The sequence below is a fragment of the Brevibacillus sp. HB1.1 genome (genome assembly GCF_013332445.1).
In the GTDB taxonomy this organism is placed as follows: Bacteria; Bacillota; Bacilli; order Brevibacillales; family Brevibacillaceae; genus Brevibacillus; species Brevibacillus porteri.
Genome location: NZ_JABMIV010000002.1, coordinates 461374 through 576716 on the forward strand (window position 1 = coordinate 461374; position 115343 = coordinate 576716).

At 47.8% G+C, this 115343-nt stretch carries 110 protein-coding genes and 3 tRNA genes (2 of these 113 only partly in view); 25 read left to right on the forward strand and 88 right to left on the reverse strand.

Going from position 1 to position 115343, the window contains the following annotated elements; all coding sequences use genetic code 11:
- A protein-coding gene (gene pepF / locus HPY27_RS06965; RefSeq protein WP_173621687.1) for an oligoendopeptidase F crosses the window boundary here: on the reverse strand, positions 1 to 877 show its 5' end (the start). The gene continues 923 nt to the left of window position 1, outside the view; 877 of the gene's 1800 nt are visible here — the first part of the coding sequence; the start codon lies at positions 875 to 877; its stop codon lies beyond the left edge, outside the window.
- A gap of 247 nt (positions 878 to 1124) precedes the next feature.
- On the opposite strand from pepF, the gene HPY27_RS06970 reads away from it, so the two are divergent.
- On the forward strand, positions 1125 to 2351 hold the full coding sequence (locus HPY27_RS06970) for an aminopeptidase (RefSeq protein ID WP_017248286.1): 1227 nt from the start codon (positions 1125 to 1127) through the stop codon (positions 2349 to 2351).
- A 103-nt stretch (positions 2352 to 2454) separates the two neighbouring features.
- Here HPY27_RS06970 and cdaS read toward each other — a convergent pair whose 3' ends face one another.
- A complete protein-coding gene (gene cdaS / locus HPY27_RS06975; protein ID WP_017248285.1) occupies positions 2455 to 3069 on the reverse strand; it encodes a sporulation-specific diadenylate cyclase CdaS in 615 nt (204 codons plus the stop codon).
- Positions 3070 to 3224: 155 nt separating this feature from the next.
- Between cdaS and HPY27_RS06980 the strand changes: the two genes are divergently transcribed.
- Genes HPY27_RS06980 through HPY27_RS06990 form a run of 3 tightly spaced genes read left to right on the forward strand, consistent with a single transcriptional unit; the run spans position 3225 to position 6949 of the window.
- Complete coding sequence (locus HPY27_RS06980) at positions 3225 to 4700, forward strand: spore germination protein (protein ID WP_174224673.1); 1476 nt, start codon at positions 3225 to 3227, stop codon at positions 4698 to 4700.
- Between the two features lie 50 nt (positions 4701 to 4750).
- Entirely contained in the window at positions 4751 to 5794 is a 1044-nt protein-coding gene (locus HPY27_RS06985) for a Ger(x)C family spore germination protein (protein WP_371814312.1), read from the forward strand.
- A gap of 21 nt (positions 5795 to 5815) precedes the next feature.
- Complete coding sequence (locus HPY27_RS06990; protein WP_173621683.1) at positions 5816 to 6949, forward strand: GerAB/ArcD/ProY family transporter; 1134 nt, start codon at positions 5816 to 5818, stop codon at positions 6947 to 6949.
- 4 nt (positions 6950 to 6953) lie between these two features.
- On the opposite strand, the gene HPY27_RS06995 is transcribed toward HPY27_RS06990, so the two are convergent.
- The 13 genes from HPY27_RS06995 to HPY27_RS07055 all read right to left on the reverse strand — a co-directional run bounded on the left by HPY27_RS06995 (position 6954) and on the right by HPY27_RS07055 (position 21658).
- Positions 6954 to 7718 (reverse strand): LamB/YcsF family protein, encoded by a 765-nt coding sequence (locus HPY27_RS06995; protein WP_174224675.1) that lies wholly within the window; start codon positions 7716 to 7718, stop codon positions 6954 to 6956.
- Positions 7719 to 7722: 4 nt separating this feature from the next.
- Positions 7723 to 8730: a 5-oxoprolinase subunit C family protein gene (locus HPY27_RS07000; RefSeq protein WP_174224676.1), complete on the reverse strand. Its 1008-nt coding sequence runs from the start codon at positions 8728 to 8730 to the stop codon at positions 7723 to 7725.
- Positions 8731 to 9480, reverse strand: coding sequence for a 5-oxoprolinase subunit PxpB (gene pxpB / locus HPY27_RS07005; protein WP_173621680.1), 750 nt, complete (start codon positions 9478 to 9480; stop codon positions 8731 to 8733).
- Between the two features lie 31 nt (positions 9481 to 9511).
- Entirely contained in the window at positions 9512 to 10159 is a 648-nt protein-coding gene (pcp, locus tag HPY27_RS07010; RefSeq protein ID WP_174224677.1) for a pyroglutamyl-peptidase I, read from the reverse strand.
- Positions 10131 to 13331 (reverse strand): M14 family metallopeptidase, encoded by a 3201-nt coding sequence (locus HPY27_RS07015; protein ID WP_174224678.1) that lies wholly within the window; start codon positions 13329 to 13331, stop codon positions 10131 to 10133. Before HPY27_RS07015 ends, pcp begins: the two co-directional genes overlap by 29 nt.
- Before the next feature lie 12 nt (positions 13332 to 13343).
- Entirely contained in the window at positions 13344 to 14255 is a 912-nt protein-coding gene (locus tag HPY27_RS07020) for an ABC transporter permease (RefSeq protein ID WP_017248277.1), read from the reverse strand.
- Entirely contained in the window at positions 14252 to 15187 is a 936-nt protein-coding gene (gene nikB / locus HPY27_RS07025) for a nickel ABC transporter permease (protein WP_069845208.1), read from the reverse strand. The genes HPY27_RS07020 and nikB overlap by 4 nt, the downstream gene beginning before the upstream one ends.
- Before the next feature lie 70 nt (positions 15188 to 15257).
- The gene (locus HPY27_RS07030; RefSeq protein WP_174224679.1) at positions 15258 to 16838 is read right to left on the reverse strand and encodes an ABC transporter substrate-binding protein; all 1581 of its coding nucleotides are present in this window, start codon (positions 16836 to 16838) and stop codon (positions 15258 to 15260) included.
- A gap of 67 nt (positions 16839 to 16905) precedes the next feature.
- Positions 16906 to 17892: an ABC transporter ATP-binding protein gene (locus tag HPY27_RS07035; protein WP_173621677.1), complete on the reverse strand. Its 987-nt coding sequence runs from the start codon at positions 17890 to 17892 to the stop codon at positions 16906 to 16908.
- 20 nt (positions 17893 to 17912) lie between these two features.
- Complete coding sequence (locus tag HPY27_RS07040) at positions 17913 to 18866, reverse strand: ABC transporter ATP-binding protein (RefSeq protein ID WP_174224680.1); 954 nt, start codon at positions 18864 to 18866, stop codon at positions 17913 to 17915.
- Positions 18866 to 19657 carry an IclR family transcriptional regulator gene (locus HPY27_RS07045; protein WP_017248272.1) on the reverse strand — a complete coding sequence of 264 codons (792 nt, stop codon included), beginning with the start codon at positions 19655 to 19657 and terminating at the stop codon, positions 18866 to 18868. The genes HPY27_RS07040 and HPY27_RS07045 overlap by 1 nt, the downstream gene beginning before the upstream one ends.
- A 160-nt stretch (positions 19658 to 19817) precedes the next feature.
- Positions 19818 to 20702, reverse strand: a complete 885-nt coding sequence (locus tag HPY27_RS07050) for a YitT family protein (protein WP_017248271.1) — start codon at positions 20700 to 20702, stop codon at positions 19818 to 19820.
- Positions 20703 to 20803: 101 nt separating this feature from the next.
- Positions 20804 to 21658 carry a DMT family transporter gene (locus tag HPY27_RS07055; RefSeq protein ID WP_174224681.1) on the reverse strand — a complete coding sequence of 285 codons (855 nt, stop codon included), beginning with the start codon at positions 21656 to 21658 and terminating at the stop codon, positions 20804 to 20806.
- Positions 21659 to 21896: 238 nt separating this feature from the next.
- Here HPY27_RS07055 and HPY27_RS07060 point away from each other — a divergent pair, with 238 nt between their 5' ends.
- The 3 genes from HPY27_RS07060 to HPY27_RS07070 are packed head-to-tail and all read left to right on the forward strand — an operon-like array spanning position 21897 to position 26501.
- Entirely contained in the window at positions 21897 to 23501 is a 1605-nt protein-coding gene (locus HPY27_RS07060) for an SWIM zinc finger family protein (RefSeq protein ID WP_174224682.1), read from the forward strand.
- Entirely contained in the window at positions 23498 to 26356 is a 2859-nt protein-coding gene (locus tag HPY27_RS07065) for a DEAD/DEAH box helicase (RefSeq protein WP_106833868.1), read from the forward strand. The genes HPY27_RS07060 and HPY27_RS07065 overlap by 4 nt, the downstream gene beginning before the upstream one ends.
- A gap of 7 nt (positions 26357 to 26363) precedes the next feature.
- Positions 26364 to 26501 carry a hypothetical protein gene (locus HPY27_RS07070; RefSeq protein WP_173621674.1) on the forward strand — a complete coding sequence of 46 codons (138 nt, stop codon included), beginning with the start codon at positions 26364 to 26366 and terminating at the stop codon, positions 26499 to 26501.
- Between the two features lie 27 nt (positions 26502 to 26528).
- On the opposite strand, the gene HPY27_RS07075 is transcribed toward HPY27_RS07070, so the two are convergent.
- The 4 genes from HPY27_RS07075 to HPY27_RS07090 all read right to left on the reverse strand — a co-directional run bounded on the left by HPY27_RS07075 (position 26529) and on the right by HPY27_RS07090 (position 32806).
- Complete coding sequence (locus HPY27_RS07075; RefSeq protein ID WP_371814313.1) at positions 26529 to 28811, reverse strand: EAL domain-containing protein; 2283 nt, start codon at positions 28809 to 28811, stop codon at positions 26529 to 26531.
- Positions 28812 to 28933: 122 nt separating this feature from the next.
- Positions 28934 to 29716, reverse strand: coding sequence for a Fe-S oxidoreductase (locus tag HPY27_RS07080; protein WP_173621950.1), 783 nt, complete (start codon positions 29714 to 29716; stop codon positions 28934 to 28936).
- Positions 29717 to 29740: 24 nt separating this feature from the next.
- Entirely contained in the window at positions 29741 to 31486 is a 1746-nt protein-coding gene (locus tag HPY27_RS07085) for an ABC transporter ATP-binding protein (protein ID WP_174224683.1), read from the reverse strand.
- 195 nt (positions 31487 to 31681) lie between these two features.
- Positions 31682 to 32806, reverse strand: coding sequence for a P1 family peptidase (locus HPY27_RS07090; protein ID WP_017248263.1), 1125 nt, complete (start codon positions 32804 to 32806; stop codon positions 31682 to 31684).
- Positions 32807 to 33050: 244 nt separating this feature from the next.
- Here HPY27_RS07090 and HPY27_RS07095 point away from each other — a divergent pair, with 244 nt between their 5' ends.
- Entirely contained in the window at positions 33051 to 34280 is a 1230-nt protein-coding gene (locus HPY27_RS07095) for an MFS transporter (RefSeq protein ID WP_174224684.1), read from the forward strand.
- A gap of 545 nt (positions 34281 to 34825) precedes the next feature.
- Here the strand turns inward: HPY27_RS07095 and HPY27_RS07100 are convergent.
- The 14 genes from HPY27_RS07100 to HPY27_RS07165 all read right to left on the reverse strand — a co-directional run bounded on the left by HPY27_RS07100 (position 34826) and on the right by HPY27_RS07165 (position 46979).
- Positions 34826 to 35779: an NADP-dependent oxidoreductase gene (locus HPY27_RS07100; RefSeq protein ID WP_174224685.1), complete on the reverse strand. Its 954-nt coding sequence runs from the start codon at positions 35777 to 35779 to the stop codon at positions 34826 to 34828.
- A gap of 14 nt (positions 35780 to 35793) precedes the next feature.
- Positions 35794 to 36123 (reverse strand): winged helix-turn-helix transcriptional regulator, encoded by a 330-nt coding sequence (locus HPY27_RS07105; protein ID WP_174224686.1) that lies wholly within the window; start codon positions 36121 to 36123, stop codon positions 35794 to 35796.
- Between the two features lie 28 nt (positions 36124 to 36151).
- Entirely contained in the window at positions 36152 to 37126 is a 975-nt protein-coding gene (locus tag HPY27_RS07110; protein ID WP_174224687.1) for an LLM class oxidoreductase, read from the reverse strand.
- A gap of 81 nt (positions 37127 to 37207) precedes the next feature.
- Positions 37208 to 38419: an MFS transporter gene (locus HPY27_RS07115; RefSeq protein WP_173621668.1), complete on the reverse strand. Its 1212-nt coding sequence runs from the start codon at positions 38417 to 38419 to the stop codon at positions 37208 to 37210.
- A gap of 215 nt (positions 38420 to 38634) precedes the next feature.
- Positions 38635 to 39261, reverse strand: a complete 627-nt coding sequence (locus HPY27_RS07120; protein WP_174224688.1) for a LysE family translocator — start codon at positions 39259 to 39261, stop codon at positions 38635 to 38637.
- An 81-nt stretch (positions 39262 to 39342) separates the two neighbouring features.
- Positions 39343 to 40689, reverse strand: a complete 1347-nt coding sequence (locus HPY27_RS07125) for a HAMP domain-containing sensor histidine kinase (protein WP_017248255.1) — start codon at positions 40687 to 40689, stop codon at positions 39343 to 39345.
- 7 nt (positions 40690 to 40696) lie between these two features.
- Positions 40697 to 41386, reverse strand: coding sequence for a response regulator transcription factor (locus HPY27_RS07130; RefSeq protein WP_174224689.1), 690 nt, complete (start codon positions 41384 to 41386; stop codon positions 40697 to 40699).
- An 11-nt stretch (positions 41387 to 41397) separates the two neighbouring features.
- Positions 41398 to 41982 (reverse strand): TVP38/TMEM64 family protein, encoded by a 585-nt coding sequence (locus HPY27_RS07135; protein WP_106833863.1) that lies wholly within the window; start codon positions 41980 to 41982, stop codon positions 41398 to 41400.
- A 124-nt stretch (positions 41983 to 42106) separates the two neighbouring features.
- Positions 42107 to 42601 (reverse strand): GyrI-like domain-containing protein, encoded by a 495-nt coding sequence (locus tag HPY27_RS07140; protein ID WP_174224690.1) that lies wholly within the window; start codon positions 42599 to 42601, stop codon positions 42107 to 42109.
- A gap of 82 nt (positions 42602 to 42683) precedes the next feature.
- Positions 42684 to 43616 carry a helix-turn-helix transcriptional regulator gene (locus HPY27_RS07145; RefSeq protein ID WP_174224691.1) on the reverse strand — a complete coding sequence of 311 codons (933 nt, stop codon included), beginning with the start codon at positions 43614 to 43616 and terminating at the stop codon, positions 42684 to 42686.
- A gap of 348 nt (positions 43617 to 43964) precedes the next feature.
- Positions 43965 to 44174, reverse strand: a complete 210-nt coding sequence (locus tag HPY27_RS07150) for a hypothetical protein (RefSeq protein WP_007727355.1) — start codon at positions 44172 to 44174, stop codon at positions 43965 to 43967.
- Between the two features lie 76 nt (positions 44175 to 44250).
- On the reverse strand, positions 44251 to 45084 hold the full coding sequence (eutC, locus tag HPY27_RS07155) for an ethanolamine ammonia-lyase subunit EutC (protein WP_017248250.1): 834 nt from the start codon (positions 45082 to 45084) through the stop codon (positions 44251 to 44253).
- Positions 45085 to 45104: 20 nt separating this feature from the next.
- A complete protein-coding gene (locus tag HPY27_RS07160) occupies positions 45105 to 46466 on the reverse strand; it encodes an ethanolamine ammonia-lyase subunit EutB (protein WP_047069121.1) in 1362 nt (453 codons plus the stop codon).
- A 138-nt stretch (positions 46467 to 46604) separates the two neighbouring features.
- Positions 46605 to 46979: a response regulator gene (locus tag HPY27_RS07165; RefSeq protein WP_106833858.1), complete on the reverse strand. Its 375-nt coding sequence runs from the start codon at positions 46977 to 46979 to the stop codon at positions 46605 to 46607.
- Between the two features lie 322 nt (positions 46980 to 47301).
- Here HPY27_RS07165 and HPY27_RS07170 point away from each other — a divergent pair, with 322 nt between their 5' ends.
- Together HPY27_RS07170 and HPY27_RS07175 are read left to right on the forward strand one after the other, a co-directional pair.
- Positions 47302 to 48369: a bifunctional transcriptional activator/DNA repair enzyme AdaA gene (locus HPY27_RS07170; RefSeq protein ID WP_017248248.1), complete on the forward strand. Its 1068-nt coding sequence runs from the start codon at positions 47302 to 47304 to the stop codon at positions 48367 to 48369.
- Positions 48370 to 48408: 39 nt separating this feature from the next.
- Positions 48409 to 49881 carry an MFS transporter gene (locus HPY27_RS07175; protein ID WP_371814314.1) on the forward strand — a complete coding sequence of 491 codons (1473 nt, stop codon included), beginning with the start codon at positions 48409 to 48411 and terminating at the stop codon, positions 49879 to 49881.
- Positions 49882 to 49981: 100 nt separating this feature from the next.
- Here HPY27_RS07175 and HPY27_RS07180 read toward each other — a convergent pair whose 3' ends face one another.
- Positions 49982 to 50422: an Rrf2 family transcriptional regulator gene (locus HPY27_RS07180; RefSeq protein ID WP_012686286.1), complete on the reverse strand. Its 441-nt coding sequence runs from the start codon at positions 50420 to 50422 to the stop codon at positions 49982 to 49984.
- Between the two features lie 155 nt (positions 50423 to 50577).
- On the opposite strand from HPY27_RS07180, the gene HPY27_RS07185 reads away from it, so the two are divergent.
- Complete coding sequence (locus tag HPY27_RS07185; RefSeq protein WP_174224693.1) at positions 50578 to 51867, forward strand: acyl-CoA thioesterase/bile acid-CoA:amino acid N-acyltransferase family protein; 1290 nt, start codon at positions 50578 to 50580, stop codon at positions 51865 to 51867.
- A gap of 73 nt (positions 51868 to 51940) precedes the next feature.
- Entirely contained in the window at positions 51941 to 52279 is a 339-nt protein-coding gene (locus HPY27_RS07190) for a histidine triad nucleotide-binding protein (RefSeq protein ID WP_007727375.1), read from the forward strand.
- 10 nt (positions 52280 to 52289) lie between these two features.
- On the opposite strand, the gene HPY27_RS07195 is transcribed toward HPY27_RS07190, so the two are convergent.
- Positions 52290 to 53267, reverse strand: coding sequence for a YpdA family putative bacillithiol disulfide reductase (locus HPY27_RS07195; protein WP_173621662.1), 978 nt, complete (start codon positions 53265 to 53267; stop codon positions 52290 to 52292).
- Between the two features lie 146 nt (positions 53268 to 53413).
- On the opposite strand from HPY27_RS07195, the gene HPY27_RS07200 reads away from it, so the two are divergent.
- Entirely contained in the window at positions 53414 to 55018 is a 1605-nt protein-coding gene (locus tag HPY27_RS07200; protein WP_254612843.1) for a glycosyl hydrolase family 18 protein, read from the forward strand.
- A gap of 166 nt (positions 55019 to 55184) precedes the next feature.
- Here the strand turns inward: HPY27_RS07200 and HPY27_RS07205 are convergent, their stop codons facing one another.
- Positions 55185 to 56216 (reverse strand): Cfr family 23S rRNA (adenine(2503)-C(8))-methyltransferase, encoded by a 1032-nt coding sequence (locus HPY27_RS07205; RefSeq protein WP_174224695.1) that lies wholly within the window; start codon positions 56214 to 56216, stop codon positions 55185 to 55187.
- 708 nt (positions 56217 to 56924) lie between these two features.
- On the opposite strand from HPY27_RS07205, the gene HPY27_RS07210 reads away from it, so the two are divergent.
- On the forward strand, positions 56925 to 57293 hold the full coding sequence (locus tag HPY27_RS07210) for a hypothetical protein (protein ID WP_017248241.1): 369 nt from the start codon (positions 56925 to 56927) through the stop codon (positions 57291 to 57293).
- A gap of 94 nt (positions 57294 to 57387) precedes the next feature.
- Positions 57388 to 57942, forward strand: coding sequence for a spore coat protein (locus tag HPY27_RS07215; protein WP_017248240.1), 555 nt, complete (start codon positions 57388 to 57390; stop codon positions 57940 to 57942).
- Positions 57943 to 58049: 107 nt separating this feature from the next.
- On the opposite strand, the gene HPY27_RS07220 is transcribed toward HPY27_RS07215, so the two are convergent.
- The 4 genes from HPY27_RS07220 to HPY27_RS07235 all read right to left on the reverse strand — a co-directional run bounded on the left by HPY27_RS07220 (position 58050) and on the right by HPY27_RS07235 (position 61204).
- A complete protein-coding gene (locus HPY27_RS07220; RefSeq protein ID WP_017248239.1) occupies positions 58050 to 58208 on the reverse strand; it encodes a hypothetical protein in 159 nt (52 codons plus the stop codon).
- A gap of 171 nt (positions 58209 to 58379) precedes the next feature.
- Positions 58380 to 59342: an L-threonine 3-dehydrogenase gene (locus HPY27_RS07225; protein WP_173621659.1), complete on the reverse strand. Its 963-nt coding sequence runs from the start codon at positions 59340 to 59342 to the stop codon at positions 58380 to 58382.
- Positions 59339 to 60532, reverse strand: coding sequence for a glycine C-acetyltransferase (locus tag HPY27_RS07230; RefSeq protein WP_017248237.1), 1194 nt, complete (start codon positions 60530 to 60532; stop codon positions 59339 to 59341). The genes HPY27_RS07225 and HPY27_RS07230 overlap by 4 nt, the downstream gene beginning before the upstream one ends.
- Positions 60533 to 60826: 294 nt before the next feature.
- On the reverse strand, positions 60827 to 61204 hold the full coding sequence (locus tag HPY27_RS07235) for a (2Fe-2S) ferredoxin domain-containing protein (RefSeq protein ID WP_026043057.1): 378 nt from the start codon (positions 61202 to 61204) through the stop codon (positions 60827 to 60829).
- Between the two features lie 146 nt (positions 61205 to 61350).
- Between HPY27_RS07235 and xerS the strand changes: the two genes are divergently transcribed.
- A complete protein-coding gene (gene xerS, locus HPY27_RS07240; RefSeq protein ID WP_026043056.1) occupies positions 61351 to 62463 on the forward strand; it encodes a tyrosine recombinase XerS in 1113 nt (370 codons plus the stop codon).
- Positions 62464 to 62542: 79 nt separating this feature from the next.
- On the opposite strand, the gene HPY27_RS07245 is transcribed toward xerS, so the two are convergent.
- From HPY27_RS07245 to HPY27_RS07345, 21 genes are all read right to left on the reverse strand, one after another.
- Positions 62543 to 63436 carry a manganese catalase family protein gene (locus HPY27_RS07245; RefSeq protein WP_174224696.1) on the reverse strand — a complete coding sequence of 298 codons (894 nt, stop codon included), beginning with the start codon at positions 63434 to 63436 and terminating at the stop codon, positions 62543 to 62545.
- Positions 63437 to 63506: 70 nt separating this feature from the next.
- On the reverse strand, positions 63507 to 63755 hold the full coding sequence (locus tag HPY27_RS07250) for a YuzF family protein (RefSeq protein WP_017248235.1): 249 nt from the start codon (positions 63753 to 63755) through the stop codon (positions 63507 to 63509).
- Between the two features lie 157 nt (positions 63756 to 63912).
- Complete coding sequence (locus HPY27_RS07255) at positions 63913 to 64728, reverse strand: transglycosylase domain-containing protein (protein ID WP_174224697.1); 816 nt, start codon at positions 64726 to 64728, stop codon at positions 63913 to 63915.
- A 105-nt stretch (positions 64729 to 64833) separates the two neighbouring features.
- Positions 64834 to 66417 carry an acetate--CoA ligase gene (locus HPY27_RS07260; protein WP_174224886.1) on the reverse strand — a complete coding sequence of 528 codons (1584 nt, stop codon included), beginning with the start codon at positions 66415 to 66417 and terminating at the stop codon, positions 64834 to 64836.
- Positions 66418 to 66555: 138 nt separating this feature from the next.
- Positions 66556 to 67554 carry a branched-chain amino acid ABC transporter permease gene (locus HPY27_RS07265; RefSeq protein ID WP_017248231.1) on the reverse strand — a complete coding sequence of 333 codons (999 nt, stop codon included), beginning with the start codon at positions 67552 to 67554 and terminating at the stop codon, positions 66556 to 66558.
- Positions 67555 to 67561: 7 nt separating this feature from the next.
- Positions 67562 to 68422, reverse strand: coding sequence for a branched-chain amino acid ABC transporter permease (locus tag HPY27_RS07270; RefSeq protein WP_174224698.1), 861 nt, complete (start codon positions 68420 to 68422; stop codon positions 67562 to 67564).
- A 27-nt stretch (positions 68423 to 68449) separates the two neighbouring features.
- Positions 68450 to 69151 carry an ABC transporter ATP-binding protein gene (locus HPY27_RS07275; RefSeq protein WP_173621652.1) on the reverse strand — a complete coding sequence of 234 codons (702 nt, stop codon included), beginning with the start codon at positions 69149 to 69151 and terminating at the stop codon, positions 68450 to 68452.
- Positions 69135 to 69905 carry an ABC transporter ATP-binding protein gene (locus tag HPY27_RS07280; protein ID WP_174224699.1) on the reverse strand — a complete coding sequence of 257 codons (771 nt, stop codon included), beginning with the start codon at positions 69903 to 69905 and terminating at the stop codon, positions 69135 to 69137. Before HPY27_RS07280 ends, HPY27_RS07275 begins: the two co-directional genes overlap by 17 nt.
- Positions 69906 to 69917: 12 nt before the next feature.
- On the reverse strand, positions 69918 to 71087 hold the full coding sequence (locus HPY27_RS07285; RefSeq protein ID WP_371814318.1) for a substrate-binding domain-containing protein: 1170 nt from the start codon (positions 71085 to 71087) through the stop codon (positions 69918 to 69920).
- Positions 71088 to 71154: 67 nt separating this feature from the next.
- A complete protein-coding gene (locus HPY27_RS07290; RefSeq protein ID WP_174224700.1) occupies positions 71155 to 72201 on the reverse strand; it encodes a 3-oxoacyl-ACP synthase in 1047 nt (348 codons plus the stop codon).
- Positions 72198 to 72614, reverse strand: a complete 417-nt coding sequence (locus tag HPY27_RS07295) for a MaoC family dehydratase (RefSeq protein WP_174224701.1) — start codon at positions 72612 to 72614, stop codon at positions 72198 to 72200. The genes HPY27_RS07290 and HPY27_RS07295 overlap by 4 nt, the downstream gene beginning before the upstream one ends.
- 10 nt (positions 72615 to 72624) lie before the next feature.
- Positions 72625 to 74151 (reverse strand): o-succinylbenzoate--CoA ligase, encoded by a 1527-nt coding sequence (locus tag HPY27_RS07300; protein ID WP_173621649.1) that lies wholly within the window; start codon positions 74149 to 74151, stop codon positions 72625 to 72627.
- 33 nt (positions 74152 to 74184) lie between these two features.
- On the reverse strand, positions 74185 to 74790 hold the full coding sequence (locus HPY27_RS07305) for a TetR/AcrR family transcriptional regulator (RefSeq protein WP_017248223.1): 606 nt from the start codon (positions 74788 to 74790) through the stop codon (positions 74185 to 74187).
- 312 nt (positions 74791 to 75102) lie between these two features.
- Complete coding sequence (locus tag HPY27_RS07310) at positions 75103 to 75999, reverse strand: C40 family peptidase (protein ID WP_017248222.1); 897 nt, start codon at positions 75997 to 75999, stop codon at positions 75103 to 75105.
- Between the two features lie 295 nt (positions 76000 to 76294).
- Complete coding sequence (locus tag HPY27_RS07315; protein WP_174224702.1) at positions 76295 to 76927, reverse strand: fumarylacetoacetate hydrolase family protein; 633 nt, start codon at positions 76925 to 76927, stop codon at positions 76295 to 76297.
- A 58-nt stretch (positions 76928 to 76985) separates the two neighbouring features.
- Positions 76986 to 77531 carry a hypothetical protein gene (locus HPY27_RS07320; protein ID WP_174224703.1) on the reverse strand — a complete coding sequence of 182 codons (546 nt, stop codon included), beginning with the start codon at positions 77529 to 77531 and terminating at the stop codon, positions 76986 to 76988.
- Between the two features lie 134 nt (positions 77532 to 77665).
- A complete protein-coding gene (locus HPY27_RS07325) occupies positions 77666 to 78295 on the reverse strand; it encodes a VanW family protein (protein ID WP_174224704.1) in 630 nt (209 codons plus the stop codon).
- 159 nt (positions 78296 to 78454) lie between these two features.
- Positions 78455 to 79501: an NAD(P)/FAD-dependent oxidoreductase gene (locus HPY27_RS07330; RefSeq protein WP_174224705.1), complete on the reverse strand. Its 1047-nt coding sequence runs from the start codon at positions 79499 to 79501 to the stop codon at positions 78455 to 78457.
- Between the two features lie 179 nt (positions 79502 to 79680).
- A tRNA-Leu gene (locus HPY27_RS07335) sits at positions 79681 to 79767 on the reverse strand.
- 7 nt (positions 79768 to 79774) lie between these two features.
- Positions 79775 to 79850, reverse strand: a tRNA-Thr gene (locus HPY27_RS07340).
- Between the two features lie 43 nt (positions 79851 to 79893).
- A tRNA-Asp gene (locus HPY27_RS07345) sits at positions 79894 to 79970 on the reverse strand.
- Between the two features lie 183 nt (positions 79971 to 80153).
- On the opposite strand from HPY27_RS07345, the gene HPY27_RS07350 reads away from it, so the two are divergent.
- Positions 80154 to 81062: a C40 family peptidase gene (locus HPY27_RS07350; protein ID WP_017248217.1), complete on the forward strand. Its 909-nt coding sequence runs from the start codon at positions 80154 to 80156 to the stop codon at positions 81060 to 81062.
- Positions 81063 to 81137: 75 nt separating this feature from the next.
- On the opposite strand, the gene HPY27_RS07355 is transcribed toward HPY27_RS07350, so the two are convergent.
- From HPY27_RS07355 to HPY27_RS07440, 18 genes are all read right to left on the reverse strand, one after another.
- Positions 81138 to 81380 (reverse strand): hypothetical protein, encoded by a 243-nt coding sequence (locus HPY27_RS07355; protein WP_017248216.1) that lies wholly within the window; start codon positions 81378 to 81380, stop codon positions 81138 to 81140.
- 120 nt (positions 81381 to 81500) lie between these two features.
- Complete coding sequence (locus HPY27_RS07360; protein ID WP_173621644.1) at positions 81501 to 83288, reverse strand: M3 family oligoendopeptidase; 1788 nt, start codon at positions 83286 to 83288, stop codon at positions 81501 to 81503.
- A 143-nt stretch (positions 83289 to 83431) separates the two neighbouring features.
- Positions 83432 to 84649: a M20 family metallopeptidase gene (locus HPY27_RS07365; protein WP_017248214.1), complete on the reverse strand. Its 1218-nt coding sequence runs from the start codon at positions 84647 to 84649 to the stop codon at positions 83432 to 83434.
- A gap of 37 nt (positions 84650 to 84686) precedes the next feature.
- Positions 84687 to 85649, reverse strand: coding sequence for a P1 family peptidase (locus HPY27_RS07370; protein ID WP_174224706.1), 963 nt, complete (start codon positions 85647 to 85649; stop codon positions 84687 to 84689).
- Positions 85649 to 86206, reverse strand: coding sequence for an ECF transporter S component (locus tag HPY27_RS07375; protein WP_017248213.1), 558 nt, complete (start codon positions 86204 to 86206; stop codon positions 85649 to 85651). The genes HPY27_RS07370 and HPY27_RS07375 overlap by 1 nt, the downstream gene beginning before the upstream one ends.
- Positions 86207 to 86272: 66 nt before the next feature.
- Positions 86273 to 87109 carry an energy-coupling factor transporter transmembrane component T family protein gene (locus tag HPY27_RS07380; protein ID WP_174224707.1) on the reverse strand — a complete coding sequence of 279 codons (837 nt, stop codon included), beginning with the start codon at positions 87107 to 87109 and terminating at the stop codon, positions 86273 to 86275.
- A gap of 12 nt (positions 87110 to 87121) precedes the next feature.
- Positions 87122 to 87982, reverse strand: coding sequence for an energy-coupling factor transporter ATPase (locus HPY27_RS07385; protein WP_174224708.1), 861 nt, complete (start codon positions 87980 to 87982; stop codon positions 87122 to 87124).
- Entirely contained in the window at positions 87979 to 88848 is an 870-nt protein-coding gene (locus tag HPY27_RS07390; protein WP_017248210.1) for an energy-coupling factor transporter ATPase, read from the reverse strand. The genes HPY27_RS07385 and HPY27_RS07390 overlap by 4 nt, the downstream gene beginning before the upstream one ends.
- Positions 88849 to 89010: 162 nt before the next feature.
- Positions 89011 to 90309, reverse strand: a complete 1299-nt coding sequence (locus HPY27_RS07395) for a sigma-54 interaction domain-containing protein (protein ID WP_017248209.1) — start codon at positions 90307 to 90309, stop codon at positions 89011 to 89013.
- Complete coding sequence (locus tag HPY27_RS07400) at positions 90306 to 90548, reverse strand: hypothetical protein (RefSeq protein ID WP_017248208.1); 243 nt, start codon at positions 90546 to 90548, stop codon at positions 90306 to 90308. Before HPY27_RS07400 ends, HPY27_RS07395 begins: the two co-directional genes overlap by 4 nt.
- 24 nt (positions 90549 to 90572) lie before the next feature.
- Positions 90573 to 90908 carry a DUF4406 domain-containing protein gene (locus HPY27_RS07405; protein WP_106835931.1) on the reverse strand — a complete coding sequence of 112 codons (336 nt, stop codon included), beginning with the start codon at positions 90906 to 90908 and terminating at the stop codon, positions 90573 to 90575.
- Positions 90909 to 91028: 120 nt separating this feature from the next.
- The gene (locus HPY27_RS07410; protein WP_017248206.1) at positions 91029 to 91700 is read right to left on the reverse strand and encodes a GNAT family N-acetyltransferase; all 672 of its coding nucleotides are present in this window, start codon (positions 91698 to 91700) and stop codon (positions 91029 to 91031) included.
- A 41-nt stretch (positions 91701 to 91741) separates the two neighbouring features.
- On the reverse strand, positions 91742 to 92413 hold the full coding sequence (locus HPY27_RS07415) for a GNAT family N-acetyltransferase (protein ID WP_174224709.1): 672 nt from the start codon (positions 92411 to 92413) through the stop codon (positions 91742 to 91744).
- A gap of 37 nt (positions 92414 to 92450) precedes the next feature.
- Positions 92451 to 93308 (reverse strand): carbon-nitrogen hydrolase family protein, encoded by an 858-nt coding sequence (locus HPY27_RS07420; RefSeq protein WP_017248204.1) that lies wholly within the window; start codon positions 93306 to 93308, stop codon positions 92451 to 92453.
- 128 nt (positions 93309 to 93436) lie between these two features.
- Positions 93437 to 94696 carry a M20 family metallo-hydrolase gene (locus HPY27_RS07425; RefSeq protein WP_174224710.1) on the reverse strand — a complete coding sequence of 420 codons (1260 nt, stop codon included), beginning with the start codon at positions 94694 to 94696 and terminating at the stop codon, positions 93437 to 93439.
- On the reverse strand, positions 94693 to 96315 hold the full coding sequence (locus HPY27_RS07430; RefSeq protein WP_174224711.1) for an amidohydrolase: 1623 nt from the start codon (positions 96313 to 96315) through the stop codon (positions 94693 to 94695). The genes HPY27_RS07425 and HPY27_RS07430 overlap by 4 nt, the downstream gene beginning before the upstream one ends.
- A gap of 27 nt (positions 96316 to 96342) precedes the next feature.
- Positions 96343 to 97833 carry a sodium:solute symporter family protein gene (locus HPY27_RS07435; RefSeq protein ID WP_174224712.1) on the reverse strand — a complete coding sequence of 497 codons (1491 nt, stop codon included), beginning with the start codon at positions 97831 to 97833 and terminating at the stop codon, positions 96343 to 96345.
- Positions 97830 to 98027 carry a DUF3311 domain-containing protein gene (locus tag HPY27_RS07440; RefSeq protein WP_026043050.1) on the reverse strand — a complete coding sequence of 66 codons (198 nt, stop codon included), beginning with the start codon at positions 98025 to 98027 and terminating at the stop codon, positions 97830 to 97832. Before HPY27_RS07440 ends, HPY27_RS07435 begins: the two co-directional genes overlap by 4 nt.
- Before the next feature lie 153 nt (positions 98028 to 98180).
- On the opposite strand from HPY27_RS07440, the gene HPY27_RS07445 reads away from it, so the two are divergent.
- Positions 98181 to 99824, forward strand: coding sequence for a PucR family transcriptional regulator (locus tag HPY27_RS07445; protein ID WP_254612844.1), 1644 nt, complete (start codon positions 98181 to 98183; stop codon positions 99822 to 99824).
- 43 nt (positions 99825 to 99867) lie between these two features.
- Complete coding sequence (locus HPY27_RS07450; RefSeq protein WP_069845267.1) at positions 99868 to 100053, forward strand: hypothetical protein; 186 nt, start codon at positions 99868 to 99870, stop codon at positions 100051 to 100053.
- A 66-nt stretch (positions 100054 to 100119) separates the two neighbouring features.
- Here the strand turns inward: HPY27_RS07450 and HPY27_RS07455 are convergent, their stop codons facing one another.
- The 6 genes from HPY27_RS07455 to HPY27_RS07480 all read right to left on the reverse strand — a co-directional run bounded on the left by HPY27_RS07455 (position 100120) and on the right by HPY27_RS07480 (position 107462).
- A complete protein-coding gene (locus HPY27_RS07455; RefSeq protein ID WP_026043048.1) occupies positions 100120 to 101733 on the reverse strand; it encodes an ABC-F family ATP-binding cassette domain-containing protein in 1614 nt (537 codons plus the stop codon).
- A 349-nt stretch (positions 101734 to 102082) separates the two neighbouring features.
- Positions 102083 to 103204, reverse strand: coding sequence for a sulfate/molybdate ABC transporter ATP-binding protein (locus HPY27_RS07460; protein ID WP_017248196.1), 1122 nt, complete (start codon positions 103202 to 103204; stop codon positions 102083 to 102085).
- Positions 103201 to 104067, reverse strand: a complete 867-nt coding sequence (gene cysW, locus HPY27_RS07465) for a sulfate ABC transporter permease subunit CysW (protein ID WP_174224713.1) — start codon at positions 104065 to 104067, stop codon at positions 103201 to 103203. The genes HPY27_RS07460 and cysW overlap by 4 nt, the downstream gene beginning before the upstream one ends.
- Positions 104068 to 104079: 12 nt before the next feature.
- Positions 104080 to 104916, reverse strand: a complete 837-nt coding sequence (gene cysT, locus HPY27_RS07470) for a sulfate ABC transporter permease subunit CysT (RefSeq protein ID WP_173621636.1) — start codon at positions 104914 to 104916, stop codon at positions 104080 to 104082.
- A 30-nt stretch (positions 104917 to 104946) separates the two neighbouring features.
- Entirely contained in the window at positions 104947 to 105939 is a 993-nt protein-coding gene (locus HPY27_RS07475; RefSeq protein ID WP_371814319.1) for a sulfate ABC transporter substrate-binding protein, read from the reverse strand.
- A 296-nt stretch (positions 105940 to 106235) separates the two neighbouring features.
- Positions 106236 to 107462 carry an NAD(P)/FAD-dependent oxidoreductase gene (locus tag HPY27_RS07480; RefSeq protein WP_017248192.1) on the reverse strand — a complete coding sequence of 409 codons (1227 nt, stop codon included), beginning with the start codon at positions 107460 to 107462 and terminating at the stop codon, positions 106236 to 106238.
- Between the two features lie 149 nt (positions 107463 to 107611).
- Between HPY27_RS07480 and HPY27_RS07485 the strand changes: the two genes are divergently transcribed.
- A complete protein-coding gene (locus HPY27_RS07485; protein WP_017248191.1) occupies positions 107612 to 107914 on the forward strand; it encodes a DUF3846 domain-containing protein in 303 nt (100 codons plus the stop codon).
- 91 nt (positions 107915 to 108005) lie between these two features.
- Here the strand turns inward: HPY27_RS07485 and dut are convergent, their stop codons facing one another.
- Positions 108006 to 108542, reverse strand: a complete 537-nt coding sequence (gene dut / locus HPY27_RS07490; RefSeq protein ID WP_017248190.1) for a dUTP diphosphatase — start codon at positions 108540 to 108542, stop codon at positions 108006 to 108008.
- 196 nt (positions 108543 to 108738) lie between these two features.
- On the opposite strand from dut, the gene trhO reads away from it, so the two are divergent.
- From trhO to HPY27_RS07505, 3 genes are all read left to right on the forward strand, one after another.
- Positions 108739 to 109683, forward strand: coding sequence for an oxygen-dependent tRNA uridine(34) hydroxylase TrhO (gene trhO / locus HPY27_RS07495; RefSeq protein ID WP_017248189.1), 945 nt, complete (start codon positions 108739 to 108741; stop codon positions 109681 to 109683).
- Between the two features lie 162 nt (positions 109684 to 109845).
- Positions 109846 to 111297: an amidase family protein gene (locus HPY27_RS07500; RefSeq protein WP_174224715.1), complete on the forward strand. Its 1452-nt coding sequence runs from the start codon at positions 109846 to 109848 to the stop codon at positions 111295 to 111297.
- A gap of 12 nt (positions 111298 to 111309) precedes the next feature.
- Positions 111310 to 111831 carry a hypothetical protein gene (locus tag HPY27_RS07505; RefSeq protein WP_174224716.1) on the forward strand — a complete coding sequence of 174 codons (522 nt, stop codon included), beginning with the start codon at positions 111310 to 111312 and terminating at the stop codon, positions 111829 to 111831.
- Positions 111832 to 111860: 29 nt separating this feature from the next.
- Here HPY27_RS07505 and HPY27_RS07510 read toward each other — a convergent pair whose 3' ends face one another.
- Entirely contained in the window at positions 111861 to 112310 is a 450-nt protein-coding gene (locus HPY27_RS07510) for a hypothetical protein (RefSeq protein ID WP_017248186.1), read from the reverse strand.
- Positions 112311 to 112549: 239 nt separating this feature from the next.
- Here HPY27_RS07510 and HPY27_RS07515 point away from each other — a divergent pair, with 239 nt between their 5' ends.
- Positions 112550 to 113296 (forward strand): class I SAM-dependent methyltransferase, encoded by a 747-nt coding sequence (locus tag HPY27_RS07515; RefSeq protein WP_174224717.1) that lies wholly within the window; start codon positions 112550 to 112552, stop codon positions 113294 to 113296.
- 53 nt (positions 113297 to 113349) lie between these two features.
- Here the strand turns inward: HPY27_RS07515 and HPY27_RS07520 are convergent, their stop codons facing one another.
- Positions 113350 to 114714 carry a D-serine ammonia-lyase gene (locus tag HPY27_RS07520; protein WP_174224718.1) on the reverse strand — a complete coding sequence of 455 codons (1365 nt, stop codon included), beginning with the start codon at positions 114712 to 114714 and terminating at the stop codon, positions 113350 to 113352.
- A 161-nt stretch (positions 114715 to 114875) separates the two neighbouring features.
- Here HPY27_RS07520 and HPY27_RS07525 point away from each other — a divergent pair, with 161 nt between their 5' ends.
- Positions 114876 to 115343 carry the 5' portion of an NUDIX hydrolase gene (locus tag HPY27_RS07525; protein ID WP_174224719.1) on the forward strand. Its footprint extends 24 nt past the window's final position, so 468 of the gene's 492 nt are visible here — the first part of the coding sequence; its start codon is at positions 114876 to 114878; its stop codon lies beyond the right edge, outside the window.

Consider the following 115343-nt stretch of genomic DNA (forward strand, 5'->3'; position numbering starts at 1 on the left):
CTTTCAACTTCGCATAGCGACGCATGTGCGGAGCGAGCTCATTGCCGATAATATCCAGAATGTTGTGGTACATATCCAGCGTAACTTGCTGTGGTTTAAGCAGCATGTCCGTTACGGTTTCATAGCCACGCAGGCGAGACATGACTGTCTGTCTTTTCACCTCTGTCGCGTATACCGCAGCGAAGGAGTTTTGGTAAGAAGCGAGTGTCTTCGAAAAGGATTCGTACGAAGCACGGCGCAGCGTCGTATCGGAAGACATCTCATAATCGGTCTCAAACAACGCGAAGGATACTGGACGCTCATTTCCTTCGCTATCATGGACGGGTCCAAATGACATGTCCGACAGTTTTCCACGCGCGTAAATGTTGTATGGTGCTGAGAAAACCTCGCCCATCGCCGCAAACGCTTCTTCGGTCTCGGCCGACAATCGATACGGCTTTGTTTCCAGCAAATCATTCAGGCTTTTGCGGAATACTTTGAGTCCTGGTTCTTCCGCCAAGAAGCTCTCGATTTTTCCTTCAGGCAGTGCCAAAATCTCGGAAGGTATAAAAGAAAGCGCAGCATTCAGCTGGGACACGACATCCCCTACCCGTGCAGAGTTCGCTTGGTTTTGTGGATTCGTCCCGTCTTCAGACGACCGCAGTCTGGCATACGTCGCTGCGATATTTGCCCGAACATGGATCGCCTCGTTTGCCTCCAAGCATGCCAATAACGTCTCTCCGCTCGTATGCAACTGACCTTTGAATGCAGTGACGACAGGCAGATGCTGTACAATTTCTACTAATTCTTGCTCCCACGCTTCCTGGCTCTCAAACAGATCGTTCAGGTTCCACGTATACTCGACAGCGACTTGATCACGTGTCTGTCTTGTCTTCACTCTGACTGCCTCCTTTAGTTCTGCCAATAAAATATTTTTTATGTAATAAAATTGCCTTTTCATTTGAATTTTCCTACAATTAACCAAAATAAACAAGTGGATAACTTGCTCGAATTAGGCCGTAATCTGTCTTTTTCTGCGCTTTCCTAGGAAATTCTTTCAAATCATAAGCAGGTGATTTCGGAGGGGAAGGTAAAATAGATAGAGTGCAAGTAAGCCTTTTGTTCTTAAAAGGAGGAAATGAACCATGTCTTTTGAAACCTTGTTTGACCGTTATGCTGATCTCGCTGTAAAAGTCGGCGTAAACGTACAGCCTATGCAAACGTTAGTAGTAACAGCTCCGCTATCGACTGCTCCTTTTGTGAGAAAGGTAGCCAAAAAAGCGTACGAAGCGGGTGCCAAGCACGTGCATATTGATTGGACCGACGATGAACTCACACGGATGAAATATGATTTGGCTCCTGATGAAGCGTTTCGTGAATACCCGCAATGGAAGGTACAGGGATTAGAGGAAATGGCGGAAAATGGCGCGGCGTTTCTCTACATTTCTGCAGCGAATCCTGATTTGCTGAAGGGTGTAAATCTAGACCGTATCTCTACTGCCAACAAAACAGCTGGTCAAGCTCTCCATAAATTCCGCAGCTATACCATGTCCGATAAAGTGAGCTGGTGCGTGCTTGCAGTTCCATCACCTGCATGGGCCGCCATGGTCTTCCCGCATTTGGCACAAGAGGAACAGGAGCCTGCCCTGTGGGATGCCATCTTCCGCGCGACTCGCGCAGATATGGATGACCCTGTCCAAGCTTGGCATGACCATCATGCGACACTGAATAGCAAGGTAGATCAGCTTAATGCCAAACAATACCGCTATCTTCATTACGAAGCTCCCGGTACCAATTTGACAATTGAGCTGCCTGCCAACCACATTTGGATTGGCGGCGGTAGCGTAAATAAGGACGGTGCCTCCTTCATGGCCAATATGCCGACAGAAGAAGTATTCACCGCGCCATTAAAAGAAGGCGTCAACGGAACCGTTCGCAGCACCAAGCCTTTGAGCTATCATGGGAATTTGATCGAGAATTTTACGCTGACTTTTGAAAAAGGAAGAATTGTCTCGGCAACTGCTGAAAAGGGAGAAGAATCCCTGAAGCAATTAATTGAAACAGATGAAGGCTCGCATTATTTGGGGGAAGTGGCCTTGGTTCCTCATTTGTCCCCCATTTCGCAATCAGATATCATTTTCTATAACACGCTCTTTGATGAGAATGCGTCCAACCATTTGGCGATCGGGAACGCTTATAGTGTGAATATCGAAGGTGGCGCTGAGATGAGCAATGAGGAACTGGCTAGCCGCGGTATCAATATCAGCCTCACTCACGTTGATTTCATGATCGGCTCCGCCGAGATGAACATTGATGGTGAAACATCTGACGGCAAGCGTGAACCACTATTCCGCAACGGAAATTGGGCTTGAATCTAACCTGAGAATGACATAGCGAGAGGCTGGATTTGATCATCACCATGACAAATCCAGCCTCGTTCTTTTCTCGGATACAACAGCTTTTTTCGGAGCGCTTTCATGAAGGAGAAATAATCGGATACAAGTGTCCCTGCATGGCAAAGGACGCTTTACCCGTTTCCTCGGAAACAACAACGATCAGTGCATCGCTTTTTTCACTCAACCCTAAAGCAGCACGATGTCTGGTTCCCAACTTTTTTTCCCCTACGACAACTTGTGATAATGGCAGTACATTGGCCGCGGAAATGATCTGATTTTCCCGAATCAGAACGGCCCCATCATGCAAAGGGCTGCCAGGATAAAAGATCGACTCCAGCAAGGAATGGCTCATCGTTGCTCCGATCGGTATGCCAGCTTGCAGCAGTAAATCAAGTGGGTCCTCGCGCTCAACGACGATCAGTGCTCCTTGACGCCTTTTGGACAAGTGCTGCACAGCCATGGACAGATCCAGGTATTTTTCCGTATAGGGAGAGAGATAGCATTGCAAATAAAATGAGGCTGCTACGGTTTCAAGTCGACTAAACTTGGTGCGTATTTGATCAAACGTCCCGAGCACACATTCGTTTTCATTTTTTAACGCATGTATGCTCTCATCTAACGTAACGGATATTCCCCTCAGCTCTTGCAGCAATTCAGCCTTCAGCGATGATGTATCACAGTTAACTTCCAACATATGAACCCCTCAATTTCCATTTCTCTTCACGCCTCGTTCTTTGTTTGATTGTTCCCTTCCCTATAGGAAATCATTCTATTTTCTAGATGATAATTCCACTACAAACCGGACATAGTAAAACTCAAATGATGAACAGCTTATGGAGCGAAACCGACATGATCACGAAATGGAATGAGTTTCTTTCCATCGCACAAGAGTCGAATGATTTTAAGCATTACCCCCTGCTGAACGAGGAAAGTCCTTTTGTTATTTCGTACTATCAAACCTTAATAAAAACAGAGCTGCTGCAAAAAAATCTCTTGCGCCCCCTTCAAGAGCGTATGGATGCAAATGAATCGATCACGGACCTGCGCCACTTTTCCTGCTTTATCCATGTGGAGGCAATTATTTATACGGACGACATACAGACAGTCGTCTCCAAAATCATGACAGGCTATGCTGCCATCCAATCGAAAGACAATCTACAGTTCTTCGCCCTCATCAATCTATCCAATCCGACTGAAGGACTGCGAACGGACAATGACACGGAAAACGAGTTTAGTGTCGTTGGACCAAAGGTAGGCTTTGTTGAAAACATCGATATCAACCTGCATCTCATCCGTCAACAAATCAGCACACCCAAATTAATCATTCGAGAGTTAACCTTAGGTACGCTCTCTCATACGCGCATAGCTGTTGTCTACTTGTCTGGTATTACGAATCCTCAGCACATTGAAACCGTTGAGCAAAGACTACAGACGATCGACTTCGATATTATTTTTGATTCATCACAGCTCGATCAAATCATGAGTGACAATTCGAATACGCCTTTCCCATTATTTCTGTCTACAGAAAGGATTGACCGGGTCATCTATGCCTTAACTCTCGGGCAAATCGTGATTATTTCCGATGCATCTCCGTATGTCATTACCGGTCCAACCACTATCTTTGATTTCTTCATTTCTCCCGAGGATTATTATTTACCGTGGATCTTATCGTCCTTGTTTCGGTTGATTCGCATTTTTGGTGTGCTTTTTTCTATTTTGATGACACCTGCCTATACGGCGGTTCTCACTTTCCATTTGGAAATGATTCCACAAGACATGCTGGCTCCGATTATTTTATCGAGGAAATACGTCCCGTTTCCCCCTGTTTTAGAGGTGCTTTTCTTGGAGCTGACGATTGAGTTTTTGCGAGAAGCAGGTGCCCGGCTCCCGACAAAGGTCGGACAGACTCTTGGAATCGTAGGTGGAATCGTCATTGGTCAAGCATCTGTAGAAGCTGCCTTGACCAGTAATATATTGCTGATCATCGTTGCTCTGTCTGCGCTTGCCTCTTTCACTACCCCCATTTACAAAATGTCAAATACGATTCGATTTCTGCGCTTCCCGCTCATTATTTTATCTGGAATATGGGGCGGGCTTGGGATTGCCATCGGTCTTTTGTTCATGCTGACTCATCTTCTTCAGCTTAAATCGTTAGGAACACCTTACCTGGCTCCACTTTACCCTTTTCGCAGACGCAGCTTCGCGGACAGCTTCATTCGCTCTTCCTACAGCAGAACGGCCAGAAGATCTGCTGTTATGCGCGTCATCTCGCAATGGAGATACGATCCTGACAAGGCCACTCAGAAAAGAGACATTGATGAATAGAAGAAGGAGCCATCGAGGAAACCATGGTTGCAATGAGGAAATGGATACTGGTGTTATTTATATGGATCATGGCTGGCTGCTCTTCGACTCGGATCGTCAGCGAAGTACAGCTGATTCATTCACTGGGGCTCGATATCGAAGATCAAAAGATGAAAGGCGCGGCTATCACCCACGTGTACGGAAAGGAAAAGACGTCGATAGAACTGTTGGAAACAAAAAGTACGAATTTATATACGATCCTCCCTGATTTTAACGCCATCACCCCTTCACAAGTGGAGCTTGGGCAGTTGCGCTCCGTCATTGTCGGGAGGAAATATGCTGAAAACGGAATGGAATCCCTGGTGCATACGCTTTGCCGCGATCCCTCTATCGGTTTTCGCCTTCAACTCGCTGTGGCGGAACCAAAGGCATTGACGATTTTGAAGGGCATCCGTCATATGCAAATTCCCTTCTTCATCTCCGATAGCGTCGCTCAAAATATCAAAACGTTGAACGTGCCCAAGACCAACCTGCATATTTTCTTGTTTAATTTGTATGGCGAGGGTCGCGATCCTTACCTTCCTTATTTCGTGATGCATAATGACAGAGTGAAGCTCGATGGTCTCGCGCTTTTTCGAGATGACAAATTCGTGCATCGCATCAATTCGAAAGAAAGCTTTTTGCTAAAAATCATGGTGGAAAAAGCCAAGAGTGGTCAAATTCCATTTGAAGTGACGATAAACAATCGAAAAGAATCCGGACTGTTGAAAAATCTTCATTCCCATGCCGCATTCGATGTCAATACCGCAGAGCCTGTTCCCAGCATCATGGTAAAGCTCACGGTAAATGGGCAAATCAGAGATTATTCGAAGTGGTTGCAATTATCCAATCCACAAGTCCTACAACAAATGGAAAAAGAACTTTCCTCTTACCTGCAAAAGGAGGCGACGAGCTTTGTGAAGCATTTACAGAAGCTTGAAGTTGATCCGGTAGGATTTGGTGATTTGGTTCGCAGTCGAAGCACGTCATGGAACTACTCTCACTTCAAAAAGATTTATCCTCAGATAAAAATCGCAGTGACGGCCTCGATCAAGCTGGAGCAAACGGGTGAGTAATGAATAATCAGGAGGGATCAGGTGAGTACTTCCATTCGGGAAAGCGCTATGGTTTCACCTTTTTTTGTATTCTTTCTTGTGCATGCCAATATCGTGGGGGTCGGGATACTAGGGTTTCAACGGACAATCGTAGCCCATGCCGGATACGATGCCTGGATCTCCCAACTACTTGCTGGGGCAAGCATCCATCTTATTATTTGGATGCTCTATTCCATGTTGAATGCGGGCAGCCAAGATCTGTTCTCCCTTCACGAGTTCTGCTTTGGAAAATGGCTAGGCAAGTTGATGAGCTTTGTCGTATTGATCTACATCTGGATGGCTGCTTTTCTCATCTTGCGTTCTTACGTCAGTATTGTGAAGCAGTTTATTTTCCCGCTTATGCATACGTGGAGTACGACGCTGATTATCTTGCTCCTCATTTTGTACATTGTCGCTGGTGGTTTTCGTACGGTTACGGGCGTCTGCTTTTTCGGTGTGGTGATTCCGGCGATTTTGATGCTTCCTTTGTTTCTATTCCCTTTCGAGTACGCTCATCCGAATAATTTGTTCCCGATGTTTTCGCATAACCTCCCCTCCTTATTCGCGTCTGCCAAAGACGCTGTTATCAATTATATGGGCTTTGAATTACTGCTCTTTTACTACCCATTTATCAAACGAGCAGCTCACTCGCAAAAATGGGCCCACGCTGGCGTCCTTTTCAGCACGCTCTTGTATGTAGCAGTCGCTCTCGTAACATTCCTCATGTTTAGCCAAGGTGAACTAGATAAGATTATTTGGCCGACCTTGACCATGCTCAAAATCGTCGAAATTCCGATTTTGCAGCGATTGGAGTTCATTGTGATATCTCTTTGGCTCTTCGTGATTTTGCCAAACATCTGTCTTAATCTATGGGGGGTTACCCGCGGACTGAAACAAATATTTGGCATCAGTCAAATCCGCGCCCTTCTGCTTCTCCTAGCGTCTCTGGCAATGGGTTCCTTTCTGCTCGAAGGTACGACTCCTTTGCTCATGGCACTCGATTTTTATGGGAAAGTGAGCATCGTTTTCATTTATGGCTATATCCCGCTGTTGTTCTTGCTCTTCCTCCTCTGGGGGAAAAAGCGAAGTACCGCAGGATACCAGACTCCCGGAGCGGAAACAGAAAAAGCCCGATAGATGTCTATCGAGCAAATCGTGCTGCGATTGTCATGCCAGCTCCTACCAAAGCTTCTCGGATGCTTTGCGCGAATTCCAACGCATGGGCACCGTCGCCATGAATACAAATCGTATCGGCCTGAATCGGGATATCCACGCCTTGTTGGGTCAGGACGAGTCCCTTGCTTACCATACGTATGACTTGCTGGAGGGATTGCTGTTGGTCTGTAATCATCGCATTCGGCTGACTACGCGGTGTCAGCGTGCCATCCTGCTGATACGTGCGGTCGGCAAACACTTCATGCGCCGTAGCAAGACCGATTTTTTCCCCTGCACGCGTCAACTCGCTTCCCGCCAAGCCATACAACACCAGTTCCGGATTTACTTTGTAGATGGCCAACGCGATAGACTCAGCCAAAGCGGGTCTTGTGGCTGCCATATTGTATAAGGCCCCGTGTGGCTTCACATGATGCATGACGCCCCCTTCTGCCCGCACAAACGCTTGCAGGGCGCCGATTTGGTAGAGGACTAGCTCGTAAGCCTCCTCAGGGGAAATCTCCATGTTGCGGCGACCGAAGCCGACCAGATCAGCGAATCCGGGATGGGCACCGATTGCCACACCTGCCTCCAAAGCCATTTGCACCGTTTTTCTCATTGTTCCTGGGTCTCCAGCATGGAAACCACAAGCCACATTTGCCGAGGTGATATAGGGCAAAATCTCTTGATCGTTGCCCAACTGATAGGCGCCAAAGCTCTCTCCCATATCACAGTTTAGATCTACTGTTTCCATCTTTTTACCTCCATCCCACGGTTACTTCTATACCAAGCTTGATCGCCTTCATCAATGAATCCCTCTCGATAAGCGCCTTTTGAGCATCACGCAGAGAAATCTCTTGAAAGTGAATCTTTTCGCCTGGCCGCAACTGGGCGACGATCGGCAAATCTATCGTTGGCACATAGCCTATCTTTGGATAACCGCCAATGGTTTGTCTGTCTGCCATCAGGATAATAGGTTGACCGTTTGGCGGAACCTGTATCGTTCCAACGGTGACCGCAGCCGAGATCAGTTCCATCGATTGCGTAAGTTCGAGCGCCGGTCCTGTTAAACGATACCCCATCCTGTCTGATTGAGTAGACACTTGAAAGGTTTGTTCGAAAAAGCTTTGACGGCTCTCTTCCGAAAAATCTGCGAATTGCTCGCCTTGTATCACCCGTACAACCGCTTCTCCATTTTTTACAAGCGTACTAGAAGGAATAAACCAATTCGCTTGGTAGAAGGGAGCTGCTCCTGCCTTTCTTTCCAATTGGTTAGCGAGAAATTGGCTGAATGAACCTGGAGAGCATTGAACTAGCTTATCTCCTGCCGCAAGCATTCTACCCGCAAAGCCTCCGAACCTTCCACGGAGATTCGTACTACGACTACCCATCACAAGTGGCACATCCCATCCGCCTGCGACTGCGAGATAGGCGCGACAGCCTTCCTTGGCCAGGCCAAACTTCAAGATGCTTCCACTCCTGATCCAGACTGCTCGATTGGGCAACACGAATCTATCATTGATCGTGACTTTGAAGTCACCACCACAAATGGCGATTAGCATGTCCTTATGAAACAATAAGCTTGGGCCTCTCATCGTCAGCTCCAGAACAGCATCCGTTTGTTGATTGCCAACTAACATGTTCGCCATCTGTACAGCTTGCTCGTCCATCGCCCCACTGACGCTGACCCCAACCTGCTGAAAGCCAAATCTACCTGTATCTTGAACGGTCGTGCAAAGTCCTGGCGTAATCACCTCTATACTCACTTAGTACACCTTCTCCCCGTTATCGTATTCCCGCTCGGAGATAGGACGAAAGCGAACTTTATCACCAGCGCACAAGAGACTTGGAGAACTTTCACCTGCCTGAAATAATCTCAGTGGTGTTCTTCCGATAATTTGCCACCCACCTGGACTCTCTATCGAATAAATACCTGTTTGCAATCCTCCGATCCCTACACTCCCCATTGGAATAGATAGTCGTGGCGAGGAACGTCGCGGCGTGGCCAGTCGCTCATCCATTCCACCGAGATACGGAAAGCCGGGAGCAAATCCGATCATGTACACCAGATATTCTGTTGCCGAATGGATCGAAATTACTTCCTCTACACTAAGACCATTTTGTTTGGCGACTACCTCCAGATCTGGACCAAAGCTCCCTCCATAACAAACCGGGATTTCTACCAGTCTGTACTCTGTAGAGTGAGTGTTGGAGATTTGCTGCGACATTTGCTCAAGAATAGCAACGGCACGATCGTATGGCAAAATATCATCAAGTGGATCGAAAAGAGTAATCGGATCGTAATAGACGGTAACAGTCGTAAAGCCAGGTACAGATTCGATCATCCCGGGGAAAGGATGCTCCTGTAGGTATTCAGAGAATAGGATGACCTTCTCATGGGTCTGTTGATCGATAACCTCTCCTAGTTTGACCATGACACCCGAGTCCCCAAGAGGAGAGAATTCATATCTAGGCAACGTTTTTCCCTCCATTTTCGAATATCGGTACTGCCACATGAATGGAAGGGAGGAGGGTTTCTCCTCCTGCTCAGCTAATTTGTCCGCCTTCCATGACAATATCCCGCTCATTAGATAGGGTCGTCTCGATTGCCAATCGCAAGCCTTTTACAATTGTTTCTAACGCCATGCTTGGCTGCCCTGCTTGCCTTGCTGCTTGTTCAGGCAAATAAGGGATATGGATGAACCCTCCGCGTACGGAAGCTTTTTTCTCAGCAAGGTAATGCATCAATCCATAAAAAAGATGGTTGCATACATATGTACCCGCCGTCTGGGATATGGAAGTCGGAATTCCTTGTTGTTTTAACTCATGTACAATCGCTTTGATTGGCAATGTAGACCAGTAGCCAGTAGGACCGTTTTCCCTGATCGGTGTATCAATCGGCTGATTTCCTTCATTATCCGGGATTCGAGCATCATTGACGTTAATTGCTACACGCTCAACGGCAATATCTCCTCGTCCACCTGCTTGACCGATACATAATACGATGTCCGGATTCGTTTCTTCTATCGCTGCGTACAGATGTTCGATAGATTTTTCAAAAACCGTAGGAATTTTGCGCAGCTCTACTTTATACAAATCAGACTCGATTTTTCCCAGCTCTTTTACCGATTCCCAAGCAGGGTTAACCGTTTCTCCACCAAAAGGATCAAACCCTGTTACTAAAATGGTCTTCATGATTGTTTCCTCCGATCCGCATAGGTCTCATTCGTGAGAGTCGAATATGGTCTTGTCCATACTGTCGCGAAACACGCCGTGGGCTGGATGCCACACACTCCATGACAGCACGATTGAAAATCTTATGTGTTTCTATGCAATCTCGCAATGCTCCTCCCGCAACCGTCTCATCAGCCGCTTCCGTTATTAAATCAAGCGTCACCCATTCAGGAAAACGAGAGAGTAAGGAAGGAGAGGTTCTGTTCGGCTTTGTAGGCCACCGATAAAACAAGAAATCTTGATCAGTAGGCAATGGGAAAATGGCGGGCTCCCAGTTATGTCCATACCGAATGTAGCGCTCGATAAAGCGTTTATTTTTGTTCCACAGACGCGGATGATGTCTCAGCCCTTCCTCGGCTGCCTTTTGAATCGTATCAAGAGCGACAGCATGATAAGGATAGTCAGATCGCTCCATCTCGCGGCCAATCCCGTAAAAGAGTGAGATCGGCATCCAATAAGATACAGGGAATCTCGGTGGGCTATTGTACCCTGCGAATGGTTGTGTCCATTCATGCGAAGGGATTCCGTGATCATCGATGATCACATCCGGCAACCAGCGATAAAACAGTTGGGGAACTACCCGCGATTCGCCAAAAACGCTCGGCTGAAAACGGTGATTGGTGTATTCTAATCCAACGGAATTATAACGGGCAGCATGATGCTTCCAAAATGGATTATCTTTGACGAGCTCTTGATGAAGTGCGACCCCATCCGGATTGGCAAATGGAATCACGACCAGATTGAAACGAGTAAGCCAATCCATTTTTTTGGTTATGAGCTCTTCCACCAGCTCACGTGCAGCAGGCATACTGGAAACCTCGTTTGGATGATGTCCGGTTTCGAGCAAAATGGTTGGTTTATACAGAGAGAGCTTGTGAGTTGATACGTATTTGGAAATCTGGGGTGCTGTTACCTCCACTGCATAAATCGGCCGTCCTTCAAACGATTTCTCTACTTCCCATATATGTACAGACGGATGTGTAGCCAGCTCTGCCCATTCGCCCATATCTGGATAATGGTTTCGGTGTAGATAAGGAAGCTTCCGTTCTTCGATGCTGGTACTCTTTTCGTACGTTCTCAGGATGCGTGCTTTTACAGGAGCAGATTGCTCTGCCTCGAAGTATAAATGAGTTGTTTTGATAGAGAAAGCTTGTTCTTCTATATATTCTTTTACGCGAATGGTTGCCACTGGAGAGCTTGCTGGTTTGACCTTTACAAATGGTCGCACCGCCCCAGGAGAATTCCACGCCACTCCCGTTTTTCTTTCACCCAAATACGCATAGTAGTCCAGCGTATAAAAATAAATATCTTCATGCAACGCTTCTAACGACGATATGGTTTCTTCGTCTATGTCTAGCCGTTCTTCCTGTTCACTCATAGTGACGGTTACCTCTATCGAATGAAAGAGCGGAGTGTTTCCTTGATACGGTTCAATTTGTTTACATAACAATTCTTCCGTCAACTCAGGTAAAAATTGCTGCGTATAGAATTGCCAAAACCTCTCTCGATCCGTAGGAATCAAGAATTGTTCTTTAGTTGTTCCATGGGAAAAGAAGAGTCCTGACGTAGTTGGATAAGCTCGACTTTGCTCGTCGGCATACGGCACAGTGGATACAGGTACATCCAAATTCCATGTACCTAAGTGCTCCAGCCCGACTCCCCATACTTCGACTTGGTATGTAGTCGGTAGGTTCTCATCCATCACGATTGATACTTGCGACAAGGACAAGCCCAATTCTTTTTCCAACAACTGATCAACCGGGTATAATTCTTGAAGCCATCGATGAGAAAGCTCCATCCCACCTTCTCTTTCCTCTCGTTGGAAAGAGATCAAAATTCGTTCTACTCGTTCCCCTGTACGTACAAGGGACGGCAAAATCGTTTCTTTTATCCAGCACAAGCCTGGTTTAAAAGCAGAGTGAATCTGTACCGTACTATCGTTATCTGGAAGCAGCTCCGTGATTGCGCTCTTCCAGCATCGCTCCAACGCACGTCGAATCTCTTTTGGTTCTGATAAAAACGCCGTGACCGCCAGCGGAGAAGATAAGCACCCGTCCGTCTCCATTCGACTAGCAATCGCGATCAACTGCTCATGAAACAACTGTTCTATCTCATTTCGTTCGCCCTGGTCTTTCCATGTTTTCTCTATAAATAGGGGGAAATCCTTCTCTTTTGGCTCGTCTGATTCTTCCCATGCACCAAAAGTCCCCCCGAGTCGGTGCGAAGTAGCAGTCCCTAAATAATCAAGCGCCGCAACAATCGCTTGTCCTCCCCCTGAAAGCTGAATGACTCTTGTTGTCTTTTCTCTAGGGTCTGGGATTACTTCAACCACTCCACTTGCTAGAGGTGCTTCACCATTCATGCGTAAGCAAAAAGTGAGCTCCGCAATCCGATTTGCTTCTCCTGTGAGCGGGAAATGTATCCCGGTCGAGGCTAGACCAATCCGAGCTGCAAAGCGGGCGGCAGACATAACCGCCTCTGCAGTATGGATCCCTGTAAAAAATACATCTGTCCGACTCGTTAAATCCGTACGCCCCGCTTGATAGAACCCTGCCGTTGTCCAAAGCTCTGCCAGACTTTCAAGTGGAGTTGGTCTCTCTACGATAGGACTTCCCTCATGCGAGCTCATCAGCGCATACTGGGGTATCGCAATCTGACAAACAGGTGAAGCATCCGCACAAACATATAGTTGAACTTCATGTAAAGAACAACGAATCCTTTTAATGTCGCCGAGTGAAGTTGTTGCAGGTGCTGCATCTGTCCAATATGCCGCCATCCAGCGCAGTAATCGGCTAAGACTCTCCTCGCTTCCACCAACGAAAGCAATTCGATTATTCCCTCGATCGAGCGTGCATGACGCATTATCCACATCGCAGGATGGCTCGATACATACTGAGCAAAACCACTCACCGCTTTTCGTGCTGCTAGCAACCATCGGTGAATCTTCCATACGAATGGAAGGCAGATCTAGCTCACTTGTTTCAAGGCCTAATCGGGCACAAAAATCAATGAATCCTTCTACGACGATTCCCGTTTGAAAACAGAAGGAAACAGACAATGAATCAGCTACACCGTCATTGTTTCGGTCCGCAACTAACCCTTTCGTTGTAAAAATATCACCTAGCCCTCTCATAGGTTAGCCCCCTTACACGCGCAGATTTGGATCTAGCTCATCACGCAGCCAATCGCCCAGCAGGTTAATTCCAAACACCGTAATCATAATGGCGATGCCAGGGAAAGTAGCAACCCACCATGCCGTCTCCAGATAGTTGCGACCGTCTGCCAGCATGCCGCCCCATGTAGGAATCGAAGGGTCTACACCCAATCCAATAAACGTCAACGATGCTTCCAACAAAATGTTGGTGGCTACATTTAACGTTGCCAATACGATGATCGAAGAAGAAACGTTTGGCAGGACATGTTTTCTGATGATCCGCAAATTCGTAGCCCCGATTGCTTTGGCAGCCTGGACGTATTCCATTTCTTTTACACTCATAACCTGTCCTCGAACCAGTCGTGCAAAGCCTACCCAGTTACTGATCCCCAGAACAAGTATGAGCTTCCATAGACCTGCCCCAAAGACCGTCATGACGATAATCGCAAACAAAATGAAAGGGAATGCCAGCTGTACATCTGCCAAGCGCATTAACAGATCATCTACCCAGCGCCCGTAAAAGCCTGCGATGAGGCCCAGAATCACCCCGATAACCAAGGAAATCAGTACGGATACGACACCAACCAATAACGATATTCGCGCTCCGTAAATGATTCGGCTCAGTAAGTCACGCCCTACCTGATCCGTACCTAGCAAATACTCGGATTTCCCCGTATCGTCCATCCACGAGGGAGCAACCAACCGTGCACGCAAATCAGCTTTATCAGGAGTAGATGGCGCAATTACCGGTGCAAAAAGTGCGGATACGACGGCAAGCATAAGCAAGAACATCCCCGTCATTGCCCACCGATTTCGAACGAATCTTCTGCCCATCTTGCTCCATTTTCCACGTTTTTTGATTGGTGGATTGGTCTGATTGTTTGTAACTGTCGCTGTCGTCATTCGCTTTTTCCTCCTTCCTGCCTAATACGTGGATCAATAAAGCCATAACTGATATCAACCAACAGGTTCACGAAGATCATCAAAAAAGACAAGATAATCACAGAGCCTTGAATCACTGGAAAGTCACGTTGCGATATCGCATCAATCAGCATACGCCCGATACCTGGCCATGAAAAAACTTGCTCAATAATCACGGTACCGCCCAACAACGTTCCAAATTGCAATCCAATAAAGGTTACCGTTGGGATTAATGCGTTTCGTAAGCCATGCTTGATGATAACAAGCCATTCCTTGATCCCTTTGGAACGAGCCGTATTGATATATTGCTGATTCATTACCTCCAGCATGGAAGAGCGAACTAATCGAGCCAAAATTCCTGACAAGATGAGTCCGAGTGCAACGGAAGGCAGAACCAAATACTCCAGACCTTCATAACCAGAAGCAGGAAACCAGCCCAGCTTAACGGCAAATATGATGATTAACATAATCCCTAACCAAAAGTTAGGAAAGGAGATTCCTAGCAATGAAAAAATGCGTCCGAAAAAGTCAGCTACGCTGCCTCTGTAAACAGCGGAAATGATACCTACTGGAATCGCAATCAACAGGGCGACAAACATTCCCCCGAAGGCAAGAAGCAAAGTTGCTCCCATCTTCTCCTTCATCATGTCGATCACGCTCTCACCCGTCCGGAAAGAGGTGCCAAAGTTTCCGGTAAACATATCTTTTAAATAAAGCCCGAACTGTACATAAACGGGCTCGTCCAGACCGAGATTTTTCCGAAGCTCAGTAATCGCTTCTTTGGTAGGCTCACCTGCTTGAAACATGATCGATACTGGGTCACCAGTCATTCGCACCAGGACAAAAATGACAAGAGTAATAGCAAGAACGACAAAAACACTATGTAGTAGACGTCTAATTAAAAAGGCTGCCATCCCGCTCCTCCTTTATCAAGAGTGAAGGGAATAGAAGAGACATCTTCTACTCCCCTGTTCAAAACATTCCTTATTCAACCGATACTTCGCGCAAATCGATACGTTCATCTGCCGGAGGTTGGAAGCCTTTTACTCGTTTGTTCGCAGCCCACAGGTTGATTGTTTGATAGAGCGGTACATCTGGGACTAGCTCATACAGACGTTGATTCAGCTCTTTAAATGCTGCCAGACGCTTTTCTTGGTCAAACGTGGAGCGTTCTGCTTTCAAGAGCTCCTCTACATTTTCGTCATGGAAATCAGGGTTCCAGAACTCGCCTTTGTGATACATCAGATAGGCAGTATTATCAAAGTCGAGCGTCCAACCACCCCAGCCATTCCGGTACATATGTCCTGCTTTTCCCTTCGGAATGAGGTCAGAAGTAAATGTGGAGCTGTCCACCAGATTCAGCTTCACCTTGAGACCGACTTGGCCTAATTGCATTTCGATCGCTTGTGCTACCTCTTTAAACGTAGCATCTGTACCAGGGAGGAAGAGATCAAGCTCAGTTCCTTCCTTCACACCTGCTTCTGCGAGCAGTTGTTTTGCTTTTTCTGGATCATAATTGCGTAATGGCAGGTTAGGATCATAGCCGAAAGACATATCGCTTTGGAATGAATTGACGCGCTTACCATATCCGCCGAGCAGCGTTTCGATAATCAAGTCTGCATCAATCGCGTAAGCAATCGCTTCACGGACTTTTACATTGTCGACTGGCTTCATCGATGTATTGAAACGAATCGAATAAACGGTTGGCGACCCGACTTGCATCAGTTCAAGATCAGACATGCCCTTGATGGATTCTGTTTGGCTAATCTCGACTTTTTTCATAATGTCGATGGCACCTGTTTGCATTTCAGCGAGACGTGTAGTCGCTTCTGGAATAAAACGGAACGTTACTTTTTCCAGCTTCGGTTGACCTTGCTTCCAATAGGTTTCATTTTTCACCAGTACGACCTTGCTATCTTTTTCATAGCTATCCATTTTGAAAGGACCCGTACCTACTGGATGCGTGTTAAAGTACTCGTCCCCTTTTTCCTTGTAATACTTAGGCGGAACGATCACGGCGCCATAACCTGCCAGCTTTGTAATGAGTACAGGATCTTTTTCCTTGAGAATCATGTTGACTGTAAACTCGTCTACCACTTCTACACGGTCAATCGAAGCATAGTTCGCTTGCTGTGGTCCTTTTTTCCCTTCTTCACCAAGCAGGCGATCAAATGTAAATTTCACTGCTTCCGCGTTGAATGGCTCGCCGTTGTGGAAGGTAACTCCTTTACGAAGTTTAAATTGAAGTGTCTTGTCATCCTTGAACTCCCACGATTCAGCGAGTCCTGGCTGGATTTTCAAGTCAGTGGTACGCTCGACTAAGCCTTCAAATACAGATGTTGCTACAGTACTCCAATCAAGCAAAAACGTATCAATCGGATCCCAAGAGTGCGGATCTCCATTCACACCAAGTGTGAGTTCATTTTTTGCCGGAGCTTGCGCTTCTGTTTTAGGTTGCGGATTTGCCTGTGTGCTAGTGTCAGCCGGCTTACTCGAACATCCGCCCAAAGCAGCAGCTAGCACGAGTAATGCGGAGCAAGCGGTGATACCTACCTTCTTTTTCAAAACAAGTCCCCCTTTTCTTTTCGTTCTGGAATTCATGTTGAAAAAATATGATAGCCGTCATTTGTTCCTATTGGTTATACAAATGACAGGCAACATATCGACCATCGCCCATCGATTGAAATTCGGGCTTGTCCGTTTTGCAAATTTCCATACAATCCGGACAACGCGTATGAAACGTGCAGCCACTCGGCGGATTCGCAGGACTCGGTACATCTCCAGTCAAGATGATGCGCTCACGCTTCATTTTCGGCTTGGCAATCGGAACGGCGGACAGTAATGAGCGGGTATAAGGATGCAGCGGCTCTTCATATAGCGCATTTTTGGGTGCCAGCTCAACCATCCGTCCCAAATACATCACGCCGATCCTGTCGCAAAAATGCTTCACGACGCTCAAGTTGTGAGAGATGAATATGTAAGTGAGTCCGTATTGCTTTTGCAAATCTCTCATCAGGTTCAATACCTGGGATTGAATCGATACATCGAGCGCAGATACTGGCTCATCTGCCACAATCAGCTTGGGATTAAGCGCTAGCGCACGTGCAATGCCGATCCGCTGTCGCTGACCACCACTAAATTCATGAGGAAATCGTTCCGAATTTTCCGCTTTCAGACCGACAACCTGCATCAATTCCGCTACTTTTACCTTGCGTTCTTTTGACGTTTCATACAGTTCGAATATGATCATCGGCTCTTCAATGATCTCCCCGACTGTCATTCGCGGATTGAGAGATGCGAACGGGTCTTGGAAAATGATTTGCAAATCCTTTCGCTTCATCCTCATCTCATTTGGGGAAAGTGCCGCTAAATTCTCTCCTTGAAAAATCACTTCGCCACCCGTAGGCTCGAGCAATCGCAGAATGGCTCTGCCTGTGGTTGACTTCCCGCAACCGGATTCACCTACAATTCCGAGTGTCTCCCCCGTTGCAACGGTAAAAGAGAGATCATCAACCGCTTTGACGTGATTCGTTACCTTCTTTAATAATCCACTGCGAATCGGAAAGTATTTTTTTAACCCTCTCACTTCAAGTAAGGGCTTACATTCTGATTGTTCCAAAAGATTCACGTCCCCTCCGCTTACTCATACAGCCAGCATCTGCTTTTTGTACCATCATTCAGATCGAATAACGGTGGAGCTTGTTCGTAGCATTTGTCAAAAGCCTTCTGACATCGTTCAGCAAAACGGCATCCTGCGGGCATCTGACCTGGACTCGGAACGGTCCCGCCAATCGTAAACAAGTACTCCTGCTCTGTGTCCATATCCGGGATCGAGCCCAACAAACCAACCGTGTACGGATGCTTTGGAGTAGCAAATAGCTTTTCTACCTCGGCTTCCTCGACGACTTGCCCTGCATACATGACGACCACCCGATCACACATCTCTGCTACTACACCAAGATCGTGCGTGATCAGCATGATGGTCATCTCGCTCTTCTGCTGTAGCTCTCTCATCAGGTCAAGAATCTGCGCCTGAATGGTTACGTCTAGTGCGGTCGTAGGCTCATCTGCAACCAATAGAGATGGACTACAGGACATCGCCATCGCGATCATCACACGCTGCCTCATCCCGCCAGATAGCTGATGCGGATACTCATCAACGATTTCTTCCGCTCTCGGAATTCCGACCAGCTTCAGCATTTGGATCGCATGCTCTTTGGCTTGTTTTTTGTTCATACTTGTATGATTCAAGACGAGCTCCATGATCTGCGCCCCGATTGTATAAACCGGATTGAGCGAGGTCATCGGTTCTTGGAAAATCATCGCGATCTCTTTGCCTCGCACCTTCCTCATCTGATCCTTGGAAAAGGCAACCAGATTTTCACCGTTGTACAGGATCTCTCCTCCGTTGATTCGCGCGGTCCTCGGCAGAAGCCCCATAATGGATAGAGAGGTGACACTTTTCCCACAACCCGACTCCCCTACTACTCCAATCGTCTCACCTTTGTTGATTTGAAAACTAATTCCATCCAAAACGGTAATTTCTCCATTATCGGTTCGGAATCTCGTCTGAAGATTTTTGATTTCCAGCATCAAAGTCCCGCCTTTGCATCTGAATATCCCAGCTTGCTCATGATTTGATTCGCTACTGCTTTTGTCTCCTGTACCAAATACCCCAATCGATCTGGCTGAAAGCGTGATGTAGCTCCAGCCAAGCTCAAGCCAGCTATGACTTGTCCCGTAAAATCTCGAATAGGTACAGCAATGGCTGCGGAATCCGGCTCCAATTCACCGTAGCTGACTGTATAGCCGTTTTCACGTGCATCGTGGATCCATTGCCATAGCAGATCTTTGTCTATATTTGTGTCTGGTGAGATTTTCTTCATGTCCACCCGGTTCAACAATTCTTCGATCTCATGATCCGGCAGAAATGAGAGTAAAATGCGCGGGCATGCCCCTGCGTACAACGGTGATTTTCTACCTACCTGCGTATATACACGAACATACTGGCGGGTATCGACTTTTTCGATGTAAACCCCTTCGTCTTGATCACGAATAATCAAGTTGACTGCCTCATCCACCGTATCCCGCAGCTGCTGCATATACGGTAGCGCGATTTTCCTGATCTCCAGCCGTTGGGCAACAATGTTCCCAAACTCCAGCAGCTTCAATCCCAATTGGTATTTAGGCGGATTATGAGTGGTCGTTTTGGAGATAAAGCCGCGCATTTCGAGCGTCTGAAGAATTCGAAACACCGTACTCTTCGGCATATCTGACAACTCGACAAGCTCAGCCAGGCTTAATTCACTGTATTGGATAAAATATTCTAGAAACTCTAGCGTTTTTAATACACTTCGGTTTGCCGTTTTTTCTGTTTTGTCCATTTTCATCACCATCTTATTGTCCCAAAATACGGAACGTTATTTTGTATTTTGGCATGCCACAATATTAAATGAATTCAGTTATTTCCGTCAATACATTTTTACCCCTTAGCAATCAGGTCGTTTCTACCTACTGGCTCAGAGGTAATTTGTAGTTAAGGTTTTAGTGAATATTCTTTTTCTTAAACCGTCCACCAGAAACATCATGAATGTGACCGATTGCCAAAAATGCAGAGGAATCAATTTCCTCCACGATGGATTTCAGCTTCGCTTCTTCCAAACGGGTGATGACACAGAAGATGACTTTTTTGATATCTCCGGAGTAGCCACCTTCTCCATTCAAATAGGTGATTCCCCGCCCTAGTCTCGCCGTTAGCGCATCGCCAATTTCGGTTGGGTAATCACTGATGATCCATACTGATCTCGATTGTTCGAGCCCGACCATGGTGATATCGATCATTTTGTAAGCAATGTAGTAAGCAATTAACGAGTACATGGCCCGGTCCCACCCAAAAATGAAGCCGGCACTGCCTAAAATAAAAATGTTAAAAAACATGACCATTTCGCCGACCGAGAACGGACTTTTCCTCGTCATCAGGATCGCAACAATTTCCGTTCCATCCAAGGAGCCTCCCGTGCGAATGACAAGTCCCACACCGATTCCGATGATGATCCCCCCAAAAACGGCAGAGAGAAGCAAATCGTCCGTCAAGCTAGGAACATGATGGAGGTAGCTCGTACCCAACGACATCACGACAACACCGAACAGCGTAGAAATGGCAAATGTCTTGCCAATTTGCTTGTAGCCGATAAGTAAAAAGGGCAGGTTCAGCAGGAATAAAAATAATCCGAGTGGGCCTCCTGTCAGCTTTGAGGCCATAATGGATACACCGGTTACACCACCGTCAATGATGTTGTTTGGAACCAGAAATATTTCCAGTCCGACTGCCACCAACAAAGCTCCAATAATGATTCCGAGAGCTCTCAGTACGATCCTTCTTTTTTTCGTCCGCTTATGAGTGATCGGAGCAACTGCTTTTGCATCCATTTTGATCATCCTTAGCCGTTTTTTTCTTACCACTTCATCTTTCCCTGGTAGCAAAAAAAATAGCCAGCTAGAATTTCTCCCAGCCGACTCTTTCTCATCCGTTAGCCCCAAACAGCAATGGAAATAATGCCAATCGTGATCATCAAAGACATGGACAGACGCCATGCGCGTTGTCGCTCCTTTAGCAAGAAGACCCCGAGCAGCGAACCAAAAACCGTACTGACCTCACGAATGGGCGCAATAGCTGCCAGTGGTGCCAATGTCATAGCAAATAAAAACAACAAATACGAACCTGGTGACAAGACGGCACCGAGTACAATCGTTCGCCAGTTTTTTTGCCACTCACGGCGGATGAGTCCCTTTTTCCAAACGAAACCCCCTGCGACAATCAAACAGGCAAAGTTCGTTATTTCCAATAAAGCGAATGGAGATAATTGTTGTACGATTTGCTTGTCGGTTAACGTGTACCCTGTAATGCATAGTCCTACAGCAAATGCGTATCGTAGGGCGAGCGGATTCACTGGTTGAGCCTGACGATCTGTGCCAATCATTCCACTAATGGCGAAGACTCCGATTACGATGCAAATGACACCCAGCCATCCCGGTACAGATAAATACTCTTGAAAGAAAATCGCGCTAAAAAACGGAATGAGAAGCGTCCCCGTCCCCCTCATGATGGGGTATACCTGTGAGATATCCCCGTATGTATACGCCTTTGAAATCAATAAGGTATAGCATCCTTGAAAGAAAAAGGACATAAACAGAAAAAGAACCAAAGACCATGTCAGTTGTACGCGCATCAATTCCCAAATGAGAACAGGCAAGAGGATCACGGTTGTTGGCAATGTAATCAACCAAAGAAACGCCATTTTGCTCTCACTTTTTTTCGTGAACAGGTTCCAAACTGCGTGCGCAAGGCCAGATGATAGTACGAGCAAAATCGAAATCGATAGCATGTGTGCCCCTTCTCTCTCTTGTTGTACAAACACAACTAAAGACAATAAAACACATTGCGTTTAGTTGCTTTTCACTCGACGTGTACAGTATACACCCAGTCCCCGCAAAAATTAAGTATTGTTTCTGCTTATCGTCCAAACCATTTTATTGATCCTCTCGAACACACGCATCTTTTTCCATTCTCCGCATTTTGGGTTATAATGGAGGGATGACACTTCGTTCGGAGGATCTGACTACATGATGCAAAGAGAGTTGACTCGGGAACAAGCGATACAGCTAGGCGAGCAAATCCTAATTGCCGTCGAAGGACACATCATTGAACGGGGCTATACGTACTTTTCAGATGGCGTCGTCTTCAATACACGCGTAGAACAAGGCCAATATTTGACCAGTGATGTTCAAGGCTCCGAGGTGTATCATGCGCGCCTCGATATGGAAACGGTTCAAAACAGTACCTGTACCTGCCCTTATTCACGTATTTGCAAGCATATTGCTGCTACTTTTTTTCAGATGTACAGTGTGTTCGAGAATCCTCGTACATTTTTGACCCGCTCCCAACAACCAAGACGAGCTACTTTTTCTCCTCATCTGCTGATTCCTGCATACAAATATAGCCATACCGCTCCTGCTCAGCAGGATACAGCGTCTATTTCCTCTCCGCTTACTGCGAACAGCTCCGTCAAAGAATGGTGGGCATTTTTTGAGAGCTGGACACGTAACCTGTTTGCGGCCATGGAATCGTATCGAGCTTCCTCTGAGTTATTATCGAGCTATCAAAATGTGCTGAGTGTTGCTGCCTCGTGGCCGAAGGATCGGGCACAACTCTTTGTCATTCATGCCAATCTGTTTCATCTCATGAAGCTGACGCAATACGTCAAAACGTACCGTCAATCCTACTGGTTTCTGGATTTGGTTCAGACAGCCGAGCGGCTATTGGATCAATTAGAAGGGACATTGTACTTCGCAGATATCCCAGCTCTCTTGACTCACCATCAGGATGCCATCGTAGATACTCTTCAACTGACAAAACAATTGAAAGAAAACGAAGCCACTTCCCTCTACTGGATATTCGCTTATCAGATGTTATGGTGGATGCTATTGAAGAAGCCAGAGTGGATGCAAGAGGAGATCCATGTGCTGGATCAGCTTATCAACAATGAAGACAGTTCTGCCGCCGAAAAGGAAAAAGGGCTGCTGCTCCGTGCCCACTTTCATGTGATGGAAAAGGAGGACGAAGCTGCTCTACAAATCTGGAAAAAAATGAGCCGTTTGAACCTCTCCTTCTATTTGTCCTATATGAAATCATTCGCTCGCAATGGGGAATGGCAGCGATTTCTCGATTGGACTGCTTCGTTGACGTCCTTAATCGGGCAAGCCGAGACACAGCAATACCGACTCGTTATCGCCATTTGGCAGGAAGCGATGCAGCAAGTGGGACGATCAGCCGAGTGCGGCGCCAAGCTGAAGCAGTTCTTACCGAGCAGTTATCACGAATATGCCGCCTATTTATATGAAGAACGACAGTTTCAGCAATGGATTGATTTGCAAATGTCGTTTCAAGTGCCAATGGCAGATATCTCGGTCGTGCAGGTGAAAGAAATCGAGGAAGCCGATCCGACTCTTCTCTTCCCTTTTTACTTGCGTGAGGTGAACAGACTTATTGCCGAACGTAACCGAACGGCCTACAAAGAAGCGATCAAGCTCATGAAAAAGGTAAGGACGATTTACAACAGAGCAAACCAAGATGCGCGCTGGGAACGATACGTTGAACAATTATCTGCCAAACATAATCGGTTACGTGCTTTTCAAGAAGAGCTAAGGAGAGGAAATTTCAACTTATGAATACCGTCACTACATTTGTTCTAGACGGAGAGCTTTTGGCAGACGGACAATTCTTGATTACTGGCAAAGACACGCAAGGAGCAGTGGTCGATCCAGAAGAATTGGCAGGAACACTGTTTGCGTGGGATGAGTCATCCTATTACGGAACCTTCCTGGACAAAAACGAGCAGGGCGTATTGCTCAGCCCTGCCAAGGCCCTCTCCTTTTTCGTCTCTCCCCAGTGGCTTTTGCATCGGACCTATTCATCCAGCACACCATTTGAACAATTTACGCATGTAGCGGGAATGATCCGTGAGACGCTCGCACAAGGCTCCATTGCCCCTGATTTTTCTTCCTGGAAAAAAGGACAAATAGGCTGGAAAGTCATGCAAACTCCCGACGATTTCCCGGAGTACGGACACAGGTGGCTTTCGCTCGTCGTGGAGGAATCTGTGCAAGGCACTGGTGAGATTGGACGAAAGTGGGAGCAGCTATTAACGCAATACCCAGCTCTGTACGCCATGGGCGCCGAGCTTTCTCCACATCTTCTGGAACAGGAATGGTTGCAATCGATAGGCTGGCTGCCAGATACGACACCATTTCGCACATGCTTGCAAATCGTCGAAGCCGAGGAGCACCCCAATGACTGGCAACTCCAAGTGTATTTGCAGAATCGTGAAGAGCCAGATCAGTTATTTCTCATTGAGCCACATCAGTTGACGGCTGAGGGAGTAGCCACCGCTCGCATCCCTGCGGACTGGCGTGAACACTGGAATCGTTTTCGCACGGACCTAGCCAAATGCAAAGAGATTCTCCCGTGGCAAAAAGACACCCAGAAGAATCAAAGCCGTTTTCTCACCCAACTGACGAACGAGCAAGCATGGATCTTTTTGACGTCAAGCAGTTTGCAGCTGGTGCAAGCCGGTATTCACGTCTTTCTGCCAGCTTGGTGGGAACAAGTACGCCGGGTAAAACCGAAGCTAAAAGCCAAGATTACATCCTCTGTCGGGGCTAGCAGACAGTCCTTCCTGGGTGTCTCCCAGCTTATGGATTTTGAATGGAAGCTCGCCTTGGGACCTGTGGAGCTCAGCGAAGAGGAATTTGAGGAACTCATTAAACAAAAGCAGCGCCTGCTGAAAATTCGTGGGCATTGGGTACAATTGACTCCCGATCTATTCTTGCAGCTACAGGAAGCACTCAAGAAAAACCAAGCGAAAAACGGCATGACCCTGCGTGATGTCATGAGAATGCACCTCGCCCCTACTGTGGAGGTTGAGGAGCTACCCGATGATGAGTTCGATTTCGACACTTCCCTAACGGTTGAAGTTCAGCTAAACCAGCATTTGCAAGAGTTGTTGAATCAATTGCAAGAAACAAAGCGCGTCCCGATCATGGAGCAGCCATCTACTTTTCACGGGACGTTGCGAAATTACCAGCTGGAGGGCAGTTCGTGGTTGTTCTTTTTACGCCGTTTTGGATTGGGAGCTTGTCTGGCCGATGACATGGGATTGGGAAAAACGGTTCAATTTATTACGTATTTGCTTCATGTCAAACAACATGGCCCAGCCAGTACTCCTTCTCTCTTAATCTGCCCGACCTCGGTCATAGGCAACTGGCAAAAAGAGCTGAAGCGCTTCGCCCCCTCTCTTCAAGTAATGATTCACTATGGCAATGATCGCCAAAAGAAGGAGGCGTTTTTGCCAGCGATCAAAGGAGCGGATCTGGTGATTACCTCCTATGCTCTGTCCCATTTGGATGAGCAGGAGCTAGGAATGGTTACATGGGATACGATATGTCTCGACGAGGCGCAAAATATTAAAAACGCCTATACAAAGCAAGCGTCCGCTGTGCGCGATTTGAAAGCATGGCACCGGATTGCTCTCACAGGCACACCCATCGAAAATCGTTTGAGTGAGCTCTGGTCCATTTTTGATTTCTTGAATCCCGGCTACTTGGGAAGTCTCGGGGAATTTACCCAGCGCTTTGTTCACCCCATCGAACGCGACCAAGACCAGCAGCTCATCAATCAAGTGCAACGACTCATTCAGCCTTTCCTGCTCCGTCGTGTGAAAACCGATCCGAACATTCAGCTCGATTTGCCGGACAAGAATGAGAGCAAGGAATATGTACCGCTGACTACCGAGCAAGGCGCACTTTATGAGACAGCGATTCAAGATATGTTTGATCGAATGGAAAAAGCCTCTCCTATGGAGCGGCGCGGTCTGATTCTGACGACACTGACACGTCTCAAACAATTGTGTGACCATCCCGCTCTCATTTTGAAGGAAATCTCAACAACAGATGAAGCCAGTCGCTCACACAAATTGGAAAGGCTACTGGAATTGGTGGAGGATATTCGCCAAAAGAAAGAGCGTTGCCTGATTTTTACCCAATACATCGAAATGGGAAATTTGCTCCAACGGGTACTGACACGAGAAGGCTATGGACCTGTCTACTTCCTAAATGGGGCCACGAAGAAAGAAAAGCGCGATGAGATGATCACTCGATTTCAAGACGCGACACTCCCAGACCATGAACGCGGAGCCATCTTCATTCTTTCCTTGCGTGCGGGCGGAACCGGCTTGAACTTGACGGAAGCCAACCACGTCATTCACGTAGATCGCTGGTGGAATCCTGCGGTAGAAAATCAGGCCACTGACCGTGCTCATCGAATAGGACAGCAGCGCAATGTTCACGTCTACAAATTCATCTCGCTCGGGACGATTGAGGAACGCATTGATGAAATGATGGAGAGAAAGCTATCGTTGAGCCAGCAAATTGTCGGGACGGGCGAAAGCTGGATCACGGAGCTATCAACGGAGGAGCTGCGAGACTTGTTCACCCTGCGCCATGATTGGCTAGACACGAAAGGATAGGTGGAGAATGGAGCGAGTGCAACAAAACGACTGCAATTCCACTACGCGCCGCCCTACAGAAGAGCCCAAGCTACCCGAGGCATGGCTGCGTTTTTTGGAAGCTGTTCAAGAACAATTTTCCGATAACCAATCAAAGAAAGAATGAGTGCGAAAAACCCAAGGCCTGATCACGTTAAGGATCGAGCCTTGGGTTTGATTTTCTTAGTGGAAAGGAAACCTCCACTGTTGTCCCTTTATTCGGGGTACTCGAAAAATGGATATACCCGTCGTGTGCTTGCATGATTTTATAACAAATCATAAGTCCTAGCCCGGTCCCTTTTTCCTTAGTGCTATAAAAAGGCTCCCCTAATCGTTTTAGCCGTTCTTCCGCCATACCGCAGCCTTGATCAATGATTCTAATCATCACTTGCTCGCTTTCTTTATGCCTAGCCACGATGTGAATCGTCCCGCCATCTTCCATCGACTCAACGGAGTTTGACAGAAGATTCATGAAAAGCTGCTGAATTTGATTCTGATCGCACCAAATCGAGGCCCCTTCCACTTCCTTGACATCCAGCACCAGATGATGACGCTCTAGCTTTATTTGCACCAATCGTGTAACCTGCCGCAGCAAATTCGCTAGATTTTTAGGTTCGTACGGTTCTGTGCACTCTCTTGATAAAAAGACGTATTCTCGTAGCACACTCTCTAATTGGTGAAATTCAGCCTGCATAATATCAAAATATTCCCGCTTCCATTGATCTCGACGGAGCAATTGTACGAAGCCTTTGATGGAAGTGACCGGGTTTCGTATTTCGTGTGCAACCCCGGCAGCCATTTGCCCAATGACGGATAGCTTGTCTATCTTTTGTAAAAACTCTTCTGTTTGCACGTGCTTCGTGTGATTTCGAATGAGAAATATGACTTGGTTCGTCTCATGTTCTTCCTGAATCACCGGGGTGCCTTTTGCCTCCAGCGTGATCTTTTTGCCATTTCTGTCCGGGCAAGTAAATGTAATGAGGCGAGGCTGCTTCTCCACCGTGATCTGACGAATCGTTTGCATAGCAAGCCTGCCCGTTTCCAGTGGCAGTACAGCTAGCAGGTGTCGATTCACTACTTCATCAGGAGCGATCTCCAGAACGGATTGAACGGATGGTGAAATATACGTAATGATCCCTTGACTATTGATGATCACGATAATGTCAGACAAGTTTTCTGCAATCAATCGATATGGCGATTCGCTCACACGTTCTGCTTCTTGTGCTTTTTTCAACTCGGTAATGTCGACACACGAAGCAATTACTTCCTTCACACGACCATCGGAAAAGATCGGACGAAAAGCAGCCAGATAGCGAATCCCGTTGACACTGCCTTCGTAAAACACGTTTTGCTCGCCGCTCCACGCTCGCTCATACGATTCCATTTTGCGTGGAATCTCTTCAACCGGGATCATATTCAGCAAATCTTGTCCAATCACTTGTTCCGGTGTCATTCCCATGCGAAAAAGCATCTCTCCTTCGCACAGCGTATGAATGAACACATCTCCCTGTTTCCGAAAAGCAAATGTCATTCCTTGTTGCTTGCGAAGAACGTCTCCTCGCTCACGCTGATCCACTTCGTATGTATCAAAAGCTCGGTGTTGTCCACCATTGAGTAGTAGAAATGCACTATTCCTAAACCTTTCCTCACGCTTCAACACACGAGCCAAGTCTTCGGCAGGCATAGGCTCACTAAACCAAAATCCTTGAGCAGAATCACAACCAAGCTGCCAAAGAAAATCTAGTTGCTCTTGCGTCTCTACACCTTCTGCCGTTACTTGCACACCCAGACTTCGTGCCATCGCCATGACGGTTTTGATAACAGTCGCCTGCGTGACATCGCTCATGCATTCCTTTACACAGGATTGATCGATTTTTAGCTTGTTCATCGGAAAGCGGGATAGATGTTGAATGCTGCTATAGCCCTTCCCAAAATCATCCAAGCTGATTTTTACCCCGATCCTTTTTAATTCTGCTAAAATCTCGATGGTACGCTCCCCATCCCTGGTAGAGTCCTCGGTAAATTCCAGCTCCAAATAGTGAGGCTGCAAGTTTGTTTCGTCTAAGATCGTTTGAATGGTGCTACCTAACTGCTCCGATTCCAAGGCATAGGATGACAGATTCACGCATGTCACAAGAGGTGGTAGTCCAGCGTCCTGCCAAGCTTTGTTCTGCTTGCAAGCCGTTCTGATCACCCATTCCTCTACCAAAAGAATCAACCCGCTCTTTTCTGCTAACAAAAATACCCAATCCGGGGGCAGTAGCCCTCTTTGATGATGGTTCCATCTTACCAGAGCTTCTGCTCCGATTATTTTGCCTGTTCTTAGATCGTAGAGTGGTTGATAATACAGGCTAAGCTGTTGATTGACAACCGCTTGATGAAAATCTCGAACGTAGCGATCCAGTTCCTTTTGGTTCATTGTCTGTATACGAACCACGCCTTCCTGGAAATCATTCTGATTTTTCCAACTTTACCCCTGACTCTACTTTATAGGAAGAGGCTAGCACATGTCCATACGTCTACGGTGTATAGAAAAAACCCTCCACAAAGGAGGGTCAGCTACGCACGAATTCTCATCAGAGCACGCTCTTCTTCTTTTATCCGCGGACAGGTATAGCAATACTTTTGCTCCCCCGTCTTATAGTACAAACAGCATTGATTCTTGATGCGCACTTTCGCTTGGGGATCACGCATATCTTCAATCCAGCGCACACGCACGCGAAATGGATTTTTTTGCAATCCAAAGCTCTCGCCTTCCAGCTGATTACAGAGGACATCGTAATCAGCCTTCACTTGCTGCTTGATGCTATCTTGTTCTACCAACGCCACAAAAGCATCCGTATGGTAATTGAACTTGGTCGGGAACTGGCCCCAGAGCATCGCTTCGGGGTTTCCCGTTACCTTTGCAAGAGTCGTGAGCAACGGGTGCAGGAAGTCGTGGAAATACGCACGATAGCATTCCTTCAGCCAGATTGCGCGCTCTGCTTCGCTGGAAGGCGCTTCTACGATCTCATACGCCGGGATCACAAAGGCAAATTGCGGATAATCATCCTCGTAAAATAATTCAATCGTCATATTATCCAGCGTCATGGTAAGTGCACGATTCCAGACAGAGATCATATACTGAAGACCGAGAGAAGGGCTCGTGAGCCAACTGCTGATGTAAGTACCAGCAGCAGTCAGCTCATGTGCCTTGATTAGCGGAGCATAGATTTGTACGAGCTCATTCATATGTGTCGGGTCTACCAAATCTCTTGCCTTCATCGAAAATAAGGCATTGGGTCTCGGTTTAGAAGTAAGATCAAACCGTTGTGCTATAAAATCGTCATCCCACTCTTGCATCACGATCTCCCTCTCTATTCATTATCAAGAAAAGACGCTGTTTGACTGGTCGAGGTACGTGCCGAACTGTGCTTGATACAGTCTGCTATAGAGGCCTTCACGAGCCAAGAGCTGATCATGACTTCCTTGCTCGGTAATACCTTGTTCCGTTACAACGATGATTCGATCTGCATTTTTAATGGTAGCCAATCTGTGGGCGATCACCAATGTCGTACGGCCCTTGGACAATTCCTGCAAGGACTGCTGGATCGCCGCCTCCGTTTCGGTATCGAGTGCAGAAGTAGCTTCATCCAAAATCAGGATCGGCGGGTTTTTCAAGAACATGCGCGCAATCGCCAGCCTTTGTTTTTGACCACCGGACAATTTGACTCCGCGTTCACCAATGATCGTCTCCAGACCAGCAGGCTGAGAACGGATAAACTCTTCTAGTTTAGCCAGACGCGCTGCCTCCCAGATCTCTTCCTCTGAGGCGTTTAGTTTTCCATACATGATATTTTCGCGAATCGTCCCTGAAAAGAGGAACACATCTTGCTGAACGATCCCGATTTGGCTGCGCAATGATGCTAACGTGATTTGGCGAATATCCATTCCATCAATGGTGATGCTGCCCCCACCGATCTCATAAAATCTCGGCAAGAGACTGCACAATGTGGTTTTTCCTGCTCCAGAAGGGCCTACAAACGCAATTGTCTCGCCCGCCCGGATGTTCAAATCAATGTTTTGCAAAACAGATGACTCTTGGTCGTAGCTAAACGAAACATTCTTGTAGGAGATATCGCCCTTCAATGATTCTACCTGGATCGCATCTGGAGCATCCGCAATATCCGGTGCTGTATCCATGATTTCGATGTAGCGCTTAAAGCCTGCAATCCCTTTTGGATAACTCTCGATAATCGCATTAATTTTCTCCAACGGACGGAAAAACACATTCGTTAACAGCAAGAAAGCGACAAATTCACCGTAGGTCAATTCGCCTTGAATAACAAACCAGCTGCCGCAAATCAGGACAAACAAATTGACTAACCGCATCAGCACGTAACTGACAGAAATATTTTGGGCCATAATTTTGTAGGACAACAGCTTGGTGATCCGGAAACGCTGATTGTTCTCTGCGAATCTTTTGTTTTCAAATTGCTCGTTGGCAAAAGCTTGTACGACACGCATTCCGCCTACGTTGTCCTCCACACGTGCGTTGAAATCCGCCATGTCACCGTACAGACGATGGAACGCTCCCGTCATTTTTCGGTTGAAGTAAACAACGAAGAATATCAAGAGCGGAATCACACAAAACGTAAGTATCGCCATTTCTTCATTAATATTAAACATCAATAGAAATGCACCGATCAGCGTCATCACGGCGATAAACAAATCTTCCGGACCGTGGTGAGCGACCTCCCCGATCTCCATCAAGTCATTCGTTAGGCGAGATAGCAGATGCCCCGTCTTGGTATTATCGAAAAAGCGGAAAGAGAGCTTTTGAATATGGTCGTACAGCTTCTTCCGCATATCCGTCTCGATATTAATTCCAAGCATATGTCCCCAATACGTGACGACATAGTTCATCCCGGCGTTAAGACCATACAAAGCCAAAAGTCCAATGCACGCCCACACGATCATGTTCCAATCCTTGCTTGGAAGTAATTGATCGACAACCATGTTCACTGCAAGCGGAAATCCCAACTCCAACAAGGCAACGAATACTGCACACGTGAAGTCGAGGATGAATAATCCACGATAAGGCCGATAGTAAGAAAAAAATCTGCGAAGCATTGAAGCAGCAACTCCTCTCTCTCAAGAACAACATCAATCATGTATTTGATTTTGAAAATCATTTTCATTATATATGGATTTGCTTTTTATATCGATGCTTTATTGGAATTTTTTTCTTCGCGGAGCACATTCGCATAAAAAACGGTTCGAAACCCTTTATCCATCAAGGAATAAGAGGCTCGAACCGGAAATCACTCAGCGTAAATCTTGATAAGCAGGTACCCCACCCGCTCCTTTGGCAGAAAGGATCGCATTAACAACCGCTTCCGCCAGCACTTCTACACTTAGCGTCCCGACGAGATTGACCGAAGCATCCACGCCCCCTGTGGCGATGGCAAAAATCGTATCTCCATCACTCATCGTGTGAACCGGATGAATCGTTTTTGCGAGTCCATTATGCGCCATTTGCGCGACTTTATTCGCTTGTACTTTATTCAAATTCGCGTTGCTCGCGACCACTGCGATGGTAGTGTTCGTCCCTGCCGGAACCGGGGGTGTTGCAGCATCGATCATCCAGGACAAGCTATCGCGGATATTGCCATCCTCTCCCCTCGCTCCTGCCAAAATTTCTCCTGTGGAGGGTAACCGCACTTCTCCGACGGCGTTCACCGCTACGATTGCACCTACCACGAGACCATTTGGCAAACGGCGAGAAGCTGTTCCAAGCCCACCCTTCATCGCTCGCTTCATCCCAGCCATTTTTCCAACTGTCGCACCCGTCCCTGCCCCAACATTTCCTTGCTGGACTGGCTGTTTGCTGGCAAGACGAGCAGCCTCGTAGCCCATTTGTTGATCCGGACGGATTTTGGCACTGCCGATCGATAAATCAAAAATAACCGCAGCTGGAATGATAGGGACCACGCCCACCCCAACATTGTAGCCTTGCCCCTGTTCTTCCATATACCGCATGACACCGCTTGCCGCATCCAAGCCATAGGCACTGCCCCCTGTTAAAACGACAGCATTGACCTCCTGGACAGAATTGATCGGATTCAACAAATCCGTTTCTCGTGTCCCAGGTGCAGAGCCTCGTACATCTACCCCGCACGCTGAGCCTTTTTCCAGCACGATCACTGTACAGCCCGTCAAGGCTTCCTCATTTTGGACTTGTCCGACTTTGACGCCAGGAACATCGACAATCGTACCACCCGCAAGCTTTGGCTTCTTTCCTTCGCTCGCTTCCTGTCCCGTAGCAGAGCCTGCTGCCAAAAACGATCCCGGTACAGCTGCAGCGAGACCAAGCATCGCTGTTCTTTGCAGGAACTTTCGCCTGGATACAGCAGGGGCTACTTGTCCCTCATCCTTCCAATCTTTGGCCATGTTCACAACCACCTTTCCTTACGTAATTGGACAGCTCTTCTTAGTTGTTAGAAAATTCAGTCTGTTTATTTATGATAGCGCTATCGACCGGAATGCTCAATCCTGCAAAAACGTCAAGATTTCCTCTTATTTCATTTTTGCAATAGTCCGATCATATTTCCGAATTGGTAAGCGTGAAAATGCAGTGCTAGAATGATCAGTAACAATATTCCTGCTTTTTAACTGCAAAGGTTGTGACAGAAAGATGGAATTTTCATGGAAACGTAATTTGATTGTGTTATGGATTGGGGTATTTTTCTGTAGCACCGCCTACTCCATCTCCATCCCTTTCCTGCCCATCTTCCTCCATACTTCACTGGGGGTCAATGAGCATCTGGAAGCCTGGTCCGGCATTTCGTTTGGCATTACGTTTTTAGCAAGTGCCCTCATCTCGCCATTTTGGGGCTCTCTTGCGGACAAATATGGACGAAAGCCTATGTTGATTCGCTCTGGATTTAGCCTCGCTTTGTTGTACTTCTTGACGTACTTGATTACGGACCCCTATTTGTTTCTTGTGTTACGGATCTTCCAGGGCTTGCTTGCCGGCTACGTACCTGCCGCCATTGCGTTGGTAGCGACGAATACACCAGAAAAAAGCGTCGGGTACGCACTGGGGATTATGGCGACTTCGGGTGCAACTGGAGGAATCATCGGTCCTTTGGTTGGCGGTGTCGTAAGCCATGTGTGGGGAAACGCGGAAGCTTTCATTTTTTCAGGATTTGTCGTGCTCGTAGCAGCGCTGATCGCTACTTTCTTCGTAAAGGAAACGAACTTGAACCGCTCCGGCAGTCGCTCGAGTGTACGCGAAGATTTGCGCGCTGCGATGGCAAACCGCCCGTTGATGTCCATTCTAGGTATGAGCTTGATGGTCACGATTTCCGTTATGCTTCTTGAACCTTTATTAACGGTGTATGTCATGCAATTGGGCGCTTCGCAGCAAGACGCATCCCTCAGCTCCGGCATCATTTTTGCGGCAGTAGGAATCGCGACAGTCATTGCTGCTCCACAGTGGGGAAAGCTCGGGACAAAGGTCGGCTATTCCAAAATCATGTTTATCGGCTTAATGGGTGGAGCCATCGGAAATTTACTGCAATTTTTCTTCACCAATCTGTACGGATTTGGCATTTTGCGATTCGCGTACGGACTGTTTTTTGCCGCTGTTTATCCATCGATCAACGCCATGATTGTAAAAGTTACGGAACCAGAATTTCGTGGCAGAGCGTTTAGCCTGAACCAATCCTCGACGCAGCTTGCGACGATGATGGGGCCAATCATTGGCGGATTTCTCGGGGGACTCATCCCGATTCGCTTCGTCTTTATCATCAATGGCATTGCGCTGTTGATTACTGCCATCCTGATTCGATCCAAACGATCCCAATTGGCCGGACAGCCGTTGAAGCAGCAGACAACGGAGCGTCAGCTAGCGACGAAGTAACAAGTGTACCACGATCACAAGCAAAAACTCCCTCTCAAGCGTACAGGTGAGCAACTGGCGATGACAGAAGGGAGTTTTTTCACGTGATCCCGCCTTTTCTTCCACGATTGTATTCGTTACAATAGTAGGTATTCAGATGATGAACAGAAGATTCTGACAACCACAAAGTCAAATTACATACGCCATGGAACTACCCGCCTATTCCGATTTGACGAGACCACTCATTTTGTCTGAGGAAAGGGGCATACGTATTTGTCGGGGAAAACGGTGATTTTGCTTATTCTGATCATAATTGGGCTGATCTGTGTCAATCTTTTTGTCTCCAACGGTTTTATCCGCCTGCTTGCCATCGTAGGAATTTTAGGGATTACCTTTGTTCTGCAGGGGGCTGTGATTCGAAAGAGGTAAGCCGGCGATTACCAGCGAAGGTGATCTACACCGTCACGCTGGCTTTTTTATGAAAACAGCAACGGGCTCGGTTGAAAACGCAAGTCCTAGCCCGCCGCTGTTACATTCGCGCAACTTACTCACGCCCTGTCTCCCTCTCATGAATGGACGAGCACAATCTTCCCACGCACTCTACCCGTTTGACTATAGAGATGCGCATCTCGAACCCCTTCAATGGTCAATGGATATATCTTAGTCAAAAAAGGCTTTACGTGTTTGGCTTCCACTAGCTCACGGATACGATTCATGTTTACCCCATCTGGACGCGTAAACACAAAAGTAACATCCAGCTCTCGTTCTTTCTCAGCCGCTTCAGCGAACGAAGGTTTCTTGGCATCACGCTCGCTGATAATGGTTGCCACTCTTCCTTGCCGCTTCATAAATGTTAAAGCATCACCGTATGCTTCTCCACCCAGCGTGTCCAGCATGAATGTAAATTGTGTAGGGGTATGAAGTGATCCCTGATCATACACGATGACTTCATCTGCTCCCAGCTCACGGACATAATCGCTGTTTTTGGAGCTGGTTGTCGTCGCCACATAGGCACCTAGTGCTTTTGCTAGCTGGATCGCCATGGAACCAATCCCGCCGCTTCCCCCCAACACCAGGACTTTATCTCCCGCTTGCACCTTCCCTACCTCCACCAATGCCTGCCAAACCGTTAGTCCGACCAGCGGAAGCGAGGCCGCTTCAGCATACGATAAACCACGTGGCATCGGGGCTACGATATTCGCGGGAACGACAATTTCATCTGCGTATGTCCCTTCTCTTTCCAGTTCTGGACGAAAGAAGACATCATCCCCGATTTGAAAATCCTGTACAGTCGTACCGACAGCTGTTACCGTGCCCGCCGCATCCCACCCTAAAATAAGTGGCAGTTCAAAAGGAAAATCTGCTTGCAGCAGTCCTTCCCGCACCTTCCAATCCACGGGATTTACCCCGCTCGCTTTGATCGAAATGAGTAAATCGTCCGGCCCGATTGGTTTTATAGGCCATTCAATTTCTGTTAACTTCTGAATACCGCCGTATTGCTTGATGCCAATTCCTCTCATCGAACTTCCCCTTTTCATTCGACTATTTTTCGCAATTGGTTTTCGATGTGACTCTCTCCCCATTCACACATGACATCCAGAACCTTCGACAGAGTCTTGCCATACTCAGTCAAGTCATACTCGACGCGTGGGGGAACCTGCTGATACACATTGCGGGTGATGATGTTGTCCGCTTCCAATTCGCGCAGTTGCTGCGTTAACATTTTTTGCGTGATGACAGGCATTGATCGTTTCAGTTCGCTTGTCCGCTTCGTCCCTTTTGCCAACAAGCAGAGGATCACCACTTTCCATTTCCCTCCAATGACCTCCAATGTTGCCTCTACAGGGATATTGTATTTTTCCATTTCCTCCCCTCCTCATATGAAGCTGTAGTCAAACTCGCTCCGCTGAATCGATATGTGCCGGGAAATAAGGCAATACTTCTTGCCCTAACTCATCGATAACCTCGTCAATGGGACGCTTGCTAGGGAACAGGGCGAAGAACAAATGATTCACGCCGACCTCTTGATACATGGCCAGCAGTTCTAAAAGCATTTTTCTACCGACTCGGTACCCTAATCGAATCGGCGTGACCGACTCATCCGGATTTTCCGCAAGATCCAAGTGAAGAGGCTGAATAAACGGCTTGAATACACCTGGATGATATATCTGGACCAGCTCTCTCCATTCTTGGATGGCATTTGCTTGATTGAATGGATCACGCGGGTAATAAATCCAACCATCTCCGTTTTGCGCAAACCAGTCCATCGTTTGTTGACTATACCCCGTGATAAAGGTAGGAATGGGCGCGGTTGATTTTGGCACCAGATTCGCTCCATCAATCATGCCGTATGGGGAGTTGATTTTTGGGAAATCCTCTGCCATGACCTTCTGCAAGTAGTCGTAGCCATCGCGAAACAGCTCCGCACGCTGTTCATGCGGCACATTCAATCCATGAAAATCAGCCCGTCGGTCCCCAGAAGAAATACCCATCATCAAGCGCTGGGGAAACAAATTTTCAATGGTCGCTGTCTCTTTTGCCACGCGCAACGGATGCCGCAGTGGAAGCACGATGCTCGAGGTACCAAAAGCGATTTTTTTGGTTTGCGCAGCCAAATAGGTTAAATAAATCATCATGTCATAAATTTGCCCGGTTGCAGGGTCACCAAAAGCGGGGTCCTGCAAAATGACATCCCGCAGCCAGATTCCGGTAAAGCCATAGTCTTCTGCCGCTTGGACGAGTTCAACCTGGCGCTCCATTGTCGGTGCTTCCCATTCGTATGCTTCCAGCGGAATGTGAAATCCCAAGGTCATCTTCCCTTCTTGGAACATTCGCTGAAAACCATAATGACCGTCGAATTTGCTCATCGATGCTCTCTCCTCACGTGATGTATTTGGAAATCAACGGCGGAAACGCATGCTTTCATCGCATCCGCCGTCTTTGTACGATTAACGACGAGCTTTTTCCAGCTTGCTGCTGATCATTGTGAGTAATGCGGCACCTAACACCATCACTCCGCCGACCCATGGCGTATGAATCAAGCCAATGGTATCGACGATGATTCCTCCCACGAAGGCTCCAATCGCAATGCCGAGATTGAAAGCAGCAATGTTAATGGCAGAAGCAACATCAACAGCACTAGGCACGTATTTTTCAGCCAACTGCACGACATATACCTGTAAGCCCGGTACGTTCATAAAAGCCAGGAGGCCCATCAACATTATCGTGAGCGTTCCCACCCATTTAAGAGGAGCGGTAAATGTTAAGATGATCAGAATGATCGCCTGAATGATGAACATCCAGCGCAGCGCTTTTATCGGATTCTTGTCAGCTGCTTTTCCCCCGACCGTATTTCCAATCGCTACCGCAATCCCATACACGAGAAGTATCAGACTGACGGCACTCGCCTGATAACCTGTGATTTCTTCCAGAATCGGACCTAAGAACGTAAAGGTTACAAAGGTACCGCCGTAGCCAAGTGCCGTAATCGCAAAGACAAGCAACAGTGGCAAGTTTGTGATTATTTTCACTTGGTCTTTAATAGAAGCAGGCTTGGCTTTCTTCAAATTGCTTGGTACCAGAATCGCTGTCGAGATAAGGGCAATCACGCCAAGAATGGCAACTCCCCAAAAAGTCGCTCTCCATCCAAACATTTGTCCAATAAACGTTCCCAAAGGTACGCCTGTAACGGTTGCAACAGTCAGACCCGTAAACATCGTTGCAATCGCGCTGGCACGCTTGTTTTCTGGCACCAGATCGGCTGCAATCGTCGAACCGATGGAGAAAAATACCCCATGAGAAAACGCGGTAAAGAAACGGGCAATAATTAATATCGCAAAGCTACTCGACAAGGCTGCCGCACTGTTTCCGACAGCAAAGACAATCATCAAAAGCATGAGCAGCGCTTTGCGTGGAATTCGACTTGTGAGTGCTGTAATAATCGGTGCTCCAATAGCTACCCCTAATGCATATCCAGAAATAAGAAGTCCAGCTAAGGTGATGGTTACTTTCAAATCCTGTGCGACTGTAGACAACAAACCGACGATAACAAATTCAGTAGTCCCGATACCAAATGCGCTGATTGCGAGAGCAAGTAAAGCAAGAGTGGAGTTTTTCGCATCAGCTGTTTGCTGCTTTACGTTGGATGTAATCGTGCTCATCTGAGTTGTATCCTCCCTTAATTTTTCTTGCCATTCACAAAGCAGGGCCCTTACTTATCATGATTGGCGAATATGTTGGATCTGAATGCTATTATGTCTCATGCCTCACTTGATAGGAAGTACGTACTTTCAAGTATCATAGGCACTAAAAAGTACCTTACACCAGTAATCAAGCAATAAAAAAAGCCGGGAAGACTGACTCCCCGACTCATACCTTATCTCTCTTGCAGCGCTACTTTTAATCCTAATAAGATGTAAACAGAACCTACGATCTTGCCACTCCAGCGACCCAGCCAGGAAATTCGTTTCACCAGATGCCCCAACGGTCTGATACTGATCGCAATCAACGCGGTGTAAAAGAACCCCAAGATGGCGAAAATCAGTCCCAGGACAAGGAATTGAAGAATGGCTGCTCCACGCTCAGGATGTACAAATTGCGGTAGAAACGCCAGAAAGAACAACGCCGTCTTCGGATTCAGAACTTCTGCGAGGATGGCTTGCCCATACGATTGCAGCGGCGGCAACGGTGTTACTTTTGGCAGCTCTGGGTCAACCGGTCTTTCAAGCATGGCCCGAACTCCTAAATAGACCAAGTATGCCGCTCCCGCAAATTTTAAGAGATTGAATGCCCATGCAGATGTCATCAATATTGCGGATAAACCAACCGCAGCAAAAATCGTGTGAATGAAGTCGCCGGTGGCAATGCCCAGCCCTGCCATAATCCCTGCTTTACGTCCTCCCTGAACGGTACGCGTCGCAGTTAGCAGGACAGCGGGTCCCGGAATTAAAAAGAGGCCGATCACAACAGCCAAAAATGCTCCCATGGTAGTCCAATCAAACATGTGCTCTCCCTCTTTGTATCGAATATTCAAATTCTCTTCCTAATCATAAACGATGTGCAGCGAGAACGATACGGTTTAGGCTTACTTTTCGCCTTCATGAGCTTGTGGTGGAAACAAAATCGTGATGGTCGTTCCCTCACCCACTCTGCTATCCAACGAGATGATTCCCTTGTGTGCCTCTACGATCCCTTTCACAATCGTCAACCCCAATCCTGCTCCACCGCGTTCCCTTGCTCGCGAGCGATCTCCCCGATAAAAACGCTCAAAGACGTACGGGAGGTCCTTTTGATCGATGCCTGTGCCGCTGTCCTTCACTTGCAACCGGACCATCGTACTCGATTTGTCTACTGTGACTACGACTTCTCCACCTGCTGGCGTATGCTTGCAGGCATTCGTCAACAAATTGGCCACGATTTGCGCCAGTCTCTGCCTGTCCCCTTTGATCCAGACAGCGTGATCTCCTTTGAAGTGAAAATTCATTTGTGCACGGGCAAACGTAGCACTCATTGACTCAGTAACTTCTTTGACAACCTCACGTAGTTCTACCTCTTCACTGCGCATTTGCAAGGAACCCGACTCCACCTGAATCACCTGATCTAAATCGCGGACGAGACGGCTCAAACGCAGTACCTCTGACCTTGTGCTTTCAAGATTTTTGGGAGTGGCTTCCCATATGCCGTCGATCATCCCCTCTACTTGCGCCAGCAAGGTGTTCAGTGGTGTTCGTAATTCATGGGCAATATCAGAGGTCAGTCGCTTGCGCAGCTCCTCCTGATGTTCAAGACTTTGGACCAAGTTGTTAAAAGCAGCGACCAATGACGTAACTTCATCCTTGCCACGTGGCTCCGGGACGCGTATCGACAGATTGCCTCGCGCGACTAGTTGCGCTGCCGTACTCACTTGGACGACGGGACGCACCATGGTCCGAGCGAGCAGTATGCTGATGATAATGACCAAGATGAGCAGCACAGCCATCGTCCACAACGTCGTGTTTTTATGCGCCCATTGGAAATGACTTTCCAAGGTCATGTACGCACTCCGATCATCGTGGCTTATTACCAGTTGCCCGATCATGACTCCCTTACTGACAAGGGGAATCTTGTCTACACTGTAATTGCTCATATGGACTCGCGGCTTACCCCATTCGTTTTGTACTTGTTGCTGTTGATCGAGGAGAGTGATATGCAATCCCAAGACCTCAGAAACCGCTTCAAGCTTATGATAGGCTTCCGCTCCCCAGCCTTGACTGTCCTGATACGCTTGGAGTGCGACACGCGATATTTCTTGGTTATGCTGATTTCTCACTTCATTGGCATACATGGAAAAATGAACATCCATTTCCTTTACGGACAACAACGAGGAGAAAAGAACAGCGCATGCGCCGACTGTCATGATCACAAAGGCGAGCTTTACCCAAATATGCTTCATCGTGGCCTCACTTCTTCATGGGATCGTCAAAGCGATATCCCAATCCATACACCGTTTTGATATATTCAGGTTGCTTCGGGTCTATCTCTATCTTTTGGCGAAGATTTTTGATATGCGTATCAATGGTTCGGTCGTATCCTTCGAAATCAAAACCCATGACCTCACGCACGAGCTCCTCCCTGCCCCACGTTCTCCCTGGATAACGGACAAGCGTTGTGAGCAAGCGGTATTCATTTGGCGTAACCTCCAAAGCGACTCCATTTTTCGTGACTCTCTTCTCATTCATCGATATGGTCAAGTCTCCCACCTCGATGAAATCGGAGAGTGTTGAATAATCGCCCGCACGACGCATGACGGCTCGAACACGCGCTACGAGTTCTCTCGGGCTAAAGGGCTTGATTAAATAATCATCAGCGCCAATCGTAAGCCCGCGAATTCGATCCGCCTCTCCACTTTTCGCCGTGAGCATCAAAATAGGGACACGAGACTCTTTGCGAATTTGGACGCAGACCTCTTCCCCGCTCAGATCAGGTAGCATCAGGTCTAAAATGATACAGGTCAATGAAATTGTCGTGGCCATTTCCACTGCTTCCTTGCCTGTTTGGGCGGTCAGAACATGATAGCCTTCCTTTTGCAGATAGGAGGACAATATTTCTAAGATTTGCGGCTCATCATCGACTAGCAAAATGGTAGACATATGAATCCTCCCTACTCCTCTTGTATTTGATCCTTTCCTTTTTTCCAGAAAAGCAAAAAGACGAGAGCACCTGCCAGCAAGGCAAAGAGCAAGCGAAACTTGTTTTCACTAAAAGTAATCAGATCATGACCGACGAATGTTTCAAAAACCATCGACGGCACTTTTCCAATTAAGGTCGCTACTAAAAATTGCACGAAGGTGATATTCGTCAAAGCCGCACCTAAATTGATCACACCGGAAGGCATCATCGGATTCAACCGGAGCAAAACGATGGCAAGACATTTGCGAAAACTCGTCGTTCCATTGATGGCATGTACCCATTTGAACGATTTCAGTTTTTCGCGCCGATCTGCTTTTTTGATCGTGTAGCGGTAAAGAAAGAAGGCAATGCAAGCACCTACCACCTCTCCCGTTAAGGAAATCAAGAACCCTCCGTACAAGCCAAACACGACCGCATTCGCACCCGATAAAAAAATGGAAGGCAATACACCTGCCACACTAATCACGATGTTTAATACGATACTACCGATAATCCCCAGCATCCCTAAAGAGCGAATCCACTCTGCCAGGGCTTCTACATTCGTTATCCAATCCATCCGTCTGTATGACTCCCCTCTGCCACTCTCTCTAGAGTAATCGAAACTTGTGAAGAAATCATGGAAAAAAGCAAAACAGTCGTAGCCTGATTGACTACGACTGCTTGTATGATTTGCTGCACCATTATTCTTCTGAGATCGCGATGTACAAATCTACTTGCGCATTGTAGGGATCAGCGCAGCGCACTCCGTCATATCGTTCGAAATCTCCGGTAAATGTCCGCTTGTTCCCCGGTTGATGGGACCACTCCCACACCTTCGCCCACGCTTCCATCACAACCTCTACCATCGGGCCTACGCGCGTCGTAAATACGGCATAGGTAGAAGCCGGTAGAGTCTTGACCGTGAGCTCAGCAGGAAGCTCACCGTTCTTTTCTACAACGGTTCCTACTAACAAGGCGTACTCGCCTGTCTCGTCACTGTCGTAATCGGAATACACACCCAGAACAACACCCGGCTCTTTTTGATGGGGAGTTTTGAAGGGATGCTCTTCTTGATAATAGCGTTGCCATAGATCCCCAATTTTCCCGTTCGGTCCGCATTCCGCCTCATTGGTTGTTCGAATTTGCAAGCCTGCTACACGCATTTCATCCAGTTTGACAATCGTTGGGTTCATCATTAACCACGCTCCTGTAAGAGATTGCTTACATGACTTAGTATAATGACCTTACCTTGACAACTATCTGTCAACGTTTCAACACTCATTCATAAAGTTTTGTCATTCTTTTTACTGTATCCCTCATTCGTTCCCTAACATGCACAGGCTCATGTACAAACAAGGCATCGCCAAAGCTAAGCAGCATGCCGTTTAACCACTCATCGTCTGTCATCATCGTTCGTACTAGCATCGAGCCATCTTGCATGGTCTCTATCGCTTCTGGCGCAAACATATCCCGTACCCTTACATGTACGCTCGAAGAAAATTGGAGGACAAGTGAAATTCGCTCTGACGTATCCCATTCTTCGAGCCATTCCAGCTTATCTGCTTGTTGATACGGGCGTAGCGAAAACTCCTCTGTAAGCACAGACATGTCTGCAATCCGTGACAAGCGAAACAGACGATCCTCCTGGCGCTGTAAACAATAGCCATACACGTACCACACATACCCTTTGATAATCAGTTTTACAGGCTCAATGGTGCGCTCTGTCGCATCTCCTTGCATTTTCGTATAGGTGATCCGCACACGAAGTCTCTTCTCGATGGCTTCCCGCAGCCTGTTTACTTTTTCGGCGATTACTGGTGTACTGCCCCACGGATTGAAGTCGTAAACAACGGGATGTGCACTTCCTTGCAGAGAGGATGGTGCGGTGATGAGCAACGCTTTTATTTTTTCCAGAAGCTGTCCGATTTGCTTATCATCTGTGGAGGAATGAACTCCTTTTAGCGCAGCGATAACCGCAACCAACTCGTCCAAGGATAAGTATTGCCGATCGATCGTAAAATTCTCCATGATCTCGTAACCGCCGCTTGCCCCAGGGTACGCTACAATCGGAATTCCGGCTGCGTTAATGGTTTCCAAATCCCGATAGACCGTACGCAAGGATACTTCAAAGTGATCGGATAGTTCACGAGCGCTCACACGGCGCTTATTCAACAGCATGATAACAATAGCGAGTAGCCGTTCTACCTTCATGGTTTGCCCCCATTTGGTTTGGGTCAACATTGTGGAGGAGAAGAAAAAGCACAGTTCTCTTCGACTCTGACACGCCAGCAGGGGGATTGACTGTTCGTCTCCACTTCAAAAAGGGGACCGTCGAGCCAAAGCCACCCTACGGGCGGAAGATTCTCGAGGAAGAAGTGTTCGACAAGCATGGTCCCCTTTTTGAAGTTCCGACTGGGTAGGCGTTGTCAAGGTCTACGAGCCCTGTGCTTTTTCTTCTCACCAGCTTTGTTGGTTTATTATGTATCCATGATCATACAAAAAAGGAATCTGCAGCCTAAACTTGCTGCACATTCCCTTTTTGCCTTGCTTCATTCGAAACTATACGCCCATACGTCTGCGTTGATTGTTTGGTTTTTTGGTGAGCTGGCTTTTCATGCTCTGATTTTGCGCCTTTTGATTCAACGGATTATTGGCTTGTGCTTGCGCTTGTTTTTTCTCCGCCATTTTGCGCTTCATCGCCTCTTGCAGGCTGATCTTCCCAGGCTTTTGCTCAGTGGTTTCTTTTTCGTTTTGGTTTGGCTCCGTCATGCGTAGCAACTCCTCATAGAAATTGGTTATCTTCTATGTATTCTAGTGCAAGACAGGAGGAAGCGCCAGTGGGAATCTACCCGTTATTCGCCCGAAGCTGTGATAATTTTACACCGCTCGCCTGGTACTTCAAAATTTCCTCCAAAAGCTCTGCAAGGTACGCACCTGCCTCAATCGGTAGCGTGCCACCCTTATGAATATTAGAAATAACCGTACGATCTGATTCTACCGTATTGGCATCCGGTTTGTAAATCATGTAAGCACTGAGACTTTCTGCCGTTGCAAGTCCCGGTCTTTCCCCGATCAAGGAGATGACGACCTTGCAATTTACGATGGACGCGACCTGATCTTGAATCCAGACGCGACCTTTGTTAATGAATACTGGCTTTCCTACACTGATGTTTCTCATGGAAAGACCTTGGATTAACGCAGGCAGCAAGTCTGGAATCGTCGCCTCACACGCTGAGGTGCTGAGTCCGTCCGAGATGACGATTTGAACGTCTTTTCCTTTATCCCCATTCTGCTCCAGCCAACGAGCGGATTCATCCGATAACATCCGGCCCGAGTCGAGGTTCATTAAATACTCCTCCATGCTCGTCGCTCTTGAATGGAGAACAGGAAGCTGCAAGCTCTCGATCAGTTCCGGACTGATTGTTTTCATGACCGCATCGCGAGCCGCTGCCTGATCTATGCGAAATTGCAGATAGCTACCCGTCTTCATTCGGGTACCCGCTCTACCGATTCCGATACGAGCTGGCGTTCGCTTCATCGCTTGCTCCAATGCTTCTGGATTGTTGGGGTTCTTTACCCCGCATTGCTTTTGCTCAGGAAAATCAATTACGCCCTGCCCTATTTTGGACAGCTCATCGATTACGCGCTGAACCAAGTCGTCCATATTGATCTGTTTCATCTGGCTTACCTCCCCGCTCGCTAGTCAAAAATGGTTAAATCGCCTGCACGCTCTGTCAAACGACCATTTTCCATAATGCCCATTTTCTCCAACCATTTCTCGAATTCCCGGAGAGGTCGCAGTCCCAAGAGCTCGCGGTAGCTGGCGTCATCGTGGTAGCTCGTGTCTTGGTAACTGAGCATGACGTCGTCCCCACCTGGTACGCCCATATAAAAATTCGCCCCTGCCAAGGTTGTCAGCATCCCTGCAATCTCCTGGTCATTCTGATCCGCATACATGTGATTCGTATAAGTCGGAGCGATTCCCATCGGCAAACCATGCAGCTTGCCCATAAACAAGTCCTCCAGATCAGCACGAATCATCTGTCTGCCATCATAAAGTGTTTCTGGTCCGATAAAGCCAGAGACGTTATTGACCATAAACGGCTTCCAGTGACGGCAAAAACCGTACGTACGGGCTTCTAGCGTCTGCATATCGACGCCTTCATGGGAGTCCAGCGACACTTCGGAGCCTTGCCCTGTCTCAAAATACATGACGTTTGGTCCCGATGCTGTGCCTTTTCGAAGCATCAAATCCATGGCCTCATCCAAAATCTCCTTGTTCACGCCAAACGCATCATTCGCTCGTTGTGAACCTGCCAGACTTTGGAACATCAGAGAAATGGGCGCTCCGCCGCGAAGAGCCTGCATCTGTGTCGTGATGTGGGCCAGAACGCAGTTTTGCGTAGGGATTTCCCACTTTTGCATGAAATCATGTGTCATTTTCAAGAGCTTGGTAACGCTTTCAACGGAGTCATTATTGGGGTTAATTCCTATGACAGCGTCGCCTGATCCATATGACAAACCTTCCTTCATCGAAGCCAAAATGCCATCGGGATCATCGATTGGGTGGTTCGGCTGGCAACGGAACGCCAGTCTTCCCGGCTCGCCAATCAGTGTGTTGCAGTACGCTTGATGCTTCATTTTTTGTGAAGCCATGACGAGGTCAATGCTGGACATCAGCTTGGCTGTAGCGGAAATCATCTCACTTGTGAGTCCACGACTAATTCTTGTGAGCTCAGGCATTCCTGTGGAAAACGACAAGATGTACTCCCGTAGCTCCCCTACTGTCCAATTTTTAATCTCATCGTAAATAGAGAGATTGATATCATCATAAATGATCCGTGTCACTTCGTCTTTTTCGTAAGGAATGACTGGATTTTCATATATATCACGAAGTTGCATTTCACTTAATACGACTTTGGCCGCCATCCGCTCCAGTGCGGAATTGGCTGCTAGTTTACTCATGTGATCGCCAGACTTTTCTTCACTCGCTTTAGCCAATACATCACGAACCGATGTAAACTGGTAATGCTGTTTACGTACAACGCAAGCCAATTTCATCTCTAGCTTCACTCACTTTCTTTTCAACTTTCCGTAAACTCTATCTCATGGAACGTAAAAAAGCGCTTCGAAACATAAGACGAAATGCTCGCCTTGGTCCAAGCGCCGTTGCTCTTCCTACGATTCACTTTTTTGCGTTCATTGTTTGCCCGTAAGCACGAACTCCACTGCCGGTAGCAGTTCTTCCTCCATGACGGGTTTGACCAGATAGGCACATATCCCTTTTGCTTTGGCTTGCATGACCATGTCCTTTTGACTGTAAGCAGTCAAGAGAAGGATGGCCGCGTCCGAATGCTCTCGGATAATCCCAGTCGCTGTCAAACCGTCCATAATTGGCATTTTGACATCCATAATAATGAGATGCGGATTCCACTTTTGCGTCAATCGAACGGCCTCTTTGCCGTTTTTTCCTTCAGCTACGACGTTATATCCCTGCTCTTGCAACATCTCGACCAGGTCCATACGCGTTATGGGGTCGTCGTCTATGATGATGACTCGATAATGCTGACGCAATACTCCACCTCCCGATCACCATTGAACGGACGTGCCAACTGCTCATCATTTCGATATGCAACCGACGCCGTTGTCGGTTTATCGCATATTTCTGAATACGTTTATTATATCTATATTTTCAGGCTAATTCCAGCTTAAATCCTGTCCATGAGCGTCAGAGATGGTATTTCCACGAACTATCCGTTTTTCCTAAAACCGCGCCTTTCACGGTACTTTTCCCGCCGAGTCTTGTCTTCGCCTAAAAAAATCAATGTACGATTTTCGGCTGCAGTCATTTTGGGTGAGCGATAAAATGAAAACATAATAATCGAGGGGGAAAAGAATGATAACGGCCGAGATGAAGTCCGAGTATTATCAGGCGTTACTGGATAAAAACTCAGAATATGAAGGTGTCTTTTTTGTTGGAGTCAAGACAACTGGCGTATTCTGTCGCCCGACATGTCCAGCTAGAAAACCTAAGTTTATTAATTGTGAGTTTTTTGATCATGCGAAACAAGCACTTCTAGCCTCATTCCGGCCCTGCCAGCGCTGCCGTCCACTTTCACATCCCAATCATGTTTCAGAGCTTGTGCGTCTGCTAGTTAGCGCTGTAGAAGAAAACCCCGAGCAGCGCTGGACGGAAAAAGATTTTCAAAGATTATCCGTGGACGCTGCAACAGCGCGACGCCAATTCAAAAAACGTTTTGGCATGACGTTCGTCGAATATGCTAGGGCGCGACGTATGGGGATTGCACTGAAAGAAATCAGAGACGGAAAAGCAATCATTGATGCCCAACTATCCACCGGATACGAGTCCAGCAGTGGGTTTCGAGACGCATTTTCACGAATTATGGGGGCAGCACCTACTCTTCTTGGAGATCATCATGTCTTAAAGGCATCGTGGCTGGATACGCGACTGGGTCCCATGATAGCTATCGCGGATGAAACAGCGCTATATCTACTTGAATTCGTAGATCGCCGCGGCTTGGAACGAGAAGTTGAACGTCTAAGACAAAGAACGAAGTCAGCGATTATCCCTGGTTCTACAGCGCCAATTCGTTCGATTGAACGTGAGTTAATGGAGTATTTTGACGGAGAGTTAACAAAATTTGCAACGCCTTTGTTTATGTGCGGATCGCCTTTTCAAAAAATGGTCTGGGAGCATTTACAAACGATTCCCCCCGGTCAAACTTCATCCTATTCCGAGGTTGCAGCAGCTATTGGGAAACCAAGCGCCTTTCGTGCTGTCGCTCAAGCAAATGGTGCGAATCAGTTAGCGATCGTCATCCCCTGTCACCGTGTCATCAACTCCAATGGTGATTTGGGTGGGTACGGAGGAGGACTTTCACGTAAACGCTGGCTGCTTCATCATGAAAAAGAAACGCCCGCCCCATTTGACTCGGATTCGTGAAAAATCCGGCAAATGGATCATGGATGAATAAGCAAAGGAGTGTACAAATTGAGACCCATACAATCGAATAAATGGGCTGTTTTATCTGTGGTCACGCTTGTTTCGTTCATTACTAACTTAGACGCAACGATTGTGGTTATCGGTCTTCCTGCTATCATGGAAGATTTGCGTATTCCGATCAACATTGGTATGTGGACGATTACCGCGTTCTACATCATGAGCACATTATTTTTGCTTCCAGCTGGGCGTTGGTCGGATATGCTCGGAACCAAGCACATTTTTTTATGGGGGCTCACCTTGTTCACGATTTCCACTGCGCTTTGCGGACTTGCGAACTCAGGCGCAACACTGATCGGTGCTCGACTCCTTCAGGGAACTGGTGCGGTAATGGCAATGGCATCAGCAACACCAATCCTCATACGGACATTCCCACCCAATCAGCTCGGAATCGCTCTCGGGATTAACAACATATCATGGGTGACTGGATCACTCATCGGTCCGGTGATCGGAGGCGCGCTTATCGGTGATTTCGGATGGCGATCCATCTTTTTTGTAGCTGTCCCCACTGGAGTCATTGGTTTGATCTCTGGCCTCCTGGTTCTCAAAAACACGCCCCCAATCGAAAAGGGCAAGACTGACTGGCCGGGGATTTTGACCTTTGGACCCGGTTTAGTCGCTCTGCTTGTCGCACTGTCTGAGGGGCAGTCTTGGGGTTGGACATCGGTACCCACACTTAGCCTCTTTGCAACCGCTCTACTTTTATGGATAGCATTCGTACTCATCGAACTACGTGTTCGAAATCCACTTTTTCCTCTAAGCCTTTTCACCTATCGAAACTATTCGATTGGTCTTGGAATCACGATGAGTTATTGCATTGGTTACTTCGCCGTCACCATTCTCCTGATGCTATATCTGCAAGGGGCACATCGTTTAAGCCCTTTGGAAGCGGGATTGTTATTGATCCCATTATCGATTCCCCAACTCTTCACGGCCCCCTTTGGCGGTAAATTTGCCGACCGTTTTGGCCCCGTGCGTATGATTCTGTTAGGATCATTCCTAATAGGCTTAGCCCTTCTGCTACTTGGACAACTTGGTTCTCAGTTATCGAACATGGCTGTGATTATTCCGCTTCTTATCATATCCGCCGCCACTGGTCTGTCCTGGCCTTCGCTCGCAAAAGCAGTCCTATCTGCTGCTCCGCAAGAGCGCGCTGGCTCCGCTTCAGGTATGTTCTGGACCGTCTATGAAATGTGTCGGGCAATAAGTCAAGCTCTTTCATTGGTAGTTGTACAGCTAAGCGTCAAGTCTTCATCCGTCTTGCCGCTATTTTCCGAAACGGGAGCGGGAGAAATCGCTCAATCAAAGAGTGCCTTGATCTATGCAACGAACAACGGTTTCCGATTCTTTGCCATATTCTTCGCTATCGCAATCGTGTTAGGATTTTTTCTCATGAAGCCGCAATCGAAGAAAGATAGCTGGAAGGAGAAGAATATAGTCCGTCAGTCTGGATAAGTTGTGCAAGCTTCCCCACCCGTCAGGTGGCGGGAATCGACACGTTGCTGGCACTCCTTCCTCGCAAAAATGCCCTCGCATACGCAAGGGCATTTTTTTCTTACTGCGCTTTTTCTGTTATTTTTTGACGTAGGTTATCTACGAGCTCGGACATTTTCACTCCGCCCAAAATCTCCTCCATGGCATGCTGCGCACGGGTCAAAATCAACTCTAGCACAAACTGTATATTCGCTCCCACTGGACAATCAGGATTCGGTTGCTCATGGATGTGAAAAAGTTGCCCTTCTTCCACGACGTCAACTGCACGGTAAATCTCTAGAAGCGTGATTTGATCCAGTTCCTTGGCGAGAGAAGCGCCGCCAGCTCCGGCACGTACGTTCACGAGCCCAGCCTTCTTCAACAGCCCCAGCACACGTCGGATCACGACCGGATTCGTATTCACACTACCCGCGATCCATTCGGAAGTACAATGCGAATTAGAATCAATGGAAAGCAGTGATAAGATGTGGACCGCAATGGAGAAACGGCTGCTGATTTTCATACGTTGTCACCCTTTCGTTGTAATGATTATAGTTACACCCCATACAAGAAGTCAAGTTAACCATACCGTCACATTTCGTCTCATCGAACTTTTATTCATTCTACTATAATAACTTTGTCAAGTGTCCCCTTAATCTGGAAGGAGTGTTGACTAAAATGATGCTTCCACAAATTGAAGTTACGCCTGCTACAGCCTTACTAGATGTTCCCGTCCACATTACACTTAGCGGGTTTGTCCCGAATCAATTAATCACCCTTCATGCCACTCTGAAAAATGGGTTGCCAGGAGGAGATTTGACTGCATCATCACATGCCATCTTTCAAGCGGACGAAAATGGCTCAGTCGATTTAGTTTCTCAAGCCCCCTTGTTTGGTACTTATGAGGGAATTGATCCGATGGGGCTGTTCTGGTCTATGAATGTCCAGACCATGCGTTTCTATCATGCTTATTCTCTGGACGATTTTCAGTTCACCCCACGCTCCACCGAGATAGAATTAACGGCAGAAGTATGCGATAAACCCGTAGCGAAAGCAGTCGTGAAACGTATTTTTGTCTCCCGCGACGTATCGATACAGAAAGTGACAGACCATGGGCTAGTCGGTCTGTATTTTTCAAAACCCCACACAGAGCAAAAACCCGCCATTGTCGTACTAGGTGGTAGTGAAGGCGGAATTGGCTCATGCTCCCAATTTGCTGCTTTGTTCGCTTCTCACGGCTATCCTGCGCTAGCACTCGCTTACTTCCAATGCAATGATCTTCCGGACGATATTCGCCAGATCCCGATCGAATATGTTCAACACGCCATTCATTGGCTACAGCAGCAGCCCTCCGTACATCCTGATAAAATTACGTTATTCGGACGTTCCAAAGGAGCAGAATTGGCATTAGTCACAGCATCGATTGATCAAGACGTACATGCTGTTATTGCTTCGAGTCCCAGCTCTACTGTCAATATCGGGACGGATAAGGCATTCGCTGGATCAGACACATTCTCCCCACAATCCTCTTGGTCGTTTCAAGGAGAGCCACTTCCTTTCGTGCCATGGACAGAGGATCAGACAAAAGTCTCGCAGGAGCGACTCGACGCAGGTCTACGTATCGATCATATCCATGCCGAAGCCTGGGCTGCCTGTGATTGGTTAGAAGATGCCGAAATCCCGGTGGAAAAAATCAATGGCCCGATCCTCTTCCTCTCCTCGGATGACGATCACTGGTGGCCAGCAGCAGAGCAATGCGAGCATATGGTGCAACGGCTGAAGGATCATCAGTTTGCTCATTCAGTGGTGCATTTGCGTTATGCGGATACAGGACACGGAATCCGCTTTCCTTACATACCAACTACTCGCATACAGCTCAATGGTGGTACGCCCAAAAACAACGCCTACGCATCCGAGCACTCTTGGCGTGAGGTTCTTCAGTTTTTAGAGCGGACTTTTCCAGGGTAAAAAACAGGGAAAGCCTACTCGCATGACGAAGTAGGCTTTACGATCTATCATTTTAGAAAGGATGTATTGCCCTATGGACTGCCTATTTTGCAAGATTGTAAACGGAGACATTCCGTCTAAAAAAGTGTATGAGGACGAGCATGTACTGGCTTTTCACGACATTAATCCTGTTGCCCCTGTACATGTCCTGATGATTCCGAAAAAGCATATACAATCCGTTCTGGCTATCGAGCCTGAGGACAAGGAGCTGATCGGTCACCTTCATCTGTCGCTGCAAAAAGTAGCAGAAACAATGGGCGTGAACGAGGATGGCTTCCGTATCGTCACCAACATTGGCAAACACGGACAACAAACCGTCTTCCATCTGCACTACCACCTCATCGGAGGCAGACAATTGGAGTGGCAGTTCTAATCACTATCAGCTACTGCTCCCTTTGAGAGGCAATGTGGCGGGCGATACCTTCACCGTGAAACCTTCCATTTTCGATAAAAATGGCGTTTGCGTGTTGGCCCGCCGCAATGACTCCCGCTATATAGAGACCTGGGATGTTCGTCGCCATCGTCTCTGGATGATGCGCCGGAATTCCCGTTTCCTCGTCAATCATAACCCCTAACGAATGAAGGAAGGTACGATCCGGACGGTATCCAATCAATGAAAACACATGATCATTGGCAAGGGTAATGACTTCCTCCCCTGTTTTCACCTTGATAGAACGCTCCTCAATGCTCTCGACTGTTGCACCGAACAGCATGTGGATGCGTCCTTTTTTGATCAGACTCTCAAAAACAGGCCTTGTCCATGCCTTGACCTTGCCGGAGAGCTCCGTTCGGCGGCAAATCACCGTTACTTCTGCTCCTGCCCGCTCCAACTCCATCGCCGCATCTACGGCAGAGTTGTTACCCCCTACTACCGCTACTTTCAGCCCTGTATACGGATGTGCTTCCTTGTAGAAGGACGAAACCTTCGGCAGCTCCTCGCCTGGTACATCCAGCCGATTTGGATTGTCAAAGTAACCTGTGGCGATCACCAGGTTTTTCGCTTCGTACGTATGTGTGTTGGCGAATCTGTCCGTTGTCGTGATATGAAAGCCAGCTGGCGTCTTCTTCGCTTCCGTCACCGTCTCATATACGTTCACACGCAATTTTTCTCGCGCGGCTACCAGTCGATAGTAATTGAGCGCCTCCTGTCTGGTCGGCTTGTCGTTCGCCGTTGCAAAAGGGACGCCCCCAATCTCCAGTAAATCAGGTGTGCTATGAAAAATCATATAGGTCGGGTAGCGATAAATCGAATGGACAAGCGACCCTTTTTCAATAATGATGGGATCAAGTCCAGCTCGCTTGCAGGCAATTGCCGCTGCCAGTCCACAAGGCCCACCGCCTACAATCAGTACGTCTTCCATTTCTCTCCGCCTCGCTTCATTCTCTCTATTCTTATTCCTTCATCATATCATATCGCATATCCAACAAAAGAGTTCGGGCACCCCGGCAAGGCTTCTACCAAAATCTGACCAATGAAAGAATGGTTCTCGCTCCTTATACTGGATGTATGATGAAAAAACAAAACCTACATATCTGGTTAGTCTCCTTAGCTTTTTTGGTGTACGGTCTCTCTTTTGCCATAGGAGTCCCTGCATCCACAGCATCGACGAATAATTTAAAAGATATCGCAAACAGCTATGCGAAAGAGCAAATACGTTCGCTACATGCGGCAGGTGTCATCGCAGGGGATGAAAACGGGTATTTTCACCCAACTCGCCCGGTGACGCGTGCTGAGTTTGTCGCGATGCTCACACGAACGCTCGGTATTAAACCGGTGGTCAGCAACGTCGCAGCCTATTCGGATGTCCCGAAAAGCTCTTGGGCATACGGGTATGTACAAGCTGCTTCTGGGCTTAACATCGCGAATGGCATTAGTCCTACTGCTTTTGCTCCGAAGCGGACGATCTCTCGCGAAGAGGCCGCTGCGTTTCTTGTACGTGCACTGGAACAGAGCATTTCGTCTTCTTACCAGTTGCCCGTGAAGGATGCCAATGCGATTTCGAGCTGGGCACGCGCCTCCGTCAGCCACGCCATGCAGAAAAAATGGTTGGTAGGCTACAATGGCTACTTCCGCCCGACTCAAGCACTTTCGAGAGAAGAAACGGCTGTTATTTTATATCGAATTCAGGAGAATCTGAAGAAGCAAAACGTTACAGCAAAACCGCTTGTCTCTCTCGGATGGCAATATGAATCCACGACAGAGGAGTTCATTGCACAAGTCAAGAAAAGCGGAGTCAACACGCTGTCACCGCGTTGGTACTTCCTGCAAAAAGATGGAACGATCAGTGACATCACGGATGCTTCACTCGTCCAGTGGGCTCATGCGAATGGCAAGCAAGTTTGGCCGCTATTCGGGAATAAATTCGATCCCGAAGCTACCCACACCATGCTGTCCAATCCCACTAAACGAAAAGCAGCCGTGCAAAAGCTTTCTTCATTCATTGATAAGTACCAACTAGATGGGATTAACATCGATTTTGAAGGGTTCTCCCCTGCGGATCGCAACAACTTCACCTTGTTTATCCAGGAGCTCGCCACTGCTCTTCACGCAAAAGGTGCTGTCCTATCTGTAGATATTCCGCCAGATGGTGATTCAGACTGGAGCGATCCTTTTGATTTTGCTAAATTAGCAAAGCATGCAGATTATTTGGTAGTAATGGCCTATGAAGAGAATTGGGTAGGCGGGTCAAAAGCAGGCTCCGTGGCATCCTTGCCTTGGTTTACGAAAGTCATTACCGACCTGCTTGACGAGGTTCCGACCCAAAAGCTGATCGTCGGAATGCCTCTTTACACACGCGACTGGTACCAATCGAATGGGTCTTTGAAATCGACAGATATCAGCATCCCCGAGTCTTACCAGTTGCTCTCTCAATACAGAGCAAAAACTGTGTGGGACGATAAAGTTGGACAATACCGTTCGACGTATCAAAAGCAAGGCGTCACGCACACGATTTGGCTGGAAGAAAGCCGTTCGATTGGGCTGAAAGCTCAGGCTAGTCTGCAATGGCAAATTGGTGGATTGGCGTACTGGTACATTGGTTCTGAATCAACTGATATGTGGACAGCCATTGCCAATTCGATAACCCTTAAACATGCACGTGAAAAACTGTAAGAATCATGAAAAGAAGCGCCCTCTTCCGGCTACAGCCGTGGCAGAGGCGCTTCTTTTTGTTTAAGCTAGGCAATTCTCACTAAGTCCCGGAAGAGCCCGCGCCTCCAGGATGTTTGGGAGCCTCGACGGCTTCGTCCGGCTTAATAAATTTAGTTTCCGACATCGATTATTTAGAGCGGTATAACTGACCGCATGCTGCGTTAATGTCCGATCCGAATTGAGTTCGGACCGTGATGCTGATACCCTTTGACTGCAAGATCCGAACAAACGCTTTAATCCGATTAGGATCAGATTGCCGATAGCTGTCTGGCGTAACATCGGTCGAATTGAATGGAATCAGGTTAACGTGGTAGAGATGTTCCCCAGGTCCCCTTCCCCTTAACAACTCAGCAACTGCTTCCGCATGCGCCGTCGAGTCGTTGACTCCTCGAAGAAGAATATACGCAATATACACCTTTCTCCCGGTATGCTGGATATGACGATCCAATGCCTTCAGCACGTCATGGACTGGGAATCGGTCGTTGATCGGCATCAGCTCGCTTCTCTGATCGTCAAACGGCGAATGCAGCGAGAAGGTTAGATTGACCTGCGGAAACTCCCGTGTCAGCTTGTCGATCCCCGGCAACAGGCCGATGGTGGAAATCGTAATTCGTCGATGTCCTAAACCAAAGAGATGCGGGTCGGTCAAAATCGTCATTGCATCAAAAATATGCGGGTTGGCAAGCGCCTCCCCCATGCCCATGAATGAGACGCTGTCCAAGGCGTGGCCGTTCAAGCGAAAGTGTAACAATTGGTCGGTAATTTCGTCGGCAGTCAGATTTCGTTTCAGGCCGATGGTACCGGTAGCGCAAAACCTACATCCGAATCCGCAGCCGCACTGCGTGGAAATACAATACGATTTCCACCCCCGCTCATAAGTAAGTCGTACGGCCTCCACTCGTTCGTCGCCCGCAATGGTAAACAGCACCTTGCTGACCTGGTTCGACGTGAGTTCCTTTACCGGAACGATGCTGCAGACGTTCGGACCAAGTATCCGGGTCAACTCGTCGCGCAAAAATTTGGGCAGTATAGTCATCCGTTCGTATTCGCCGATGTTTTGCTTGAAAATCGCGTCCATAATCTGAGCATACCGATACTCGGGCTGCTTGAAGTCGGACAATATTCGCCGAATCGTTTCATATTTCGAGGATAGTCTCATGTCTTCTCCTTACCGCCGGAGAAAACGTAAAAAAGCAACCGTCAGTTGGCACTTTGACACGTCATTAACCAACTATACAGAAAAAGCGCATACGTTTGCAGGCGGATCGCTACGTGCACCTGTCGATAGATTGGTAAACCTCCGGCAACGGATTTGTTTTTTTGTGAACCGCTTCACCTAACAGGAACCGGTTCACACAATCATCTACAACCTCAATCTCCATCGCTTTCATCCTCCTAGAAATGATTTTCTTTCAGTTTCACAAATGCAAATGAACCCGCTCGCAGAGGCTGTCAGGTTCGTTACCTTGATCAATGACATGTCGGTAACCGCCTTTATCAAAATAAAAAAGAGCTACAAGAAAGTTACCTTTCTTGTAGCTCAAAAAAATACGGCAAATCCAGCCCCGTTCAGGGAATGAAAAGGGTATATTTTTTGAGTGAAAAGAATAAGGTAACTTTCTTGCCAATGAAGAACAAAACAAACTCTGCTTTATTCTTCAAAAAGTGGCAAAAAATATTACATTATCCTCTTCAACTCCAATCGTTAATTGTCAGAACGATCTTAACATACCCCGCTTATACATTGCAACATTCTAAAAGACAACCAAAAAATCAACTTCCCATTGATTTTCATAAACAATTCAAACACACAAATAATAAAAACGGCTTCAAAGCCATTAACTGAATAGATTTGGAGGAATGATTCGTGTCCGATTTTTTGATGAACCCCGAATTAAAAAAAATAACCGAGGAAGCAATCCAAGGTCTCACTTTTACGAAAAATTTCCGATCAGCAACTGCCGAGGAATGGTATCTTTTTTTGCCAGGCTATCGCGATCCGCAGACAGAAGGGGCTTGTGGCAAAGTTATCATCCATTACGATTTGATGGGAAATCGAGAGGTGTTCATCAATACCACCGTGATTTTCGATGATCCCAAGCTGTATGACCCTACTCTGCACTCGCTAGTCTATGCAGTAGTGGATGAGACAATTAATCGTTTGGTGGGCTATGCCAATACATTACTTTCCGTGCACGCAGGCTCCAATTCCTATTCAGCTGAATACGTCAGTTAGATTCTAGTATCTTTTTCCTGAATATCCATTACTTCTGAACAAACAATAACAGAGGTTGACAGTCCAAAACCAAACGATAGATCAGGAGGCCATTATGCAACGTTTTGCTGCTCATGAATTTTTGGAAACACAAGAAGCACTCCGCTCCAAACACGCCGCGATTGAAATGCACGGATTACTTGCCGAGATGGCGCAAGACCCTCAATTAACAAGTATCATTAACCGCCATCAGCAAATGATCATGACCGCATACCAGCAAGGGATTAGCCTATTGCAGGGAAAAGGATTCAACATAGCGCCAGCCCCTATTCAATTGCGTGTAGCCCAACCGACTGCCGTTGGTCTAAATAACCCACAAATGGCTGCGCCCAACCCGCACCCAACCCGCTTGTCTGATATGACAATCGCTACCTTGATGTTGAACTGGCACAAAGCGGGTTCCGCTATCGGAATGCTGTGGGCGGCAGAGTGTGTGGACCCAGGTATCCGACAATATCATGTAAATGGCGCGAATGCATGCCAGCAAATGGCGTATGAAACTTGGCAATACTTGAATGCAAGAGGCTACTACCAAGCTCCGCAGCTTGCCGATCATACGATGAATACGATGATTAACGCCTACCAGCCTCAACAACAAATGCTCCTTTAAGCCACAATAACCGTCCTTGTTTGGACGGTTTTCCATTTGTGCGAAGCATAGCAACCGGGAACGAGAAAAACCTTCCGGATTCTGGAAGGTTTTGTTTTTACATGGTGTCAGCGATCTCGAACGGTCTCGGTATTATTTGACCATCCCCAGCTTTCTATTGGTCGCTCCTCATTACCACTGCCTTTCGTCTCTTGAATATTTGGGATGACTTGTCCTTCTTCGTCGTGCTTCGAATGGTTGTCCTGCAAGTTTTTTGGTAAATCCATGGTTCTCCCCTCCGTTCCTCTTTCCTTCAAGCATGTTTTGTTACTGTGCCCATACAGCGGGAAAGACATTCAAAAGCCTTGCACAGTGCATATGATTGGATAAACAAAAAACTGCCACCTCTCTCGTATCACGTACAAGTAGAAATGGCAGTTTTCTTTTTCACTCTTTGTTTATCCGACTTGTTGGAGCAACTTTCCCCGCAGTTTTGCGAGCATGTCCTCAGTCATTTTGTCCAAGTCGTACTCCGCTTTGAAGCCCCACTCTTGCAAGGCAGCCGTAGCATCAATGGAGTTCGGCCAACTGTCGGCAATCGCCTGACGCACAGGGTCGACTTCATAAGAGAGTGTAAACTCAGGAATGTGTTTACGGATCGCTGCTGCTACATCCTCTGGCTCAATACTCATTGCAGTCACGTTGAACGCATTGCGGTGAATGAGCTTGGATGCATCTGCTTCCATCAGGGAAATAATCGCATTCAGCGCATCCGGCATATACATCATATCCATGTATGTGCCTTTGCCGATGTAGGACGTATACGCTCCGTATTGGATCGCCTTGTAGTAAATGTCTACTGCGTAGTCGGTCGTACCACCACCAGGCGGCGCTACATACGAGATCAGACCTGGGAAGCGTACGCCGCGCGTATCTACCCCGAATTTTTGATAATAGTAATCGCAGAGCAACTCACCGGATACTTTGTTTACGCCATACATGGTCGTAGGGCGTTGGATCGTGTCCTGTGGTGTGTTGTCCTTCGGTGTAGTCGGACCAAATGCACCAATCGAGCTTGGCGTAAAGAATTGGCAGTTCAACTCACGTGCTGCTTCCAGCGCGTTTACCAGCCCACCCATGTTCAGGTTCCATGCCAAGAGAGGCTTTGCTTCAGCTGTTGCAGACAACAGGGCAGCCAAATGCATGATCGTATCCACGCCATGTTTCTTCGCCAGCTCAAACATCCGGTTCCCGTCGGTGACATCAAGAACTTCGAATGGACCCGATTGCACAACAGGATCGTCTTCGTTTTTCCGGATATCTGTGGCGATGACTTGATCCGCTCCGTAAATATCGCGTAATTTCATGATGAGCTCGGAACCAATTTGTCCTAACGCCCCGGTTACCAGAATTTTTTTCATTTCAGGATCCCCATTTCTTTCCCGACTTTTTCGTAGATGCTAAGGGCACGATCCAACATTTCTTTGCTATGTGCCGCTGTTGGCATATTCCGTACACGACCGGTTCCTTTTGGTACAGTCGGGAACACAATCGCTTTCGCGTACACGCCCTCTTCATACAGTCGCTTGCTGAACTCCTGGGTTTGCTGTTCGTCTCCGATAATGCATGGAGTGATAGGCGTTTCGCTCTCCCCGATATTGAAGCCGAGTTCTTTCAAGCCTTTTTTGAGGTAATGTCCGTTATCCCACAGCTTGTCATGCAGTTCGGTGCTGTTCATCAAAATATCGATAGCCGCAATGGATGCAGCCACATCCGCTGGAGTCAGCGAAGTCGAGAACAGGAACGGTCTGCTGCGTACTTTGAGCCAGTCGATCAGCTCTTGGCGTCCCGCTACATAACCGCCGACTACCCCAATTGCTTTGGAAAGTGTACCGATTTGGAAGTCGATTTTATCAGACAGGCCAAAATGCTTAACCGTTCCTGCCCCTTTACCGAGAACTCCAGAGCCGTGGGCATCGTCTACATACGTAATCAAGTCATATTGTTCGGCAACCTCTACGATTTCCGGCAGCTTGGCAACATCGCCATCCATCGAAAATACGCCGTCAGTAATGACCATCAGTTTTTTATATTTGCCGGATTCTTTCGCTTCCTTCGCTTTCGCACGCAAGTCATCAATATCGGAGTGGTTCACACGGATAATTTGTGCACGAGACAGGCGGCATCCATCGATAATGGAAGCGTGGTTCAACTCGTCAGAAAGAATCGCATCGTCCTTGTCCATGACAGCAGAGATCGCAGCCATGTTGCAGTTAAAACCAGATTGGTAAGCAATCGCGGCTTCCGTGTGCTTGAAGGCAGCGAGCTTTTCTTCCAGCTTCACGTGCAAGTCCAAGGTACCATTAATGGTACGTACAGCCCCTGCCCCTACACCGTATTTGCTCGCTGCTGCAATCGCAGCGTCCACTAGGCGTTGATCAGTAGCCAAGCCCAGATAGTTGTTGGAGGAGAGGTTGATCAGTTCTTTTCCTGCAATCGTAATGACAGGGCCGTTCGCACTTTGCAAAGGGTCAATGACGTTGTACAGTCCCTTGCTCTTCAAATCTGTCAGATTTTCATGTAAAAAATGTTCAAGTGTTTTGCTCGCCAACGAGAATCCCTCCATTATTACAGCCATCGATTAGTAAGTTCCACAAAAACAATTGTTCACACTGTATGGACACATCATTGTGATAAAATTCGCATAAAATCAACTTAATCTACAAACATTTTACCACCATTTACTTAAAACGTCCACATCACAAAGACATATTGTTAACGCTTTCAATCATTTTCCTTTTGATATTGTCATCTCTCCTACTTTCTCCTTTTGTCGTAATTCGTAGACTCCTGAAAATGAAAAAACCACTCTCTTGCTTCATGTGAGCAGATCGTGGCCTTTTCCTCATTTTTTTGCTTTTTGTGATTTTAAGATACCAGGCTTGGTGTCAATCGTACGCACAAAACCGTTCGTTTCGAAGCGATGCGTCATCAAAGCCTCTACTGGTCTGCCATTTTGAAAATGCTCTTCCACCAACAGCTGTGCATCTTCTGGCGTCACGTTTTCATACCAGATTCCTTCGGGGTACACGATCATCACGCATGCGTCCTCACAGCGTCCGTTGCAACGCGTGCGGGTTGTATGTACATAGTCATCCAAACCTGCGTTGGTAATCGCTTCGCGTATCGCTACCGTAACCTCTTCGCCACCCTTGCGCATACAGCTTCCGCCATTACAGATCAACACATGATGCTTTGTCTGAGATAAGTCCCATGTTGCCACTACGAATCCTCTCCGTTCTTGTCCAACATCCATCCATACTCCCCATCATGACGGTTTCATGTTCAATTTGCAATTCCCAGAACGTTTGGTTTTTGATAGAATATATGTTCGTATACGATTTACAAAATGATTTTGGTGGTGAAAGCATGTCCGTTACCAAACAGCGCGATGCCTTGCAGCTTTTGCAAACAGTGGGCTCCTACCCATGGTATGTCGAAAAGTTTATTGAGCATAAAAAAGCAAAAAAGAATTCACCCTCCACCTTGCTTGGATACCTTCGCGATTTCTCTTTTTTCTTTCGCTGGATGATGACAGAAGGTTTGAGTACCGCGATGGATATGAAGGACATTCCATTAAGCGATTTGAATGACCTAAAGAAGGAAACGGTAGAAAGCTACATATTGTACTTGCAGGAGTCGCATTTATATGAGCGATCCGCTTTGCTCTCGAACCCTACCAAAAGCGCAAAGAAAGAATACAGTGACCGCACCATCAGCAGAAAAATATCGAGCCTGAAATCGCTTTTTCATTACTTGTCTGCCCTCGCTGAGGATGAGAATGGGGAATCGTATTTGACGCGGAATGTCCTCGCCAAAATCGAACTGGAGATCACAGAGCTGACTCCCCTCGCACGCGCCCACGCCATTCGGGCAAAAATCCTGATTGACGACGAAATCTATCAGTTCGTTGATTTTGTCTACAACGGATATCTGGCCCATTGTGATACGGAAAAAAAGAAGCAGTATCACATGCAAAACCGCGACCGAGATACTGCCTTGATCGCGATGATTCTCTCCGGTGGCTTCCGTGTGTCAGAGATCGTCAGTCTCGATCTATCCGACATTATTATGGAAAAAAACCAGTTGAAATTGATCCGCAAAGGAAAGAAAGAGGACGCTCCTTTTTTCAGTGACTGGGGCAAGGAGTACTTAGCCAAATACTTGCAGCTGCGTGAAAAATACAATCCCGAACCGCAAGAGGACGCTGTTTTTCTCGCTGTTTCCCCTTCCAATCCGAATGGGCATCGCATTGAAGTGCGGTCTGTCCAAAAGCTGGTCAAAAAGTACGCCAAAGCCTTCGGCATCCCCGATCTGTCTGTCCATAAGCTTCGTCACAGCTTTGCTACACAGTTTCTCCGCTTGAACCCTGACCCCCATCAGCTACAAGCACAACTGGGGCACTCCAAAATCGAAACGACCATGCAGTATGCCCATGTCCTAGAAGATGCTCTGGGTAAGGCTGTGAACCGAACGACGTAAGAATGCCTCAACAAGAACAAGTGACCAATCTGCATACCACTGCGGACTGGTCACTTTTTTCGTGCTTTTTCCATTCCATCTACATCCCCGCTGACCTTTGCAAGCGTTCCGCGATTTTCATAAAGTCTTCCCGCGATACACCTGGCGCAAATTCTTCTGGCAGTTCATCTAAATCCGGAACAGGGCCGCCATCCGGGACGCCTTGAATGACCTCTGCTGTTCCACCATCAGGCAACGGGCCGCGCCAAATCATGGCGATATCCTGATAGTCCTGATAGCTGAACGTAAACAACTTGCGATTCAATCCCATCGCGATATACGGGTGAGTGGCATCGAATTGGGTGTTATCCAGATTGGGAACAGGCAGCATTTTCGTCATATCCACACCCGTAGCGATCTCCAAGGCTTTTGCGTACGCTACGATATGGACGCCCCCTCTGACGAGCAAGTAACCGATCATGGCCCGAGCTGTGGGATGATCCGTCATTTCGTACACCCTCATCTTGTGAGTACGCGCTCCGCACTCCAGAAAAAAGTTGTGCAAAAGATCAAGCACCAAGTTCCCGCTCGAGAATACATAATCACCTGCCCATGATTTTCCCATGGAGTCTCCTGGCATCGCGGTTTGCGCGGTCGCAATAAAATGGTACGTATTGCGCTTATTCAAACCGTTATTCAGTGGAGTCGTATCAGGGTCCCCCGGCCGCGTAATCCCTTTCATGCACAAATTGATTGCGTTGGAGACCAGCTCCACATGCCCGACTTCTTCCGCTGTAATGCTGGTGACCAAATCATAAAAAGGCTTTAGTTTGCTCTTTCCACGAAAGTTGAAGGATTGGAACAAATAATTGTTTAGCGTTGACATCTCACCAAAACGACCGCCCAATAGCTCCTGGACGGCCGCAGCGGCGTTGGCATCTCCATAAGCCGGTTCTGGCAGCTCAATTGCCAACCTGTTGATACGAGTAAACAACCTGCTTCCCTCCCCCGTTTTGCACCTACCTGTACTGTTTTATGTGGGCGAAGGGTTGTTTCATACCAGTTTAAAACGGCATGACCCAGACGATCTGTTGTAGGCGTACAAAAAACGTAGAACCTCCCGTCTGTAGTACCACATGGTCAGGTAGCACATCGACAACGTTTCCACGGACATTTCCCTGGGTTGTTTGAATGGCAACTTCACGCTTTATAACACTCTGCAACGTCTGATACAAATAAGGGTCAATGAAGGAATTCATAGCGGGGGTACTCGACGCTGGTTGTGCTTGTGTCTGAAAAGGATACGAACTCATGACGTTTTTGGACTCCTTCCTGTAGTTCCTCCCTGTATTTTATGCCCAAGGGTTGGGATGGGTGAGTGCATAGGATATTCCTTACCATTCTGCATGCCTGATCGATTCCAAAACAAATATCCCCTGCCATCTAGACAGGGGATTCCATTACATTCGTTTATTTCGCTGCACGGTTGGCAGTAGGAACAACGTAAATCTGCTCGTTCTTTGCCAATGTACTTTCGCTTTGATCAATCACGTCCAATTCGTTCATCCGGTTCAATACAACCGCTTGCCGTTGTTTGGCTCGGTCCCAGTTCTTTACCGGTGAGTAACGCTCTGGTCCTTTCGGTAAAGAAGCCAGCATGGCCGCTTCTCCCAGTGTTACCGCTCGATTCCCTGTTTCTGTTGCTTTTTTTCCGAAGTAAAAGGGAACAGCCTCGCCAATCCCGTACTTTCCGTGCCCGAAATAAATGACGTTGAGGTAGATTTCGAGCAGTTCTTTTTTGCTGTATCGCTGTTCCAATTGCAAAGCGATCGCGATTTCCTTCACTTTTCTGGTCATCGTTTTGTCGTTCGTCAGAAACAGGTTTCGCGCCAACTGCATGGTAATCGTACTTCCACCCTGCACGTAGGCACCTTCCTTGATATCGACCCAGATCGCTCGGCTCAATCCAACAGGATCTACTCCTGGATGCTCCATAAACCGATGATCCTCGATCGCAACGAACGCCTTCCACACATGGTCAGGCATTTCGTCCAGCTTTACATAGCTGTTGGATTGCTGTACAGCATCCAGCTTTTTCTCATCTATCCATATATTCCCTGTCCACGCAAGCACGATCGGCGCCAGGATAGCTGCCATCATGATCACGAGAAAACTGATACGCAGTCGTTTTTTCCAACGAACACCGAGTTTCTTGATGCTCTTGGGCATGCTCGCCGCTTCATACAAGTCGGTGTTTCTTCCTAATGGGATTGGAAGGTGGTTCATGCTGCATTCCCCCTTACCTTGCTTCTACTCACATTGTAGGGGATGCGCGCATTTCGTCCCATCGAATCCACTTACAGCAATCTTACAATTTCGTAAGACAAACCATTACGAATGCTGATTTTGCTGTGCCTCGTGCTGCCGCAGCTCGATCCGTCTGATTTTACCGGAGGTCGTTTTCGGCAGTTCCTGTACAAATTCGATTTTACGCGGGTATTTATACGGAGCGGTTAATTGCTTGACATGGTTTTGCAATTCCACGATCAACTCTTCGGGTGGCTCATTCCCTTTTTTCAGGATGACAAAGGCTTTTACCACATGACCACGCTCTGGATCTGGACTGGCAACCGCCGCACACTCCGCTACTGCCGCATGCTTCACCAAGGCATCTTCGACCTCAAAGGGACCAATCGTATATCCACCTGAGATGATAATGTCGTCCGAACGTCCTTCGAACCAGATATAGCCATCTTCATCCATGCGACCTTGGTCGCCCGTCACGTACCAGTCACCGCGAAACGCTCTGGCAGTTCGCTGTGGATCATCCAGATAGCCTTTGAACAGTGCCACCATATGGCGATCGATGGCAATATCGCCCACTTTGCCTACTGGCAACTCCTCTCCTTCTTCGTCAATAATGGCGATTCTCACAACTGGCGATGGCTTACCCATCGAACCTGGCCTCGGCTCCATGCCGACAAAGGTACCCACCAGCAAAGTGTTCTCTGTCTGTCCGTATCCATCTCGCACAGTCAACTGGAATACGCGGCGGAATGTGTCGATCACTTCCCGATTGAGCGGTTCACCGGCCGAACATGCGGAGCGCAAGGCGGACAGCTTGTATTGTTCCAAATCCGTTACTTTTGCCATGATTCTGTACTCGGTTGGCGTCGCACACAAGACTGAAACTGGATATTTTTGCAGAATTGTCAAATAATTATCGGCAGAAAACTTTCCTTTATAGACAAAGGCGGTCGCTCCCAGCCCTAACGTAGAGACAAACGGGCTCCAGATCCACTTGGCCCAACCAGGCCCCGCCGTTGCCCAAACCACGTCACCTTCGCGAACGTCCAGCCACTGTGTCGCGGCCACAGCCAAATGCGCAAACGGCCAACCGTGAACGTGCATAACCCCTTTGGGTCCCCCAGTCGTGCCTGACGTATAAGACAGGAAGGCCAGCTCATCCGACTTCGTGTTTACGACCTCAAATTCTGTGTCCTGCCCCTGGAGTAGCCCCTCAAGCGAAATCCAACCTTCTTTCTCTTCGCCCGTCGTGATGTAGTGTTGCAGGGTGGAACAGTTGCCTCTCGTCAGATCAACCTCACTCATTGCTCCCGCGAAGCTGATCACAGCTTTGACTTTTGCATGATTGATCCGGTACTCGATATCTTTGTAACGCAGCATCTCTGACCCTGGCAAAATCACTGCCCCCAGCTTCAGCAGTGCCAAATAGAGGCCATAGGCCAAGGTTCCTCGGGAAACCAAGACGAGTACCCGATCCCCATGCTCGATTCCAATGGACCCTAGACCATTTGCAATTTTATTTGAATATTGGCGCAAATCTTCGTACGTAAGGATATGTTCCTGACCTTGTTCATCTAACTCCCAAACCGCTCGTCTCTCCGGATGTTTTTTCGCCCATTCGTCCACCTGGGCAGCGAAGTTATAGTTCACTGGCATGTTTAGTTCCATAGGCACATCTCCACCTTTTCTAATGACTGATGAATAATAATTCGACATCACTATAATTCTCCCCTTTTTCTTTCGACAAAAATGGGACAAAAAAAGGCCAACCTTTTTTATGGGTTGACCTCCTTTCTTTCATTCCTATCACTCTACTTGCTCCGTAATCGTTGCAGCCTGCAGGGAACGCTGTTTTCTTTTTTCCCTCCACTCTTGAAAGCTGCCGACAATTCCGCTAGGGAAACAGAGCACAACCAAAATATAGAGCAAGCCTAGGAAGATGACCCATCTCTCGAAAATCGGATGAAGCTTCGCCAACTCTGTCAGCCCATGATGCGCCAACTCCACGATCCCTGATCCCAGAATGGAGCCAAATAGCGTTCCCAGCCCACCGATCATGCTCATCAAGAGCGCATCTAGCGTCGTTTCAATCGAAAACACTTGGGTGTTCACGAAGCGTAGCATGACCGCGTACAAGCCTCCACTAATCGCAGCAACCACTCCAGCGACAATGCTGACGATTACCTTATAATGAAGAATTTGATAGCCTAACGCTTCCGCACGTTGTTCATTTTGACCGATGGCTTTCAAGACCTTGCCAAGTGGAGAGTGCGTAAACGCCCGCAAGATGACGAACAGCATGACCATTAGGATCAGGCATACATAGTAAAAGGACAAACGATCACGAAACAGCTCAGGCACCGGAAAGGTGAAGCCATCCCCTCCCATCGTCAGTGAGCGCCATTTTTCTGCCAATACGAATAGCAGCTGGGAAATCGCCAAGGTCAGCATCGCATAAAAATGACTTTTCAATCGCAACGACAGCATCCCGATCACGTAGCTGAGAATACCGGAGAGCACGATGGCAACGAGTACGCCAAGCAAGAAATAACTAATCGTCGCATCAAAGTTTTTCAAGAATAAAGACACGGAGTACGCACCTATTCCGAAAAACATACAGTGTCCGAATGAGACGATCCCCGTATAGCCGAGCAACAAATCAAAGCTCATCGCAAAAATCGCAAAGATAAAGATTTGGGTAAACATAATGTACATGCTTCGCGAGTCTGAAAGAAACGGCAAAACCGCCAAAGACAAAAACACAAAAAGAATAAATCGATGGTTCAACAATCCGGATGTAGTCAACGCATGATCACCCCTTCGCTCCAAACAGGCCGGATGGTTTGATAAGCAGCACTGCCAGCATCAGCAGCATGTTCACTGCCAGTGAAAGCTCTGGAACGAAGTAAGCCATAAACGAGCCAAGCACTCCTACTAAAAGCGCCGCAACCATAGAGCCTTGAACGCTTCCCATCCCACCGACAATGACGACGATGAATGCCAGAATCGCATACTGCATACCCATTTCCGCAAAAATAACCCCTGAATACGGTGCCAGCAGACTTCCTCCGAGTGCGGCCATGCCTGCCCCCAGCAAAAAGACGAAAGTAAACACTTGTTTAATATTGATGCCGAGTGCCTGCACCATTTCCTTATCGATGACGCCCGCTCGGACGATCAAGCCTAGTCTCGTTCGCGTCAACAACAGGTGCAACCCAACGTACATAACTATTCCGACTGCAATGACAAACAAGCGATAATTGATCAGTATGATGTCGCCAAGCTCGATGCTCCCTTGCAAATAATCTGGTAATACTGCCCGAATAGGATTGGGGCTCCAAAACACCTTGAGCAATTCACTGATCACGAGCATCCCACCCAATGTCACGAGCAGTTGCTGAATATGATCACCGTACACGGGGCGGATCAGCACGCGCTCCAACACAAAACCGAGCAGCATCCCGATGACGACAGCACCTACAATGGCCAGAAGAAAGCTATCCGTCAATCCGAAAAGCCATACACCAGCAAAAGCTCCCCAGGCAAACAATCCACCGTGGGCAAAGTTCAACACACTCATTAAGCCAAAGATCAACGTGAGCCCGGAAGCGAGCAAGAAAATGAGTATGCCTGTCGCCAGTCCATTTACCAGCAAATTAATCGCGACATCCATTTCATCCTCCCCCTCCCTGTTATACGCTCAGGCAATGCCCAAATATTTTTGTCGCGTATCTGCATCATCCTTCAACTCCTGCATCGCGCCACCGCGGACAATTTTCCCTTCATCCATCAAGTAGTACTGCTCGCCGATCATGCTCGCCATCATAAAGTTTTGCTCGACTAAAAGCACAGTCGTTTTCTGCTTCATCGATTCGATGTGAAACATGAGCTTTTCAACCATGATGGGTGCCAGTCCCTTGCTCGGCTCGTCAATTAACAAGAGTCCGTTGCTGTTCACATAAGCTCGTGCAATCGCCAGCATTTGCTTTTGACCTCCGCTTAAGTGCCCGCTTTTCTTTTTCCAGTAATGTCGCAGGTCAGGGAATAGATCCAGCATCCAGGCGAGCTTTTCTTTTTGTTCGTCGTCATTTTTTTGCATGGCGAGCCGGAACGTCTCTTCTACCGTAAAATCATGAAAAATCCCTTGATTCTCGGGCACATAGCCAATCCCCTTACGCGCGATGAAATAGGTCGGCAGATGCCCGATTTCTTCTCCTAAATAGCGAATTTGGCCATGACGGATCGGGGCAAGCCCCATGATGGAACGAAGCGTCGTTGTTTTGCCCGCGCCGTTTCGTCCAAACAGGACAGTAATACTGCCTGCTTGCACGGATAGCGAGACTCCCTGCAAGATGTGAAACTGGTCGAGGTACGTTTCAATGTGATCAAGTTGCAGCATCATGCTTATACAACCCTCCCAAGTAGGCAGACTGCACCTGTTCATTTCGCATCATGTCAGTCGGTGTCCCCTCAGCCAATAGCTCTCCATGAAATAGTACGACCATGTGATCGGAGAGTGATTTGACCATGTCCATCTTGTGTTCGATTAGAATGATCGTGCACGTGTTGCTTTCCTTAATCGATTCGATCACCTTCAATACAGCTGGGACTTCCTCCAGTGAAATCCCAGCTGTTGGTTCGTCTAGTAAGAGAACATCCGGACGCAGTCCAAGTAGCATGGCTAGCTCCAGCTTTCGTTTCTCCCCATGCGCTAGTAGGCTTGCCAGCACATCCGCCTTTTTCTCCAGCAATACCAGATGCAGCAAACGCTCAACTTCCTCAGCCTGTCGCATCTGATCTGCCTGAGAAATCCACAAACGAAACCGAACCCCCTGTGCGGCTTGCACGGCTAATCGAATGTTTTCCCGCACCGTTAGCTTGGGAAATAAGTTTGTCAATTGAAACGATCGTCCAATACCCAATCTCGTTCGTGCTGCTGGGGGCAAGTGTGTAATATCTTGCCCCTTGTACTTGATCGTTCCTTGCGATGGAGTAAGCTGCCCGCTTAACAAGTTAAACAATGTCGTCTTTCCGGCTCCATTCGGTCCGATGATCGAAGTAAATCGCTGCTTCGGGATATTTAGCGATACCTTGTTTATGACGGTTTGCTCCCCGAATGCTACGCTTACGTCAATCGTTTCCAACAAGTAACTCATCACACACCTCCTCTACTTCTGGTTCCTGACAGGTGGTGCTGTCTCTTCCATCGTCATCTCCCGAACGAGTACAGGAACCGGATGATCGACTCCATCTTTTTTCTCTAGCTTGATCGCGTACAACGTTTGCAGTGCCTGATGGTCCTCGACTCGGAACTGCATCTGCCCCTTCGGTGTATCAAAGGTCATGCCTTCCATCGCCGTAATCAACTTCTCTGAATCTGTATCGGCGTTCGTCTTTTTCAGCGCTTCCACAATCGATACGGCTGCCGTCATCCCGCCTGCCGTAAATAAGTCAGGAATCTCGCCGTTAAAACGCTTCTTGTGCTCATCGATAAGCCAATCGTTCATTTTCGTTTTCGGGAGCGAATGGTAATACACCGAGAAGCCTTCCATTCCGATCATGGCCTCCATCGTTTTCAAGGCAGCGATATCAGGTGCTCCCGTAGACACCTTGATGCCTTTTTGCTGAACCTGCATATCTTGAAGCTGTTTCCACGGGGAGTTCGAGCCTGCCCACGTGATGAACACATATTCGGGTTTGGCGCTAATGATTTTTTGAATGTTGGCTGTAAAATCAGTCGTGTTCGTGTCCACGTATTGTTCTTCGATAATGACAGCCCCTAATTTTTCAGCCGCGGTCTTAAAGGCTTCAATCCCTTCTCGACCGTAGGCGCTGTCTTGGGCCATCGTCGCGATCTTCGTTCCTTTGGAAGCAATCGCCGCAGCGCCAGCAACTGCGTCCTGCGAAGAATTTCGACCTGTGCGGAAAATGTATTTGTTCCAGTTTTTCCCGGTGATACTATCTGCTACAGCCGGTTCTACGACCATGATTTTTTTGTACTCTTCTGCCAGCGGAAGGACAGCTAGCGTATCGCCTGAACTCGAGGAGCCTACGAGAAAATCTACCTTGTCGGTCTCCAGGAGCTTCGTCGCTTTTTGGACGCCGACATCCGGCTTCGTCTCTGTATCCTCAACGACAAACTCGATCTTTTTGCCAGCGATCTCTCGCTTGCCCTCTGTTGCATAATCGAGTCCAAGCTCAAAGCCTCTTACCGTCTGCTTGCCGTAGCTCTCCAATGGCCCCGTAAGTGAAGCGAGTACGCCTACCTTGATCGTATGACCACCATCAGATGAAGCGCTTTCATTTTGGCTGCAACCAACAACAAGCACGACAGACATCGCTAGCGGGAGCAACATTTTCCAACCTCTTTTTTTCACGTCGGTTCCTCCTCGAGAGTCATAATGTTCATTGCGATTCGGCTAACCATTCCAGCACGGTTGCAGCCCACGTATATCCAGTTCCAGCACTGACAGCTACGACAATATCCCCAGGGGCAAGACGTCCCTCTTGTTGTGCGACATGTAGTCCAATACACGGATCGAGTGCAGACAAATGCCCGTAATGATCGAGATAGACGGCCTGCTCCTCGCTAAGTTGCAAACGTTCCAACAGCTCTAAGAACATCGAACGCTTTGTGTGCAAAGGAAGCAGCAGCTTCAAATCCTGCAAGGAACGATTGCTTTTTGCCAATGCCTGCTCTACCACATGGACAAAGTTTGGTATGGAGACGGGATCCAGTCGTTCTTTCATATCGCTTGGATTCGGCACATCGATGTAGTGGAGTCTGTTTTCCACCGTTTCATGACTAGGTTGGTGCCTTGAGCCGCCTGCGGGTATCCTAATATCATCGTGAAAAGAACCATCGGTAATGACACAGCTGTGGAGAATTCTACTCTTTGTAGCACCACGCTTTACAAGTGCCGCTGTCCCCCCATCTGCAAAATTAAACATGAAGCGTGAGCGAGGATTTTCGTAATCGACGATTTGTGATTCTTTACAGCCAGCAACCAGCAAAATGTTTTCAATGGATGCATCTGCCGTCAGCATATCTTTGGCGACCTTCAAAGCAATTGGAAAGCACGAGCTGACGTTCATCATCTCGAAACCGTATGCGTTTGTTGCTTTTAGCTCGTATGTAATCTTCGGTGCGCTGGACCATACATAGTAATCTTTGTGCGGACTGCCGAAGTAAATAATCACGTCAATCTCAGATGGATCGATCACCGAGCCGGTCAGCTGTTGGGCAGCGAGCACAGCGAGGTCTGATGCATGAAGCGTGTCATCTGCGACATGCTTTTGGTATAGACCGAATTTTTCGATAATGACTCGCGTGGGGATTCCGGTCTTTTCAGCCAATCGCTCAGCTGTTTCTACTCCCTCTGGAAAAAATACGGACGTCGCTTCCACTCCGATAGTCTGCTCGTGGATCGTATTCGCTTCAAGATGATTCATACTTTCGCTCCTTCCTTCGGTACGAGCATCGTCGCTGTTCCAGTCAGAACTACTTTTCCATGCTGATTCGTGCATTCCGTCAGTAATCGGATCATGCCTCTCTCTTCCTGATACTCCAGCACAGTGGCGGTCGCTGTGATTGTGTCTCCGATCAATACCGGAGCCGTAAACTGAATGGTCTGGTCCTTGTAAATGGAACCGATGCCAGGCAACTGCATCCCGAGCAATCTGGACAACATGCTCGCCGTCAACAGTCCATGTGAGATACGCTGACCGAATCGCGTGTCTTTTGCGTACTGTTGGTCGATGTGCACCGGATTATAATCCCCACTCATTCCCGCAAATAGAACGATATCTGTTTCCGTAATCGTTCTGCTAAAAGATGCTTGCTCCCCTATTGCAAATCTCACCATATGAATCACCTCATTGCGTAATGGAATCGCTCTTCAATCTGGTCAATGCTTGCTTGACGATTTTCCCTGTTGCATTGCGTGGCAGTTCGTTCAGAAACACGAATGACTTCGGGATTTTATACTTCGCCAGTCTTTGCTCACAGTGCGCTTTAATGTATGCTTCCGTGATGACTGCACCTGATTTGGGCACGATAAACGCCTTTGCGACCTCTCCCCATTTTTCATCGGGTACACCGACGACTGCGGCTTCCTGAACGTCATCCAGCTCACCGATGACCTGTTCCAGCTCCAGCGGATAAATGTTCTCCCCGCCTGAGATAATCATGTCTTTGCGCCTTCCTACGATATAGGCGAACCCTTCTTCATCAAAACGTGCCAAATCCCCTGTGTACAGCCACCCATCCCGGATGGTCTTGGCTGTTTCTACTGGTTTGTTCCAGTATTCCTTCATCACATTCGGACCTTTGACGAGCAGTTCTCCAATTTCGCCATGACCCACGTCTTTACCGTCATCCGAGATCAGGCGGACTTCACAAAACATGACGGGCTTACCGATTGAGCCGGCTTTTCTTTTTGCATCTTCCTTCGCAATCATAAACACAGTAGGAGATGTTTCTGTTAGGCCGTATCCTTGTCCAAAAGGGAGGCCTCGCTCCTGAAAATGCTGGATGAGTTCCATGGGGCATGGAGCGCCGCCGTTGTAAAACCAACGGACAGAATCGAATGATGTGGTAGCAAATAAGGGACTTTGACGAATGGCTTCATGGATGGCGGGCACACCCATCACGATGGTGACTTGGTGTGATTCGATTAGTTGAATCGCTTTATCAGGGTCGAACTTCCCGGCGACTACGACGCGTCCGCCAGCAAGCCATGTAGGGAAGGCAAACAGTCCGATTCCCCCGATATGAAAGAGTGGCAATAAGACAATCGAGCAGTCTTCTGAGGTGAGATCAAGCGCGGCTACATTGTGTACGGAGTTCCAAAACATATTTTCTTGGGTGAGTACTGCTCCCTTAGGCTTTCCTGTCGTTCCTGATGTATAGCAAATGATGTATGGATCATCTCCACTGCCATCATCTGCCTCGGTCCTACTGTGCTGGGATGACTCACTCGGGCCATCCTGGCTCCAAGGGAGTTCTCCCGGTTCCAGCCATATCATGTGCGCAACACTGGCCTTCCCCTTGATCAGCTCAATGGTGGCAGCGAACTCCGGCTGCGCACATAACACGCGGATACCACTATCCTCAAACTGATAGTCTAATTCTGCAGGGGTCAAGCGAATATTAAAGGGGACAGCAATCGCACCGAGTTTGGCGATGGCAAACAGCAGAAGCACATACTCCAAACTGTTTTGGGACAAAATGCCGATCCTGTCCCCCTTTTTGACCTGTAGCTCATGTCGTAAATAGTTGGCAAGACATTGCATCTGCTCATTCATTTGCTGATACGTAAGTGATTGATCGTTGGCAATCACTGCGATCCGCGTCGGAGTGATTCGGGCTCGCTTTTCAATCCAATAAGCAATTCCGTGCATGAACTCTACTCCTTTGCCTATAAAATGAATCGGTTACGGCTTGGCAGCAATCCCTTTCATAATCATCGACATGGCTGTTTCTAGCACCTCTTCCGGTACGTCTTCATTTTCCCAGTAAACCCAACGCATCCCGATGAATTGTCCGATCGACATGAGACAATAAGCCAGCGTCTCATGATCCATCTCTCGAAACGCACCTTCGTTCATGGCGTTCTTCAGACTTCGTACGTACCCCGCTGCCAGTTTGGCGTAATACCAGCGATATAGCTCCTGATCGACGAGCGCAGCCTGTTGAATAATGCTGTACATGTTGCGATGATGTTTGATCCAACGAAAAAAGGCCAGAAATCCTAGGCGCAAATTCTCTTCTTGTGTGGTTGCTCCCATGATTGCTTCTTTGATCGTCGAACGAAGCTCTCTGCTCAACTGCCTGATCAATTCATCATAAATGGCTTTCTTCGACTCGAAATAATTGTAAAACGTTCCTTGGGACACCTGTGCATGCTGTGTGATCAAGACGATAGATGCATCATAATAACCCAACTCGCCAAACACATGCTCCGCGGCATCCAGTATTTTTTTGCGGGTTTCCTGTCCTTTTTTGGTCAAAACAGGGGTAGGTAGACTATTTTCTGACACCTGAATCACCTCTCAGTTTTTATTATATGCATAATTCAGAATATTACAATATGTATTTTTCGCACTCATTCTAGGGAGACTCGTTTTCACAATAAGAAAAGGGACCATAGTGGCCTTTCCCTTTCACTCGACGCGTCGCGAGTTCAGCCAAGACGGCTGGCCCTTCTTCTAAGGGAATAACTTTCTCTACTCAGTTGGCAATAATTGACGCGAAACAAAAAAAGTGAAGCAGCGTCTTATTATACAAAAGCACATAAAAAAAGCTCCCGTACGAAAGCACGAGAGCGGAGTAAACACTTTGAAGTCGTATGATTAGATAACACGCTTGATTTTCACCGTGCGCTTCTCCCAGTTCGTTCCATCGTACTTGGAGTAAGTCACACCAGGACTACCGTAAGTGTGCAGGATTTTTCCATTCCCTGCGTAAATAGCCACGTGTGTAATCCGATCAGAAGTACTGTTTACCGATGCCTTCATGAAGATCAGATCACCTTTTTGCAGGTTGCTTTTGGAAACAGATTTCCCAACAGTTGATTGCTGACGGGAATCGCGTGGCAGAGTAATACCCGCTTCCTTGAATACACGTTGGGTAAAGGAAGAGCAGTCGAACGTACTGGTTGTACTACTGCTTGAACCGTATTTGTACTTCGTGCCCAAATACTTTTCACCATTTTTAATGACCTGATCGGCTGTTTTGCTTACTGGCTGTTCTGGCTTGCTAGGCGTATTCTCTGAGGAATCAATAACACGACGAGCCCCTACAAATTTGTCACTGTACGCCGAGTATTTTTTTACAACTACCTCGTCTTCCCCTTTCGAAGAATAGACGAATTGATCACTGCCTATGTATATTCCCATAAAAGTTGGGCTGCCGCTTCCGCTAGAGGCGAAGAACACCAAATCTCCTGGCGCCACGCTTTTTTCGGATACTTTACTCCCAGTCTTGTACAGGCTAGAGATTGTGCTCCCAATGGAAATCCCTACTTGTTTGTACGCATACGTAGCCAGCTCCGCTGATCCGAATTGCTTCGGTCCCTTTGCTTTGTACTCGTAATCCTTCCCGATCAAAGAAGTAGCAATATTTGCAACCTCTGACTGTTTTGAATCTTGTGTCTTAGCGGCCACTACTCCAACTTGACCACCCATTAACAGGGACGTACTCAGCATGACTGCTACTGTTGACTTCATTACCCAATCTCGTTTCGTCACTTTCTTTTCCTCCTTGTCATGTTGTGGCACCCGTCTTGGGTACATGGACAGAATAGCGCAGGAGGAAACAGGAGGATAAGACCGTAAAATTTTCCAATGATGGAATTGGTAGCATGGGACTAGTCAGAAAACAGGGTGCAAAGTAGGCGGTTGCTACCTCTTAGTTCCATGGAACCATAAAAGTTACAAAACGGTATCAAAGGTGATTTTCGTCGCAAAAAACGGCTATTTTGCTGGCCCGAACCCCAAACAAAAACCATCTTCTGCTTGTTTCTGTCAGAAGATGGTTCTCAATTCATACCTCTTTCATTTTCGCCGTAAACTGCCCCCAAGTCTCTTCTCCCCACTTGAGAGTGAGGACATCCCCATCTGTAACAGGTCCTACCCCCGCTGGCGTACCTGTGTAAATGATATCCCCTTGACCCAAGCCTAGATGTTCGGAAATATAGGCAATCATGGTTTCCAAATCAAAAATCACATCACGAAGATTACCGCGTTGCACTTGCTCTCCATTTTTCAGCAAGGAGAAATCCGTTTGGTGCAGCTCATGAATACCAGGGAAAGGATGAAAAGACGTCAAAATGGCTGAATTTTTAAACCCTTTTGCCAACAACCATGGATGCCCTGCTTTCTTCAGCTCGCTCTGAACATCCCGCAAAGTAAAGTCGATGCCGAGTGCTATTTTGTCAATCATCTCGTCAAGGGTAACTCCAGCCTCATATGGTCTCGCGATGTGAATCACAAGCTCCGCCTCATAATGGAGCTCTCCACGATATGCCGGAAGCTCAATGGCCTCGCCATTTGCCATTGCAAGCGCATGTGTTGGCTTATCAAAGATCATTGGCTTGGTTGGTACATCGTTCCCCAACTCCGCAGCATGCAATCGATAGTTGCGACCGATACAGTAAATATTTTTGACTGACTCCATTTTGTCCTCTCCTTTGGTGGCTGTCTCTTTTTTCACTATATCATGGCTGCACGGCGTATTACAGCTTGTCTTGTTCGTCCTCTTCCATGTAGTTTCGATAGCCAGGCCAAAGACGGGCATTCCCTCGTGCTTCTACTTCAATCACGGTATCACAAATGGATTCCAACGCACTTTCCAGATCCATCTCGTGCTTAGAGCACCAGGAAAATTCGTAATGGAAAATCACTTGCTGCTCTGTCACTTCGGAGAGGACAAAGGCAAACTGCTGTTGTTGTTCCACGACATGCTTTCTAGCTTCAATCGTCGCTTCTACCGAGAACAAACCATCCCATTCAGCAACCTTATATGTAGAAGTAACATCAATCCACAGAGAGGGAGTATCATTCGTCCGCCGAAAAATAACAGAGTCCTCCCGATAAAACCCGTAGCCAGAGGGCAGCGCACCTGAGAGCTTAAATGGGATTCCTACCGGCAAATCCTGTGGCTTCAATGCATGGACAAGTCTCCCAGGCAAAAGATAGCAACCATCCTGCTGGCGATCTAACTGTTCTCCCATGACGAGAACCTCTTGATTGTGTGAATCACCTGTCATCTGAACGAACATCACGGCACCTCCCTCTAAAAACAGTATGGTCAGGAATGCATGACTCAAAACTAAATTTCCATCCATTTTTTTCCTGACTAAATACCGAAAAAAACAGGGTTCATCCATAGGATGCCCCCTTTATTCCTTCTAAGCTACGCACGTATGATCGCAATCACAACATGTTCGTCATCGTATGATTTTGCTTTGATTTTCACAGGGAAATCATACAAGTTGGTAAATTTAAAATCTATATAGCCATACGCTACTGTGGCATCTTGACCCACTGGCACGTATCCCACTGATTTGCTGTGGTTATGCCGTTCCACCATGATCATCCCCGCTTCAGCAGCTACATTGTAAAGCGTGCTGGAAACCTGACAAATCCCGCCTCCATAGTCATCGACGAGCTGACCATTCTGAATAACGCCGGCCTTCTGCCAACCATCCTCTGGCAAATTCGAATTTCCCACTGTTTCATTGAAAGAAAACACCTGTTGCGGTTTGATTTTTTCATTATGAATCTTGGCCAATGCTTGCTTGATGTTATGTTTACGAGTATCTGTGCTGTCTTTCATCGATGAGTAATAAAAACCGAGAACCTCCTCTTCCTTGAGGTCCATCTTCTCCACATACTTTTCCTGTAACTTTTCCTGCAACTCGATAGCAGGAGATAACGGCTCCACTTGTAACGCCATTGCACGCTCAGGCGCGTAGTTCATGCCCAGCGAGAACACAAGGGCCACTGTCGCTATACTGATCGGCCAATGCCGAACTTTCTTCATTTCTACTTCCTCTCCCACATTTGTTGATCGATTGACTGACGCGAAGCTCCCTATTTATATAGCCTGTCATTGTTATTACACCTTGTCTCTAACAATGTAACGTATGGGAAAAGCGGCAATCAACCTGCAAATGTTGGGCTTTTTGTCCTACATCAGGTTCTACTCGTCATCCTCATCGATAACCCCGAGGGCTTTGTTCTTTTCTTTAAAGCGCTGGTTATGGGAAGAAACATACGCCATCCGATCTGCTACTGGGTCTATGTGTAATTTTGCACTGTTTACGGCCACAGCCGCATCGGTGAATGCTCCCGCGATCAGCGTAATCTTGCTGTCAAAGCTCGCAAAATCTCCCGCCGCAAAAATCCCTGGCAGATTCGTTGCCAGACGTGGACTGACAAACACGTTCCACTCATCCATGTCCAAGCCCCACTCTTTAATCCCAGTGAAATCGGCCTTCAATCCGTGATTGACGATGATGGCGTCGACATCGATTTGCTCCGTTTCGTCCGTCTCTAGATGACGTATCGTCACTTTATCGATCGTTTCTTTGTCTGAGCTTTGCAATTGCGTGACCGTATATGGGGTGCGAACGATCGCAGATGACTCTTTCATGCGCTTTACATTCCGCTCATGTCCACCAAATACATCACGGCGATGCACGACAGTTACAGACGCTGCGATTTGCACCAGTTCATTTGCCCAATCGACCGCGGAGTCGCCGCCACCTGAGATGAGGACGTGCTTCCCACGGAATGGCTCCAGTTCCTGCACCGTATAATGAAGATTTGTCACCTCGTAGCGCTCGGCCCCTTCGATCTCCAGTTTTGCCATTTTCAAAATACCTCGGCCCAGAGCCAGTATGATCGTGCGCGTCCAATGCCGTCTCCCCGATTTTGCAACGAGTATGTACGTGCCATCTTCTTGTGGCTCTAGTCCAATAATCGCCTCGCCTAGCACGATGGTGGGATCAAATGTCTTCGCTTGCTCCACCAGATTGGCAACCAGCTTTTCACATAACTGTGGTGGTACACCGCCTACATCCCAGATCATTTTTTCTGGATAGATCAACATTCGTCCACCAAGCTCTTCTTTCGCTTCAATGAGTTTCGTCTTCAGATCTCGCATCCCGCTATAAAAGGCAGCGTACATCCCCGCAGGGCCACCGCCAATAATGGTTACATCAAACAGCTCCAACTGTTCTCCCACAACTACCCCTCCACTGTCTTTCTGTTTGTTTATGAATCATCAAATACGATAATGAAAATGAGATTCATTATCACAATGTGATTGTAATGGAAAATGGAGGAGGATTCAACATTCCAGAAAAAATAAAAAGGCTCGTAATTAGCTTCATCAGCCAATTTACGAACCTGTTGTTTACCATATGGTGCGGTCGAGAGGACTTGAACCTCCACGGTGTTGCCACCACTAGAACCTGAATCTAGCGCGTCTGCCAATTCCGCCACGACCGCATAAAAATGGTGCCGGCAATAGGACTTGAACCCACAACCCCCTGATTACAAGTCAGGTGCTCTACCAATTGAGCTATACCGGCACATTACGAGAAACTATGTAATTCGCACATTCTAAAAATAGAATGGCGGAGCTGACGGGACTCGAACCCGCGACCTCCGGTGTGACAGACCGGCGTGAACTCCAACTTCACCACAGCTCCATATGGTTTTTGTCACCATCACCATCTTGTGGCGACTTCTGTAATATAGCACGATTCTCTCTCCAGATGCAATAGTTTTTAAAAAAATAATGAAAGATTAATTTTTTCATAGATTTACCAACGAAAATCCGATAGAATTTTAGCTAGATATGCAGATTTTAGTAGATTGGTGGAGACGATGACATGAAAAAGACTTCGAGGCTACTCACCTTCCTCGCCCTCTTCACTCTGCTGCCTACTGCTGCCCATGCTTCCTCATCGGCATATGTGGTATCAGCAGGTGATACGCTGAGCAAGATCGCTCGTGAACATCAAGTAACGGTGGATCAACTCATTCAATGGAACCAACTGAATGACGATAGATTGTCAATTGGACAAACTCTATCTATTCACGGTGAAAACACTTCTGGCTCCATTGCGACTGACACTCCTTCCGATGTAGCTGTCAATCAGAATGATAACGCTACCACTGAGTCTAAAGAACTAACTGCTGGTGAAAAAGCCCGTGTCACTGGTGACGTGCTGAATGTGCGTAAAAAGCCTTCGACTGACGCAAAAGTGTTAGGCAAGCTAAGTTTCGGTTCCATTGTAGAAGTCGTAGAAACGGGTAATGAATGGACGAAAATCGAATTCGAAGATCGTGAAGCATACGTTGCTACAGAGTTCCTTAGTCCAAACCTCACTTCTACCGTTTCGCTGCCTGCCGAGGTAAATGCAGAAGATCTGGGTCGAATGAAGGAAATTTTTGAGCCATTGCTCAATACACCATACGTCTTAGGCGGAACTACTCCGAATGGCTTTGATTGTAGTGGCTTTACTTCATACGTTTTTGAACAGCTTGGGGTTACACTTCCGCGCACTTCTGAAGATCAATTCCGTGGCGGTCAAGAAGTATCACTAGATCAAGCACAGCCTGGTGACCTCTTGTTCTACGATTCGCTTGGAAAAGGACGCGTGTCCCACGTAGCGATCTATTTGGGTAATGGAGCAATCGTGCATGCGAATGGCGAAGATGTTCGCTATGGCAAAGTCGAATACATGCATAAGCTCTACCCGTTTTATGGAGTGAAGCGATACGCTAACTTCCAGTAAGCTTTCTACACATAAAAGCAAACAAACAGCCCTATCTGCCTTGCAGCAGTTCGAGGGCTGTTTGTTTTTCTGTGCTTAATGTATTTCGGTATTATGGGCCTGCTGATGTTGTTGCTGCTGCCCTCCGATTTCGATTTTGCCCAATGCTTGTTTCATTTTGTCGAGCTGAAGTTGATAATCACGAACGACTACGGTAAGAACACTGACAGACTCCTTGAAATCCGGCTCGCTGCTTACTCTGTCGATGGCTCTATGTAAATGCAGCATCTTGTTCTCCGTTTCCCGCAATAGGTCGAGTAACTGCAATCCGTTTACCACGTAATCACCTCATCTGTTTTTTCTTACTTTCTCCTTCCGCTCTGTTCCCTATGCGCACAAAAACGCTTTGCAACATGAATAAAAAACGTCCGCTAATGACATAGCGGACGTTCTTCCTATTTAGTTTAGGCGTGCAGACGCGAGCTCTACGAATTTGTCGATATCTTTTGCAACCAAAGAGAGTGAATTCCGCCAGAAATCGACGGAGCGTACATCAACATCCATGATAGCTGCTACATCTGCAACGCTCATTTTGCCCGTAACAGATAAGAGCTTGTCGTACTGCTCAACAAAAGCTTCCCCGCGCTTGAGATACTCTGCGTACAGGCCTTTCGCGAACAGAAGCCCAAAAGCATACGGGAAGTTGTAGAAATTGTAATCCGCGCTATAATAGTGCGGTTTACATACCCACATGTACGGGTGTAGAGCTGCCGGATCCAAACCATCTCCGTAAGCGTCCTTTTGCGCTTGTAGCATCAGTTCGTTCAGAGTGGAAACAGACAAGGCACCTTCTGTTCTGCGCTCAAATACAGCAGTCTCGAACAAGTAACGGCTATAAATATCGACGATCACCTGACTTGCTCCGCTGATATCATTTTCCAAAATCGCAAATGCTTCCTCGGAGGTCGCTTGTTCAAGTGCTGCATTGGCAATGATGGTTTCACACAAAATGGACGCTGTTTCGGCGATTGGCATTGGGTATTCGCTATTCAAGAATGCTTCGTTTACGAGACATTCTCCGTGATAGCCATGACCCAATTCATGTGCCATTGTGCTCACATCGCTGTAGCTGCCTGTGTAGTTGGACATAATTCTGCTCTCCCCTACGATGTGCAGGTTGTAGCAGAATGCCCCTCCACGCTTGCCTTCACGAATCTCAGCATCAATCCACTGATTGTCATAAGCTCGTGCTGCATAGTTGGCGAGCTTTTCGCTAAAGCTACCAAAGTGCTTCACAATGAAGTCGCGGGATTCCTCATACGAGAACCGCATGTCTGCCTCGCCCACTGGCGCAAACAGATCATAAAACGGCAACTGAGCGCTCTCATGGCCGAGTAACTTCGCCTTTGTACGGAAGTATTGATGGAAGGATGGCAGGCTCTCACGCATCGCCTGAAGCATCGCTTCGAGCGTCTCGCGGTCCATACGGGAGTCTTGCAACGTCTTATCCAGCGGCGATTCATAGCCTCTTAGCTTCGCTACGGTAATAACCTCGCCTTTAATTCCATTCAAGCTGGCAGCAGCAGCTCCATCGATTTTTTTGTAAGCGGCAAGTTCCGCCTCGTAGGCCGTTTTGCGAAGCTGCGGATCTTTTTCGTTCGCCATGTTCCGCACCACTGGCAATGGAAGCTGTTTGTGCTCCCCATCGACTGTAATGTCTACCAGTAAAGTGGAAGTCAGCATTTCATGGAGCTTTGTCCATGCATTTGACCCTGTATTTTTCATTTTTGCTAGGACGATTTCTTCTTTTTCGCTCAGCATGTATTTGCTCTTGTCGGACATTTCTGTCAACATAAAGCGATGTGTCTCTAACAGCTCCGATTGGTTAATCAACTCGTCCAAGTTGCTCAACGATCCTAGCCATTTTTGGAATTGTACGCCTGGTTCAACCAATTCCACAGCCTGATTCTGTACTTTTTCAATTGCAAGCAGTGCTACTTCATTCTTGGCATCCACGCTGGCAGTCAGCTCTCCGTGGGCGTACAAGCGGAAATGCGTTTGCAAGACGGAGGTCATCATCGTTATGTATGTCTCCATCTTCGCTACTGCATCTTCTGAAGATTGAAAGTTTTGCGCTGCCCAGCTTTTGATCTCTTCTGTTTCACGTACAAACTTCTCCCAATCTTGTTTCCATTCTGGTGCATCAAATGAGGAATACAAGACGTCCAAATTCCAGCGCATATTCATGGGCACGCGCCTCCTTTTCTCTTATGTAACAAGCCTATTGTAAAAAAATTTAGATGGATTCTGCAAGTTTTTGCTAAGAAAACTTCTTTTGCGAGAATAAAAAGACTCTGCCGCTAGCGTAAGCAGAGTTCTTTTGTAAGTGATCAAGCTCGTACTGGCTGCGTCAAAAACGTTAATGCAGACAAGGCAAAAAGCTGGGTGGATTCCACCAATTGATCAATAGCTACGTACTCATCTGCATGATGAGGGATGTGGCGATCACCTGCGCCTGTCGTCAAAATCGGAATGCCGGCCTTGTGCAGGAAGGTTCCATCTGTCGCACCTGGGACGCCATTATATACGGGCTCTTTTTTTGTGATTTCCCGATAGGCATTCGCAACGGAAGTCACAACTTCTTCATGCATGCCAGTCAACGTCCAAGGGCGCTCTTCGATAACTTCCAGAGTAGCCTTGAACTTGTCATCCTCTTTGCCTAGTTCCTCTAATATGACACTGATCTCTTTATACAGCTCTTGGTGGTCCTGCCCGGGAACCGTGCGAATATCAAGTGTTGTCATGCATTGATCGGGTACGACGTTGATTTGGGCGTCTCCTTTGACCGGTGCCTGCAAAATCGTCGGAGTGATACTCGGCCACCCCAACATTGGATGCTCTCCCAGACGAGCCATTTCCTTTCGTTCCAGCTCTTCTAACGCCACAATGGCGCGTGCCATCCTGGTGTTCGGATTGATGCCCGTCAGTGGCATAGCTCCATGCGCCATCTTGCCAAACGTACGAAGAATTGCTCGCATGGCTCCTTTTTGCGTGATGCAGAGCTGATTTTCTTCCGGTTCGCAGATAATCGCCGCATCGACGTTGTTGGCCCAACCGCGACGAATGAAATCTTTGATCCCGATCATCATGCTCTCCTCATCGCAAGGGATGCACAGGAGGATTTTGCCTGTAAAAGACTGTTTGGATCGTTGGATAGCTTTGACGGCACATATCGCGGCGGCCAGATTACCTTTTGTGTCACAAGAGCCACGCCCGTAGATACGCCCACCAGATATTGTTCCACCAAAAGGGTCGTAGCTCCAAGCATCCCGATCCCCTTCTGTTACGACATCTGTATGGGCTTCGAATAAAAGCGTTTTGCCAGGCTTGCCCGAATCGTAAAAGGCGATGACATTCGGTCTGCCTGGAACAACCTCTTCATAGAAGACCTGCAAACCCATGTTACGAAGATAATCGGCGACAAATAGCGCTACCCGCTCTTCATTCGCTCCTGTCTGATCGGGACGAAACACACTTGGAATTCTAACTAGCTCCTGCGTTAGGCGTACAACTTCCTGCTCGTCAACAAAGGATATCACCTGATTCATCCGCCAATCCTCTCCTCTGCATCCAAATATGTTACACCTATCCCTGGAAGTAACTGCGATAAGATGGCAGTCCCCCTGCTCCCTCTGCGTGCTTAACAGCTTGGATGACGGCTTCTGCCAGCACATCTGCGGACAATGCGCCCACCAAGTCTACACTCGCCTCTACTTCGCCTGTTGCTACAGCAAAGATCGTGTCGCCATCGTACATCGTGTGAATCGGACGGATTGTACGGGCAAGCCCATCATGAGCCATTTGCGCTACTTTGTTTGCTTCTGCTTTGGACAAGTGGGCATTGCTGGCGACTACGGCAATCGTCGTGTTCGTACCTGGAGGGATCGGAGCAAAAGCTTGCTGGCGCAGTATCTCCATGCTATCCCGAATGGTTCCCTGTTCATCTCTCGGCCCGGCTATGATCGTCCCTGACTGCGGATCTACGACATGACCGACCGCATTTACAGCGACGATTGCACCTATGACGAGTCCATTGGGTAAAATCACCGAAGCTGTGCCTAACCCGCTCTTCATCGCATTCCCAAATCCATTTAGCTTGCCTACTGTCGCACCTGTACCTGCACCGACGTTTCCTTGTGCTACTTTCTCATGGCTTGCTGCCTGTGCTGCCTCATAGCCCATTGGACGATCGGGACGAACCCGATAGTCGCCTACTGCCAGGTCGAACAAAACTGCTGCTGGAACGATAGGAACGACGCCATAGCCAACATCCAGTCCGATGCCATGTTCCTCCAAATACTGCATGACACCTGTAGCAGCATCCAAACCGTATGCACTGCCACCCGAAAGGCAAATCGCATGGACGACACTCACCAGATTGACAGGGTCCAAGAGGTCCGTCTCGCGGGTGCCCGGGGCGGAACCCCGGACATCCACGCCGCAAACAGACGGCTTTTCTAGCATAATTACACTGCATCCCGTTAATGTTTCTTCGTTTTGTGCATGCCCGACGAAAACGCCGGGTACGTCAACAATCGTTCCGGTCATTATAAGTCTCCTGAAATTTTTGATTTTTGCCTACCTGCTGAGCCCAATTTCTTCCAAGCCGCAACGACAGCCAATGTAACAATGACCGAAACAATTGCTTCTGGCAAGCCGTTCGTGATTGCAACTGTGGTCGCTACGCCGAGGGTCATGTATCCTCGAATGACGGCCATGCCCAGTACCAGGATCGTGTTTGTCATCGCCCCAATAAAGCCAGCGGCACCAATCGCCAAGTACTGATTGACGTTTTTCAAACCAACATAGGTCAAGTAAGCAGTCACACCGATGAACAAACGTGGCAGGATGGCTACAAGAGGGTCTTTAAAAAGCGGAACGGTGGCATTTAAGAAAGAAGAGACTCCAAATATAAGGCCAATGATCATACCAACGCCCCAGCCCTCCATTATGCCCCCGATCACAGCCGGGATGTGCATAATAGTGGCATTGCCCGCTGCTGTCGGAACCGGAATGTAGCCGAGACGTGTCACCCCGAGCAAAATCGCTATCGCGCCCAAAACGCCTGCAATGACAATCTTGCGAACGGTCAAGCCTTTTTCCATGCATACTCCTCCTTTTACGAGTTTTATGTGGAATGCCCTACTCGGGCGAATTCCCGCTAGTCTCCCTTACCAAGGTATGGCGAGCATGACGGCTGAAATGACAATACTCACGATCAGCGCGACGTAATCTTTGCCTACAGCCTTGTATTGGGTGTATCTGGTCCGTGCAGCACCTGGTGTGTAGCATCTGGCTTCCATTGCCAAAATCAAATCTTCTGCTCTGGAGAGCGCCACATTAAACAGCGGGATGATGATGGGAAACATGTCTTTTGTTCGCTGGATGATCCGCCACCATTCTCCTGTACCGAAATCTGCACCACGGGATGCTTGTGCTTTCATCATTTTTTCCATTTCCATCGCGAAGGTAGGTACAAAGCGCACAGCAATCGTGATGATCAAAGCAAAAGCATGAACCGGAAACTTTACTTTTTCTAATGGCCCCAGCAATCGCTCCATTCCGTGTGTAAGTTCCGTCGTCGAAGTGCTGAGCGTGAGGACACTCGATAAGAAGATTACTTCTACGAAACGTATGGCAGACACGATGACGAGGCGTATACTCTCACTCGTGATCGTGATGAAGCCGTATTTCAAATAAACGGTTCCGCCATTGACAACCTCCCCGTAAAATAGCAGCTGCATGATCGCCAAAATCATGATAAAGGGGATAGCGGGCTTGATCCCGGATATACCGTAATGCAGGGGGATTTTCGAGATTTGAAACATCCAGATACAAATGGCTAAAGCAAACAGATTACCCACGTATGTATCGCAGATGGCAATTGCTAAGATGAGGATGACGAAAGCACCCAGCTTGAAACGAGGATCGAGACGATGAACGACCGAAGCAGTGGGTAAATATTGACCGATGGTAATATTTCGCGTCAATTCAAATTCTGCTGACATGTGGACCCCTCCTTAGCGGTTCATCAGTTTCAAAATTTCCATCGCTGTCTCTTCGGGTAAAAAAGCGCTAGCATCGATGCTGTAGCCCTGCTCACGAAGTCTGTATAAAATATCTACCGATTCCGGTGTGCCGATATGATGCTGCCGCAGCAATTCCTGATTGCCAAAAATTTGTCGTGGTGTCCCTTCACAGACTGATTTGCCGTTTGCCATGACATAGACACGATCAGCAAGCTTGGCGACCTCTTCCATATTGTGTGAGACGAAAATAACCGTTAGCTTTTCTTCCCGATTGAGACGGCGGATGCGCTCCAATAGCTCATGACGAGAGCGCGGGTCCAGTCCTGCTGTTGGCTCGTCAAGTACGAGAACCTTGGGTTGCAAGGAAAGGACGCCAGCTAATGCCACCTTGCGTTTCTGCCCGCCACTTAAGGCAAAAGTCGGACGGTCTTTCATCTCCTGGAACGAGAGGCCAACTAAGCCCATCGCCCACTGTACACGTCGCCGCACTTCCTCTAGAGGGAGCCCCATCCGAAAAGGTCCGTAGGCTACGTCATCACCGACCAGTTTTTCGAAAAGTTGATCCTCCGGGTTTTGAAAAACCAGTCCTACTTGTCTACGCAACGTACGAATATCGATCTTGGGTGAAGATACGTCCATTCCATTGATGATGACCGTACCGGATTGCGGGCGAATCAGGCCGTTAAAATGCTGGATTAACGTCGATTTTCCCGATCCAGTATGACCGATAATGGCCAAGCATTCGCCTTCTGCCACCTGGATGCTTACCTGGTCGAGGGCCCGATGTTCGAGAGGCGTTCCGTGCATGTAGACATGAGATAGATTTTCCACGTTTACGATCGGTTGCGTCATGAACCACTCGCCTCCGCTTGTCTGACGTATAAACGATTAACCTCCGCGACAACTTCCTCATTGTGGATGAGATCAGGTGTAAATTCGTGATATTCGGAGTGAACGAGATGAGCAATTCGGCTCGCGTCTGGAACATCCAGATGAAGCTCGCGAAGTCTTTCCTGATGGGAAAATACTTCACGTGGAGTACCCTCCAATACGATCTTGCCGCCCTCCATTACGATGACGCGATCTGCTTCTGCTACCTCTGACATGTGATGGGTCACGGTGACGATCGTCATTCCTTCGCGATGCAGCTTGCGAACGACTGCTAGTATATCCTGTCTACCGTAGCTGTCCAGCATACTCGTCGCTTCGTCCATGACGAGGCATTGTGGCTTCATCGCCAATATCCCCGCAATGGCGATCCGCTGCTTTTGCCCGCCAGACAAATGATGAGGCGGTCGATGGCGAAAGGCACTCATTCCTACTGCCTCTAGGGCAAAATCCACTCGTGTCTTCATCTCTTCTGCAGATGTCCCTATGTTCTCCAGTCCGAAGGCCACATCATCCTCTACAATCGTCGCGACAATCTGATTGTCCGGATGCTGAAAAACCATCCCGACACGGCTCCTCACTTCATGAATTCGCTGTTTTTCACGCGTGTTGATTCCGTTAACGATGACATCGCCATCGTTTGGAGTCAAAATTCCATTGAGATGCTTAGACAGCGTTGACTTACCGGACCCATTATGACCGATGATGGCGACATACTCTCCTGGAAACACTTCTAGGGAGACATTTTGCAGAACAGGAATTTGTTGATCTTGGTTAACCTGATAGGCAAACGAGACATTTTCTACACGAATAATCGGTTGTGGTGTCATGCTCTCCCCTCGCCTTTTCGTAAAAGTCGTAAGCGTTGTGTCCTCCATAAATAAGCAACTACCATGCCAAATGAATGTGTTTTTAATTTTCTGTAAATTAAACAAGTAACGGAGCCACTCTGTTGCAAACATGCATCGCTGATGTTGCAATTGCATCAATTTCTACAATCTTTCGTAGCGCTTCATTTTTCTCCACAGCGTAGACCGATCCATTCCCAAAATTTTCGCCGCTTCTCCCTTGTTTCCCTTCGTCTCCGCCAAAACCTTTCGGATGACTTCTGCTTCTCTCTCTTCTTGATCTCGGTAAGATTGCCGCTGATACAGCTTCTTGGCAAAAAAAGCAGTGTCCTCCTTGCCAAGCGCGTCATTCTTACAAAGCAAGACCATTCTTTCCACCACGTTGCGCAGCTCTCGTACGTTACCTGGCCAGTCGTATTGTTTGAGAACGCGGAAAACGGCCTCTTCTACTTTCAGATGCCTTTTATTTTCCCGTTCCTTGATCTCTCCAATGATCGATGCCACCAATAGCGGAATATCTTCAATTCGCTCTCGTAAAGCAGGCAGCTCTAACGTCAGCACATTCAATCGGAAGTACAAGTCTGAGCGAAACTGCTTTTCCTCTACCAGTCGTTCCAAATCCCGATTCGTTGCCGCGATAATTCTCACGTCGACAGGGACGATGCGCTCCCCGCTGATTCTGCGGACTTTTTTCTCCTGCAAGATACGCAAGAGCAACGCTTGGATCGGGATCGACATCTCTCCGATTTCATCGAGGAACAGCGTGCCTCCGTGTGCCAATTCAAACAGCCCTGGCTTTCCGCCTTTTCGCGCGCCAGTAAAAGCGCCCTCCTCGTATCCGAACAACTCGCTCTCCAATAAATTGCCAGGGAGCGCCGCACAGTTAACTGGGATGAAGGGCCCAGTTGCACGCTGGCTGCTCAAATGAATTCCTTGGGCAAACAACTCCTTGCCAGTTCCAGTCTCCCCCTGAATGAGAACCGTCGCATCTGTCCGTGCAAATGTTTCCGCCCATACCTTCGCTTCGCGGATCGCAGATGATTCTCCCACGATATCCTCCAGGCGGAATTTGGCTTCCAAGCCACTCTCCATGCTCTGCTTGCGAATGCGCATCTCCATTTTTTGAATGTCGGTGATCTCTTTAAAAGTGGACACCGCTCCCACGATTTCACCCTTTACGACAATCGGCAAACGGTTGATGATAATTTGCCGATTCAGGATCGTCGCGATATCCCCTCTCTCTTTTTTTCCCGTTGCCAAAATTCTCAACATATCTGAATTGGGAATATAACGGGTAATTTTTTGTCCCACGATATTGCCTGGCAGACCGAGTATTTCCATCGCGTTTTTATTGACCCCGATAATAATGGAATCCCGATCGACCGCGATGATGCCGTCATGGGAAGCGTCCAGAATCGCCTGCATGTGGATGTCATGGATCATTTGCCTGGCTCTCCTTCCTCGGCATTCTCAAGCATGACTGCTACTTCTGGTGCTGGCCTTCTTGCCCGACGCTTTTTTCGTTTCTTTTTCCGTAAAATGAAAATGGACAGGAGCATCAGCGCGAGGATGGCGAGCTCGATTGGTTGTGCCAGCTTGGCAGAAGTCCAGCCACTCATGCCCAGCAAGTGAAAGATGACGGCTATGTAAAGGAAGATCGATGCTAGATTTTGAGCATTCACCTGTTTCACCTCTGTATTTTCTCGTTAGTGAAAGAATGCGGCAATCACTTTATCGTTGATCCCACTCTTGGAGTAATAATGAACCGGCTTTCCTTGTTCTTTTGCATACGCAATTTCCTTGCTTGTACTGCTTCCAATATAGCCCTCTACATCGATGACAAAAATCTCGTCGGACAAATCGATTTTTCGAAAGTGAATGTCAGTGAGTAGATCTGCTTGCTCCTGTGATATCTCAAAGCCCTCGCTCTGTTCAAAAAAAGCTACGCTCATCACGATGTTTCCTTGGAGAGTCAAATACGTATTCGCCTGCTCAAATTCTTTTTTGAATTTTGTAGACCCGCATAGCGTGATGATTTTCATTTTGAATCCCTCTTCCTATGGCTTGCATTTTTCGTAATAATCTGACTGGGATACTACGAAAAACTCCCATGGAGCCGTGACCATAGCTCCACAGGAGAGTTGGTTCTTGTTGTCTTGCGATTAGATAGGAAGCAGTTCTACAGACTCTTTGCTCTCCAAGTCTTTCACCATGTCGAGCCATGCTTGTGGCTTTTGTGGAAGCACGGCGTAATAACGCTTCAAGAACGTGACGATCAGATCCGCTTCGAGGGTTGTTTGCTCTTCGTTTGTCGGCATGAAGCCCAGATCAAGTCCAGATACCGCTTCCCCGTCATTTTGCCAGGACGGATGTACATAGGTAAAGCTCGTACGTTTGTAGCCGAGATGGGAGAGCACTTCACGGCGTACAAATGGGTCCATTGGCTTGATCCCGCCAAAGCTATGTTCTTCCACACGGTACGGGTCGTAGATTTCTGCAAACATCCCGTACAGCTCCTTGCCGTTTTCAGCAGCCAGAGCGAGCAGGTCCTTTTGACGCTCTCTGGCGAGGAATCGGCCCACTCCGAGACCTTCTTGACCAATGATCGTGAAGTCTGTCATGGCTACGTTCATGTCTGTGTAATAACGGTATTCGGTAGCGCCCACAACTTCTCCTTCGTGTACAGCTACAAATACACGAATACCCGGATCTTCCAGCGGTTCTTTCCACAGATCGTACTCCAATACTTCCTCAGGCGGGAAAACCTCTTGCATCAAACGGTGCATCTTCGCAAACAGCGGATTGTCAATATGTTGAATACGTACGAATTCCATCAGTCATATCCCCTCTCGATCGATTATGTCGGATAAACGCCCTACAGATGCTGCTGAAATGGATTTTTCCATTCCATGAGTGTCGCGTAGTTGCGAGATTCCTCATCTTCCAAATAATGCGCCACGACCTGAACAGGCGTACGACCGCAGCGCATGAGAAATGTAATCACCGGGTCTCTTACTTCCCCTGTTAGAACACGCTCCAAATAATGCTCAGGTGTCCATTGGTCTGCATAACGTCCATATCCTGGCATGCGACCTCCGCCGAGCAATCTGCGCAGTCCTTTTTGTACCACCAGCTCATACATCGCTTGCATCATCTGTTGACCCAATCCCAGCTTGCGGAAGCTCGGACGAATGCAAATATCTACGATGTACAGCGTGTCCCCTTGCGGATCGTGATTACGGATATAACCGCTATCCGTGACATCCTCCCACTTATGCTCGGGGTGAGCCGGATCAAACCTCACGAGCAACCCTGTCATCGAACCCGCCAAAATCCCGTCTACTTCTACACAAATAGCACCTTCTGGGAACAGCGTAATATGGTTCATCAGCTGCTCCTGGTTCCACCATAACTCAGACGGGAACGGCGGGGGAAAGCTCTCCGCCTGGATTTGGATCAATTCGAAGAAGTCTGCATGATTGTAGTTGCGTATGACGGCTTTGCGTGGCTTGTTCCCTTCAAATACATACAGCTCTTTTCTGTACATATTCATCCTCCTGCTGTCCTGATCACGATGGAATGCTTTACTTCCAGTCTGTATACAAATCGGTACGGCGGTCGCGCCACGTTGTGACGGAGCCTTTTTCCCGCACGTCGTATAGCAATTGGATATCCAGGTCAGCGGTTACCATCATGTCGTGGTTGATTTCCCCTTCAGCAAGAATGCCTCGCGGAGGAAACGGAACATCGTTTGGCGTCAAGATCGCCGCTTGTCCAAAGTTCGCTCGCATGAAATCAACTGTCGGCAGCGAGCCTACGGTTCCAGTCAGTACGACATACACCTGGTTTTCAATCGTCCGAGCATGGCTGGTATAACGTACGCGGTGGAATGCGTGGCGATCATCCGTGCAGGATGGGCAGAAAATGACATCTGCGCCCCGTGCTTTGGCGATGCGCACCCACTCAGGGAACTCGATGTCGTAGCAAATAATCATCGCGACTTTCCCTTTGTCGGTCTCAAAGATTTGCAACGAGTCGCCAGCCCCCATGTTCCAGCCTTTTACTTCCCATGGCGTGATATGGATTTTTTTCTGCTGGCCTACACGTCCATCCGGGTAAAACAGAAAAGCCGTATTGTAAAGCTTGCCGTTTTCCTCGATGATGTGCGTTCCACCAATCAGATACATCTCGTATTTGGCAGCGAGGGAACGAAACAGCTCGACATATCGGTCCGTGAATGATGGCAATGCCGTAATCGGCAGCGCATTGCCCTGCTCGTCTCCAATCGACATGAGTTGAGTCGTAAACAGCTCCGGGAAAAGGAGAAATTCTGTGTCGTACTCTTGTGCGTTTTTCACGTAGTGCTCAACTTGATTGGCGAAGTCTTCAAAGCTATGTATGGTATGCAGATGATACTGCACAGCGGAAACACGCATTTTCATGCCATTCTTCCTTCCTCAAGCGTGATAAGAATCTCTAAGAATAAAATATATCAAAAACAGCTTGTAAAGTCTCGTCATTGGCTGTATGAAAAAAGTCGCCTATCCACTTAGACGGGCGACTCTCTCTCTTATTGGTTGGTGCTCATCCGCAAAACGGTTTTGTAGAGCAGCTCTGTTCCCAGTGCTACGTCTTCATAGGCTGCATATTCTTGCGGATTATGACTGATACCGTCCTTGCAGCGGACAAAAATCATCCCGTAATCACAAACGTAGGAGAGTGCCAAAGCGTCATGGAAAGGACCACTCATCAGCTCGCGCACAGAGGCACCAAGCCTGCTGCTCTCCTCGTGCATGATTGCCTTAATCCAATCGGCACAGTAACGCGGGTCACTATTCGTATCTTCCGTAATGGTATATTGCAATCCACCTTCTACAGCGGCTAGCTCAATCGCCTCGCGCAACGCTTGTTCGCGCTCATCGCGACGCTTCAAATCGATATCCCGCAAATCAATCGAAAAACGCACCCGCTCTGGAATGATGTTGCGCGAATCCGGGAAAACCTCCAAATGACCGACTGTACCGACTGTTGGCGCTTGTGGATCAAGCTTTGCCAGCTCGTTCACAGCCAAAATTACTTTTGCTGCTCCGACAAGCGCATCCTTTCTCATCGGCATCGGTACAGAACCAGCGTGCCCGGCAAAGCCAGTCAGCTCGACCGTCCACCACAAAGGCCCTGATATCGCAGACACGATTCCAATCGCTTCTTTCGCATCATCGAGAATCGGCCCCTGCTCAATATGCAGCTCCAGATAAGCACCGATGCTGTCTTTTGGATAAATAGACGCTTCCAGACGATCAGGGTCGCATCCAAAATCAATCAGTGCTTGCCTGCGTGTGATCCCGTTTTTATCCGTTCGCTCCAAGTCCGTCGGGTCCAGCATGCCGAGAATGCCTTTGGAACCAAACAGTCCTTTTTGAAATCGGCATCCTTCTTCGTCACAAAACGCAACGACTTCAATAGGCTGTGCAGGCATGAGCCCTTGTTCATTCAACGTCTGGACAACCTCCAGCCCGCCCAATACCCCGATCACACCATCGTACTGACCGCCGTACGGCTGCGAATCGATATGTGAGCCAATCATCAAGATCGGAGCTTGATCATCCTTCCCCGTCATCCGACCAATCAAATTGCCGAAGTCATCGATCCGCGTCTGAAGACCTGCTTCTTCCATCCAGCTACGCACCAGCTCTACGCCTGCCCGATCTTCAGCAGACAAAGCGAGTCGACATACACCCGTTTCACCTATTTTCCCGATTTGCGCCAATTGCTCGATTCGTTTTTGCAGTCGTTCTTCATTGATCGCTAGCTTTCTCGCCTTTACGTTCATGCTTGTAAAACCTCCTCATCTTGGCGTTGATAGACGAACTCCCCATCGATCATCGTTTTGTCTACGCGCAGCTCTTTGATACGATCTGCCCGCGTTGCCAAAATATCGCCGTCCAGCACCACGAGATCAGCCAGCTTCCCAACTTCAATACTCCCTTTGATCCCCTCCTCAAAACTGGCGTACGCTCCGTTCCAAGTAAACATGCGAATCGCCTCCATGATGCTGACCCTTTGATTTGTCCCCACATCCTGACCTGTTTTACTCACTCGATTAACGGCAGTATGAATCCCAATCAGCGGGTTGAAATCAGTCACGGGACTATCCGACGCTCCTGCCGTAACGATCCCCGCGTCGAACTGATCCCTCGCCGGAAACATATGTCCGACACGCTCTCCGATGTTGGTCACATACGAATCACCGTAATCGTAGATAAAAGCAGGATTCGGGATGGGTACGACGCCTAGCCGAGCCATTCTTGCCAGCAGATCAGGCGCAGATACACCAGCATGTTCAATTCGATGTCGGTGGTTCTCGCGCGGATGCGCTTCTAGTGCCGTTTCAAAGCATGTCAGCAGCATGTCAATCGCTCGATCTCCCTGGGCATGAGCGGTAATTTGAAAACCTTTTGCATGTGCCTCTCCCAAAATGGTATTCAACTCGTCCTGTTCATAGTAGAGAATTCCATAATCATCTGGTCGGCTGGTGAACGGTTCACGCATGGCCATCGTGGGCGCAATGCTTGCCCCATCTGTAAAAACTTTCGCGGGTCCGATACGGAACCGAGCATTCCCCGTACCCGTTACCATCCCTGCATCGACCATCTTTCGGACAAAATCATCGGATTGATTCAAAGCACAAACCATTGCGTAGATGCGAACTTTCACGTCTCCTTTCTGTACCGCTTTTTGCATCGCCCGATAGTTCTCTGGACCGTATCCTCCCGCATCGTGGATGCTCGTAATCCCCGCAGCAACAAAGTCTTTCGAAGCTAATCGCAAACCTTCGATATACTCTACTTCTGTAAAAGCCGCTTTTTCAAATAGGTTCATATGTGCCGTTTCGATGAGGAATCCCGTTAGCTCACCATCTGCATCACGATCAATACGTCCACCTTGGGGATCGGCTGTCTCTCTGTCGTAACCCGCTAAGGCAAGCGCTCTGCTGTTTACGACAGAGTGATGAGCGCACGTCCTCATGACAAAAACAGGATGCGCTGTCGTCACTTCATCCAGCTCGGCGATTGTCGGATAGCGTTGCTCGATCATGAGATTTTCATCGAAACCACATGCTCTCACCCATTCTCCTGCTGGTGTTTTTGCCGCTTGTTCTTTCAGTGCGGTGAGCAGATCATCAATCGACCTGATCCCTCTTGCTTTGCAATCGACTCCCAGTTTGTTCGTACCGTAAATCGTAATATGCAGATGGGCATCGATGAAGCCGGGCAATAGACTCCTCCCTTGCAAATCAATGACGTTTGTATGTGATTGAATCAACTGTTTCACATCTTCACTAGACCCGACAGCAAGAATGCGATTCCCTCTGACAGCCACTGCTTCTGCCACCCGATTCTCATGATCTACCGTGATCACCTGTCCATTGAGAAAAACCATATCTGCCATATAACTGCCCCCTTTAGGAAATGAGTATTAAAGAGTGGGTGTCCCTTCTGTGTTTGCCGCATGACGATTGAGTGCAAAAAGATTCTTCGTCAAAAACGTCACAGTAAACATCACGACGAGATTGACTAGCAATGCCACGACACCAATGTTCAAGTCTTTGACAACGGCTGGCCAATTCGGGAACATAGTCGCTATCGTCACTTGGAAAAACGTCACATACGCAACAGTTGACACCCCACATAAAATCCCGGCAAACGCACCGTATTTATTTACCCACGGCTTGGAAGGAAGACTAAAAAGCAATGCCGGGAATAACTGTGTGACCAAGCTGTAGCCCATTAATAACAGCGTTACGAGCGTATCTCCCCCACTCATTGCAAAATACAGCGAAATCAACGAGATGACAGGCACTAACCATTTGGCAATGCGGGCGATTTGTGCGTCAGATGTGTGCGGAGCCATGACTTTGTACACATTTTTCGCCAAGAGCGTTGCCCCTGTCATCAATAGCATGGAGCCTGGTACGAGCGCAGTTAACAAACCTGCTGCTCCAATGATCCCGACTACCCACGGATCGAATGTTTGCAACGACAGACGGAGCAAGGACAAATCACCGTCCGCCCCTTTTAATCCGGGCACTTGCAGAATCGCCGTAAAGCCGACAAAGAACACAAACAACAGCATCAAGGTATAGAGCGGCAGCATGATCGTATTTTTGCGGAACACATTTGCATTTTTCGCTGAAAACACGGAACCGAACGTATGCGGCCACATGTAAAATCCGAACACCGTGACCAGCACCGTTGAAATATACCAGGAAATACTTAATCCCTCCTTAGGGAACGTCAAGAAACCAGGATTGGAAGCTTGTACGGCTTCAAACATCGGTTGGATACCCCCGTAATAATGAAACGGAAGGTAAAGCCCGAGGAAAACGACGACAAAGAAAATCATGATGTCCTTGATCGCAGCCGTCCAAGCCGAACCGTGAATTCCTGAGATCATGACGTAAATGGTCACAGCAATGACTCCGATCCATATCGCAGCAGCAGGTGAAATCGAGCCATAGGATGCTTCCGACACGATGATCCCCAAGCCTTTGAATTGGAGGACGAGATACGGAATAATCGCAATGACTCCGACCGCTGCGACCAAAATGCCGAGTATCGGGCTATTGTATTTGCTTACAAAAAAATCGGATTGGGAGACGAGCTTGTGCTCTTTGGCATACCGCCAAATGGGCGGCAAGAGCCAGTAGGAAATGACATAGGCGAGGGAAATGTAAGAGAGAACGTAATAAGAAGGTGCCCCTTTGGAGTACGCCCAACCACTGCCTCCCAAAAAGGTGAATGTCGTATAAATCTCGCCTGCTACCAGCAAGAAAATAAAGATCGAACCGAATCCTCTGCCGCCAACGGTCCATTGTTCCATATTCATGTCTTTCCCTCGTTGCGCACGAATACCGGAGTAGAAGGACAGCAATAAAAAGGCAAAAATAATGATCAAGGCAATATTCATTGGCCGTCCTCCTTCGTAGCAGGGTCGATTTTGTTGAGGAATGCCATGATGACGGAAGTTAAGACAACCCAGAGAACGATCCAAAATAGGACAAACGGCATGCCTAATACGTAAGGCTCTACCCGATTCACAAACGGAATTCCTCCTAGCATCCCAATGAACGGCAGTACTCCTAGCCAATCCCTCGCTTTCATACGACTCCCCCCAGTTTGCTCGATTTGTCCCATTGCCTGTACACATCATGGACATGTACATTATTATTATCTAAAAATTCAAATACTTCCTTTGTTCACATGACTAGAAAATGGAACGGTGTTTTGTACAAGTAGCTAAAAGATGATGAAAGCATGGTGAGCGTAATGATTACTGTCCGTGAGCTCATACTAGTTGGTGGCTTTGATGAATCGTCAGTGCTTGCAGGCGCGGACTCTTTAGAGAATGAACTGCTGGGCGTCACCTCGTTTGATTCTCCCGATGGCCACAGGTGGCTGCGTGCTGGTGAATTCGTTCTGACGACAGGCTTTCCATTTCTCTCTCAGCAAAAAACATGTACGAAACGGCTGATAACACTCATCGATGAGCTAGTCACCATCGGCACCCCCGGGCTTGCCATCAAATTAGGTCGGTACATCGAGGACCTTCCTGAAGCCGTTCTCTCCCACGCTACGAAAAAGGCATTTCCCATCCTGTCCTTTCCGATGAATAAAGCTTGGTCGGATGTCATCGTGCCAGTCGTTCAATACATCAATGACAAACAGCGCATCGAGCTGGACAGAACCCATGCCATTTATGAACGGTTTCATCACTATTTAACGGGAGGAGCTCCGATTTCTACTTTGACAGATTTACTGTCCGATACCCTTGATGCTCCTGTATCCATCCATGTCCCCCAGCATAAATGGAAATGGGATTCCTCGCTTGGTTCGTACCCAGGCGATGATTCATTGGACAAGCTATACGGTCAACGCGCCCCAATTCGACTAGCGCAAGAGCCTCTTAGCAGACAAAAAGAAGGCATCCATGTCCGGTGGCTTCTCCACGACCAAATCGTGCAGGGAACCATCATCATTGAACAGCGGGAGCGTGATCTTTACGCGTGGGAAAAAGTCGCCATCGAGCAAACTGCTGCCCTCTTGTCACTTGAAATGCAGCGACAACGAGCCATCCAGGAAACATTCCAGCGTTTTCGCAATGATTTTTTGCAACAACTCGTCAGTGGCCAGATCGTCTCACATGAAATGCTCATGCGAAAGGCGGATGAAGTTGGCTGGGAGTTGTCCGATCACTATATCGCGATGATCGTAAGCTCCTCCCCCCATGACAAAACCGGCATGGAACTTTGGCAAGAAAACCATCATCTTCTGAACGCGTTGCACAGCTTTTTTTCCTCAAATGAGGCGATTCTGTATGGTTTGGATCAGGAAAATCGTGTCCTCTTGCTCGTGCCTATGCCTATTCATGCCCCCACTGAACCGCTCTCGCAATGGCTGCAGGAACAGTGCTTAAAGACGGTCACCAAGCAATTGGATCAATCCGTCTTTGCAGGAATTGGGCGATATCATCCTGAGCGAGAAGGCATCGTTCGTAGTTATCGGGAAGCGCTGATCAGCTTGCGAACTGCTCTCCATTCTACAACCCCAGCCAACGTCTCTTCTCTTCACATCAAAAGCTACCACGACTTAGGACTTGAGCGAATCATGTATGCAAACGATCCAGCGACAGAAGCCCAAACGTTTGCAGAAGAATGTCTGGGCAAAATTCAAAGCTATGATCGAGAAAAAAACGGACAGCTCTTGCAAACCTTGCAAGTGTTTTTGCAAGCGGATGGGAATTACGCGGAAGCCGCGCGTCGTTTGTATGTCCATAAAAATACAATCAAATACCGCATCCAGCTCATCCGAGAGTGGACTGGATTGAATGCGGAAAACGGGCACGATCAAATGCTTCTGCGCATCGCCATAACTGCACATGTCATTGGGCATCGCCTTTAATCTTGGTATAATGAATGGGAAAGCCAGGTAGGAGGAACAACAGATGAATGAATGGTTGAATAAACCCGTGAAGACGATACAGAGACCAAAGAAACGAGGCACGGTAGAATACATAGATGACCAGTATATCGTGGTGTTCTTTACTTCCCCCCGAAAAGAGCGCGTCATTTTCTCGAGCAAGGAAGCCTTCCTTACTAAAATCGAGTTTGTGGAAAACCCCGTAACATGAGAAAAAGCCCCTGACTTCTACACGATTTGTGCGAAGCCAAGGGCTTTTTATATGTGCGTAGGCAGCTTACGCGTAATGCTCATCACGCAGGCGTTTGATTTCATCGCTCTCCAGGTACTCGTCATATGTCATCATTTTATCAATGACACCCTTCGGCGTGAACTCAATGACCCGGTTCGCAATGGTTTGAACGAACTGGTGGTCATGAGATACAAACAGAAGTGTACCGTCGAACTCAATCAAGCCGTTATTCAATGCAGTAATGGATTCCAAATCCAAGTGGTTCGTCGGTTCGTCCATGATCAGTACGTTGGCACTCGCCAGCATCATCTTGGACAGCATGCAACGAACTTTTTCTCCCCCAGACAATACGTTTGACTTTTTCAGCGCTTCATCTCCAGAGAACAGCATGCGACCGAGGAATCCACGAATGAATGTCTCGTCTTGATCTTTGGAGTATTGGCGCAGCCAGTCAACCAGGCTCAAATCGGAGCTAAAGTACTCCGAATTGTCTTTTGGGAAGTACGCTTGGGAAGTCGTAACGCCCCATTCGAAAGAACCGCTATCAGGCTGAACTTCGCCCATCAAAATTTGGAAGAAGGTTGTTTTCGCCAGCTCATTTGGTCCGACAAAAGCAACTTTGTCCCCTTTGTTGATGGTGAGGTGAAGGTTTTCAAACAGTTTTTCGCCTTCAATCGTCTTGCTCAAGCCCTCGATGGCTACGAGGTTTTTACCCGCTTCACGCTCTGGCTTGAAGTTGATGAACGGATACTTACGGCTGGAAGGACGAATGTCTTCCAACGTAATTTTCTCCAACAGCTTTTTACGCGAAGTCGCCTGCTTGGACTTGGAAGCATTCGCAGAGAAACGCGCAATAAACTCTTGCAGTTCCTTCATTTTTTCTTCTTTCTTCTTATTCTGGTCACGAACCATTTTCAGTGCCAATTGGCTGGATTCGTACCAGAAGTCGTAGTTACCCACGTACATTTGGATTTTGCCAAAGTCAATATCCGCAATGTGCGTACACACCTTGTTCAGGAAGTGACGGTCATGGGATACAACGATGACGGTGTTTTCATAATCCGCCAGGAAGTTTTCCAACCAACGAATCGACTCGATGTCCAAGTGGTTCGTAGGCTCATCGAGAAGCAGGATGTGTGGATTACCAAACAGGGCTTGCGCCAACAGAACACGTACCTTCTCCGTACTAGAGAGGTCTTTCATCTGCTTGTCGTGCAAGTCAGTCGGGATTCCAAGACCGATCAGCAAGCTAGCTGCATCTGCTTCGGCCATCCAGCCGTTCAGCTCTTCGAATTCTCCCTCCAATTGGGACGCGCGATTGCCGTCTTCCTCAGAGAAATCTTCTTTCATGTAGAGAGCGGTCTTCTCTTCCATGATCTCGAACAGGCGCTTGTGGCCCATAATTACCGTTTTCAACACTTCGTACTCGTCGAATTCAAAGTGGTTCTGCTTTAATACAGCGATACGCTCGCCCGGTGTCACCGAAACGTGACCACTCGTCGGATCGATCTCTCCGGAGAGGATCTTCACGAAGGTAGACTTCCCTGCACCGTTCGCACCGATGAGGCCGTAACAGTTACCTGGGGTAAACTTAATGGATACATCTTCAAACAGTGCGCGCTTACCGTAGCGCAGCGTCACGTTCTGAGTGCTTATCATCGTCGCAATACCTGCCTTTTTTGAATCGTTCAAACACTTATCTTACCAGAGATGACCTCATTTTGCAAAAGGTAAACGATTTCGCACACAGCAAAAATCACTTGATTCATGAAAATCCTTTTCACAGGGAAAACTACCATGGCAATCCAATGGGAAGGAGGCAAAGAAATGTCCAAGCAAAACGGTGTCAAAAATGAGATGGGAAAGAAAGAAAACCCTTCGCAAACTCGTAGATCGAACACAATTAGCAAAGAACAGACACGCTCCAAGCAACGTGGCGAGTAGAGAGTGCCTCCAGCAAAAACCGGCCTGCGGCAAATGCAGACCGGTTTATTTGCAATCAATCGGATCAAACACTGGCCTGCAACGGAACGAGGGAAGGGCGATGTGTCTGTAGAGGCTGTGAATCCACATAGATCGATACATTGTGCAACGTCACATACACAATGCTCTCCTCTTCTACGTTCAACTCCATAAAACGCTGCCTGCTCATCTCTGCCTCAAAAACTTCATCCGTGTCCAAACGTTTCAGGTCCAGGCGAACGATCGGACCCAAGAGCGAAATATGGTTAATTTCGGCCTGAACAGATCTGGCAGACTTCCCCTCTGGCGGTCGCAACGATATCTCTACATCATGTGGTCGCATGTATCCAACAGCGGGAGCCTCCACCGCTTTATCCTTCCAATCTGTCTCGAACTCTGCTTCGCCGAGCTTGATTTTGCCATTTTGGATTCGTCCGTGAAACAAATTGACCCGCCCCAGAAAGCTGTACACAAACGGATTCGCCGGATGGTGATAAATTTCTTCGGGCGATCCTACCTGCTCCACTCGCCCTTCATTCATCACAACTACCTGATCCGCCAATTCCATCGCTTCCTCCTGATCGTGCGTGACGAACAGAATCGTCAGCCCGAGCTTCCCGTGCAGATGACGGAGCCAGCGACGCAGCTCCTGTCTCACTTTCGTATCCAAAGCGCCAAACGGTTCATCCAGCAGCAAAAATTTTGGTTCCACTGCCAATGCCCTCGCCAATGCGACACGTTGGCGCTGACCACCGGATAGCTGTGAGGGATAGCGATGTGCGAGACCTTCTAGCTGAACGAGCTTTAACAGCGAATGAACCTTTTCACTGATTTCCTCCTTGCTCGGTCGTGTTTTGCGGGAGCGAACGGACAACCCAAACGCAATGTTGTCAAAAATGTTCATATGCCGAAACAAGGCGTAATGCTGAAATACAAATCCAACCTGCCGCTCGCGCACGTCGCGATTCGTATTATCCTCTCCGTGAAAGAGGATGCTTCCCTCCTGCGGTTGTTCCAGTCCAGCGATGAGACGCAAAAGCGTCGTCTTTCCCGATCCGGAAGGCCCGAGAAGTGCTACGAGTTCGCCTTCCGGGATATGCAGATTCACATTTTTCAGCGCCGTAAAGCTTTTATATGACTTCGTAATGTTCACTACCTCGATACTCATCCGGCTCTCTCTCCTGTCACGTCGTAGTGTTGTTCCTCATCCAGCTTTGCTTGCCGCTCGGTTTTCCACTCGATCAAGCTTTTCAGAATAAGCGTCACCAAGGCTAAGGCAGCAAGCAAGGTGGCTACCGCAAAGGCAGCAGCGAATTGATATTCGTTGTAGAGAATCTCCACATGCAACGGGAGCGTATTGGTCATGCCACGGATATGACCGGAAACGACGGATACTGCCCCGAATTCACCCATGGCGCGGGCATTACACAAAATGCCCCCGTACAGGAGTCCCCATTTTACGTTTGGCAGCGTGACGCGTAAAAAAGTTTTCCAGCCGCTTGCTCCGAGCGAGACTGCTGCTTCCTCTTCGTCTCTTCCCTGTGCTTCCATGACCGGAATCAGTTCACGAGCGACGAACGGGAAGGTAACAAAGGTGGTCGCGAGCACGATACCGGGAACTGCGAAAATGATTTGTAAGTCCCATGCCGCAAGCAAGGGCGCCGCCACACCTTGACTCCCAAACAAGAGGACAAAGATAAGGCCCGCAATGACTGGAGATACAGCAAATGGCAAGTCAATCAACGTAAGCAACACATTTTTTCCCGGGAACGAAAACTTGGCTATTGCCCATGCTGCAGCGATCCCGAACGTCACATTCAGCGGTACACTAATGGCAGCGACAAGCAGGGTGAGCTTGACAGCGGATAATGTTTCCTCCTCTGTAATCGACGCCACGAACACCTCCGCCCCTTGCCGAAACGCTTCTGTAAAAACAGCTACTAGCGGTAGGATCAAAAACAAGCCGAGGAAGAGCAAGGCCACGATAATCAGTGTCCATCGGATATAGGCCGGCTCCGTCAAATGCTTCATACGTGATACCTCCTAACGGGCCGCATCGAATTTATTGATTTTCCATTGCAAGTAGTTGATGACCAACAGCATGACAAAGGAAATCACTAGCATGACCGTTGCAATTGCCGTAGCGCCCGCATAATCAAACTGTTCCAGCTTGGTCATAATCAAGAGGGGCACAATTTCTGTTTTCAACGGCATGTTCCCGGAGATGAAAACAACGGAGCCATACTCACCCAGTGCTCTAGCAAAGGCGAGCGCAAAACCCGTAATGATCGCCGGTAACAGATGCGGCAAAACCACCCGCCAAAATGTGTTCCATCGAGTAGCTCCCAACGTAGCCGCCGCTTCCTCCATTTGCAAATCCCAATCCTGCAACACAGGCTGGACCGTTCTGACGACAAAAGGAAGACCGATGAATGTCAGTGCAACCCATATACCGATGGGAGTGTACGCTACCTTGATCCCCCACTCCGCCAGGTACTGCCCGATCCAGCCATTTTCAGCGTAAATAGAAGTCAGGGCAATCCCGCCTACCGCGGTAGGTAAAGCAAATGGCAGATCAACTATGCCGTCAATGATCCGCTTCCCCGCAAACTGATAGCGTACCAACACCCATGCTACCAAGACACCAAACACCGCATTGAGACAAGCCGCGAAAAGAGAAGTCATAATACTCACACGAATAGAGGCAAGGACCCTCGTATCCATAATCGTCCCTATGAATTGCTCCCAACTCATCGCCGAAGCTTTTAAAAACAAGACAGACAGAGGGATCAGCACCAGAAGACTCAGGTAGATGATTGTATAGCCCATGGTCATGCCAAACCCTGGCAAAAACCCTCTGTTGCGGAATGATTTTCTCATGAAGGTAACTCCTCTGAGGAAAGTGTACGTCTATGGTTTATAAAGTTGATCGAAGACGCCTTGATCTGCAAAATGAGTCTTTTGTGCTTTCGTCCAACCACCAAATAACTCATCGATGGTAAACAATTGGATGTCAGGGAATGCCGGTGTATGTGCTTGGAGCACTTCCTGCGAACGAGGGCGGTAGTAATGCTTGGCTGCGAGCTCTTGGCCTTTTTTGGTATACAGGAACTGGAGGTATGCTTCTGCTACTTCTTTTGTCTTGTGCTTGTCAGCGTATTTGTCAACGATGGTTACAGGTGGTTCAGCCAAAATGCTCAGGGACGGATTCACAATCTCAAACTTGTCTTTCCCTAGTTCATTGACAGCGAGATACGCTTCGTTTTCCCACGCAATTAGCACATCCCCAATGCCACGCTCGACAAACGTAGTGGTCGAACCACGTGCCCCAGAATCGAGGACGGGTACATTTTTAAACAATTGTGCAACGAATTCTTGTGCCTTCGCTTCATCCCCACCATTTGTCTTCAAGGCATAACCCCAGGCAGCCAAGTAATTCCATCTAGCTCCCCCAGACGTTTTCGGATTCGGTGTGATCACGGATATACCAGGCTTGATCAAATCATCCCAATCTTTGATTTGCTTCGGATTGCCTTTGCGCACGAGAAACACAATCGTGGAGGTGTAAGGCGAGCTGTTATCCGAGAGTTTCTTTTGCCAATCGGCAGGAATCAGACCGCGTTCGGCAATCGCGTCAATATCATAAGCGAGGGCAAGGGTGACTACATCTGCTTCCAAACCATCGATGACGGAGCGGGATTGCTTGCCTGAACCGCCATGTGATTGCTTGATCGTCACGGTTTGACCAGTCTTTTGTTGCCACTCTGAGGCAAACTCCTTGTTGATATCTTGGTAAAACTCTCGCGTCGGATCGTAGGAAACATTGAGTAGCTCTACCGCAGAGTTGCTGCCCGCAGCTCCATTACCTGTTTCTGCTGGTGCAGCAGCCGAGCAGCCTGCCATAGCAGCTGCCATAGCAACAATTCCTACGCGTTGCAGGATCGTCTGGACCTTGCCTTTCGTGGTTTTCATACAGCTCACCTTCACTCCTCTTCTAATCTATAGTATTTTACTCGGAATACTCTGTTATTGAAGATTATACCTGCCTTTTTACTCCTGTCAACGATATTTCCATCTACCCTATGCTAGGCAGGTAGGCCACGTTCAAATGTTACTTGCCCATCCAACAAATTTGGGCCCGCCCGTTCTGACATTTTCAAAAAAATAAGCCTTCCCGTTGAATGGGAAAGCTTTTTCGATCAGACTGTGACACTGGGATATTTTATCCGGTCAAAAGCAAAAAGATCGGCGTCCGAATGACTTCCTTTGGTAATCAGATCACTGATAATTTGCGCGCCGATAGTCGAATAGACGGTTCCGTTCCCACCGTAGCCTAGTGTGAACAAGCAATGCGGATAGCCTTCCTGCTCCCCAAAAAGCGGGAGTCCGTCATGGGTATCGACAAAAGTCGCTCCCCAATAATATTCGGCTCGCATGGGAATCTCTGGAAATAACTCTTGAATCTTTGCGAGCAAATGATCCCGCTTTTTCAGACTGGAAGCCTCCTTCTTTTGTAAGTCGTTCAACGGCTCATCCAGTCCTCCGACAATGATTCTCCCTTCCGAACAAGTACGGATATACAAATAGGGACGGGCTGTTTCCCAGATTAAACATGCTTGCGACCAACCTGGAAATGCATCGACTTGATTGGTCACGATGGAAAACGAGCTGGAAATCACAGCGTTGGCGTTGCGCTTCATGGATTGTGCTTCGTAGCCAGTGGCAAACACGGCACGCCTGCACTTTATTGTGTACCCATTATTGGTGTAGACCAAAAGCCCTCCGTCCTGCACTTTTTGATGCACGACTTCCGTGTTTTCGTAAACACGCATCCCTTTTTTCACAGAGTGGGCGATCACACCGTTGGCAAATTTGTACGGATTGAGCTCCGCATCTCCCTTGGAATAAATAGCCCCTGCCCTCGAAAAAGAGAATCGCTTCTCTATATCCGGTCGCTCCAAATAGGTGACTGGAAAGCCAAACTTCCTCAATAACTGGTACTCTGTCCGCAAGCTCTCTGCATCAGCTGGTTCACTGGCATAATACAAGCTGTCACGTCTTATGTAATCTGGAGATTGATCTAGCTGCCCAGAGATGTTTTCCAATTCATCAACCGCCTGCCGCGTCAGTTCGTAAAAACGAACTCCTTTTTGCTCACCGAACGAATGGATACAGGCTGTTAACGTTTTATCGTTGCATATTTGCAACAAACCGGTGTTAGCGCTGCTGCTGCCCCCACTCACCCGCCGTTTATCCACGAGGATGACATCCACATCATGCTGCTTCAAATAATAGGAAACGAGTGCTCCTGCCTCACCGCCACCAATGATCAGAACGTCACACTTCACGTCCTCGGTCAGAGCGGGATATAGGGGTGGCGCTGGCAATGTTTCTGGCCAATACAGTTTTCCGGTCACGAATATCATCAGCAAGTCCCCTCAGGCTGAAAGTATCAATACGGACGTTACTTCAATTCTCAACCATAGGATAACCAACACGCCAACAGGCATCCGCTCCCCTATCGCACAATTCATTGGTGATACGTTATGATGGGTGTCAGAAGGAGTGATTGCGCTTGACTACGGTATACGTAAAGCTTCCGCATGAAAATGCAGTTGTTCGAGAAATCGCTGGGACGGATGAACTACAGGATCTGGTGGATGGTGATTATGAGGTAGTGGAAGATGATCATCTAGAGGGTATCTCTCTCGTTGTGAATGAAGATGCCCGCGGGGTACAAGCGAACAATTTCCCCATCACATCAGATGGTTTTTTAGACTGGGTCTATGGACCTTGCGTATTCGTCAAAGCAAATGGACGTTCGCTGACAGCTGACGATCTTTCGAGAATCGACCAGTTTTTATCCGCCAAAGGATGAGGATTTGATCAAAACAATGACCCCTGACGGATCAGCTTACGTCCATTTACACGGCTGATGATCAGGGGTCTTGTATTTTTACTCGATAGAACTAGCTCTTGATACCGCTGCTGCCGAAGCCCCCCGCTCCTCTTTCTGTTTCATCCAGCTCATCGACTACTTCGAACTGTGCGACTGGAACGATTGCAATGACGCCCTGTGCAATCCGGTCGCCTTTTTTGATCAAGTAGCTATGTGCATCGACTTCTTGTTCAACGGTTACTTCGTTTTCGCTAGCGCCAAGACATACCTTGCCACTTTTTCCGGATGCGATTCGAATGTTATCGATCAGGACACATACTTCACCGCGATAGCCTGCATCAACAGTCCCTGGTGCATTGGACAAGCGCAGCTTTGTTTTTGCACTGATCCCGGAGCGAGGGCGCACTTGCAATTCAAATCCTTCTGGAAGCGCGAACGCCAAGCCAGTTGGAACTTTTGCAGATTGGCCAGGGGCAATCAATGTATCCTCTACCGCGACCAGATCAAAGCCCGCGTCCATTGCTCTCGCGTACGCTGGGATCACGGCGTCTTGGTGGAGCTTTTTAATTTTCACCTGTGTAACCAGGCGCTCATTTGTCATGTTCATGTAATGGTCTCTCCTCTATAGCGTTTCAGCTGATTACCATTCATAGTGTACAGGATGCGTCCACTTCCAGCAAGAAGCACCGATTTTCATAAAAACCTCACAAATCCCTTTCTTTTTCAGCGCTTTTAACAATGGAATGTGATATAATCACCGTTGCATCTAAAATCACAATTGAAAAGAAAGGTGGAATTGTACCTTGCAAGTACAAAAACCATATCGCATTTTGTTGTATTACAAGTATACTCCTATTGAAAATTATGAGGAGTACGCAGCCGAGCACTTGCAATTTTGCAAGGATAACGGGCTGAAAGGGCGAATTATCGTAGCTCCGGAGGGCATTAATGGAACCGTATCCGGCACGATTGAACAAACCGACGCCTACATGGAATATGTGCGAAAAGATCCACGTTTTAGTGATATGTGGTTTAAAATAGATGAGTCGGAAGAGCATGCATTCAAAAAAATGTTTGTGCGCCCGAAACAGGAGCTCGTAACCTGGCGTTTGGAGGAAGATGTTAATCCGAATGAACTAGTCGGCACCTATCTGAACCCAAAAGAATGGCACGAAATGATGCAGGAAGAAGACGTCGTGATCCTTGACGGTCGCAACTATTACGAATACGATTTGGGACATTTCCGTGGTGCGATTCGCCCAGAAGTGGATTCATCCCGAGAGTTCCCTGAGTGGATTCGTGAAAACATGAGCCAGTTCAAGGATAAAAAAGTCCTCACCTACTGCACAGGCGGTATTCGTTGCGAAAAGCTGACAGGTGTCTTGCTGCAACAAGGTTTTGAAAATGTTTACCACCTTGAGGGCGGAATTGTTACGTATGGAAAAGATCCAGAAGTCCAAGGGCGTCTGTGGGATGGAAAATGCTACGTATTTGACGAGCGTATCTCTATTCCGATCAACCATACCGAAGAAGACGTCGTGATTGGACGCTGCCACTACTGCGGTACTGTGGAAGACCGCTATCTCAACTGCGCCAACCCATTCTGCAACAAGCAGCACTTCTGCTGCCCAGAATGTGAGACAAAATTCAAGCGTTCTTGCTCCGACGAATGCCGCGAGCACCCTCGCAACCGTTATGTAGAAGCAGAAGAAAAAGCAAAGCTAGCAGCTGCTGGATCAAACGCTTAAACAGCATACACGACCGAACAAGCTGATTCTTACGTAGAGTCAGCTTGTTTTTTTATAGGCAAAAGGCTCACCCTTCTCTTCCTCCCTTTTCCATCCCTTCTCCCTTTTGCCTGAATTTGGTACTATAATAAAAATCAAATCATTCGAAAAAGGGGATAAATCATGTCATTGATTCATCAAACAAGCATTCTCGAATGGCAAGCTACAATGACAGCTGGAACTACGACTTCGCGGGAACTGACTCTCGCCTTTTTACAGCGGATTGCCACCTACAACAAACAAGGCATCCGAATCAATGCCATTTGTGAACTGAATCCAGATGCACTGGCGATCGCAGAGTCACTGGATCGGGAACGAGCGGTGTCTGGCAGTCGCGGGCCGCTTCACGGAATCCCTGTGCTGATCAAGGATAACATTGCGACATCTGACAAGATGCACACGACAGCTGGAGCTCTAGCTTTGGCGGATTCGTTTGCCTCTGCGGACGCATTTGTTGTGACTAGGCTCCGAGAGGCGGGCGCCGTCCTTTTAGGGAAAACCAATCTGACGGAATGGGCTAACTTTGTCTCCAATAACATGCCAGATGGCTACAGCTCGCGTGGTGGACAAGTGTTGAACCCATACGGGCCTGGTGTACTCGATGTCGGCGGGTCTAGCTCAGGTTCAGCTGCTGGTATTGCCGCAGGTTTTGCCGTTGTGGCAGTCGGTACTGAGACTTCCGGGTCGATTCTCCACCCAGCCGAGCAGAATTCACTCGTGGGAATCAAACCTACTGTTGGCTTAATCAGCCGTTCCGGTATCATCCCGATTTCCCATAGCCAAGACACAGCCGGACCGATAGCGAGAACCGTGACAGATGCAGCTATTTTGCTTGGTGCGCTTACTGGTATAGATGCAAATGATCCGGTGACTGGAAAAAGCGAGGGTCTCGCGTATACCGATTACCTCACCTTCCTCGATGCAGATGGATTGCGGGGCGCACGCATCGGCGTTGTACGCTCAAGCTTTTTGGCTGAGTGTGTAGCCGACGAAATCGCCTTGTATGAAGCAGCTATTGAAAAACTCAAAGAAGCTGGCGCAACTGTCATAGATGCGGTCACCATTCCGACAGAAAATGCCGAATGGGACATACATGTGCTCGTGCATGAATTCAAGGTTGGGGTAAATGCGTACTTAAAAACCTTACCAGCCTCCTCCCCGATCCGCTCCTTACAGGATGTTATTGCTTTTAATCGGGCACATGAGGAACAAGCCCTGCTTTACGGGCAAGAGCTGCTGGAAGAATCCGAGCAAACAAGTGGTACACTGACTGAGCCGGAGTATCTGGCTAATCGCCTATTCGATTTGGAAATGTCACAGAAACAAGGCCTTGATGCTGTTATGAAGGAGCACGAACTCGATGCCCTCTTGTACCCCGGCAGTACGGGTTATGCTATCCCTGCCAAAGCTGGTTACCCTTCGATTACGGTTCCAGCTGGCTATACTTCCGCGGGCAAGCCATTTGGCATCATGCTGACCGGATTGGCATTCCAGGAACCTACTCTACTTCGCCTGGCCTACGCTTACGAGCAAGCAACTCGACTACGTGTAGCTCCGAATATGACGAAAGCGTAAAGGAAGCACAGAATGAACCGATATTACGGACTTTTTATTGGCACAGCAATCCCTTTCAAACACCTGAAGAAAATCATTCGCAAATTCAACTATGATTACTATGGTAAAGCCAGTCCTGAACGAAAGCAGCAATTTATCCAAATCATTCCAGAATTCCACATCAGCCACTCTCATGATCCACACCATTGGCTAGCGTGTATCATGGTGGAACCAGCGTTTTTGAACAGATTTTTAGAAATCATAAACAACCTAGATTTCACTTTCATCCTTTGTCAATATCGGCACGGTCATTTTCAAACGATGATGAATGAAAGCGAGTATAGCGTTACTAGCTTTCGCTCCTTGGAAGATGTCGTGTATTTAGTATTAGAAGATGAAGATGATATCGATAGGAGATTCGCTAAAAAACTGCTCACGCTCCCACTCGAAAAACAATTTGCCTCAGCTCCCGGAATCAAAACGAGCGAAGATTATCAGCATCTGCTAGATACATGGGTAAAGGAAGTACTCGCCTATCCAGCAAAAAACGCATGAGGCCTTTTGGCCCATGCGTTTTTCAATCTCTACATCGTTTTGCTTTCTTGCTCCGCTTTACCGAGTCGATCCTGGAACAGCTTGCTCAATTGACCGATATTTACTTCCCATTCCTCATCCTTGTAATAAACAGTCGCTTTGGATTCGCCTTTTTTGCCTACGATACGAATACTCGTTGTCTTCACTTCATAGGTGCCATCTTCCTTGAAGGAAATATCGGCATCCTTAAGCTCTTTGTCCAAGACGGGTGTAATCGTCTTATCGACGACTTCCTGTGTAGCTACGGCTGCTTGACGTCCCATTTGGATCACTTCTTCAGGACTGAATTGGAAAAACAACACGAGCACAACACCAATAATAGCAGCCAGCGAAATAATTCGAATGATACTTCGCACCACCCATTGGGCAGCCATGATAATGATTATAATACCTAGCGCAATCGGCCAGTAATCTTTGATCAGTTGAAGTATTTGGTCCACATTTATCCCTCCTTCGATTTCAGTCTCGCCAAAAAATATCGAAACCTAATCTTCTTACAGAAAAAAACCGTCTCAACAAAGCGGACGGAATCGCAAAAAATGGGTTGTCTCTCACTAATTCTCGTAAAAAAAGCAAACTCCTGCTCTCATTTTCAATCGTTTTAAACGAATAATTGACATCTTCTTCATCTTTTATCCATAATAGGAATCCGAGAAAAAATGGAAACGGGTGAAAAGGGATGAAACAAAATCTGTATGATCAACTGGATTTTTATCAGGACTATCAAAAGCTCCGTCTGTCCGGTCAATCGGAGAATGATTTGATCGAACAGCCTGCCTTTCGGGGTTGTCTCCCCTCCCTAAAAGGATTGCGTGTACTCGACCTCGGATGTGGTGGCGGACAGTTTGCCAAGTACTGTGTGGAGCAAGGAGCACGAGAAGTGATCGGTGTTGATCTTTCCCACAACATGTTAGAGTATGCCCGGACGAATAACAGCCATGAGAACATTCAATATCTACAAAGCTCCCTGGAGGACATTGAGCTTGCCGATCATGACTACGATCTCATTACGAGCTCTCTCGTCATGGACTATGTTCGTGACTATGAGCAAGTGATCAACAAAGTAAGCCGCGCCTTGCGCAACGGAGGACATTTCGTTTACTCTACACTCCATCCGCATATTACTGCTCGCAAAAAGGTCGAGGGCTGGGTACGCGACGAAGAAGGACAGAAGCATTTCTGGCCCTTGGACAACTACCTGGAAGATGGAGAACGTGAAATGCAAATGATGAACGGCAGAAAGGCCCTTTTTTACCACCGCTCCATGTCCACTGCTGTCAATACGTTAATCCAAGCGGGGCTTACCCTGCAAAAGATCATCGAGCCAACCTGCACGCCAGAAGGACTCCTCTTGCAGCCGCATCAGATTTCCGAAGTAAGAAGACCGACATTTATTATTTTCAAGACACAAAAGACTTTGAAATGAATGAACAAAAGCCCGGAGGAATGATCCGGGCTTTCATAAACATTATGGTTTTCTTATTCTATTTCATTTTCATCCAGACCTTTCGCATAGTACTCATCCTGGATATGCTCCGGCACCATACTCCCACCCGTCGCCCATACGATGTGAGTCGCCTTTTTCATTTTTTCTGTTAGACCTTGCTTCGCCAAATAGTGACGCCCTGTCTCCTGCTGAAACAATCTAACAGGTCCTGGCATGCCAGCCAATGCAGACGGCTCCAATCGAATGGATTCGTGATCGCGCAAGGCACGTAACAAAGCGTATAGTTCCTCGTCGTCCACTGTAAACACGCCACTCAGTAGGTCCTCCATCATTTTTCCTACCAATCGGGAAGGGCGACCAACTGCCAGACCATCCGCCTCTGTCTTGTTGTCTATCCCGAAATCTTGAACGGAGACCTTGTCATGCAGACCTGTCATTAACCCTAGCAGCATGCAGGGAGAATGAGTTGGTTCCGCAAAAAAGCAATGAACATGATCACCATAAATGAGCTTTAACCCGTACGCTACACCACCAGGACCACCACCAACTCCACACGGAAGGTAGACGAACAGCGGATGATCACGATCTACTTTTATTTGTTGTTCCTCTAGTTGCCTTTTCAATCGTTTTGCCGCTACTGCATAGCCGAGGAATAATCGCTTGGAGTTCTCATCATCGATGAAATAGCAGTTCGGATCGGCTTCTGCCTGCTTCCTGCCCTCTTCCACCGCTTTTCCGTAATCCGATGCGTACTCCACAACCTGGACTCCTTTTGCCCGCAGCAATTCCTTTTTCCATGCTTTGGCGTCCGCTGACATGTGTACGGTGACTTGAAAACCAAGCTTCGCACTGATAATCCCGATGCTCAAACCGAGATTTCCTGTCGAGCCTACCGCAATGGAATAACGGGAAAACAGTTCCCGCAACGCATCCGAAGCCAAAATGGCATAATCATTGTCCGGTTGCAGCATCTGATGCTTTTGGGCCAATTCTTCTGCATGTGCCAGCACCTCGTAGATGCCGCCACGCGCTTTGATGGAACCGGCAATAGGCAAATGGCTGTCGCATTTTAACCAGAGATTCCCCTGTATATCCGACGCAAAGCGAGACTCTAGGTGCTTTTTCATCTCTTTTATCGGTACGAGTGGGGACTCGATCAGTCCACCAGCTTCTCTCGTCTCGGGAAAAGCCACTTGAATGAACGAGCCAAAGCGTCGCAAGCGTTCTTCTGCATCCTGGACTTCCTCTGGTGTAACAGAGAGAGTTGCTTTTGCGATCTCATCATAGCTAGGGTTCGTCCAGAAAACTTCATCCGTCTCCATCATGTTAGGAAGAAGCGGATATTTCTTTTTCCACTCCTCCATTGTTAGTCCTTCCACCTTTTCATTGTTTCCCATCTTGAACGAGCCCCCTATTCTTCCTTCCACTCATCTTTGTTATTATATCGAAATAGTACGAAACTTCTTTAGGAAAACCAAATAAAAATTACTGATGAATCCACTCATTTGATACAATGGTCGTTAAAGAAGTTGACTGTAACAAAAAGGAAAGTGATAACATGTATCGCTATACCATATGCTTTCTCAAACATAGAAATGGAATCCTCATGCTGAATCGCAACAAATCACCGTTGATGGGGCTATGGAATGGCGTAGGCGGTAAACTAGAGCACGGTGAGACTCCAATGGACAGTGTTCTTCGCGAGGTTCGGGAAGAGACGGGCATTTTGCTAGAAAAAGCTTGCTACAAAGGAATTGTCTCTTGGCTCGTCGATGGAATGGAAACGGGTGGTATGTATGCATTTCTCGCTCATCTTCCAGAAGACTACGAGCGCTCTCAAACCCCACAGGTAGTGGATGAAGGCATACTTGACTGGAAAGAGCTAGCGTGGATCTTGGACCCCGACAATGCTGGCGTCCCAGAAAACCTTCCCATGTTTTTACCATACATGTTGGAAGAAGCTGACCCTTGTCAGCATTCCTTTACGTACGAAAATAACCAGGTTATCAACTATGAAACAGCTCCA

What these genes read in the sequence shown, in the direction of transcription:
- HPY27_RS06970 (WP_017248286.1), top strand. Translation starts at nt 1,125, where the DNA reads ATGTCTTTTGAAACCTTGTTTGACCGTTATGCTGATCTCGCTGTAAAA.
- cdaS (WP_017248285.1), bottom strand. Translation starts at nt 3,069, where the DNA reads ATGTTGGAAGTTAACTGTGATACATCATCGCTGAAGGCTGAATTGCTG.
- HPY27_RS06980 (WP_174224673.1), top strand. Translation starts at nt 3,225, where the DNA reads ATGATCACGAAATGGAATGAGTTTCTTTCCATCGCACAAGAGTCGAAT.
- HPY27_RS06995 (WP_174224675.1), bottom strand. Translation starts at nt 7,718, where the DNA reads ATGGAAACAGTAGATCTAAACTGTGATATGGGAGAGAGCTTTGGCGCC.
- pxpB (WP_173621680.1), bottom strand. Translation starts at nt 9,480, where the DNA reads ATGTGGCAGTACCGATATTCGAAAATGGAGGGAAAAACGTTGCCTAGA.
- pcp (WP_174224677.1), bottom strand. Translation starts at nt 10,159, where the DNA reads ATGAAGACCATTTTAGTAACAGGGTTTGATCCTTTTGGTGGAGAAACG.
- HPY27_RS07015 (WP_174224678.1), bottom strand. Translation starts at nt 13,331, where the DNA reads ATGAGAGGGCTAGGTGATATTTTTACAACGAAAGGGTTAGTTGCGGAC.
- HPY27_RS07020 (WP_017248277.1), bottom strand. Translation starts at nt 14,255, where the DNA reads ATGACGACAGCGACAGTTACAAACAATCAGACCAATCCACCAATCAAA.
- nikB (WP_069845208.1), bottom strand. Translation starts at nt 15,187, where the DNA reads ATGGCAGCCTTTTTAATTAGACGTCTACTACATAGTGTTTTTGTCGTT.
- HPY27_RS07040 (WP_174224680.1), bottom strand. Translation starts at nt 18,866, where the DNA reads ATGCTGGAAATCAAAAATCTTCAGACGAGATTCCGAACCGATAATGGA.
- HPY27_RS07045 (WP_017248272.1), bottom strand. Translation starts at nt 19,657, where the DNA reads ATGGACAAAACAGAAAAAACGGCAAACCGAAGTGTATTAAAAACGCTA.
- HPY27_RS07050 (WP_017248271.1), bottom strand. Translation starts at nt 20,702, where the DNA reads ATGGATGCAAAAGCAGTTGCTCCGATCACTCATAAGCGGACGAAAAAA.
- HPY27_RS07055 (WP_174224681.1), bottom strand. Translation starts at nt 21,658, where the DNA reads ATGCTATCGATTTCGATTTTGCTCGTACTATCATCTGGCCTTGCGCAC.
- HPY27_RS07060 (WP_174224682.1), top strand. Translation starts at nt 21,897, where the DNA reads ATGATGCAAAGAGAGTTGACTCGGGAACAAGCGATACAGCTAGGCGAG.
- HPY27_RS07065 (WP_106833868.1), top strand. Translation starts at nt 23,498, where the DNA reads ATGAATACCGTCACTACATTTGTTCTAGACGGAGAGCTTTTGGCAGAC.
- HPY27_RS07070 (WP_173621674.1), top strand. Translation starts at nt 26,364, where the DNA reads ATGGAGCGAGTGCAACAAAACGACTGCAATTCCACTACGCGCCGCCCT.
- HPY27_RS07080 (WP_173621950.1), bottom strand. Translation starts at nt 29,716, where the DNA reads ATGCAAGAGTGGGATGACGATTTTATAGCACAACGGTTTGATCTTACT.
- HPY27_RS07085 (WP_174224683.1), bottom strand. Translation starts at nt 31,486, where the DNA reads ATGCTTCGCAGATTTTTTTCTTACTATCGGCCTTATCGTGGATTATTC.
- HPY27_RS07090 (WP_017248263.1), bottom strand. Translation starts at nt 32,806, where the DNA reads ATGGCCAAAGATTGGAAGGATGAGGGACAAGTAGCCCCTGCTGTATCC.
- HPY27_RS07095 (WP_174224684.1), top strand. Translation starts at nt 33,051, where the DNA reads ATGGAATTTTCATGGAAACGTAATTTGATTGTGTTATGGATTGGGGTA.
- HPY27_RS07100 (WP_174224685.1), bottom strand. Translation starts at nt 35,779, where the DNA reads ATGAGAGGAATTGGCATCAAGCAATACGGCGGTATTCAGAAGTTAACA.
- HPY27_RS07105 (WP_174224686.1), bottom strand. Translation starts at nt 36,123, where the DNA reads ATGGAAAAATACAATATCCCTGTAGAGGCAACATTGGAGGTCATTGGA.
- HPY27_RS07110 (WP_174224687.1), bottom strand. Translation starts at nt 37,126, where the DNA reads ATGAGCAAATTCGACGGTCATTATGGTTTTCAGCGAATGTTCCAAGAA.
- HPY27_RS07115 (WP_173621668.1), bottom strand. Translation starts at nt 38,419, where the DNA reads ATGAGCACGATTACATCCAACGTAAAGCAGCAAACAGCTGATGCGAAA.
- HPY27_RS07120 (WP_174224688.1), bottom strand. Translation starts at nt 39,261, where the DNA reads ATGTTTGATTGGACTACCATGGGAGCATTTTTGGCTGTTGTGATCGGC.
- HPY27_RS07125 (WP_017248255.1), bottom strand. Translation starts at nt 40,689, where the DNA reads ATGAAGCATATTTGGGTAAAGCTCGCCTTTGTGATCATGACAGTCGGC.
- HPY27_RS07130 (WP_174224689.1), bottom strand. Translation starts at nt 41,386, where the DNA reads ATGTCTACCATTTTGCTAGTCGATGATGAGCCGCAAATCTTAGAAATA.
- HPY27_RS07135 (WP_106833863.1), bottom strand. Translation starts at nt 41,982, where the DNA reads ATGGATTGGATAACGAATGTAGAAGCCCTGGCAGAGTGGATTCGCTCT.
- HPY27_RS07140 (WP_174224690.1), bottom strand. Translation starts at nt 42,601, where the DNA reads ATGATGAACCCAACGATTGTCAAACTGGATGAAATGCGTGTAGCAGGC.
- HPY27_RS07145 (WP_174224691.1), bottom strand. Translation starts at nt 43,616, where the DNA reads ATGAAGGTAGAACGGCTACTCGCTATTGTTATCATGCTGTTGAATAAG.
- HPY27_RS07150 (WP_007727355.1), bottom strand. Translation starts at nt 44,174, where the DNA reads ATGACGGAGCCAAACCAAAACGAAAAAGAAACCACTGAGCAAAAGCCT.
- eutC (WP_017248250.1), bottom strand. Translation starts at nt 45,084, where the DNA reads ATGAAACAGATCAATATGGACGACTTGGTTCAGCGCGTAATCGATGAG.
- HPY27_RS07160 (WP_047069121.1), bottom strand. Translation starts at nt 46,466, where the DNA reads ATGAAATTGGCTTGCGTTGTACGTAAACAGCATTACCAGTTTACATCG.
- HPY27_RS07170 (WP_017248248.1), top strand. Translation starts at nt 47,302, where the DNA reads ATGATAACGGCCGAGATGAAGTCCGAGTATTATCAGGCGTTACTGGAT.
- HPY27_RS07180 (WP_012686286.1), bottom strand. Translation starts at nt 50,422, where the DNA reads ATGAAAATCAGCAGCCGTTTCTCCATTGCGGTCCACATCTTATCACTG.
- HPY27_RS07185 (WP_174224693.1), top strand. Translation starts at nt 50,578, where the DNA reads ATGATGCTTCCACAAATTGAAGTTACGCCTGCTACAGCCTTACTAGAT.
- HPY27_RS07190 (WP_007727375.1), top strand. Translation starts at nt 51,941, where the DNA reads ATGGACTGCCTATTTTGCAAGATTGTAAACGGAGACATTCCGTCTAAA.
- HPY27_RS07195 (WP_173621662.1), bottom strand. Translation starts at nt 53,267, where the DNA reads ATGGAAGACGTACTGATTGTAGGCGGTGGGCCTTGTGGACTGGCAGCG.
- HPY27_RS07200 (WP_254612843.1), top strand. Translation starts at nt 53,414, where the DNA reads ATGATGAAAAAACAAAACCTACATATCTGGTTAGTCTCCTTAGCTTTT.
- HPY27_RS07205 (WP_174224695.1), bottom strand. Translation starts at nt 56,216, where the DNA reads ATGAGACTATCCTCGAAATATGAAACGATTCGGCGAATATTGTCCGAC.
- HPY27_RS07215 (WP_017248240.1), top strand. Translation starts at nt 57,388, where the DNA reads ATGCAACGTTTTGCTGCTCATGAATTTTTGGAAACACAAGAAGCACTC.
- HPY27_RS07220 (WP_017248239.1), bottom strand. Translation starts at nt 58,208, where the DNA reads ATGGATTTACCAAAAAACTTGCAGGACAACCATTCGAAGCACGACGAA.
- HPY27_RS07225 (WP_173621659.1), bottom strand. Translation starts at nt 59,342, where the DNA reads ATGAAAAAAATTCTGGTAACCGGGGCGTTAGGACAAATTGGTTCCGAG.
- xerS (WP_026043056.1), top strand. Translation starts at nt 61,351, where the DNA reads ATGTCCGTTACCAAACAGCGCGATGCCTTGCAGCTTTTGCAAACAGTG.
- HPY27_RS07250 (WP_017248235.1), bottom strand. Translation starts at nt 63,755, where the DNA reads ATGAGTTCGTATCCTTTTCAGACACAAGCACAACCAGCGTCGAGTACC.
- HPY27_RS07255 (WP_174224697.1), bottom strand. Translation starts at nt 64,728, where the DNA reads ATGAACCACCTTCCAATCCCATTAGGAAGAAACACCGACTTGTATGAA.
- HPY27_RS07260 (WP_174224886.1), bottom strand. Translation starts at nt 66,417, where the DNA reads ATGGAACTAAACATGCCAGTGAACTATAACTTCGCTGCCCAGGTGGAC.
- HPY27_RS07270 (WP_174224698.1), bottom strand. Translation starts at nt 68,422, where the DNA reads ATGGATGTCGCGATTAATTTGCTGGTAAATGGACTGGCGACAGGCATA.
- HPY27_RS07275 (WP_173621652.1), bottom strand. Translation starts at nt 69,151, where the DNA reads ATGATGCTGCAACTTGATCACATTGAAACGTACCTCGACCAGTTTCAC.
- HPY27_RS07280 (WP_174224699.1), bottom strand. Translation starts at nt 69,905, where the DNA reads ATGAGTTACTTGTTGGAAACGATTGACGTAAGCGTAGCATTCGGGGAG.
- HPY27_RS07285 (WP_371814318.1), bottom strand. Translation starts at nt 71,087, where the DNA reads ATGTCTGTCGTGCTTGTTGTTGGTTGCAGCCAAAATGAAAGCGCTTCA.
- HPY27_RS07290 (WP_174224700.1), bottom strand. Translation starts at nt 72,201, where the DNA reads ATGAATCATCTTGAAGCGAATACGATCCACGAGCAGACTATCGGAGTG.
- HPY27_RS07295 (WP_174224701.1), bottom strand. Translation starts at nt 72,614, where the DNA reads ATGGTGAGATTTGCAATAGGGGAGCAAGCATCTTTTAGCAGAACGATT.
- HPY27_RS07300 (WP_173621649.1), bottom strand. Translation starts at nt 74,151, where the DNA reads ATGCACGGAATTGCTTATTGGATTGAAAAGCGAGCCCGAATCACTCCG.
- HPY27_RS07315 (WP_174224702.1), bottom strand. Translation starts at nt 76,927, where the DNA reads ATGGAGTCAGTCAAAAATATTTACTGTATCGGTCGCAACTATCGATTG.
- HPY27_RS07320 (WP_174224703.1), bottom strand. Translation starts at nt 77,531, where the DNA reads ATGTTCGTTCAGATGACAGGTGATTCACACAATCAAGAGGTTCTCGTC.
- HPY27_RS07325 (WP_174224704.1), bottom strand. Translation starts at nt 78,295, where the DNA reads ATGAAGAAAGTTCGGCATTGGCCGATCAGTATAGCGACAGTGGCCCTT.
- HPY27_RS07350 (WP_017248217.1), top strand. Translation starts at nt 80,154, where the DNA reads ATGAAAAAGACTTCGAGGCTACTCACCTTCCTCGCCCTCTTCACTCTG.
- HPY27_RS07360 (WP_173621644.1), bottom strand. Translation starts at nt 83,288, where the DNA reads ATGAATATGCGCTGGAATTTGGACGTCTTGTATTCCTCATTTGATGCA.
- HPY27_RS07365 (WP_017248214.1), bottom strand. Translation starts at nt 84,649, where the DNA reads ATGAATCAGGTGATATCCTTTGTTGACGAGCAGGAAGTTGTACGCCTA.
- HPY27_RS07370 (WP_174224706.1), bottom strand. Translation starts at nt 85,649, where the DNA reads ATGACCGGAACGATTGTTGACGTACCCGGCGTTTTCGTCGGGCATGCA.
- HPY27_RS07375 (WP_017248213.1), bottom strand. Translation starts at nt 86,206, where the DNA reads ATGGAAAAAGGCTTGACCGTTCGCAAGATTGTCATTGCAGGCGTTTTG.
- HPY27_RS07380 (WP_174224707.1), bottom strand. Translation starts at nt 87,109, where the DNA reads ATGTCAGCAGAATTTGAATTGACGCGAAATATTACCATCGGTCAATAT.
- HPY27_RS07385 (WP_174224708.1), bottom strand. Translation starts at nt 87,982, where the DNA reads ATGACGCAACCGATCGTAAACGTGGAAAATCTATCTCATGTCTACATG.
- HPY27_RS07390 (WP_017248210.1), bottom strand. Translation starts at nt 88,848, where the DNA reads ATGACACCACAACCGATTATTCGTGTAGAAAATGTCTCGTTTGCCTAT.
- HPY27_RS07395 (WP_017248209.1), bottom strand. Translation starts at nt 90,309, where the DNA reads ATGATCCATGACATCCACATGCAGGCGATTCTGGACGCTTCCCATGAC.
- HPY27_RS07405 (WP_106835931.1), bottom strand. Translation starts at nt 90,908, where the DNA reads ATGAAAATCATCACGCTATGCGGGTCTACAAAATTCAAAAAAGAATTT.
- HPY27_RS07410 (WP_017248206.1), bottom strand. Translation starts at nt 91,700, where the DNA reads ATGGAATTCGTACGTATTCAACATATTGACAATCCGCTGTTTGCGAAG.
- HPY27_RS07415 (WP_174224709.1), bottom strand. Translation starts at nt 92,413, where the DNA reads ATGTACAGAAAAGAGCTGTATGTATTTGAAGGGAACAAGCCACGCAAA.
- HPY27_RS07420 (WP_017248204.1), bottom strand. Translation starts at nt 93,308, where the DNA reads ATGAAAATGCGTGTTTCCGCTGTGCAGTATCATCTGCATACCATACAT.
- HPY27_RS07425 (WP_174224710.1), bottom strand. Translation starts at nt 94,696, where the DNA reads ATGAACGTAAAGGCGAGAAAGCTAGCGATCAATGAAGAACGACTGCAA.
- HPY27_RS07430 (WP_174224711.1), bottom strand. Translation starts at nt 96,315, where the DNA reads ATGGCAGATATGGTTTTTCTCAATGGACAGGTGATCACGGTAGATCAT.
- HPY27_RS07435 (WP_174224712.1), bottom strand. Translation starts at nt 97,833, where the DNA reads ATGAATATTGCCTTGATCATTATTTTTGCCTTTTTATTGCTGTCCTTC.
- HPY27_RS07440 (WP_026043050.1), bottom strand. Translation starts at nt 98,027, where the DNA reads ATGAAAGCGAGGGATTGGCTAGGAGTACTGCCGTTCATTGGGATGCTA.
- HPY27_RS07445 (WP_254612844.1), top strand. Translation starts at nt 98,181, where the DNA reads ATGGTGAGCGTAATGATTACTGTCCGTGAGCTCATACTAGTTGGTGGC.
- HPY27_RS07450 (WP_069845267.1), top strand. Translation starts at nt 99,868, where the DNA reads ATGAATGAATGGTTGAATAAACCCGTGAAGACGATACAGAGACCAAAG.
- HPY27_RS07455 (WP_026043048.1), bottom strand. Translation starts at nt 101,733, where the DNA reads ATGATAAGCACTCAGAACGTGACGCTGCGCTACGGTAAGCGCGCACTG.
- HPY27_RS07460 (WP_017248196.1), bottom strand. Translation starts at nt 103,204, where the DNA reads ATGAGTATCGAGGTAGTGAACATTACGAAGTCATATAAAAGCTTTACG.
- cysW (WP_174224713.1), bottom strand. Translation starts at nt 104,067, where the DNA reads ATGAAGCATTTGACGGAGCCGGCCTATATCCGATGGACACTGATTATC.
- cysT (WP_173621636.1), bottom strand. Translation starts at nt 104,916, where the DNA reads ATGAGAAAATCATTCCGCAACAGAGGGTTTTTGCCAGGGTTTGGCATG.
- HPY27_RS07475 (WP_371814319.1), bottom strand. Translation starts at nt 105,939, where the DNA reads ATGGCAGGCTGCTCGGCTGCTGCACCAGCAGAAACAGGTAATGGAGCT.
- HPY27_RS07480 (WP_017248192.1), bottom strand. Translation starts at nt 107,462, where the DNA reads ATGATATTCGTGACCGGAAAACTGTATTGGCCAGAAACATTGCCAGCG.
- dut (WP_017248190.1), bottom strand. Translation starts at nt 108,542, where the DNA reads ATGAACATGACAAATGAGCGCCTGGTTACACAGGTGAAAATTAAAAAG.
- HPY27_RS07500 (WP_174224715.1), top strand. Translation starts at nt 109,846, where the DNA reads ATGTCATTGATTCATCAAACAAGCATTCTCGAATGGCAAGCTACAATG.
- HPY27_RS07505 (WP_174224716.1), top strand. Translation starts at nt 111,310, where the DNA reads ATGAACCGATATTACGGACTTTTTATTGGCACAGCAATCCCTTTCAAA.
- HPY27_RS07515 (WP_174224717.1), top strand. Translation starts at nt 112,550, where the DNA reads ATGAAACAAAATCTGTATGATCAACTGGATTTTTATCAGGACTATCAA.
- HPY27_RS07520 (WP_174224718.1), bottom strand. Translation starts at nt 114,714, where the DNA reads ATGGGAAACAATGAAAAGGTGGAAGGACTAACAATGGAGGAGTGGAAA.